The 114,928-nt window shown below is 60.7% G+C and carries 99 protein-coding genes, 4 tRNA genes and 2 pseudogenes (1 of these 105 only partly in view); 67 read left to right on the top strand and 38 right to left on the bottom strand.

Annotation, left to right across the window (positions count from 1 at the left end):
* Window positions 1–48 precede the first annotated feature (48 nt).
* The 3 genes from BLS87_RS16115 to BLS87_RS16105 all read right to left on the bottom strand — a co-directional run bounded on the left by BLS87_RS16115 (window position 49) and on the right by BLS87_RS16105 (window position 5,026).
* Complete coding sequence (locus BLS87_RS16115; protein ID WP_167362073.1) at window positions 49–609, bottom strand: TetR/AcrR family transcriptional regulator; 561 nt, start codon at window positions 607–609, stop codon at window positions 49–51.
* A gap of 215 nt (window positions 610–824) precedes the next feature.
* Complete coding sequence (locus BLS87_RS16110) at window positions 825–3,935, bottom strand: efflux RND transporter permease subunit (RefSeq protein WP_074753471.1); 3,111 nt, start codon at window positions 3,933–3,935, stop codon at window positions 825–827.
* Complete coding sequence (locus BLS87_RS16105; RefSeq protein WP_074753470.1) at window positions 3,932–5,026, bottom strand: efflux RND transporter periplasmic adaptor subunit; 1,095 nt, start codon at window positions 5,024–5,026, stop codon at window positions 3,932–3,934. The genes BLS87_RS16110 and BLS87_RS16105 overlap by 4 nt, the downstream gene beginning before the upstream one ends.
* Before the next feature lie 212 nt (window positions 5,027–5,238).
* On the opposite strand from BLS87_RS16105, the gene BLS87_RS16100 reads away from it, so the two are divergent.
* From BLS87_RS16100 to fabF, 3 genes are read left to right on the top strand one after another with little or no spacing between them, the layout of a single operon-like run.
* Window positions 5,239–6,717, top strand: coding sequence for an efflux transporter outer membrane subunit (locus BLS87_RS16100; protein WP_074753469.1), 1,479 nt, complete (start codon window positions 5,239–5,241; stop codon window positions 6,715–6,717).
* Window positions 6,718–7,035, top strand: coding sequence for a LysR family transcriptional regulator (locus BLS87_RS16095; RefSeq protein ID WP_074753468.1), 318 nt, complete (start codon window positions 6,718–6,720; stop codon window positions 7,033–7,035).
* A 56-nt stretch (window positions 7,036–7,091) separates the two neighbouring features.
* Window positions 7,092–8,366 carry a beta-ketoacyl-ACP synthase II gene (gene fabF / locus BLS87_RS16090; protein WP_074753467.1) on the top strand — a complete coding sequence of 425 codons (1,275 nt, stop codon included), beginning with the start codon at window positions 7,092–7,094 and terminating at the stop codon, window positions 8,364–8,366.
* Here fabF and BLS87_RS16085 read toward each other — a convergent pair.
* On the bottom strand, window positions 8,347–9,288 hold the full coding sequence (locus BLS87_RS16085) for a LysR substrate-binding domain-containing protein (protein ID WP_083370690.1): 942 nt from the start codon (window positions 9,286–9,288) through the stop codon (window positions 8,347–8,349). The two genes, fabF and BLS87_RS16085, sit on opposite strands and share 20 nt — an antisense overlap.
* Before the next feature lie 93 nt (window positions 9,289–9,381).
* Between BLS87_RS16085 and BLS87_RS16080 the strand changes: the two genes are divergently transcribed.
* The 5 genes from BLS87_RS16080 to fhuF all read left to right on the top strand — a co-directional run bounded on the left by BLS87_RS16080 (window position 9,382) and on the right by fhuF (window position 13,745).
* Window positions 9,382–10,329, top strand: coding sequence for a DMT family transporter (locus tag BLS87_RS16080; RefSeq protein WP_074753466.1), 948 nt, complete (start codon window positions 9,382–9,384; stop codon window positions 10,327–10,329).
* Window positions 10,330–10,906: 577 nt separating this feature from the next.
* Window positions 10,907–11,107 carry an MbtH family protein gene (locus BLS87_RS16075; protein WP_074753465.1) on the top strand — a complete coding sequence of 67 codons (201 nt, stop codon included), beginning with the start codon at window positions 10,907–10,909 and terminating at the stop codon, window positions 11,105–11,107.
* 44 nt (window positions 11,108–11,151) lie between these two features.
* The gene (locus tag BLS87_RS16070) at window positions 11,152–12,138 is read left to right on the top strand and encodes a TauD/TfdA family dioxygenase (protein WP_425262226.1); all 987 of its coding nucleotides are present in this window, start codon (window positions 11,152–11,154) and stop codon (window positions 12,136–12,138) included.
* 11 nt (window positions 12,139–12,149) lie between these two features.
* The gene (locus BLS87_RS16065) at window positions 12,150–12,986 is read left to right on the top strand and encodes a formyltransferase family protein (RefSeq protein WP_074753463.1); all 837 of its coding nucleotides are present in this window, start codon (window positions 12,150–12,152) and stop codon (window positions 12,984–12,986) included.
* A gap of 39 nt (window positions 12,987–13,025) precedes the next feature.
* Window positions 13,026–13,745, top strand: coding sequence for a siderophore-iron reductase FhuF (gene fhuF / locus BLS87_RS16060; protein WP_074753462.1), 720 nt, complete (start codon window positions 13,026–13,028; stop codon window positions 13,743–13,745).
* 293 nt (window positions 13,746–14,038) lie between these two features.
* On the opposite strand, the gene BLS87_RS16055 is transcribed toward fhuF, so the two are convergent.
* The 7 genes from BLS87_RS16055 to BLS87_RS16025 form a co-directional block, all read right to left on the bottom strand.
* Window positions 14,039–15,271 (bottom strand): sugar MFS transporter, encoded by a 1,233-nt coding sequence (locus tag BLS87_RS16055; RefSeq protein ID WP_074753461.1) that lies wholly within the window; start codon window positions 15,269–15,271, stop codon window positions 14,039–14,041.
* Window positions 15,272–15,476: 205 nt separating this feature from the next.
* Window positions 15,477–15,827, bottom strand: a complete 351-nt coding sequence (locus BLS87_RS16050) for an L-rhamnose mutarotase (protein WP_074753460.1) — start codon at window positions 15,825–15,827, stop codon at window positions 15,477–15,479.
* Window positions 15,824–16,600 carry an L-fucose dehydrogenase gene (locus tag BLS87_RS16045; RefSeq protein WP_074753459.1) on the bottom strand — a complete coding sequence of 259 codons (777 nt, stop codon included), beginning with the start codon at window positions 16,598–16,600 and terminating at the stop codon, window positions 15,824–15,826. Before BLS87_RS16045 ends, BLS87_RS16050 begins: the two co-directional genes overlap by 4 nt.
* Window positions 16,597–17,478 (bottom strand): amidohydrolase family protein, encoded by an 882-nt coding sequence (locus tag BLS87_RS16040; RefSeq protein ID WP_074753458.1) that lies wholly within the window; start codon window positions 17,476–17,478, stop codon window positions 16,597–16,599. The genes BLS87_RS16045 and BLS87_RS16040 overlap by 4 nt, the downstream gene beginning before the upstream one ends.
* A gap of 165 nt (window positions 17,479–17,643) precedes the next feature.
* Window positions 17,644–18,921: an L-fuconate dehydratase gene (locus BLS87_RS16035; RefSeq protein WP_074753457.1), complete on the bottom strand. Its 1,278-nt coding sequence runs from the start codon at window positions 18,919–18,921 to the stop codon at window positions 17,644–17,646.
* 212 nt (window positions 18,922–19,133) lie between these two features.
* Complete coding sequence (locus BLS87_RS16030) at window positions 19,134–19,979, bottom strand: fumarylacetoacetate hydrolase family protein (protein WP_074753456.1); 846 nt, start codon at window positions 19,977–19,979, stop codon at window positions 19,134–19,136.
* A 63-nt stretch (window positions 19,980–20,042) separates the two neighbouring features.
* Window positions 20,043–20,783 (bottom strand): SDR family oxidoreductase, encoded by a 741-nt coding sequence (locus tag BLS87_RS16025; RefSeq protein ID WP_074753455.1) that lies wholly within the window; start codon window positions 20,781–20,783, stop codon window positions 20,043–20,045.
* 236 nt (window positions 20,784–21,019) lie between these two features.
* Here BLS87_RS16025 and BLS87_RS16020 point away from each other — a divergent pair, with 236 nt between their 5' ends.
* Window positions 21,020–21,781 (top strand): FadR/GntR family transcriptional regulator, encoded by a 762-nt coding sequence (locus tag BLS87_RS16020; RefSeq protein ID WP_074753454.1) that lies wholly within the window; start codon window positions 21,020–21,022, stop codon window positions 21,779–21,781.
* 32 nt (window positions 21,782–21,813) lie between these two features.
* Here the strand turns inward: BLS87_RS16020 and BLS87_RS16015 are convergent, their stop codons facing one another.
* The 10 genes from BLS87_RS16015 to BLS87_RS15970 form a co-directional block, all read right to left on the bottom strand.
* Window positions 21,814–22,647 (bottom strand): oxidoreductase, encoded by an 834-nt coding sequence (locus BLS87_RS16015; RefSeq protein WP_074753453.1) that lies wholly within the window; start codon window positions 22,645–22,647, stop codon window positions 21,814–21,816.
* Between the two features lie 144 nt (window positions 22,648–22,791).
* A complete protein-coding gene (locus BLS87_RS16010) occupies window positions 22,792–24,117 on the bottom strand; it encodes an MFS transporter (RefSeq protein ID WP_074753503.1) in 1,326 nt (441 codons plus the stop codon).
* A gap of 301 nt (window positions 24,118–24,418) precedes the next feature.
* On the bottom strand, window positions 24,419–24,739 hold the full coding sequence (locus tag BLS87_RS16005; RefSeq protein WP_074753452.1) for a hypothetical protein: 321 nt from the start codon (window positions 24,737–24,739) through the stop codon (window positions 24,419–24,421).
* Window positions 24,740–24,852: 113 nt separating this feature from the next.
* A complete protein-coding gene (gene hutC, locus BLS87_RS16000) occupies window positions 24,853–25,593 on the bottom strand; it encodes a histidine utilization repressor (RefSeq protein WP_074753451.1) in 741 nt (246 codons plus the stop codon).
* 183 nt (window positions 25,594–25,776) lie between these two features.
* Window positions 25,777–26,601 (bottom strand): amino acid ABC transporter ATP-binding protein, encoded by an 825-nt coding sequence (locus BLS87_RS15995; RefSeq protein ID WP_074753502.1) that lies wholly within the window; start codon window positions 26,599–26,601, stop codon window positions 25,777–25,779.
* A 78-nt stretch (window positions 26,602–26,679) separates the two neighbouring features.
* Entirely contained in the window at window positions 26,680–27,351 is a 672-nt protein-coding gene (locus BLS87_RS15990; RefSeq protein WP_074753450.1) for an amino acid ABC transporter permease, read from the bottom strand.
* On the bottom strand, window positions 27,348–28,007 hold the full coding sequence (locus tag BLS87_RS15985) for an amino acid ABC transporter permease (protein ID WP_074753449.1): 660 nt from the start codon (window positions 28,005–28,007) through the stop codon (window positions 27,348–27,350). The genes BLS87_RS15990 and BLS87_RS15985 overlap by 4 nt, the downstream gene beginning before the upstream one ends.
* 80 nt (window positions 28,008–28,087) lie before the next feature.
* Window positions 28,088–28,954 carry a transporter substrate-binding domain-containing protein gene (locus BLS87_RS15980; protein WP_208605170.1) on the bottom strand — a complete coding sequence of 289 codons (867 nt, stop codon included), beginning with the start codon at window positions 28,952–28,954 and terminating at the stop codon, window positions 28,088–28,090.
* Window positions 28,955–29,059: 105 nt separating this feature from the next.
* Entirely contained in the window at window positions 29,060–30,436 is a 1,377-nt protein-coding gene (locus BLS87_RS15975) for an FAD-binding oxidoreductase (protein ID WP_074753448.1), read from the bottom strand.
* A 1-nt stretch (window position 30,437) separates the two neighbouring features.
* Window positions 30,438–31,628, bottom strand: coding sequence for an alpha-hydroxy acid oxidase (locus BLS87_RS15970; protein WP_074753447.1), 1,191 nt, complete (start codon window positions 31,626–31,628; stop codon window positions 30,438–30,440).
* 387 nt (window positions 31,629–32,015) lie between these two features.
* On the opposite strand from BLS87_RS15970, the gene BLS87_RS15965 reads away from it, so the two are divergent.
* On the top strand, window positions 32,016–32,981 hold the full coding sequence (locus BLS87_RS15965) for an isopenicillin N synthase family dioxygenase (RefSeq protein ID WP_074753446.1): 966 nt from the start codon (window positions 32,016–32,018) through the stop codon (window positions 32,979–32,981).
* Between the two features lie 208 nt (window positions 32,982–33,189).
* On the opposite strand, the gene BLS87_RS15960 is transcribed toward BLS87_RS15965, so the two are convergent.
* The gene (locus BLS87_RS15960) at window positions 33,190–34,386 is read right to left on the bottom strand and encodes an amino acid aminotransferase (protein WP_074753445.1); all 1,197 of its coding nucleotides are present in this window, start codon (window positions 34,384–34,386) and stop codon (window positions 33,190–33,192) included.
* Between the two features lie 340 nt (window positions 34,387–34,726).
* On the opposite strand from BLS87_RS15960, the gene uvrB reads away from it, so the two are divergent.
* A complete protein-coding gene (gene uvrB / locus BLS87_RS15955) occupies window positions 34,727–36,742 on the top strand; it encodes an excinuclease ABC subunit UvrB (protein ID WP_074753444.1) in 2,016 nt (671 codons plus the stop codon).
* 124 nt (window positions 36,743–36,866) lie between these two features.
* Here the strand turns inward: uvrB and BLS87_RS15950 are convergent, their stop codons facing one another.
* Together BLS87_RS15950 and BLS87_RS15945 are read right to left on the bottom strand one after the other, a co-directional pair.
* The gene (locus BLS87_RS15950; RefSeq protein WP_074753443.1) at window positions 36,867–38,417 is read right to left on the bottom strand and encodes an MDR family MFS transporter; all 1,551 of its coding nucleotides are present in this window, start codon (window positions 38,415–38,417) and stop codon (window positions 36,867–36,869) included.
* Complete coding sequence (locus BLS87_RS15945) at window positions 38,407–39,465, bottom strand: HlyD family secretion protein (RefSeq protein ID WP_074753442.1); 1,059 nt, start codon at window positions 39,463–39,465, stop codon at window positions 38,407–38,409. Before BLS87_RS15945 ends, BLS87_RS15950 begins: the two co-directional genes overlap by 11 nt.
* Window positions 39,466–39,718: 253 nt before the next feature.
* Between BLS87_RS15945 and gltX the strand changes: the two genes are divergently transcribed.
* The 9 genes from gltX to BLS87_RS15900 all read left to right on the top strand — a co-directional run bounded on the left by gltX (window position 39,719) and on the right by BLS87_RS15900 (window position 44,765).
* The gene (gltX, locus tag BLS87_RS15940; protein ID WP_074753441.1) at window positions 39,719–41,200 is read left to right on the top strand and encodes a glutamate--tRNA ligase; all 1,482 of its coding nucleotides are present in this window, start codon (window positions 39,719–39,721) and stop codon (window positions 41,198–41,200) included.
* A 223-nt stretch (window positions 41,201–41,423) separates the two neighbouring features.
* Window positions 41,424–41,499: transfer RNA gene (locus BLS87_RS15935), tRNA-Ala, on the top strand.
* Between the two features lie 88 nt (window positions 41,500–41,587).
* Window positions 41,588–41,663, top strand: a tRNA-Glu gene (locus BLS87_RS15930).
* Between the two features lie 51 nt (window positions 41,664–41,714).
* Window positions 41,715–41,790 (top strand) — tRNA-Ala (locus tag BLS87_RS15925).
* Window positions 41,791–41,844: 54 nt separating this feature from the next.
* Window positions 41,845–41,920, top strand: a tRNA-Glu gene (locus tag BLS87_RS15920).
* Window positions 41,921–42,109: 189 nt separating this feature from the next.
* Window positions 42,110–42,649: a TetR/AcrR family transcriptional regulator gene (locus BLS87_RS15915; RefSeq protein WP_074753440.1), complete on the top strand. Its 540-nt coding sequence runs from the start codon at window positions 42,110–42,112 to the stop codon at window positions 42,647–42,649.
* 83 nt (window positions 42,650–42,732) lie between these two features.
* Window positions 42,733–43,173, top strand: a complete 441-nt coding sequence (locus tag BLS87_RS15910; protein WP_074753439.1) for an acyl-CoA thioesterase — start codon at window positions 42,733–42,735, stop codon at window positions 43,171–43,173.
* Between the two features lie 75 nt (window positions 43,174–43,248).
* Complete coding sequence (locus BLS87_RS15905; RefSeq protein WP_074753438.1) at window positions 43,249–44,208, top strand: tRNA dihydrouridine synthase; 960 nt, start codon at window positions 43,249–43,251, stop codon at window positions 44,206–44,208.
* Between the two features lie 113 nt (window positions 44,209–44,321).
* Window positions 44,322–44,765, top strand: coding sequence for an Hsp20 family protein (locus tag BLS87_RS15900; RefSeq protein WP_074753500.1), 444 nt, complete (start codon window positions 44,322–44,324; stop codon window positions 44,763–44,765).
* Window positions 44,766–44,849: 84 nt separating this feature from the next.
* Here BLS87_RS15900 and BLS87_RS15895 read toward each other — a convergent pair.
* Window positions 44,850–46,913 (bottom strand): annotated as a pseudogene (locus BLS87_RS15895) (putative bifunctional diguanylate cyclase/phosphodiesterase); the annotation flags it as partial.
* Between the two features lie 119 nt (window positions 46,914–47,032).
* Window positions 47,033–47,911 (bottom strand): LysR family transcriptional regulator, encoded by an 879-nt coding sequence (locus BLS87_RS15890; protein ID WP_074753436.1) that lies wholly within the window; start codon window positions 47,909–47,911, stop codon window positions 47,033–47,035.
* Window positions 47,912–48,069: 158 nt separating this feature from the next.
* Between BLS87_RS15890 and leuC the strand changes: the two genes are divergently transcribed.
* The 4 genes from leuC to asd all read left to right on the top strand — a co-directional run bounded on the left by leuC (window position 48,070) and on the right by asd (window position 52,600).
* Window positions 48,070–49,494 (top strand): 3-isopropylmalate dehydratase large subunit, encoded by a 1,425-nt coding sequence (gene leuC, locus BLS87_RS15885; RefSeq protein ID WP_074753435.1) that lies wholly within the window; start codon window positions 48,070–48,072, stop codon window positions 49,492–49,494.
* Window positions 49,495–49,504: 10 nt separating this feature from the next.
* Window positions 49,505–50,149, top strand: coding sequence for a 3-isopropylmalate dehydratase small subunit (gene leuD, locus BLS87_RS15880; RefSeq protein WP_074753434.1), 645 nt, complete (start codon window positions 49,505–49,507; stop codon window positions 50,147–50,149).
* A 173-nt stretch (window positions 50,150–50,322) separates the two neighbouring features.
* Window positions 50,323–51,405, top strand: a complete 1,083-nt coding sequence (leuB, locus tag BLS87_RS15875; RefSeq protein WP_074753433.1) for a 3-isopropylmalate dehydrogenase — start codon at window positions 50,323–50,325, stop codon at window positions 51,403–51,405.
* Window positions 51,406–51,487: 82 nt separating this feature from the next.
* Window positions 51,488–52,600, top strand: coding sequence for an aspartate-semialdehyde dehydrogenase (gene asd, locus BLS87_RS15870; RefSeq protein ID WP_074753432.1), 1,113 nt, complete (start codon window positions 51,488–51,490; stop codon window positions 52,598–52,600).
* A 242-nt stretch (window positions 52,601–52,842) separates the two neighbouring features.
* Here asd and BLS87_RS15865 read toward each other — a convergent pair whose 3' ends face one another.
* Window positions 52,843–54,006: an acyltransferase family protein gene (locus BLS87_RS15865; RefSeq protein WP_074753431.1), complete on the bottom strand. Its 1,164-nt coding sequence runs from the start codon at window positions 54,004–54,006 to the stop codon at window positions 52,843–52,845.
* Window positions 54,007–54,374: 368 nt separating this feature from the next.
* On the opposite strand from BLS87_RS15865, the gene BLS87_RS15860 reads away from it, so the two are divergent.
* The 5 genes from BLS87_RS15860 to BLS87_RS15840 all read left to right on the top strand — a co-directional run bounded on the left by BLS87_RS15860 (window position 54,375) and on the right by BLS87_RS15840 (window position 59,706).
* Window positions 54,375–55,391, top strand: coding sequence for a 2-dehydro-3-deoxygalactonokinase (locus BLS87_RS15860; RefSeq protein ID WP_074753430.1), 1,017 nt, complete (start codon window positions 54,375–54,377; stop codon window positions 55,389–55,391).
* 1 nt (window position 55,392) lies between these two features.
* Entirely contained in the window at window positions 55,393–56,025 is a 633-nt protein-coding gene (locus BLS87_RS15855) for a 2-dehydro-3-deoxy-6-phosphogalactonate aldolase (RefSeq protein ID WP_074753429.1), read from the top strand.
* A 70-nt stretch (window positions 56,026–56,095) separates the two neighbouring features.
* Window positions 56,096–57,244, top strand: a complete 1,149-nt coding sequence (dgoD, locus tag BLS87_RS15850) for a galactonate dehydratase (RefSeq protein ID WP_074753428.1) — start codon at window positions 56,096–56,098, stop codon at window positions 57,242–57,244.
* A 264-nt stretch (window positions 57,245–57,508) separates the two neighbouring features.
* Window positions 57,509–58,834 carry an MFS transporter gene (locus tag BLS87_RS15845; RefSeq protein WP_074753427.1) on the top strand — a complete coding sequence of 442 codons (1,326 nt, stop codon included), beginning with the start codon at window positions 57,509–57,511 and terminating at the stop codon, window positions 58,832–58,834.
* A gap of 65 nt (window positions 58,835–58,899) precedes the next feature.
* The gene (locus BLS87_RS15840) at window positions 58,900–59,706 is read left to right on the top strand and encodes an IclR family transcriptional regulator (protein ID WP_074753426.1); all 807 of its coding nucleotides are present in this window, start codon (window positions 58,900–58,902) and stop codon (window positions 59,704–59,706) included.
* A 157-nt stretch (window positions 59,707–59,863) separates the two neighbouring features.
* Here BLS87_RS15840 and BLS87_RS15835 read toward each other — a convergent pair whose 3' ends face one another.
* A complete protein-coding gene (locus tag BLS87_RS15835) occupies window positions 59,864–60,916 on the bottom strand; it encodes an NAD(P)-dependent alcohol dehydrogenase (protein ID WP_074753425.1) in 1,053 nt (350 codons plus the stop codon).
* 179 nt (window positions 60,917–61,095) lie between these two features.
* On the opposite strand from BLS87_RS15835, the gene BLS87_RS15830 reads away from it, so the two are divergent.
* Entirely contained in the window at window positions 61,096–62,001 is a 906-nt protein-coding gene (locus BLS87_RS15830; RefSeq protein WP_074753424.1) for an AraC family transcriptional regulator, read from the top strand.
* A gap of 104 nt (window positions 62,002–62,105) precedes the next feature.
* Here the strand turns inward: BLS87_RS15830 and BLS87_RS15825 are convergent, their stop codons facing one another.
* Window positions 62,106–63,770, bottom strand: coding sequence for an electron transfer flavoprotein-ubiquinone oxidoreductase (locus BLS87_RS15825; RefSeq protein ID WP_074753423.1), 1,665 nt, complete (start codon window positions 63,768–63,770; stop codon window positions 62,106–62,108).
* A 526-nt stretch (window positions 63,771–64,296) separates the two neighbouring features.
* Here BLS87_RS15825 and BLS87_RS15820 point away from each other — a divergent pair.
* The 9 genes from BLS87_RS15820 (at window position 64,297) to BLS87_RS15780 (ending at window position 71,642) form a co-directional block, all read left to right on the top strand.
* Window positions 64,297–65,046 carry an electron transfer flavoprotein subunit beta/FixA family protein gene (locus BLS87_RS15820; RefSeq protein WP_074753422.1) on the top strand — a complete coding sequence of 250 codons (750 nt, stop codon included), beginning with the start codon at window positions 64,297–64,299 and terminating at the stop codon, window positions 65,044–65,046.
* Window positions 65,046–65,975 carry an electron transfer flavoprotein subunit alpha/FixB family protein gene (locus BLS87_RS15815; RefSeq protein WP_074753421.1) on the top strand — a complete coding sequence of 310 codons (930 nt, stop codon included), beginning with the start codon at window positions 65,046–65,048 and terminating at the stop codon, window positions 65,973–65,975. The genes BLS87_RS15820 and BLS87_RS15815 overlap by 1 nt, the downstream gene beginning before the upstream one ends.
* Window positions 65,976–66,117: 142 nt before the next feature.
* Complete coding sequence (locus BLS87_RS15810; RefSeq protein WP_167362074.1) at window positions 66,118–66,939, top strand: substrate-binding periplasmic protein; 822 nt, start codon at window positions 66,118–66,120, stop codon at window positions 66,937–66,939.
* 21 nt (window positions 66,940–66,960) lie between these two features.
* The gene (locus BLS87_RS15805) at window positions 66,961–67,314 is read left to right on the top strand and encodes a DUF4398 domain-containing protein (RefSeq protein ID WP_074753499.1); all 354 of its coding nucleotides are present in this window, start codon (window positions 66,961–66,963) and stop codon (window positions 67,312–67,314) included.
* Complete coding sequence (locus BLS87_RS15800; protein WP_074753419.1) at window positions 67,311–68,126, top strand: OmpA family protein; 816 nt, start codon at window positions 67,311–67,313, stop codon at window positions 68,124–68,126. The genes BLS87_RS15805 and BLS87_RS15800 overlap by 4 nt, the downstream gene beginning before the upstream one ends.
* A gap of 242 nt (window positions 68,127–68,368) precedes the next feature.
* Window positions 68,369–69,808, top strand: coding sequence for an aminotransferase-like domain-containing protein (locus tag BLS87_RS15795; protein WP_074753418.1), 1,440 nt, complete (start codon window positions 68,369–68,371; stop codon window positions 69,806–69,808).
* Window positions 69,809–69,939: 131 nt separating this feature from the next.
* Window positions 69,940–70,629 carry a hypothetical protein gene (locus BLS87_RS15790; protein ID WP_074753417.1) on the top strand — a complete coding sequence of 230 codons (690 nt, stop codon included), beginning with the start codon at window positions 69,940–69,942 and terminating at the stop codon, window positions 70,627–70,629.
* Between the two features lie 95 nt (window positions 70,630–70,724).
* Window positions 70,725–70,982 carry a YkgJ family cysteine cluster protein gene (locus tag BLS87_RS15785; protein ID WP_074753416.1) on the top strand — a complete coding sequence of 86 codons (258 nt, stop codon included), beginning with the start codon at window positions 70,725–70,727 and terminating at the stop codon, window positions 70,980–70,982.
* A gap of 54 nt (window positions 70,983–71,036) precedes the next feature.
* Window positions 71,037–71,642 carry an START domain-containing protein gene (locus BLS87_RS15780; RefSeq protein ID WP_074753415.1) on the top strand — a complete coding sequence of 202 codons (606 nt, stop codon included), beginning with the start codon at window positions 71,037–71,039 and terminating at the stop codon, window positions 71,640–71,642.
* Between the two features lie 82 nt (window positions 71,643–71,724).
* On the opposite strand, the gene gltA is transcribed toward BLS87_RS15780, so the two are convergent.
* Window positions 71,725–73,014 (bottom strand): citrate synthase, encoded by a 1,290-nt coding sequence (gene gltA / locus BLS87_RS15775; RefSeq protein ID WP_062381071.1) that lies wholly within the window; start codon window positions 73,012–73,014, stop codon window positions 71,725–71,727.
* 362 nt (window positions 73,015–73,376) lie between these two features.
* Here gltA and sdhC point away from each other — a divergent pair, with 362 nt between their 5' ends.
* From sdhC to brnQ, 10 genes are all read left to right on the top strand, one after another.
* The gene (sdhC, locus tag BLS87_RS15770) at window positions 73,377–73,751 is read left to right on the top strand and encodes a succinate dehydrogenase, cytochrome b556 subunit (RefSeq protein WP_074753414.1); all 375 of its coding nucleotides are present in this window, start codon (window positions 73,377–73,379) and stop codon (window positions 73,749–73,751) included.
* The gene (gene sdhD, locus BLS87_RS15765) at window positions 73,745–74,113 is read left to right on the top strand and encodes a succinate dehydrogenase, hydrophobic membrane anchor protein (protein ID WP_074753413.1); all 369 of its coding nucleotides are present in this window, start codon (window positions 73,745–73,747) and stop codon (window positions 74,111–74,113) included. Before sdhC ends, sdhD begins: the two co-directional genes overlap by 7 nt.
* 3 nt (window positions 74,114–74,116) lie before the next feature.
* Window positions 74,117–75,889: a succinate dehydrogenase flavoprotein subunit gene (gene sdhA / locus BLS87_RS15760; RefSeq protein ID WP_074753412.1), complete on the top strand. Its 1,773-nt coding sequence runs from the start codon at window positions 74,117–74,119 to the stop codon at window positions 75,887–75,889.
* An 11-nt stretch (window positions 75,890–75,900) separates the two neighbouring features.
* A complete protein-coding gene (locus tag BLS87_RS15755) occupies window positions 75,901–76,605 on the top strand; it encodes a succinate dehydrogenase iron-sulfur subunit (protein ID WP_074753411.1) in 705 nt (234 codons plus the stop codon).
* 290 nt (window positions 76,606–76,895) lie between these two features.
* Complete coding sequence (locus tag BLS87_RS15750) at window positions 76,896–79,727, top strand: 2-oxoglutarate dehydrogenase E1 component (RefSeq protein WP_074753410.1); 2,832 nt, start codon at window positions 76,896–76,898, stop codon at window positions 79,725–79,727.
* A gap of 41 nt (window positions 79,728–79,768) precedes the next feature.
* Window positions 79,769–81,007: a 2-oxoglutarate dehydrogenase complex dihydrolipoyllysine-residue succinyltransferase gene (gene odhB, locus BLS87_RS15745; RefSeq protein WP_074753409.1), complete on the top strand. Its 1,239-nt coding sequence runs from the start codon at window positions 79,769–79,771 to the stop codon at window positions 81,005–81,007.
* Between the two features lie 170 nt (window positions 81,008–81,177).
* Complete coding sequence (lpdA, locus tag BLS87_RS15740; protein ID WP_074753408.1) at window positions 81,178–82,617, top strand: dihydrolipoyl dehydrogenase; 1,440 nt, start codon at window positions 81,178–81,180, stop codon at window positions 82,615–82,617.
* Window positions 82,618–82,821: 204 nt separating this feature from the next.
* Window positions 82,822–83,988, top strand: a complete 1,167-nt coding sequence (gene sucC / locus BLS87_RS15735) for an ADP-forming succinate--CoA ligase subunit beta (protein WP_074753407.1) — start codon at window positions 82,822–82,824, stop codon at window positions 83,986–83,988.
* Complete coding sequence (gene sucD / locus BLS87_RS15730; protein ID WP_074753406.1) at window positions 83,988–84,872, top strand: succinate--CoA ligase subunit alpha; 885 nt, start codon at window positions 83,988–83,990, stop codon at window positions 84,870–84,872. Before sucC ends, sucD begins: the two co-directional genes overlap by 1 nt.
* A gap of 497 nt (window positions 84,873–85,369) precedes the next feature.
* A complete protein-coding gene (gene brnQ / locus BLS87_RS15725) occupies window positions 85,370–86,683 on the top strand; it encodes a branched-chain amino acid transport system II carrier protein (RefSeq protein WP_074753405.1) in 1,314 nt (437 codons plus the stop codon).
* Between the two features lie 101 nt (window positions 86,684–86,784).
* On the opposite strand, the gene BLS87_RS15720 is transcribed toward brnQ, so the two are convergent.
* Window positions 86,785–87,039: a hypothetical protein gene (locus BLS87_RS15720; RefSeq protein WP_074753404.1), complete on the bottom strand. Its 255-nt coding sequence runs from the start codon at window positions 87,037–87,039 to the stop codon at window positions 86,785–86,787.
* Between the two features lie 327 nt (window positions 87,040–87,366).
* On the opposite strand from BLS87_RS15720, the gene htpG reads away from it, so the two are divergent.
* Window positions 87,367–89,271, top strand: a complete 1,905-nt coding sequence (gene htpG, locus BLS87_RS15715) for a molecular chaperone HtpG (protein WP_074753498.1) — start codon at window positions 87,367–87,369, stop codon at window positions 89,269–89,271.
* A gap of 78 nt (window positions 89,272–89,349) precedes the next feature.
* The gene (locus tag BLS87_RS15710; protein ID WP_074753403.1) at window positions 89,350–90,075 is read left to right on the top strand and encodes a dienelactone hydrolase family protein; all 726 of its coding nucleotides are present in this window, start codon (window positions 89,350–89,352) and stop codon (window positions 90,073–90,075) included.
* A gap of 151 nt (window positions 90,076–90,226) precedes the next feature.
* Here the strand turns inward: BLS87_RS15710 and BLS87_RS15705 are convergent, their stop codons facing one another.
* Window positions 90,227–91,090 (bottom strand): pirin family protein, encoded by an 864-nt coding sequence (locus BLS87_RS15705; RefSeq protein WP_425262223.1) that lies wholly within the window; start codon window positions 91,088–91,090, stop codon window positions 90,227–90,229.
* 201 nt (window positions 91,091–91,291) lie between these two features.
* Here BLS87_RS15705 and BLS87_RS35220 point away from each other — a divergent pair.
* Both BLS87_RS35220 and BLS87_RS35215 read left to right on the top strand, forming a co-directional pair.
* Window positions 91,292–92,059, top strand: a pseudogene (locus tag BLS87_RS35220) (MCP four helix bundle domain-containing protein); the annotation flags it as partial.
* The gene (locus BLS87_RS35215; protein ID WP_425262225.1) at window positions 92,054–92,917 is read left to right on the top strand and encodes a methyl-accepting chemotaxis protein; all 864 of its coding nucleotides are present in this window, start codon (window positions 92,054–92,056) and stop codon (window positions 92,915–92,917) included. The pseudogene BLS87_RS35220 and the gene BLS87_RS35215, both read left to right, overlap by 6 nt.
* A gap of 194 nt (window positions 92,918–93,111) precedes the next feature.
* Here BLS87_RS35215 and fabB read toward each other — a convergent pair whose 3' ends face one another.
* From fabB to BLS87_RS15685, 3 genes are all read right to left on the bottom strand, one after another.
* Window positions 93,112–94,332: a beta-ketoacyl-ACP synthase I gene (gene fabB / locus BLS87_RS15695; RefSeq protein WP_074753401.1), complete on the bottom strand. Its 1,221-nt coding sequence runs from the start codon at window positions 94,330–94,332 to the stop codon at window positions 93,112–93,114.
* Between the two features lie 10 nt (window positions 94,333–94,342).
* On the bottom strand, window positions 94,343–94,858 hold the full coding sequence (fabA, locus tag BLS87_RS15690) for a 3-hydroxyacyl-[acyl-carrier-protein] dehydratase FabA (RefSeq protein ID WP_074753400.1): 516 nt from the start codon (window positions 94,856–94,858) through the stop codon (window positions 94,343–94,345).
* 211 nt (window positions 94,859–95,069) lie between these two features.
* Window positions 95,070–96,995 carry a response regulator gene (locus BLS87_RS15685; protein ID WP_074753399.1) on the bottom strand — a complete coding sequence of 642 codons (1,926 nt, stop codon included), beginning with the start codon at window positions 96,993–96,995 and terminating at the stop codon, window positions 95,070–95,072.
* A gap of 305 nt (window positions 96,996–97,300) precedes the next feature.
* Between BLS87_RS15685 and BLS87_RS15680 the strand changes: the two genes are divergently transcribed.
* The 8 genes from BLS87_RS15680 (at window position 97,301) to BLS87_RS15645 (ending at window position 103,705) form a co-directional block, all read left to right on the top strand.
* Window positions 97,301–98,326 (top strand): NAD(P)H-dependent glycerol-3-phosphate dehydrogenase, encoded by a 1,026-nt coding sequence (locus BLS87_RS15680; protein WP_074753398.1) that lies wholly within the window; start codon window positions 97,301–97,303, stop codon window positions 98,324–98,326.
* 39 nt (window positions 98,327–98,365) lie between these two features.
* On the top strand, window positions 98,366–98,710 hold the full coding sequence (locus BLS87_RS15675) for a DUF4389 domain-containing protein (protein WP_074753397.1): 345 nt from the start codon (window positions 98,366–98,368) through the stop codon (window positions 98,708–98,710).
* Window positions 98,707–99,165, top strand: coding sequence for a phosphohistidine phosphatase SixA (sixA, locus tag BLS87_RS15670; protein WP_074753396.1), 459 nt, complete (start codon window positions 98,707–98,709; stop codon window positions 99,163–99,165). Before BLS87_RS15675 ends, sixA begins: the two co-directional genes overlap by 4 nt.
* Before the next feature lie 179 nt (window positions 99,166–99,344).
* Window positions 99,345–99,788 carry a hotdog fold thioesterase gene (locus BLS87_RS15665; protein WP_074753395.1) on the top strand — a complete coding sequence of 148 codons (444 nt, stop codon included), beginning with the start codon at window positions 99,345–99,347 and terminating at the stop codon, window positions 99,786–99,788.
* Window positions 99,789–99,901: 113 nt separating this feature from the next.
* The gene (locus tag BLS87_RS15660; RefSeq protein WP_074753394.1) at window positions 99,902–100,735 is read left to right on the top strand and encodes an alpha/beta fold hydrolase; all 834 of its coding nucleotides are present in this window, start codon (window positions 99,902–99,904) and stop codon (window positions 100,733–100,735) included.
* Window positions 100,732–101,586 carry an alpha/beta fold hydrolase gene (locus BLS87_RS15655; RefSeq protein ID WP_074753393.1) on the top strand — a complete coding sequence of 285 codons (855 nt, stop codon included), beginning with the start codon at window positions 100,732–100,734 and terminating at the stop codon, window positions 101,584–101,586. Before BLS87_RS15660 ends, BLS87_RS15655 begins: the two co-directional genes overlap by 4 nt.
* 138 nt (window positions 101,587–101,724) lie before the next feature.
* Window positions 101,725–102,555, top strand: coding sequence for a DUF4892 domain-containing protein (locus tag BLS87_RS15650; protein ID WP_074753392.1), 831 nt, complete (start codon window positions 101,725–101,727; stop codon window positions 102,553–102,555).
* A 97-nt stretch (window positions 102,556–102,652) separates the two neighbouring features.
* Window positions 102,653–103,705, top strand: coding sequence for an AI-2E family transporter (locus BLS87_RS15645; protein ID WP_074753391.1), 1,053 nt, complete (start codon window positions 102,653–102,655; stop codon window positions 103,703–103,705).
* Window positions 103,706–103,763: 58 nt separating this feature from the next.
* Here BLS87_RS15645 and xopAW read toward each other — a convergent pair whose 3' ends face one another.
* The 3 genes from xopAW to BLS87_RS15630 all read right to left on the bottom strand — a co-directional run bounded on the left by xopAW (window position 103,764) and on the right by BLS87_RS15630 (window position 106,748).
* Window positions 103,764–104,639 (bottom strand): XopAW family type III secretion system calcium-binding effector, encoded by an 876-nt coding sequence (gene xopAW, locus BLS87_RS15640; protein WP_074753390.1) that lies wholly within the window; start codon window positions 104,637–104,639, stop codon window positions 103,764–103,766.
* A 256-nt stretch (window positions 104,640–104,895) separates the two neighbouring features.
* Complete coding sequence (locus tag BLS87_RS15635) at window positions 104,896–105,999, bottom strand: sensor histidine kinase (RefSeq protein WP_074753389.1); 1,104 nt, start codon at window positions 105,997–105,999, stop codon at window positions 104,896–104,898.
* Window positions 105,996–106,748 (bottom strand): response regulator, encoded by a 753-nt coding sequence (locus BLS87_RS15630; RefSeq protein WP_074753388.1) that lies wholly within the window; start codon window positions 106,746–106,748, stop codon window positions 105,996–105,998. The genes BLS87_RS15635 and BLS87_RS15630 overlap by 4 nt, the downstream gene beginning before the upstream one ends.
* 1,183 nt (window positions 106,749–107,931) lie before the next feature.
* On the opposite strand from BLS87_RS15630, the gene kdpF reads away from it, so the two are divergent.
* The 6 genes from kdpF to BLS87_RS15600 all read left to right on the top strand — a co-directional run.
* Entirely contained in the window at window positions 107,932–108,027 is a 96-nt protein-coding gene (gene kdpF, locus BLS87_RS15620; protein WP_037009437.1) for a K(+)-transporting ATPase subunit F, read from the top strand.
* 5 nt (window positions 108,028–108,032) lie between these two features.
* Entirely contained in the window at window positions 108,033–109,727 is a 1,695-nt protein-coding gene (kdpA, locus tag BLS87_RS15615; RefSeq protein ID WP_074753386.1) for a potassium-transporting ATPase subunit KdpA, read from the top strand.
* A 10-nt stretch (window positions 109,728–109,737) separates the two neighbouring features.
* Complete coding sequence (gene kdpB, locus BLS87_RS15610; protein ID WP_074753385.1) at window positions 109,738–111,810, top strand: potassium-transporting ATPase subunit KdpB; 2,073 nt, start codon at window positions 109,738–109,740, stop codon at window positions 111,808–111,810.
* A 69-nt stretch (window positions 111,811–111,879) separates the two neighbouring features.
* Window positions 111,880–112,440 carry a potassium-transporting ATPase subunit KdpC gene (gene kdpC, locus BLS87_RS15605; RefSeq protein WP_074753496.1) on the top strand — a complete coding sequence of 187 codons (561 nt, stop codon included), beginning with the start codon at window positions 111,880–111,882 and terminating at the stop codon, window positions 112,438–112,440.
* Between the two features lie 24 nt (window positions 112,441–112,464).
* The gene (locus BLS87_RS33780; RefSeq protein ID WP_143024394.1) at window positions 112,465–112,653 is read left to right on the top strand and encodes a hypothetical protein; all 189 of its coding nucleotides are present in this window, start codon (window positions 112,465–112,467) and stop codon (window positions 112,651–112,653) included.
* Window positions 112,650–114,928, top strand: partial view of a sensor histidine kinase gene (locus tag BLS87_RS15600; protein ID WP_074753384.1) — the 5' portion only. The gene runs 379 nt beyond the window's last position; 2,279 of the gene's 2,658 nt are visible here — the first part of the coding sequence; it begins with the start codon at window positions 112,650–112,652; the stop codon falls past the right edge of the window. Before BLS87_RS33780 ends, BLS87_RS15600 begins: the two co-directional genes overlap by 4 nt.

Here is a 114,928-nt window from a genome sequence, read left to right as displayed (position 1 = left end):
GTACGCTCGCTTGCAGGCTATCGGCAGTAAACCCCGCAAACGCGATCTTTAAGGAGCAAGGCTGCGCAGCACCAGATTGGTGGTTGCGTTCATGCCTCTTTCCAGCTCATCCCAGGTCCGTTGCTCCAGGCACCTTGGATTGGTGTACGGCATGATGACCTCTGCCAGTCCGTCAGCCACTTCATCCAGCGGCGACTTCTTCTCGAACTCACCGGTCTGGCGGCCTTCTTCCAGAATGCGCTCCAGCATCGAGTAGATCTGCGCCTTGTGCCCGGCAGCGGTACACCATCCACCCTCGATCGCTGCGACCACCACCTCGTTGACGGCGCTCTCGATGACGAACAGCTCATAGCTCAACTTCAACGCAGTGCGCATGAACAGCCGGAATCGCCGTGTCGGCGACAGGTCCATGTCGACGACTTCCTGCAACTGAGTGTCCAGTTTCTCCAGCGTGTGTGCGCAAATCGCTTCGCCAATGGCCTGCTTGGATTTGAAGAAGCGATAGATGTACGCCGTTGAAATCCCCATGGCTTTGCTGAGGTCGGCGACGGACGTCTTGCGGTAGCCGGCCTCACGAAACAAGGCCTCGGCCACGTTGATGATTTGCACTCGACGGTCATGCTCGGCTGGGCCGCGTTGACCGGAGGTGGGAAGGATGACGGGTTCGGATTCGCTTCGCATAGGCCTGATAACTGGGTAGGTTGCGCAAGGGGGCGATTGTACATCAACGGGTTAGCCGCATCTGTGCCCGGTCACGACAGGGCTGTACGCCAACAGCCCCAGTGGCGCAGTCGCCTGGCGACCACGCCACCGGAGGTGTGGGCTCAACCCGCGTCGGCAGGGGCCGCGGCGCGCGTAGCAGTCGCTTGCTTCGTTCCGTTAGCGGGTGGTTTGATCTTGAACCAGATCGCGTAAAGGGCTGGCAGGAACAACAGCGTGAGGACGGTCCCCACCGCCGTGCCGCCGATCAGCGTAAACGCCATCGATCCCCAGAACACCGAGAACGTCAGGGGGATGAACGCCAGCACGGCGGCCACGGCCGTCAGGATCACCGGTCGTGCGCGCTGCACCGTCGCCTCGACCGCTGCGTGATAGGGGTCGAGCCCGTCGGCCTCGTTGGTGTGAATCTGCCCGATCAGGATAAGCGTGTTGCGCATCAAGATCCCTGACAGACCGATCAAGCCCAGGATGGCGTTGAACCCGAACGCCTGATGGAAGATCAGCAGAATCGGCACGGTGCCGACCAGTCCCAGCGGGGCGGTCAGGACGACCATCGCCATGGCGGCGAAGCTGCGCACCTGGGCAATGATCACGATCAGGGTGAACAACAGCATCACGGGGAAGATCGGCGCCAGTGCATTGTTTGCCTTCAGCGACTCCTCGATGTTGCCGCCGATCTGGATCTGATACCCCAACGGGAGGTTGCTGATGATCGGCTGTAGCTGCGCATACACCTCCATCGAGACCTGAGGCGGCTGCATCTGCTCGTCGATGTCACCGCGCACGGTGATCGTCGGTATGCGATTGCGGCGTTTGAGAATCGGGTCCTCCGAACGAATCTCGACGTGGCCGATCTGCCGGATCGGAATCAACTGACCGGTCTTGCTGGTCAACGTCATGTTTTCGATGCGGGCCGGGTCGAGCCTGTCTTCATCCTGAGTGCGGGCCATGACATCGACCGTGCGGATGTCTTCGCGCACCTGGGTCACGGAAATACCGGTCAACAGGAACTGCAATTGCTCCGAAGCCTGGGAGGAGGTGAGTCCCATCACCTGCAGGCGATCCTGATCCAGGACGAAATGCAGTGTGGGCTGTTTTTCGCTCCAGTCGGTGTTCACCTGACGCATGCCAGGGTTCTTGCGCATCACCTCGGCAACTTGCTGCGCGATGCCGCGCACTTTGTCGGCGTCCGGCCCCATCACGCGAAACTCGACAGGAAAGCGGGTGTACGGTCCGAAAACCAGTTGCGAGACACGCACCCGTGCTTGCGGCGCGAGTTGCTTCTCCACTTGGGCACGCAGGCGCAGCTTCAGGGCATCTCGTGTGCCTTCGTTCTCGGTCAGTACGATGATTTTTGCAAACGACGGGTCGGGCAGCTCCGGGTTATAAGACAGGAAAAAGCGCGGCGCCCCTTGGCCGATGTAGCTGGTCACGATCTTCGCTTCCGGCTGGGTTCTGATCCACGCCTCGACTTTTTTCGTGGCCTCGCTGGTGGCGTTGATCGAACTGCCTTCGGGCAACTGCACTTCCACCAGCAGCTCGGGACGGTCGGAGCTTGGGAAAAACTGCTGCTTGACCGAGCCCATCCCCACGATCGCCAGCGCGAACAAGGCAAACACGCCGCCGGCGACCCAGTACTTGTATCGTATTGCGGCGCTGATCAACCGCCGCAGACGCTGGAAGTTGGGCGTGGAATAGATCCTGTCATGACCGCCCTCGACCTGTTTGATTTCAGGCAACAGCTTGACGCCCAGATACGGCGTGAAGAACACCGCGACCATCCAGGAAATGATCAGCGCAAAGCCGACGATCCAGAAGATATTCCCGGCGTATTCGCCTGCCGTCGACTGGGCGAACCCCACCGGCATCAGTCCGATGACAGTCACCAACGTGCCCGCCAGCATCGGCGCCGCCGTGTGGCTCCAGGCATAGGACGCCGCCTTGATGCGGGTGTAGCCTTCCTCGAGTTTGACCACCATGATTTCAATGGCAATGATCGCGTCATCGACCAGCAGGCCCAGCCCCAGAATCAAGGCGCCCAGTGTAATGCGGTCAAATACGCGCCCGGTCGCCAGCATCACAATGAGTACCGCGGCCAGGGTCAGGGGCACGGCGGCGGCCACAACGATCCCCACGCGCCAGCCCAGGCTCAGCAGGCTGACGACCATGACCACGGCCAGCGCCACGAAGAACTTGATCATGAACTCGTCGACCGCCTCGGTGATATTCACCGCCTGGTCGGTGATTTTGCTGAAGCTGATGCCTTGCGGCAGGTTCGATGAGATTTTCTGTTGTTCGGCCTGAAGGGCTTTGCCCAGGTCCAGTCCGTTCCAGCCGTCCTTCATGACGACGCTGAGCACCAGTGCTTCTTCACCGTCGTGACGGATGATGAAGGTTGCCGGGTCTTCATAACCCCGCTTCACGTCCGCCACATCACTGAGCTTCAGCGTGCGGCCTTGCGAAGCGGCAATCGGCGTGTTGCGAATCTTCTCGAGATCGTCCAGGGCGCCATCCAGGCGGACGAACACCTGCGGGCCTCTGGCCTCGATGGAGCCGGCGGGCGTGATTGCGTTCTGGTTGTGCAACTGGGCGAAGATGTCTTGGGCATTGACACCCAGATTCGCCAGGCGCGCATAGGAAAACTCGACGAAAATGCGCTCGGGACGCTCGCCCAGAATGTCGATTTTTTTCACTCCAGGGACCTGCAGCACATCCTGACGAATTTCCTCCGCCTGGCGGGTGAGGTAACGGTGGGGCAGACCGGGTGCTTTGAGCGCGTACAGCGCGAACGAGACATCCGAGTATTCGTCGTTGACGTACGGGCCCAACACGCCGGAGGGCAATTTGCGGGTTTCGTCCAACAGCTTTTTGCGGGCCTGATAAAACTCGTCGGGGACCTGTTTGGGCGGCGTGGCGTCGAGCAGCGTCAAGGTCATCAATGCCAGGCCCGGACGCGTGATGGTCTCGACCCGGTCGTACCATTTGAGCTCCTGCAGGCGCTTCTCCAGAGGTTCGGCGACCAGGTTCTGCATCTCCTCGGCCGTCGCGCCTGGCCAGACGGCGGTGACGGTCAACACCTTCACCGTGAACGCCGGGTCTTCCGCGCGGCCGAGCTTCATGAAGGCCACGAGCCCGGCCAGCGTAATCGCGATGATCAGAAACAGCGTGACGGCACGTTCGCGCACCGCCAGCGCTGACAGGTTGAATCCGCTCATGGCGTCACCGCCAGTTCATTGCCCAGGCGAACTTTCTGGTTGGCGTGCAGCAGGTGAGCGCCGAGTGCCACAACGGTATCACCGGGTTTCAGATCGCCGGCCACGCGTGCGGTTTCCAGGCCCAGCGCCAACACGTCGACCGCGTGCTCCTGGACGGTCATCGACGCCTGATCGATCACCCAGACGCTGTATTTTTCGCCGCCATTGCGCAGCGCTGTCAGGGGGATGGCGAGGGAGGGTTTGTCTGACGAGAGGCTGGACTGAAGCGTGATCTTGATCGTCGCACCGAGCGGTGCGTTCTTGAGTTCGTCGCTGAGCACATAGCGTGCCGAAAAGGTTCGGGTCACCGGATTGGCGGCCTCGGACAGCTCACGAAGCCTGGCGGGAGCACTGCGCACCGGGGTTCCGTACAAGCGCGCCTGAGCGGTGGATTCAAGCGCTGGCCTCAGGGTTTCAGGCAATTCGACCGCCGCCTCGCGGGGGCCGTCCTTGGCCAGCTCCACCACGGTCTGTCCCGCTGCAACCACCTGGCCGGGTTCGGCCGCCGTGTTCACCACCAACCCATCCGCGTCTGCCTTCAGTTCTGCGTACTGGCTGGCATTGGCGGCGACGTCTGCCTGCGCCTGGGCGGCATCCAGCTGAGCCTTGGCGCTGTTCAGTGCGGCAATCGCCTGGTCATAGGCCATGGCCGAAATCGCACCAGCGGCGACAAGGCTGCGCAGTCTCGATTCGTCAGCCTGCGCCTGCACCAACCGGGCTTTCGCCGAGGCCACGGCGCCTTTCTGGTTGGTGATGGCCAGATTCAGGTCGACCGGGTCGATCTTCATCAGCGTCTGCCCCTTGTGAACCCGTTGGCCCACATCGACCAAGCGCTGAATCACCTTGCCGGAGACGCGAAAACCCAGATCGCTCTGCACCCTGGCCGCCACGACGCCGGTAAATGATTGCGTCGTTGAGTGATCAGGCTGAACGACAGCGGTATCGACGACCGGGTCGACGAGGCGTGGGTCGCTTTCCGGAGGATGGCCACAGGCAGCCAGCAGCAGGGTAGCGGCCGTGATGGAGACAAGTGCAGCAGGACGTATCGACATGGCGACCTCCAGAAAAATTCAGGACGCAATGTTCTTTTATGTTTACGGTTTTGTAAATGCGTAACTTTAGGTGGCTGTCATAGCCTTCGTATCGTTAAGATCTAGGCCGGTATACGTTGGGGTTCCATAAATTTCAGTGTGACGAATTTAATAAACCGTTGACAAAAAGTTCTGCTCGGAAATAATTGCCGCTCGAGATCACAGGACTTGCCATGAACCTTTTTCCTTTTCGAAGCGCATGGACCGCAGGCTGGTTGTCCGCTGTGTTTCTGGCGGGGTGCGCGGTCGGCCCGGACTACCACGCGCCGGGCCTTCCGGCCCAGGCTTCGTTCCGCAGCCAGGCACTGCTGGAGCAGCGGACCTCCAGCCTGCCCGCTGCCGACATGGCCACTTGGTGGGCGGGGTTCGGTGACAAGGAACTGGAGACGCTGGTTAACCGTGCGCTGGCGCAGAACCTCGATCTGGCGCAAGCCGTTGCCAAGGTGAACCAGGCCCGTGCCATGACCACGGGGGCGCGTTCGGCGCTGTTGCCGTCAGGTGAGCTGAGCGCTCAGGCGAGCAGGAATCATCAGTCGCTTCAGGACCCGATCGGGCAGCTTGCCAGCGCGTCTCCCGGCTTCGATCGCAACAGCAGCCTTTATCAGGTCGATGCCGGTGCGAGCTGGGAGGTCGACATCTTTGGCGGGTTGCGGCGCGGCCTCGAAGCGGCCAACGCCGAGCAGCAGACGGCCGTCGCGCAACAGGCCGCCGTCAGGCTGATTGTTACGTCGTCTGCGGCCAGTGGTTACATCCAGCTGCGTACGTTGCAGGCTCGGCTCGAAGTCGTCGAAAGCCGGGTGAAAACACAGGCCGATCTGGTCAGGCTGCTGCAACTGCAATACGCCAACGGCGTGGTCGCCCGACTTCAGTTGAAACAGGCCGAGGGCGTCCTGGCGACGGTGTCGGCGCAGGTACCGCCGTTGCGCAGCTCGATTGAAAGCACGATGAACTCGCTCGAAGTCCTCAGTGGCGTGATGCCAGGGACGCTTCACGCAGAGCTGTCGGTGGTGACACCGATACCCGTGGCGCCGGGCATCGATACCGCTGGGGGGCAAGCCGACATGCTCCGTCGCCGCCCCGATGTCATTGCCGCTGAACGCACGCTGGCGGCCTCCAATGCGCGAATCGGCCAGGCAGTCGCAGATTATTACCCCAAGTTTTCGCTCGGCGCGCTGCTGGGCTCTGCCACCCATGCCAGTGGCAACCTCTTCTCCGGCGATGCCGATCAGGCACAGGCGGTCTTCGGATTGCGCTGGCGCTTGTTCGACTTCGGTCGCGTGAAAGCGGAAGTCGAATTCGCCAAAGGCCGTGATGCGCAGGCGCTGGCCGCCTATCAACAGACACTGCTGCAAGCCACCGCCGACGTCGAAGACGCGATGACCCAACTGGTGCAGAGCGAGAAGCAGAAGGCAGTCCTTGAGGACGGGGTGCGATCGTTGGCCGAGGCGCGAGCGGCAGCCTTTTCTGCGTATGAGCAAGGCAGTGTGAGTTTTATCGAGGTGCTGGACGCCGACGACCGTTTGCAGCTGGCGCAGGAACAGACGCTGCTCGCCCAGTCCGCAGCGTCCGTCGCCGCCGTGGACTGCTTCAAGTCGCTCGGCGGAGGCTGGAACGCACCACGCGCCGACGTGGTGGCGAAGGCTGGACAGTAAATGGGCGCAGAGGCCGCGTTGCTCAGAGAGAGCCTGTTGAGTGAGCTCGATTTGAATCTGCTCCTGACCTTCGCGGTGTTGTACCGGGAGTGCAGCGTCAGCAAAGCCGCCAGGTGCCTGCGCCTGGGGCAGCCGGCGGTCAGCAATGCGCTGGCCAGATTGCGCCTCTATTTCAATGATCCGTTGTTCAAGCGCGGGTATCGCAGGATGAACCCGACCGCCAAGGCGACACGGATCGCCGAGGCAATCTTTCCTGCACTTCAGGGTGTTCAGGAAGCGTTGCGTTGCGCCGGTTCCACGTGTGCTCCGCAGCGCTAACGCCTGAAAACACAGATGCCCCATCGGTTGCATGTCGCACTAGAAAGGATCCGAGCATGAAAGGTAAACGTATCGTTGTCACAGGCATGGGCGTCGTTTCGCCACTGGGCGTTGGCGCGCAAATTGTCTGGCAGCGCTTGTTGAGCGGGCAGTCGGGTATTCGCGCGCTGCCGGCCGAGATCGCTGCCGACATCAGTTCGCAAATTGCCGGTGTGGTCCCCACGATAGAGGAGGACCCTGAGGCCGGTTTCGATCCAAATGCCACTGTGCCCTCCAAAGACCAGAAGAAGATGGACCGCTTCATCATGTTTGCACTGGCCGCTGCCAGGGAGGCGTTGAATCAGGCCGCCTGGCATCCGCAAACCGATGAAGAAAAGGAGCGCACCGCCACGATCATTGCGACGGGTGTCGGCGGTTTCGGCTCGATTACCGATGCGGTGCGCACCACGGACACCAAGGGCCCGAAACGCCTGTCCCCGTTCACCATTCCGTCGTTTCTGGGCAATCTGGCGGCCGGGCACGTGTCCATTCAGCATGGCCTGCGTGGGCCAATCGGGGCGCCCGTCACTGCGTGTGCGGCCAGCGTGCAGGCTATCGGCGATGCCGCGCGTCTTATCCGCGATGGTGAAGCAGACATCGCAGTGTGCGGGGGTGCCGAAGCCGCCATCGACCGGGTGAGCCTGGCGGGTTTCGCCGCCGCTCGAGCGATGTCCGGTGGTTACAACGACACACCGACGCTGGCGTCCCGTCCGTTTGATCGGGACAGGGACGGTTTCGTGATGGGTGAGGGCGCGGGTCTGTTGGTCATCGAGTCGCTGGAGCACGCGCAGGGCCGGGGTGCGAACATCCTGGCAGAGCTTGTCGGCTATGGCACCAGCGCCGATGCCTACCACCTGACGGCGGGGCCGGAAGACGGCAATGGCGCGCGCAGGGCCATGCAGAAAGCGATTGATCAGGCCGGCATCAGCGCCCATCAGGTTCAGCACCTCAATGCTCACGCGACGTCGACCCCGGTGGGGGATCGAGGGGAACTGGCGGCCATCAAGGCAGTGTTTGGCGAGCAATCGGGGATCGCGGTGACCTCAACCAAGTCGGCGACCGGTCATTTGCTGGGCGCCGCCGGAGGTCTGGAAGCGATCTTCACGGTATTGGCGGTGAGGGATCAGAGGGTGCCGGCGACCCTGAATTACACCCACCCGGATGAAGCGGTGGGGGGATTGGACATCGTGCACGGCGCCGCGCGGCCATGGGCCATCGAATATGCCTTGTCCAACGGTTTCGGGTTCGGTGGCGTGAACGCCAGCGTGCTGTTCAGGCGCTGGCAGGGCTGACGAGCTCAGCCTGCGCTGAAGCCAGCAGCCACTCCCTGAACAACTCGGCGGACGGCGACCGTGCGCGATGCTTCACCGACACCAGAAATTCGCCATACCCGGTTCTGCACTCAAAAGCCGTGACCCGCTGGAGTTCGCCTCGGGCCACGGCCTCATCTCCCATGAACGTCCACGCCAGGCCGATGCCCATGCCTTGTTGCACGGCGCGGAAGGCCAGGGTCAGTTGGTTGAACACCGGCGCATGGTCCGGCGGCGAGTAGTCATGACCCAGGCGGTGAAACCACTGGTCCCAATCCAGGCAATGCCACGCGGACGTGTCGATCTGGATCAGGTTCGCTTGTGCCAATTGCTCCAGCGTCTGGATGCCGGACACATCGAGCGAGGGGTGAGCGGCGGGGTAAACGATTTCCGGCAGCAGGAAATCGCTGTTCAGTGAGGCCCATTCGCCAGAGCCGTACAACAGACCCAGGTCGTAATCATTGACGCTGGCTTCGTCCATTTCATTGATGGCGTGAACGTGAACGGCGATTTCCGGGCAGGCCTTGTTGAACTCGATGAGCTTGGGGAACAGCCAGAACTGCGCGAGTGCATGGGTCGCCAGCACCGAGACGGCGTTGGTTTGATGGACGTTACGAATCCGCGTGACGCTCTGGTACATCGTGGTGAGCATGAGGTTCACCGTCACGAGCAGTTCTTCGCCTGCCGTGGTGAGCGCGACGCCACGGGGTTTGCGTTCGAACAGCGACACGCCGACGCCGTCTTCCAGAGTGCGCATCTGTTTGCTGACGGCGCTCTGGGTCAGAAACAGCTCGGACGCGGCGCCGGTAAAGCTGGCGTGGCGTGCGACGGCTTCGAAGGTGATCAGGGTTTCCAGCGGCGGTAAGGTGCGCAGGTAGCGGTTGATGGTGAATACCCTCGACATGCCTGTGTGGAATGGGTCGCTGACTTTTTATCGCATGTGGTCGGGTTTTTCCATCGTTAGAATCGACCTCATTCACCTGGCCGAGTCGATGTCATGAACAGCGGGATTGTGTTTGCACTTCTGGCCGGGGCCATTTGGGGCGGCGTCATCGTCGGCCCGTCGTTATTGCCGGAATTCAACGCTGTTCTGATCAGCAGCGTTCGATTCGCCATTTACGGGCTGTTTTCGCTGGCCGTCGCCTTGCCCTTCGCCGCGCGCCTGATTGCGAAGTTGACCCGCGCCGACCTGCTGATGCTGTTGCGTCTTTCCTTGACCGGCAATGTGTTGAATTACGCGTTGCTCGGGGCGTCTATTCAGCTCAGCGGGGTCACGGCCGCTGCGCTGATCAACGGGATGATGCCGGTCGCGATCACCTTTCTGGGGCGCAGTGATGCGGGGTCACTGCCGGTCCGAAAGCTCAAGTTGCCGTTATTGATGATATTCCTGGGAATCGTAGCGATCAGCCTGGAACACGCAGCTTCAGCGTCGTCGAACGTGCCATTGTCCTCGCAGCTGCTGGGCCTGGCGTGCGGTTTCTCCGGCGTGCTCAGCTGGTCGTGGTACGCCACACGTAATGCGCGTTATCTCAGAAACAGCGCGTTCAACAGCAGCGAGTGGTCGACGCTGCTGGGCATTGTCACCGGCGTGGTGGCGGTGGCTTTTGGATTGGGCGCCCTGATGCTGTTTCCGAACCTGATACCGGCCAACATTGAGCACAGCCGCTGGATGGATTTCTTTTGGGTCTGCCTGTTCCTCGCCCTGTGCGGCTCATGGCTGGCCAACGGCCTGTGGAACGCCTGCTCGCGCCGAATGGCAACCTCCCTCAGCGGCCAGATGATTGTCTTCGAAACGCTGTTTGCCTGCGTGTACGGTTTTGTGTTCAACCAACGAATGCCCGGCCTGATGGAAGTCATCGCCATCACACTGCTTATCGGTGGCGTCGTCTGGGCGGCGAGACGGCATCGGGTGCCGACCGTGAAGCTGGAGCAGCCGGTTGTTTGATGTCGGCGTCTTAGGCCTTGTCAGGAAAATTGCATTCACAGGGTTTACTGCCGGTTCCCGGCAGATCGCGGGCAAGCGCGCTCCTACGCCCTCCGGGCAGAATCAAAAGCAGAGCATCAAGCTGCTCTTGCGTGTGCCGGCGTCCAGCTCTGGCTTTTGATCTTGATCTTTCAACGCGTCAGCCCAGACACCACAAATCGCGACTTGGGTGCAGGCTGAACGCAGGTGGCGCGGAGTGGGCCGAGCGGCATGGATGCCGCGAGAGCCGCCCCCGGCCATGGATGGCCGATGGCGGTGGGCCCACGGAGCGTCGCCGGAGTGAAGGTACCTCGACGAAGTCGAGGCCAAACCGGGAGCCTCAAACCCTTGGTTACTTGGGGTTATCAAGTAACTCGCCGAAGGCGAAACAGTTAGGCCGTTAGGACGAACCCTCAATGCCAACGCAAATAACGGATCAGCACGCGATACCCAGCGCCCTCAGGATTTTTCAAAAAACCACTAATCATCCCGCCCGCTCAATCGTCTTCTAGATAACGCCGCCCTGCACGCGGCCAATCAACATCGACGAGGTCCACTCATGAGCTTTGACGGCGAAAACACCCAATTCCGCGTAGTCATCAACCACGAAGAACAGTACTCCATCTGGCCCGACTACAAAGCCATCCCCGAAGGCTGGAAAAGCGTCGGCGTCGAAGGCGACAAACAGACCTGCCTCACCTACATCGAAGCCACCTGGACCGACATGCGTCCATTGAGCCTGCGCAAGGCCATGGCCTGAATCACCCTTTTCCCTGCTGCTTCTGGAGCGCCTTGTCCATGAACATGAGCATGCTCACGCCACACCCCCTTGAGCTCGAAACCGGCTTTCCACTGCGGATCTACCCAAGCCAAGCGGGCGCCTCCCTCGCTGCGGAATTTCAAGCCCTGCGCAGCGTGGTCGAACAATCCCTGGAGCGCGACGGCGCGATCCTGTTCAGCGGTTTTGCCAGTGACGGCATCGAAGGCTTCCAGCGATTTGCGGCGGCGTTCGGACACCCGCTGCTCAACTACGAATTCGGCTCCACGCCACGCAGCCAGGTCGACGGAAAGGGGGTCTACACCTCCACCGAATACCCGGCGCACCGCTCGATCCCGCTGCACAACGAACAGGCGTACACCAACGAATGGCCGATGCGCATCTGGTTCTACTGCGCCAAAGCCGCCGCCAGTGGCGGCGAAACGCCGATCGCCGACAGCCGTGAAGTGTTCCGGCGCATCAACCCCGCGCTGCGCAAGCGCTTCGAAGAGAAACGCCTGATGTACGTGCGCAACTACGGCAATGGCCTGGACCTGACCTGGCAACAGGTGTTCAACACCGACCGTCACAGCGACGTCGAAGACTACTGCCGCAAGCGGGGCATCCAGTGCGACTGGAACGAAGACGGCGACCTGCGCACGCGTCAGCAGGTGCAGGGCGTGGCGCAACACCCGCGTACCCGCGACTGGGTCTGGTTCAACCAGGCGCACCTGTTCCATCTCTCCAATCTCGACCCGGACATGCAGGAGATCCTGCTGGACACAGTCGGCGAAGAAGGCTTGCCGCGCAACGTGTATTACGGCGACGGCAGCCCGCTGGAAGAGGACGCGCTGGCGGAAATTCGCGCAGTGCTCGCTGACTGTGAGGTGGTGTTCCCTTGGAAGACCGGCGATGTGCTGATGCTCGACAACATGCTCGTCGCCCACTCGCGCAAACCCTTCAGCGGTGAGCGAAAGGTGGTGGTTGCCATGGCCGAAGGCGTCAATGGCAACACGCTGTTCACTCCCAAATGAGTTCGAAACCCATGCAAAAAACCAAACTTGTTTACGTCTGGTCGCTGCGTAACGGCGCGGCGGATAAAGCCGGTCAATACGTCGACTACCACGGTGAAAAACGCTACATGAAGTCGCCGCTGGAGCACTTGGTCCAGGCGCTGAACGACACCCCATTGGGTGAGCACTACGCGTTGGAAGCGGTCATCTGCGACGACAACCCGGCATCGGCCCGTGACCGGGAAAGCATCAAGGAATACGGTTTTGCGCCGGGGCAGGGCGAGCACTGGTTCTACCCGGCGGACCTGAAGGTGCAGGGCCGTCTGGTGAATGAATTGTTGGAAAACGTGCCCTCGACCTACCGCGCGCTGCCGCTGGGCGACAGTCAGCGGCCAGCGGGCAAGTCCGACTTCGAGCGGCGTCTGGGCGAGCGTCTGCACGCACTGGAAGCCGACATCGTGGTGCTCGACGGGTTGCTGGTGATCCTCGATGAACTAGTGCGCCCCGGCGCAGATTTCCACCGTCGTGTCGTCAACGTCCATCCAGGCATCACCCGACTTGAGTCGCCTTATGAGCGTCGCGGCGCCTATGCCACCCTCGATGCGCTGTACGGCGCGAAGGGCAAAAAGGTGATCGACTGGTCGACCCGCGAAACCGTCGACATCCCGGTGGTGAACATGACCGGCGCATCGTTCCATTACGTCGACAACGGTATCGATTCCGGCGAGGTGATTTTCGACGTGCTGGATACGCCGATTGCGCCGGACGACACGATCCTCGAACTGCGCTGGAACAATTTCAACAACAGCCTGTTCCCGGCGCTGGAGCAGGGATTGCGGGTGCTGGCGCGGCGTCAGGCTCATCAGTAGCCCGTCAGAACACGCGGCGCCCGCCAAGGGAATCAGGCGATGATCCCCGCGCTGGCGCCGTTGTTCATCGCCGACTTTGCGCACTATCGGGACGTCCTGGTGCTGGAGGACGACCCACGTCCTGCCGTGCCACTGCGCACGCTGCTCACGCCCGAGGTGTTCAGTTCGGTATTGAACCGGTTCGGCGCGCAGTATCCCGGCAGCGACCGGCGAGGTCTGGCCTCGATCTGGTCCAAGTACTACTTCACCAAACTGATCCCGCCAGTGGTGGCGGCGTCATTGATGCTCGATCACCGCCTGCCGCTGCGGCTTGAGCAACTTCAGGTGATGCTGGACGAGCAGGGGATGCCGCTCGGCTTCAAACTGCCGGATCCCGGCCAGCGCTGGGCCCTTGCGCCAACCGACACCTTCCAGCGTTTCGATGAGCTGACCGAAGGCCACCTGCGTCCCTTCATCGACACTGTGGCAATCCTCACGCGCTTGTCCCCCAAGGTCCTTTGGAGCAACGCCGGCAATTACTTCGAATGGCTGCTGGGCGTGCTCGCCAGCGCCATCCCGCAGGCCGACCTGAGCCATGGCCACGACCTGCTGAATGCAGTTGATCTTCCGGACGGCCGTCGCAACCGGCTGTATCAACCCGTGCAGTACATCAAGGTTGCGGGACAGGTGGATTTGAAGCGTCAACGGCGGGTCTGCTGCGTGCGTTATCGGGTCGGCGGGCTGGCCGTCTGTGAGAACTGCCCGTTGCCCAACGCCTGACTGCCAGTCTTGACGCAGCTCACTGCGCTGCGACAACACCTGTAGGAGCCGGCTTGCTGGCGAACCCGTCAGTCGGGACACATCGATGTCGACTGACGGGACGCTTTCGCCAGCAAGCCGGCTCCCACAAGGTCGGTGCCTGCCCCAGATTCCCGGAACACCGACAATCCCTGTAGGAGACGTCCGAGGTTACGAGGGCAGCGAAGGCGGCGGCTCGGTCACCATAGATGCCGCTGACCCGGCGCATTCGTCCGAACGCGGCCCGCACCAAGCCGGCTCCTACAGGGTCTGCGTTAACGTGGGTGGCTGCGCAGCCCACTCTTGCCATAAAACGCCACCACCACAAAGCACCCCAACGGCAGCAGGTACGCCAGCGCGGTCGAGAAGTGATCCGCCACCAGGCCCATGAAGTAAGGCATCAGCGCGCCGCCGACGATGGCCATGATCAGGAACGAGCTGCCGCGTTTGGTGTGGGGCCCAAGGTTTTTCACGCCCATGGCGAAGATGGTCGGGAACATGATCGACATGAAGAAAAAGATCGCGATCAGTGCCACCACCGACACGCTCTCGACCCCGCTGACCACCACCGCGCACAGCGCCACGTTGACCCAGGCGTAAACCATCAGCAGCCGTTGCGCCGCAATACGGCCCATCAGCCAGGTACTGAAGAAACGCCCGCACATGAAGCAGATCATCGCCACCGACAGCAGGTAAGCGGCGGTCTGGCTGGTCATGCTCGCCCAGTGTTCGGTGACGTAGTTGATGAAGAACGCGCCGACGCCGACTTGGGCGGCCACGTAGAAGAACTGGGTGATCACGCCCCCGACGAATTCACGGTGCTGCCACAGGGTCTTGCTGTCGCTGCGCTGGATTGTCGATTCCTGTTCGCGCAAATCTGGCATGGGTGTGCGGGCAAACAGGGCGGCGACCAGCAGCACGATCACGGCAATGACCACGTAGGTGGTCTGCAGAGAGCTGTTGTCGCTGCCGGCATTGACACTGCCGAAGAACAGCGCACCGCCGAGCAGCGGGCCGACGAACTGGCCGAGCCCGTTGAACGACTGCGCCAGATTCAGCCGACGCTCTGCGCCTTGCGGGTCACCCAGCACCGTGGCGTAAGGGTTGGCTGCGGTTTCCAGACAGCCCAGGCCCAAGGCAATGACGAACAGCGCGAACAGGAAAAACGGGAAGCTCGCGGCATTGGCAGCGGGCATGAACAGCAGGGCACCCGCCGCATAAAGGCACAGGCCCAACAGGATCCCGGCCTTGTAGCCGAAGCGGTCCATCAGCAGGCCGGCGGGCAGGGCGATGATGAAGTAAGCGCCGAAATACGCCGCCTGCAACAGGCCGGACTGCGCCTTGCTGACATGCAGGGTTTCCTGGAAGTGCTTGTTCAACACATCGAGCAGGCCGTACGACAGGCCCCAGAGGAAAAACAGACTGGTCACCAACATCAACGCCACGCGCACCGAAGGCACGGCGGGGCGGTACACCTGGGATTCGACTTTCGTGTCTTTGGTCAACATGACGCTCTCCTTTTGTTTTTGTTGGGGCGTGAAGCTGTCGAGTCAGTCGTTCGGGTGCCACAGGGTTCAAATGTGATGGGGCACTCTGCGGGAGCAAATTTATTCGCGAAAAATGGTCCAGGCACGACAGAGGGTTTGGCTGCACCGGCCTCTCGCGGAAAAAATTCGCTTCCACAGGGGGATGTATTTCTCCAGGCGAGCCGGGTTATCGAGGCTGTTCCGCCAGGCTGAAAATCCGCGCCATCGCCTGCCACTTGTTGCCCGGTTCCGTCCACGGCGTTGGTTTCTGGAAGGCCCACATCAGGTCTTCCCATTCCTGCACCTTGGGGTTCTCGGCCGAGGCGTTGTCCATCGCCTGGGCACTGAAATTCGCCGCAGTTTCCATGACCATGAACAGCCGCGTGCCGAGTCGCCAGATCTGCATGTCGAGCACGCCGACACCGCGCAGGTGATCGGCGATCTCGGGCCAGATGCGCTGGTGCAGTCGTTCGTATTCGGCGATCAATGCGGGGTCGTCGACCAGGTCCAGCGCCAGGCAGTAGCGTTGTCGGCTCATGTCAGTGCCCGGTCGAGATGGGTGTAACCGCCGTCCACCACCAGCCATTGCCCGGTGGTGTGCGAGGCGCGGGAAGACAGCAGGAACAACACGCTGTCGGCGATCTCGGTCGGGGTGGTCATGCGCTGGCCGAGCGGGATCTTCTCGACGATCTTCTCAAGCTTCGCTTTGGGGTCGTCGAAGCTTGAAATCCAGCGCTCATACAGCGGGGTCATGACCTCTGCGGGAATCACTGCGTTGACCCGCACGCCGTCGTCGAGCAACGACGCGGCCCACTCGCGGGTCAGCGACAGTTGCGCGCCTTTGGACGCGGTGTAGCCGCTGGTGCCGCCTTGCCCGGTGAGCGCGGTTTTCGAGCCGATATTGACGATGGCGCCCTGACTCGCCTTCAGCGCGTCGACGCACAAATGGGTCATGAGGTAATAGTGGATCAGGTTTTTTTCCAGCGATTCGATGAACGCGCTGCGGCCGGCCTCCAGGCCAACGTTGTCGTTGACCCCGGCATTGTTCACCAGTCCGTCGATGCGCCCGAAGCGTTCGAGGACTTTGCTGACGGCGGCAGCACAACCGGCTTCGTCGCGCAGCTCCACTTGCAGGAACAGGCTTTGCGGCTGGCGTCGGTCCAGCTCGGCCGCGAGTTCGGCGGGCAACGGCTGGTTGGCGAAGATCACCGGGATCGCGCCTTCTTCGGCCAGCCCCAGGGAAATGGCCGCGCCGATGCCGGAGCCGCCGCCAGTGACGATAATGACTTTGTTTTGCAGATGCAGGTTCATGGGCAGTTTCCTTTCAGGCCATAAAGGCGAATGGCGTTGCCGCCGCGAATCGCCGCCTGTTCGTCGGCGGACAGTTCGCGAAGGGCGGATTCGAACAGGCGATGAACGTCGCTGTAGGTGCCGGCCAGCTGGCACACCGGCCAGTCGGAGCCAAACATCAGCCGCTGCGGGCCAAACAGCTCCAGCGCAAGGTACAAGTACGGCAGCAGCTCGACGGGTCGCCATTGCTGCCAGTCGGCTTCGGTGATGAGGCCTGACAGCTTGCAACTGACGTGGGGCAGGGCGGCGAGCGGGGCGATCCGGTCGGCCCAGGCGATGGGGTCTTCCTGGGAAACGTCCGGTTTGCCGAGATGATCGAGAACGATGGTGTGCTCGTCGTGATGTTGGCAGAAGCCAGCGGCGGCCTGGAGGTCGGCGTCCTTGATCAACAGGTCATACGTCAGGCCTCGGGCCTGCAGCAGACGCACGCCCCGGGCGAATGACGGGTCTTGCATGAACAGCGAAGGCGAGGGTTCGTCCTGAACCAGATGGCGGAGGCCGACCAGCTTCTCGGACTCGGCCCGCCGCTCCAGTTGCCGCTCAAGGTCCGGGGCGCGCAGGTCGACCCAGCCGACCACGCCGAGGATCCATGGGTGCCGGGCGGCGAGGTCGAGCAAGGTGTCGGTCTCGTCGAGGCTGTGGCGCGCCTGCACGGCGATGCAGCCCGCGATGCCGTGCTGGTCGAGCAGCGGCTTCAAATCCTCCGGCAGGAAGTCACGTCGCAGGGCGCCGTGTCGATCGCCGATCCACGGGTATTCCTGCGCACGGTAGCGCCAGAAGTGCTGGTGGGCGTCCACGCGTAACGTGGCTACCGAATGACGTGTTTCCTGGGACGACATTGTTGTTGTACTCCGTCCGTTGTTGCGGGTCCGACGCTATCCCCCAGTGGGAGCGAATTCATTCGCGATTGGCCGTCCGGATCAAACATCTCTGTCGGCAGAAAGATTTTTCGCGAATGAATTCGCTCCCACAGGGGCGCTGAGTCTTCTCGTCGCAGCAGAGGGTCACCCGCGATACGCATACTGCGTGCGCGACGCCTCTTTCATCTGGATCGAAAACCCCGGCGCGGTCGGCGGCATGTACGCGGCATCGCGAATCACGCACGGGTCTTCGAAGTGTTCATGCAGGTGATCGACGAACTCCACCACGCGGCCTTCATGGGTGCCGGCCAGGCACAGGTAGTCGATCATAGACAGGTGCTGCACGTACTCGCACAACCCGACGCCTCCGGCATGCGGGCACACTGGCAGGTGGTACTTGGCGGCCATCAGCATCACGGCCAGCACCTCGTTGACCCCACCCAGACGGCAGGCGTCGATCTGCACCACGTCAATGGCTTCGCGCATGATCAGTTGCTTGAAGACGATGCGGTTCTGGCACATTTCACCGGTCGCCACTTTGACCGGGGAGACGCCGAGACGGATCTTGCGATGGCCCTCGACGTCATCCGGGCTGGTCGGTTCTTCAATGAACCACGGCTTGGCGAATGACAACTCGCGCACCCAGTCGATGGCAGCATCCACTTCCCAGACCTGGTTGGCGTCGATCATCAGATGACGGTCCGGCCCCAGGACTTCGCGGGCGATGCGCACGCGACGAATGTCATCCTGCAGGTCGCGGCCGACCTTGAGCTTGATGTGCGAGAAGCCGCCGTCGACCGCTTCCTGGCACAGTCGACGCAGCTTGTCGTCGGGGTAGCCCAGCCATCCGGCCGACGTGGTGTAGCAGGGGTAACCCTCGGCTTTCAGCGACTGCAAGCGCTCGGCTTTGCCTTGGGCGCGGTCGCGGAGCAAGGCCAGTGCTTCGTCCGGGGTGATGCAGTCGGTGATGTAGCGAAAATCGATGCAACGCACCAGTTGCTCGGGGCTCATGTCGGCCACCAGTTGCCACACCGGTTTGCCTTCGGATTTGGCCCACAGGTCCCAGGTGGCGTTGACCACGGCGCCAGTCGCCAGATGAATCGCACCCTTGTCCGGGCCGATCCAGCGCAACTGGCTGTCGCTGGTGACGTGGCGCCAGAAACGGCCCATGTCCTCGGCGATCCACTCAAGCTTCAGGCCGACCATGACGCCCGACAGGGCCTTGATCGCCGCGCAGCAGATCTCGTTGCCGCGACCGATGGTGAACGTCAGGCCATGGCCTTGCAGGGTGGGGTGATCGGTTTCAAGAATGACGTACGCCGCCGAGTAGTCAGGGTCGGGGTTCATCGCGTCGGAGCCGTCCAGCGACTGCGACGTGGGGAAACGAATGTCTTCAACGCGCAGGGCGGTGATGGTGGTCATGGCGGGTCCCGTTGGAATTGTTTTTGGACAGTGCAACGTTCGTTGAAACCTTTACGTGTGGGACTGAGCCACAACCGGGCAAACACCCCCCCGATTGCAGGAGCCGGCTGGCTGGCGAAGGCGGTCGGTCAGTGAGTATCCACTTGACTGACAAGCCCGGTTCGCCAGCAAGCCGGCTCCTACAGGGGATTGGGCGTTCAGTCCCAGGGGGTTCAGGCATCGACCGTCAGTTGCTCCTGTTCGCCCAGACCTTCGATGCCCAGACGCATGCGCTGGCCCGCGCGCAGAAACACTGGCTCCGGCTTGATGCCCAGACCCACGCCCGGTGGTGTGCCGGTGGAAATCACGTCGCCCGGTTGCAGGCTCATGAACTGGCTGAGGTAGCTGACCAGTTTCGGGATCTGGAAAATCATCGTGCGGGTGCTGCCGTTCTGGTAACGCTTGCCGTCCACTTCCAGCCACAGGTTGAGCTGATGCGGGTCGGCAATTTCGTCCTTGGTCACCAGCCAGGGTCCCATGGGGCCGAAGGTGTCGCAGCCCTTGCCCTTGTCCCAGGTGCCGCCACGCTCGATCTGGAATTCACGCTCGGACACGTCGTTGATCACGCAGTAGCCGACCACATGCTCCATCGCATTGGCTTCGTCGATGTAGCGTCCGCCCTTGCCGATGACCACGCCGAGTTCGACTTCCCAGTCGGTCTTCTTCGAGTTGCGCGGGATTTCCACGTTGTCGTTGGGACCGACGATGGCGCTGGTCCACTTGTTGAAAATGATCGGCTCTTTGGGAATGTCCGCCCCGGTTTCAGCAGCATGGTCGGCGTAGTTCAGGCCGATGCAGATGAATTTGCCGACCTGAGCCACGCAAGGGCCGATGCGGGGTGTGCCGTCGACCAATGGCAGGCTGGCAGGGTCCAGTGCTTTGAGCGTCGCGATGCGTTCCGGGCTCAGGGCCGGACCCGAGACGTCGTCGATGAATTCCGACAGGTCGCGGATGCCGCCGTCCTTGTCCAGCAGGGCCGGGCGTTCTTTGCCGGGTTGACCGTAGCGCAGCAGTTTCATGGGGTGTCCTCGTTCAAATGAATAGTCAGAATTGGGCGTCAGTCTCTGTAGGCGCGGATGAAATCAGTTACTCCACCCACCGTCGATGATCTGTGCCGTGCCGGTAGTAAACCCGCTGGCGGGCGAACCAAGATATAACGCCAGTTGCGCGATCTCTTGCGGCGTGCCGAGACGCCCCATCGGTTGACGTGCCTCAAATGCGGCGTACACCTGGGCTTCATCGCGATGCTCGCGCACGGCCTGTTCGGCCACACGCTGACGCAGCGACGGCGATTCGACGGTACCGGGGCAGATGCAGTTGCAACGGATGTTCTGCCCGACGAAATCGGCAGCGACAGACCGCGTGATGCCGATCACCGCAGCTTTGCTGGCGCAGTAGGCGAATCGGTTGGGAACGCCCTTGATGGCGGACGCCACCGACGACATGTTGATGATCGAACCGCCGCCGTTGGCCAGCATGGCCGGCAGGAAGGCGCGGATCATCTTGTACATGGCAGTGACGTTGAGGTCGAAGGCGAAGCTCCAGTCCTTGTCCGAGCATTCGAGAATGTTGCCGCTGTGCACCACGCCTGCGCAGTTGAACAGCACGTCCAGCGCGCCGATCTCGGCTGCCAGTCGCTCGATGGCCGCGTGATCGGTGACGTCCAGCACGTGTTTGTGCACGCCTTCGAGGGTGTCCAGGGCTGCGCCGTTGATGTCGACGGCAAAGACTTCCGCGCCCGCATTCAGGTAAGCCTCGACGCTGGCTTGACCGATGCCCTGAGCGGCGGCGGTGATGAGCACTCGCTTACCGGTGAGGTCCATATTGAATCCCTTGTTCTTATTGTAAAGACGACCGAGGCGTCAGGTCTAAAGGTCAGGCCATTGATGGCGCAGTGACGGTGACTGGGAGCACGCTCAACCGGCAGAGGTTTGCTATGATCCGTTCACTGCAGTCGTCCAATGGTCAGGCCATTGGTCCCGTTTTTAGCACTTGTGCCGTACCTCAACAAGGTCATTTTTCTGCCGGGTTGCACTTTTCATTTTCGAGCTGAGTTCCGATGCCCATCCAAGCTATTGATAACCAACGGCTTTACCGCCAGATCGCCGACCAGCTGCGCGCCTTGATCGACAGCGGTGAATTTCCGCCGGGCAGTCGTCTGCCCGCCGAGCGCGAGCTGGCCAAGCTGCTGGGTGTCAGCCGCGCGTCGGTGCGTGAGGCGATGATTGCGCTGGAAGTGATTGGTCTGGTCGATGTACGGGTCGGCAATGGCGTGCTGGTCTGTGAGCCACCCTTGCAGATCCTGTCTGACGAACCTGTGATGAAACAGGCGACCCGCGATCAATGGAAAGACATCGACCCTGAACTGGGCATCGAAGTGGATTTCAGCGCGGAGATTCCGCCCTTTGCGTTGTTGCAGGCCCGACGACTGATCGAGCCGGAAACTGCAGCCCTCGCGGCGCAGCATGCCAGTGATGAAGAGCTTGAATCGATCCGTGAAGCCTTCGAGCGCAACACCCACGATAATCGCGAACACTCCCACACGCATCCGGGCGACCGGCTGTTCCATATTCGTATCGCTCAAGCGTCCGGTAATCCGGCTTACGCGCTGATGATCCAGCATCTGCTCGGTCATCAATACGGCAGCATGTTCCAACGCCTGCAAGCGCATTACACCTCGGACGACATGCCGTTTCGCTCGGAGCACGAGCACCGGTTGATCCTTCAGGCGTTGCAGAACCGCAATCCCGACGCTGCACGCCAGGCGATGGCGGATCACCTGGATGAGGTGATCCGGATCTTCAGCCGGGGCGGGGTTTAGCAGCAAGGCAACAGAAGCGGGTCGCCCAGACTTCACCCATCCGTCGACCGCGTCACCGCTTCCCACGCGGCAATCTCTGATTCCAGCAACGCCAGCTTGTCTCGCACCAGCTTCAGTGCGTCGCTGCCGAGCAACAGGTGCGCAGGCGGGTTTTCGCTGTCGATCAGCTTCAACATCGCATCGGCTGCCTTCACCGGGTCACCGATCTGCTTGCCGCTGCGCTCCTCGCGGGCCTTGCGAATCGGGTCGAAGGTTTCGTCGTAGTCGGCGATCTGCCGTGGCGAGCGTTGCATTGAACGGCCGGCCCAGTCCGTGCGAAAACCGCCCGGCGCGACCGCTGTGACATGCACGTTGAACGGCTTCAGCTCCTTGCCCAGCGCTTCCGAGATCCCCTCGAGCGCGAACTTGCTGCCGTTGTAGTAGGCGATGCCCGGCATGGTAATGAAGCCACCCATGGAGGTGATGTTGAGGATGTGCCCCTTGCGGCGCTGGCGAAACAGCGGAACGAACGCCTTGGTGACCGCCACGGCGCCGAACACGTTGACGTCGAACTGCCGACGCAGTTCGTCCAGCGAGGACTCTTCCAGAATGCCTTCGTGGCCGTAGCCAGCGTTGTTGACCAGCACATCCACCGGGCCGAATGCCTTGTCGACGTTGTTGATCACGCTGTCGATGGCGTCGAATTCAGTCACGTCCAGCAGCACGCCATGGGCGCGGCCCTCGGCCTGAGATTCAAACGCGGTCAGTGCTTCCTGGGTGCGCACGGTGCCAATGACCGTGTGCCCGGCCACCAGTGCCTGCGCGGCGAGCGCCTTGCCAAAGCCACTGCTGACGCCGGTGATGAACAGGGTTTTTGTCGTACTCATGGTGTATCCCTCACGAGGCAGATGCCGTTGCTTGATCACCCATGTTAGGAACATCAGGTGGCCAAGCGGTGTACCAGTTCTGCGGGATGATTGCCTGATCCTGCCGCGAGGGTAGCGAATAGGTCGATCAACACCGCATTGGCGTCAAGTCGAAGCGTTCGCCTTGGTCTTGGTCACCAACCGCAATCCACTGGCCACGCTGCCCACCGCGGCGAACCCGGCGCCGATGCTCAGTGCCAGCGCCGGGCCGTGTTCGCTGGAAATCCCGAAACTCAGCGCCACCAGGGCGGCGCCGGTGGCCTGGCCGATCAAGCGGGCGGTGGCGATGGTGCCGCTGGCGCCGCTGGAGCGTTCTTTCGGGGCGCTGGTCATCAGCGCTTTCTGATTCGGTGCCTGGAAAAAGCCGAAGCCGATGCCGCACAGAACCATCCGCGCGGCGATGGACATGACGCTGGCGTCCGCAGGCATGGTCGCCAGGGAAATCATCCCGCAGCAGAGCAACGCCAGACCGATGCCGCCGAGCAGCCCCGGCGGGTAACGATCGGACATGCGTCCGGCGAACGGCGCGATCATCGCCACCACCACCGACCAGGGCGTCATCAGGAAACCGGTCTGCACCGGGTCACGGCCCAGCGTGGTTTCGAAGAAGAACGGCAGTGACACGAACGCCAAACCTTGCGTGGCGAACGAGCAAAAGGCAGTCAGGGCTGACAAGGCAAACATCGGGCGTTTGAGCAGGTCCAGCGGGAACATCGGCGCCGGATGCCCGGCCTCGCGTTTGAGCATCGCCGCGCCGCTGACCAGAAAGATCGCCAGGGCGATCAGCACGGTGGTCATCGAGCCCAGCTGCGCGGCCTCGCTCAAGGCGAAGATCAGCGCACCAAAGGTGATGACGTTAAGGATCGCCGTCACCCGGTCAAAGGTCAGGCTGCCGGGTTGGGCGGTAGGCAGCGAGTTCCAGGCGAACACCAGGGCGAACACGCCGATGGGCAAGTTGATTGCGAACAGCCATGGCCAACTGGCCACCGACAGCACCAATGAGGCAATGGTGGGGCCGATGGAAAACGACGTGCCGACCACCAGCGCATTCATGCCCAGCCCGCGGCCGAGGCGCTCGCGGGGGAAGATCGAGCTGATCAGACCGGCGTTCACGCTCATGATCGCGCTGGCGCCCAGGCCTTGCAACACACGGGCGATGGTCAGCGTGGGTAACGACCAGGCGAACGTGCACAGCGCCGAAGACAGCACGAACAGCATCAACCCGCCAAGGTAGACCTTGCGTTGACCCAGCACACCGCCCAAGGCCGCGAACGGCAGCAGGGTTGCCACCGCCGCCAGTTGGTAGGCGTTGATGATCCACACCGACGCCGCGGGCGACGCGTTAAGGTCGGCGGCAATGGCGGGCAGGGCGGTATTGGCGATGGCCGTGTCGAGCGTGGCCAGGGCGATGGACAGCAGAATCGCAACCATGCCGCGAAATTCGCGGGGGGTGAGCTTATCGCTGACGCGCGGGGAATCCTGAGTGGCGGGCTGGACCATTATCGACAACGCTCCGGGGACTGCAGGCGGGTCTGCCTGCACAGACGAAAGCGTGATGGTGCCGGTTTGTTAGGGGGCTATGCAATGGGCAAATGCTTGAGTTTGAGCGGCTCCAGGAATGCGACCGGTTGTTGTAGGAGCGCGCTTGCGAATGCGGTGTGCCTGTGACGATTGCACTGGCTGACCCTCCGCAATCGCCGGCAAGCGCGCTCCTACAAGGGATCGGCGTTGTTTAACCGCCAGCGGTATCAATGTCCCGATCCGTGTCGCCGGTCTGGTTCTCTTCCTTGGTCTTGTCAGGGGACTCGTGTTCCTCAGGCTCGAAATCCGGCGTGAAGCTGTTTTCGCCCGACTGATTGCCGTTGTTTTCCTGACTTTGTGCGCCATTGTTGCTCTGGCTTTGAGCACCGTCCTGACTTTGGGAAGTGCCCTGGTTTTGCTCAGGTGCTGTGTTCGGCGCGGCCTTGTCCTGGCCCATGTGGTTGTCCGGGGTGTCCGGGTCGATGGCAGGGTCGTGACGCTCTTGGGTCTGCTGGTTCTGTTGGTTATCCATATGCACCTCTTCTGTACGCCCGAATCACCGGGGCTTACAGCGTTCGAGGGCAGGGCGTCACAGGCGTTCGATGAATCTGCTGACCGGCTGTCTCCCGCCTTCAACGAGGCCGTTCAACTGTCGCGGTAACTGCCCGTCACCGGCAAGCGGCTGCCGAGACGGTAGCGTGAAGAAGGGTGGACCAACCGCACGTAGGTCACGACGCGGCCGCTGTTCCACGTGCGACGCATCAGCACCAGACAGGGCTCGCTGGCGTCGATCTGCAGGTATTTGAGTTCGTCGGCGGTCGGGTGACTGGCCTCGACAATGTGCTCCATTTCGTCCGGTTGAATGATCTGCAGCAGGTAGCGCGCTGATTGCAAGGCGTCGCCGAAGGGTTGCTGCAAAAAGTCCGGCGCCGTGTGCGGATTGACGTAGCGATCCTCCAGCTGCACTGCGATATCTTCTTCGTAATGCACGCAGAGCAGGTGAAACACCGAGGCACCGGTGGGCAATGAGAGCGCCGAGGCGATCGGCATCGACGCTGATTCCCGCGTCAGTTGCAACACCTGACAGCGATAACGATGCCCCCGCGCCAGAATCTCATCGGCGATGTTGGTGATGTGCAGCAGGTTCGATTGCGGCTTGCTCTCGGCGACGAAGGTGCCCACCCCGGACACCCGCAGCAGACGGCCTTCTTCGGTCAGTTCGCGCAATGCCCGGTTGACCGTCATGCGCGACATGCCCAGTTCCAGGACCAGGCGGTTTTCAGACGGAATCAGGTCACCCGGTTTCCATTCCCCGGACACCAGCTTGCCGTGCACAAAATCCTTCGCCTGGCGGTACAGGGCTTGTGGCGCCGGCTTGTCCATCATTGACCTCCTTTAATCGCGCCGCTGTCTGTAGGAGCGTGGCTTGTCCCGCGATCGGCGACGGAGTCGTCGTGATTTCTGCGCCTGCGGTGTATCTGACACTGCCAGAGCGTATGGATTTACGACTGCTTCGCAGCCGATCGCGGGACAAGCCACGCTCCTACAGGTACGTCCTCAGGACCAACATCACTGCTTGCCGTCCTGCCAGAACGCATTGCGGTCGAGGTAATTCTGCAAAAACTGCTGCAAGCGCGGCTGTTCGGCGTTGTGGAAGATCTGTTGGGGTGTGCCCCGCGCGACCACTTCGCCCTGATCGAGAAAAATCACCGAATCGGCCACCTGTGCGGCAAAGCCCATTTCGTGGGTGACCACGACCATGGTCATGCCTTCTTTGGCCAGGGTCTTCATCACCTGCAGCACTTCGCCCACCAGTTCCGGGTCGAGCGCGGAGGTGGGTTCGTCGAACAGCATGATGTGCGGCTCCATCGCCAGCGCCCGGGCAATCGCCACGCGCTGCTGTTGACCGCCGGACAACTGCGCGGGATAGGCATTCGCCTTGTGCGCCAGCCCGACTTTTTCCAGCATCGCCATGCCGCGCCGGGTCGCCTCAATGGCCGACAGCTTGCGCACTCTGCGCAAGGCTTCGCAGACGTTGCCCAAGGCGGTCATGTGCGGCCACAGGTTGAATTGCTGGAACACCATGCCGACGTTGCGGCGAACCTGATTGATCTGCGATTGCGGCGCGCGTCGGCGACCTTTGTCGGTGTTCTGCCAGCCGAGCAACTGACCCTCGATGCGAATCTCGCCTTCGTCGTATTCCTCAAGGAAGGCCATGCTGCGCAGCAACGTGCTTTTTCCGGAGCCCGAAGGGCCGATCAGGCACACCACTTCCGAGCGCTGCACCTGCAGGTCGATGCCCTTGAGCACGCGCAGGGCGCCAAAGCTTTTGCCCACCTTGCTCAGCGACAGAATGGTCGGCTGGTCGCCCGGCGCTGTTGCTGAAGTCTTCATGCATTCACCTTGTTTCTCGCGTGTGCTGGCGGACGCGGCACCGCTGGGTATCAGGAAGCTGTTCATGGGAGGGCTTCCTTATCGTGGTTGTTTGTTCATGAAGCGGCCCACACGGGTTTCCAGGAGCATGCCCAGTCGCGAGCAGGCCTCCACCAGAATCAGATAGCCGATGCACAACATCAGCAGGGTCTCGACGAAGGCAAAGGTCTCCGAGCCGATGCCGGTCAGGACCATCGTGAGTTCCGGGATGGTGATGATCGACAGCACGGCGGTTTCCTTGCACAGCACAGTGATCATGTTCACCAGCGCCGGAAGGATGATCACCAGCATTTGCGGCACTTGAATCCGCCAGATGCATTGCAGGCGGGTGATGCCCAGGCAATCTGCCGCTTCCAGCTGACCCCGGGCCACCGACTCGAACCCGGAGCGAAAGATCTCGGCGAAATACACGCTGCCGTAAACGCCCAGCCCCAGGATGCCGGCGGGAATCGGATCAAGGCTCAGCCCGAAGGAAGGCCCGCCGTAATACACCAGGAACAGTTGCACCAGAAACGGCGTGCTGCGAATCAGCTCGATGAACACCCGCAGTGGCGCCCGCACGAAGCGGTTGCCAAACACCTGAGCCACGGCAATCAGCATGCCCAGCGCAATACCGAGCACCACGCCGCTGCTCCAGGTGCCGAGTGTGACCAGAAAGCCCGAGCCGATGTCGCCCAGGTGGTCGGTGATTATTTTCGGGTCGAAGATCATGCCGTCTGCTCCTTCAGCCGACGTTCAAGCAGGCTGCCGCAGTAGGCGAGCGGAATGTTGATCAGGCAGTAGAATCCCGCGAGCATCAGGTAATCCTGAACGAACATGTAGTCGCTGGCGGCGAGGTTCTGCGCGGTGCGGGTCAGGTCGGCCAGGCCGACGACCGACACCAGCGACGAGGCCTTGATCAACAGGATCATTTCGTTGACCAGCGCAGGCAGGGTCAGGCGCACAGCCTGGGGCACGCGGATGCGGATCAGCATCTGGCTCGCGCTCAGGCCCAGCAAACCGGCCGCTTCCAGCTGGCCGCCAGGGATGGCAAGAAAACCACCGCGCATGATTTCGGCGATGTAGGCGCCGGCCGCCAGCGACAGGCCAATGACCGCCGCCACGGTGGGCGAGACATTGGGCAGGCCGATACGCGGCAGGAAGTAATAGATGAACAGCAGTTGCACCAGCAGCGGGATGCCACGGAACACGAAAATGTAGGCCCCGCCCAGACGGCGCAACAGGGGAATCGGCGACAGCCGCAGGCTGCCGACCATGATGCCGATGACAAACCCGATCGCCAGCGCGGCGATGGAAACCTGCAACGTCACCCACAGGGCGCCGAGCAATAAAGGTGCGTTCTGCTGCAGCAAGGGCCAATCGAACACGGTGTGACTCCAGCGTATAAATCAGATGCCTGACGCCGAACCCTGTAGGAGCGCGCTCCTACAGGGGAGCTTCGCCGGTATTACCAAGTCGGCTCAAAATCACCCTTTGGCACATCCATTTCCGCGCCCAGCCATTTCTTCTGCAATGCCGCCAGACGGCCGTCCGCGTGCATCTTGTTCACCGCAGCATCCAGCGCGGCGATCAGGCTGTCGGCGTCGGCATCCTTGCGGCCCAGGTAGGCGAAGTAGGATTTCTTGCCGAACGGCGGTTGCACCACTTTGTACAGATTGGCTTTCTGCGCCGCGACGTAGGAAATGTTGGGCAACGAGTTGGCCACGGCGACGATGCGTTTGGCCGCCAGGTCGGCGTAGGCCTGGTTGTTGTCGACGTATTCGCGAATGGTGACCTTCTCCGGCAGCGTTGCAGCGAAGGTTTTCAGCTCTTCCAGTTGCGCGGAACCTTTACCGGCACCCACGGTTTTACCCGCGATGTCCTCGGGCTTCTTGATGCTGTCGTCCTTGGCGCCGACCATCAGCGCCACGGTGGCTTCGGCGATTGGCGAGACAAAGTGATAACGCTCTTTGCGGGCTTTGGTGACGATGATCGGGCCGGCGACCACGTCGAATTTCTTCGCCTCAAGGCCTGGCAGCACGCTTGGCCATGGCAGGTCGAGGAACTTGATCTTGACCCCCAGTTCCTTGCCCAGCGCTTCGAACAGCTCGGCGTTCAGGCCTTTCTGTTTGCCCGCGTCGAGAAAGTCGAACGGGGCGAATTGCATCTCGGTACCGACCACCAGTTCACCGGCTTTCTTCACGTCGGCCAGTTGGTCGGCGTGAGCGGCCAGCGGCATTACCCCCACAGAGAAAGCCGCCAACATGGCCGCGATGCTCAGGCTTTTGAACGTCTTACTGAACACTTTCGTATCAACGCAGGAATCGAGTTGCATGGGGTAACTCCTTCAGGTGCAGTGTTGTCGTCGTTATGTGGGGCAGAAGTGGTAGCTCGTGCTGCAGTTAGCGTGCCATACCGGTATATACAACCACCGAAGCCTTCAACCGAAGATTTTCCCCGGATTCAGAATGCCCTTGGGGTCAAAGCTGCGCTTGAGCCCGGCCATCGCCTCTAAAGCTTCTTCGCTGACCGAATGATGAAGAAACTCGCGCTTGAGCAGGCCGATGCCGTGTTCAGCAGAAACGGCGCCACCCAGCTCGCCCACCGCGCTGTACACCAGTTCTTCGATTTCGTAGACGGGCGCAGGTTGCGGCAGCGAGTTGCAGTCCACGGTCAGGTGCAGATTGCTGTCACCGATGTGGCCGAAATACACGTTGTGGTTACCGGGCCAGCGCTCATCCAGGCGTTGGCGGCACAGGTCGGCGAAGTCGCCGATCTGACCGATCGGCAGGCTGATGTCGAAATTCAAAGGCGCCAGACGCACCGGGAATTCGCCGGTGGCTTCGCGGATCTTCCACAGGCTGCGGGCCTGGGTCTGTGAGGTGGCGAGGATCGCATCGACCACTTCGCCCGCCTCGATGGCCGCTTCCAGCGTCTGCTCCAGCACCTCACTGGTCGCCGAGGATTCCAGCAGCACGTACAGGGGATGATGGTCGGGCATCGGCGCCACCGGGGTTTCCAGCCACGACACGCCCATGCGGAAGAAGTCCTGCCACATCAACTCATACGCCTGCGGCGTGCCAGCGTTGCGCTGGAGGCGCCGCAACAAGGCGACCGCGCTGGCGTAATCGGGCAGGGCGCAGAGCAGGGTGGTGGACTCGCCCGGCTGAGGGGCCATCTTCAGCACCGCACGGGTAATCACCCCAAGGGTGCCTTCGCTGCCGATGAAGCACTGTTTTAGGTCATAGCCGCAGTTGTTCTTGATCATCTTGTTCATCAGGTTCAACACGCGACCGTCGGCAAGCACCACTTCCAGACCCAGCACAAGGTCGCGGGTCATGCCATAACGGATCACCGCATTGCCGCCCGCGTTGGTCGCAATGTTGCCGCCGATCTGACAGGAGCCGCGAGCGCCCAGGTCCAGCGGAAACAGGTAACCGGCATCGGCAACCGCCTGCTGGATCTCCTGCAGGGTGGTGCCTGCCCTCACGGTGACGGTCGCGGCCGCCGCGTCGATTTCTTCGATGCCGCGCAGGCGGTCCAGCGACAGCGCGATGTCGCTGGCGCGGGGCACCGCTCCGCCTGCCAGGCCAGTCATGCCACCTTGCGGCACGACGGGTTGTCCGGCCGCGTTGCAGATGCGCAGGGCGACTGACACCTGTTCAGTGTCTTTGGGCAGCAGCAGCGCAGCCGGGCAGGTCGGCGCGTGGCGGGTCCAGTCGCTGTAGTGACGCTGGCTGATGGCATCGCCGGTCAGCACCTGCGCATCGCCCAAGGCTTCGCGTAACCGGGTGAGGGTCTGTTGCAGGTCGCTCATGTCATCCACTCACGGTAAAGGTCGCGTCAGGCTTGCGGCTGGCGCTCAATTGATTCAGGTCTGGTTGACCGAGCAAGGTCAGGGCCAGCCGCAGTTCGTTCGCCAGCAAGTCCAGCGCATGGCCGGCGCCGGCCTGACCGCCCACGGCCACGCCGTAGAGGGTTGCGCGGCCCAGCAATACGGCGTCCGCACCCAGCGCGCACGCCTTCAGAATATCGGTGCCGCGTCGAATGCCGCTGTCGAGCAGGATGCTGAGCTTGCCTTTGGCAACATCAGCGATGGCGGGCAGGCAATCGAGCGTGGCAGGGACGCCATCCAGTTGCCGACCGCCATGATTGGTGACGACGATGCCGTCCAGCCCGAGCTTCACGGCCTGCTCGGCGTCTTGCGGGTGCATCACGCCCTTGAGCAGCAAGCGGTGGGGCCACCGCTCACGCAATCGGGCAAGGAAATCCCAGCTCAACTGCTTCTCCATCTTTTCACCGATGAAGTGCGCGGCCCCGGCGGCATTGCGCTGGTGGGCCGGCAGGTAGCGGTCGAGGTTGGCCATGCTCGGCATGCCGTGCGGCCAAAGCGCCTGTTTGATCCAGCGCGGGTGGCGCAGGACGTCGAACTTGTTGCGCAGGCTCAGTTGGCGCGGTCGCGCGAAATTGCGCTTGTCCCACTCGCGGTTGCCCAGCAGCACGGCATCGGTGGTCAGCAGCAAGGTCTTGCAACCCACCGCTTCGGCGCGCTGCAGCAAGTCCTCCTGCACCGCAGGGTCGCTCATGCTGTACAGCTGAAACCACAGGTTGACGTTGGGCACGGCAGCGACGATCGCTTCCATTGAGGTGGTCGAAACGGTGCTGAGGGAAAAGGGCAGGCCGCGCGCGGTCGCTGCGCGGGCAAGATGAATGTCGGCGTCGCGGTGCAGCATGCCGTTGTAGCCCGTCGGTGCGATGGCCATCGGCAGTGCCAGTTGTCGCTCGAACAGCGTGCGGCGTGTGTCGGGGGTCTGCCAGGGAATCAGTGTCCTGGGCAGCAGGCTCACGTCGGCGAACGCCTGGCGATTGCGCGCCAGCGTCAGTTCTTCTTCGGCGCCACCTTCCAGGTACTCCCAGGCGAAATGCGGCAAACGCCGACGGGCCATGTGAGCCAGTTCGGCAATACTGTGCGCGCGGAGAAAATCGGTACCGGCGTGATAGCGACGCATGACAATCCTTGGGCGAGCTGTATAGACAGCTTAGGCAAGATGCAGGCCAGTTCAGCGCAGGAACCTGGCGCTTGGGCTGCCATCACCGCCGTAGGAACAGTGCTTGGAACGATGTCACCAAAAGTTGCACTGACAAAGGCCTGCCTGCCCGGTACTGGGGCGTGTGGGAACTGTCTTGATTTGCACACCGAACTTTGTGGGAGCTGCCGGAGGTTACGACGGTGGCGAAAGCGTCCTGTCTGACACGCCTCACACCACGCATTCGCCACCGTCGTAACCTCCGGCAGCTCCCACAGGACCAAGGGGGTGCTGCAGGACAGTGTTGGGCACACTAAATGCTTCACCTGTCTATACAGCTTGTCCGATCCTCAACCGACAGGAGCTCGCATGACCGCTCACACCCATCTCCCTCTGATCGACATGGCCGGTGTTCGCGAGGGCGACCCGGCGGCGGTCGCCCGTGCCGGGGAGGCGATTCGCAAGGCCTGCGGCGAAACCGGGTTTTTCTACATCATCAACCACGGCGTGCCGCAGCCCGTGATCGACACTGCCATGGCGGCGGCGAAAACCTTCTTTGCCTACCCGGCGGACGTGAAGCGTCAGGTGGCGGTGAACAAACGTCACCGTGGCTGGCATGCCCTCGGCGGTGCGCTGATGTATGAAGCCACCAAGCCGGACTTCAAGGAGTTCTTCAGCATGGGGCTGGAGCTGCCGGAATACGATCCCTGTGTGCTGGCGGGTGAGGCCTTGCGTGGGCCGAATCAGTGGCCGGATTTCATGCCGGAGTTGCGCATGGCGCTGGAGGCCTATTACGAAGAAATCGGCCTGGCCGGCGCCGACCTGCTCAAAGCGGTTGCGGTAGGGCTGGGCATCGAGCCTGGTTTCTTTGAGCCGAAATACGGCAAGCGCTTGCAGCGCACGCAGATGGTGTATTACCCGCCGCATCCGCCGATGGCCGAGACCGATCAGTTCGGCGTTGCGCCGCATACGGATTACGGTTGCATCACGTTGCTGTATCAGGACAACAGCGGCGGTTTGCAGGTCCGTGAACTGGGCAGCAACCGCTGGATTGACGCCACGCCCGTCGAGGGCAGTCTGGTGGTCAATGTCGGGGATTTGCTGGCGCGCTGGTCGAATGATCGCTTTCGCTCGACGTTGCATCGGGTGATCAACAAATCCGGGCATGAGCGGTATTCCATCGCCACGTTCTACGACCCCACCTACGGCGCCATGGTTGACCCCTGTGATCTGGGGATCGATGCGGCGACCAGCCTGTATCCGCCGGTGGCGGCGGGGGATTACATCCTCAAGCGGATTGATGACTCGATGGCGTATCGCAAGAAGGCGCAGTGAGTAAGGGCATGAGCCTATGCAGTTGCTTGGATGAACGCGGGTAAATGTAGGAGCGCGCTTGCCCGCGATGGCGATATGTCTGTGAAAGGCAGGTTGCCTGAAACTCCGCTTTCGCGGGCAAGCGCGCTCCTACAGTGTTTTGCGTCAGGCATAAAAAAGGGGAAGCAGACACCGATCTGCTTCCCCTCATGCAGCTTGCAGCTGCTCGTTAAATAACCGCCAGAATCGCTTTGGTCACCGCTTCAATGTTGCGCGTGTTCAACGCCGCCACACAGATCCGGCCGGTGTCCAGCGCGTAGATCCCGAACTCGTTGCGCAGGCGATGCACCTGCTCGGTGGTCAGGCCCGAGTAGGAGAACATCCCACGCTGACGCGCCACGAAGCTGAAGTCCTGACCGGCCGCGTTGTTCGCCAGGCGGTTCGTCATTTCTTCACGCATGGCACGAATGCGCAAACGCATTTCGGCCAGTTCGTCTTCCCACTTCTGACGCAACTCAGGGCTGTTCAGCACCGCGGCGACGATGGTTGCGCCATGGGTCGGCGGGTTCGAGTAGTTGGTGCGGATCACACGCTTGACCTGGGACAGGACACGCGCGGTTTCTTCTTTGGAGTCGGTGACGATCGACAGCGCGCCCACACGCTCGCCATACAGCGAGAACGACTTGGAGAACGAGCTGGAGGCGAAGAAGGTCAGGCCCGATTCAGCGAACAGACGCACGGCGGCGGCGTCTTCGTCGATGCCGTCGCCAAAGCCCTGATACGCCATGTCGAGGAACGGCACGTGGCCTTTGGTTTTCAGCACCTCAAGGACTTTTTTCCAGTCGTCCAGGGTCAGGTCAACGCCGGTCGGGTTGTGGCAGCACGCGTGCAGGACGACGATCGAGCCGGCTGGCAGGTTCTGCAGGTCTTCCAGCATGCCCGCGCGGTTCACGTCGTGGGTGGCGGCGTCGTAGTAACGATAATTCTGCACCGGGAAACCGGCAGTTTCGAACAGGGCGCGGTGGTTTTCCCAGCTCGGGTCGCTGATCGCCACAACGGCGTCTGGCGACAGCTGCTTGAGGAAGTCAGCACCGATTTTCAGGGCGCCGGTGCCGCCGACGGCCTGCACGGTCATCACGCGGCCGGAAGCCAGCAACGGCGACTCGGCACCGAACAGCAGGGTTTGAACGGCTTTGTCATAGGCGGCGATGCCATCAATCGGCAAGTAACCGCGGGGGACGTGTTGAGCGACGCGAATGTCCTCTGCTTCGGCAACGGCACGCAGCAGCGGAATTTTCCCTTCTTCGTTGCTGTAGACGCCTACACCCAGGTTGACCTTGGTGGTACGGGTATCGGCGTTGAATGCTTCGTTGAGGCCCAGGATAGGATCGCGTGGTGCCATTTCGACAGCGGAAAACAGGCTCATTTTTGCGGCGGCTCTGAATGGGGAGTGAATGGGTCGCATCGCTCCGGCCGAATGCACTAGAGCGGTGCACAAACGGGGAGTCAGTATAGAGAGCATCGCGAGCGGGGGCGACAGGTCGGGACTGGTTTTTTCCGGGTTTTTCCGATTATTTTCGACCATTAGTCATGTCACGCTGACTAATGTCCTGAGGACGGCTTGAAAGCTGGCGCTATGGCCACCATTTGTAGTCCCATCATTCTTTTCTTCGTACGTCTTTTCCTTTGACGGGATCAGTCGTCCGCGCTCATTACGCCCTGGCCCGGAAGTCTCGTTCGGGCGAGAGCGAACACAGAGGTAGGTTATGTCCGAGTTTCAGCTCGTTACCCGTTTTGAGCCGGCCGGTGATCAACCGACGGCGATCCGCCAACTGGTCGAGGGCATCGATGCAGGGCTGTCGCACCAGACCCTGCTGGGGGTGACCGGTTCGGGCAAGACCTTCAGCATTGCCAACGTCATCCAGCAGGTGCAGCGCCCGACCCTGGTGCTGGCGCCGAACAAGACGCTGGCGGCTCAGTTGTATGGCGAATTCAAGGCCTTCTTCCCCAACAATGCCGTTGAATACTTCGTGTCCTACTACGACTACTACCAGCCGGAAGCCTATGTGCCGTCGTCCGACACCTTCATCGAGAAGGACGCGTCGATCAACGACCACATCGAGCAGATGCGGTTGTCGGCCACCAAGGCGTTGCTGGAGCGCAAGGACGCCATCATCGTCACGACGGTGTCGTGCATCTACGGTCTGGGCAGCCCGGAAACCTACCTGCGCATGGTGCTGCACGTCGACCGTGGCGACAAACTCGACCAGCGCGCCTTGCTGCGCCGTCTGGCTGACCTGCAATACACCCGCAACGACATGGATTTTGCCCGTGCCACCTTCCGCGTGCGCGGTGACGTGATCGACATCTTTCCGGCGGAATCAGACCTGGAAGCCATTCGCATCGAGCTGTTCGACGACGAAGTCGAAAGCCTGTCGGCCTTCGACCCGTTGACCGGCGAAGTCATCCGCAAGCTGCCGCGCTTTACCTTCTACCCGAAGAGCCACTACGTCACGCCACGGGAAACCCTGCTGGACGCGATGGAAGGGATCAAAGTCGAGTTGCAGGAGCGCCTGGAGTACCTGCGCGGTGCCAACAAACTGGTGGAAGCGCAACGTCTGGAGCAACGCACCCGGTTCGACCTGGAGATGATCCTTGAGCTGGGCTACTGCAACGGCATCGAAAACTACTCGCGCTACCTGTCGGGCCGTCCGGCCGGTGCGCCGCCGCCCACGCTCTACGACTACCTGCCGCCGGATGCCTTGCTGGTGATCGACGAGTCCCACGTCAGCGTGCCGCAGGTCGGCGCCATGTATAAGGGTGACCGCTCGCGTAAGGAAACGCTGGTGGAATACGGCTTCCGTCTGCCGTCGGCACTGGACAACCGGCCGATGCGTTTCGATGAATGGGAAAGCGTCAGCCCGCAGACGATTTTCGTGTCCGCAACACCGGGCCCGTACGAAGGGGAGCACGCCGGGCGAGTGGTCGAGCAAGTGGTGCGTCCGACCGGCCTGGTGGACCCGCAAATCGAGATTCGTCCGGCCCTGACCCAGGTGGACGATCTGCTGTCAGAGATCCACAAACGCGTGGCGCTTGAAGAGCGGGTGCTGGTCACCACGCTGACCAAACGCATGTCCGAGGACCTCACCGACTACCTGGCCGACCACGGCGTGCGGGTGCGCTACCTGCACTCGGACATCGACACCGTTGAACGCGTCGAGATTATCCGTGACCTTCGTCTGGGCACCTTCGATGTGCTGGTGGGGATCAACCTGCTGCGCGAAGGCCTGGACATGCCGGAAGTGTCCCTCGTGGCGATTCTCGACGCCGACAAGGAAGGCTTCCTGCGTTCCGAGCGTTCGCTGATCCAGACCATTGGCCGCGCGGCGCGTAACCTCAACGGGCGGGCGATCCTGTACGCCGACCGCATCACCGGCTCGATGGAGCGGGCGATTGGCGAAACCGAACGCCGGCGTGACAAGCAGATCGCCTTCAACCTGGAAAACGGCATCACCCCCAAAGGCGTGATCAAGGACGTCACCGACATCATGGAAGGCGCCACCGTGCCCGGCTCGCGCAGCAAGAAGCGCAAGGGCATGGCCAAAGCCGCCGAAGAGAACGCCAAGTACGAAGCCGAACTGCGTTCGCCGAGCGAGATCACCAAGCGAATTCGTCAACTGGAAGAGAAGATGTACCAGCTGGCCCGCGACCTGGAGTTCGAAGCGGCGGCACAGATGCGCGACGAGATCACCAAGCTTCGCGAGCGGTTGCTGGCGGTTTGATCGCAGGCTGAGCAAACGGGGACTTTCGGTGGGAGCGAATTCATTCGCGATGGTTGTACAGGCGATGCACCTCTGGCGCCTGATCAATTTTTCGCGAATGAATTCGCCCCTACAGGGAAAAACCTTAATGCGCCGCACCGCCCTTGACTCCCGATGGCAGCTTCTTGGTCAACAACACCGCCACCATGCTGATCCCCAGCGCGATCCCGACAAAATGAAACGCATCGTTGTAGGCCATGATCGCCGCCTGCTGGTGGGCGATTTCGCTGAGCTTGCCCAGCGCTGCCGTCTCGTTGCCCAATCGGTCCGTGAGCTGTGCCATGCGTTCGGCGACTTGCGGGTTGGCGGGGGAGATGGACTCTCGCAAGTAGTCGAAGTAGGTCTTGGTCCGGGCATCCAGCAGGGTCGCCAGCAAGGCAATGCCGATGGCGCCCCCGAGATTACGCAGAATATTGAACAGGCTCGACGCCGACCCGGCGTCCTGTGGCTGAATGAACGCCGTGGCAATCAGCGAGATGGTCACCATGATCAGCGGCTGACCCAGCGCTCGAACGATCTGGATCTGATTGAATTGCGGCCCGGCGAAATCCGGGTTGAGCACGCCCGATGAAAAGCTCGCGATCCCGAACAGGCCAAAACCCAGGGTGCACAGCACTTTCGGCGAAATGATCTTCATCAGTTGCGGCACAAGCGGAATCAGAAACAGCTGGGGGATGCCCATCCACATGATCACTTCGCCAATCTGTTGCGCGTTGTAACCCTGTATCTGTGCCAGGTACAGCGGCAGCAGATAGATCGAACCGTACAGCCCAACGCCCATCCCGACACTGGAAATGCTCGACAGCCCGAAATTGCGGTTGCCGAGGATGCCCAGGTTGATCAGCGGTTTGGGTTTGGAGAACTGGATGATCACGAAGGTAATCAGGCTGATCAAGGCGATGCTGCCCAGGCTGACGATGAGGTTCGATTCCAGCCAGTCCTTGCGATGACCTTCTTCAAGAAACACCTGCAGACAGCCCAGCCCGACGCCGAGGGTAACAATGCCGGCGTAGTCGGTGCTCTTGAGCAACTCCCAGTGCGGCGCTTTCTTTTCGAGCCCGTAGAGCAGCCCGGCGATCATCACCAGTCCTGGCGGGATGTTGATGTAGAAAATGTATTCCCAACCGAAGTTTTCCGTCAGCCACCCGCCGAGGGTGGGGCCGATGGAGGGCGCGAAGGTGGCGGTCATGGCGAACAGCGCCATGCCTTTTGCGCGATGGTGTTCGGGGAGTTTGATCAGCGTCAGGGTGAATGCCAGCGGGATCAGCGCGCCGCCGGTGAAGCCCTGCATGGCGCGGAACACGATCATGCTCTCCAGGCTCCAGGCCATCGAGCAGAGCAGGGACGAGACCAGGAACCCCAGCGACACCCACACCGCCAGACGCCGTGCCGAGAGCAACTGCACCAGCCAGGCGGTGAGCGGGATCATGATGATTTCGGCCACCAGATAAGAGGTGGAAATCCACGAGCCTTCTTCGAGGGTCGCCGACAACGCGCCCTGAATGTCCTTGAGCGACGAGTTGGTGATCTGGATATCCAGCACCGCCATGAAGGCGCCGAGCATCACGCTCATCACTGCGATCCAGTCGCGCCGGCTCGGCTCGCCGACCGGGCGGATCAGCTCGTCACCGGCCACTGTGCGCGTCGTCGCCAGCGTGCTTGATATTGACCGAAACCGTCACCGACATCCCCGGCCGGATCTTGCCGTGCAGGGGATTGTCGGGGGCGAAGGTCAGTTTCACCGGAATGCGCTGCACGACCTTGGTGAAGTTGCCGGTGGCGTTGTCCGGCGGCAGCAGGCTGAACTGCGCACCGGACGCGGCGAACAGGCTGTTGACCTGCCCCTTGATCGGCGTGCCGGGAAAACTGTCGAACGTCAGCTCGGCGGGCTGTCCGATCTCCATGTGCTCGATCTGGGTTTCCTTGAAGTTGGCCTGCACCCAGATGTCTTCATCGGGCACGATGGACAGCAGGTACGCACCCGCCTGCACGTACTGACCGTTGCGCGCCGCCCGCTGGCCGACCAGCCCGCTGATCGGCGAGTGGATCTCCGTGCGCTGCATATTGATCTCGGCCTGCGCCAGGTCCGCGCGGGCGTTGGCGATTTGCGCGTCGAGGCGCTTGATCTCTGCATTCAGCGCATTAACCTGCTGACGCTGGCTCTGCGCGTCGGCCTGGGCTTTGGTGACCTGCGAGCGGGCGACGTTGCTGTCGGCGGTCATGGTGGTGACTTGCGCTTCCGAGACGAAGCCCGGCGTGCGCAGCTTTTGCAGACGCGCCAGGTCGAGTTGCGTACGGCCAAGGGTCGCTTGATTGGCTTGTACCTGCGCGTCGCTGGCCGCGATCAGGCTCGATTGCTGGGTCAGCTTGCTTTGTGCCTGCAAACGTTCGGCTTCACGCGTGGCGAGGGTGGCCTGCGCGCGGTCGATCGCCAGACGGAAGTCATCGGGTTCCAGCCGCACCAGCAACTGACCTTTTTCGACGTGCTGGTTGTCCTGCACCCGCACGTCGCTGACCCGCGCGGCCAACTGGCTGGACACCCGGGTGATCTCACCCTGCACGTAGGCGTTATCGGTGGTTTCGTAAAAACGTCCTTTTAAATACCACTGGGCGAAGAAGGCGAGGGCGATCAACAGGACCACCCCGAAAAAGATGAACAGGCGGCGTTTCAGTTGGGCAGGCATGGTTATTCTGATTATTGGAAAGTCAGGAAATGATCAGCAACAAATTATCAGCAAAGAAGGTCTGGCACCTAGCCATCGTTGAAATAATGACTGGAAGTGATAATCCGGTATTCATTTATGGCGCGGGGTGAGGGACGGGCTACGCTGAGTTCCCACCTGTGCGAATCTGCCCCGTGATCCGGTTCCGGCGCTGGAGCCGCGAGGGCTGCGCCTGTTAAGATTCGCGGCTTGTTCGACCTATTCGGAATTTTCCATGACCACCGTTCGTACCCGCATCGCGCCATCGCCTACCGGCGACCCCCACGTTGGCACGGCTTACATCGCACTCTTCAACTATTGCTTTGCCAAGCAACACGGCGGCGAGTTCATCCTGCGCATTGAAGACACCGATCAGCTGCGCTCGACCCGCGAGTCCGAACAACAGATTTTCGATGCCCTGCGCTGGCTCGGTATCGAATGGAGCGAAGGCCCGGACGTCGGCGGCCCGCACGGCCCATACCGTCAAAGCGAGCGTGGCGACATCTACAAGCAGTACACCCAGCAACTGGTCGACGCCGGTCATGCCTTCCCGTGCTTCTGCACCGCCGAAGAGCTGGACCAGATGCGCGCCGAGCAGATGGCCCGTGGCGAAACCCCGCGTTACGACGGGCGTGCGTTGCTGTTGTCGAAGGAAGAAGTCGAGCGCCGTCTGGCCGCCGGCGAACCCCACGTGATCCGCATGAAAGTGCCGAGCGAAGGCGTGTGCGTCGTGCCGGACATCCTGCGCGGTGAAGTCGAAATCCCATGGGACCGCATGGACATGCAGGTCCTGATGAAGACCGACGGTCTGCCGACCTACTTCCTGGCGAACGTCGTCGACGACCACCTGATGGGCATCACCCACGTGCTGCGCGGCGAAGAGTGGCTGCCGTCGGCCCCGAAACTGATTCTGCTTTACGAGTACTTCGGCTGGGAAAAACCGGCGTTGTGCTACATGCCGCTGCTGCGTAACCCGGACAAAAGCAAACTGTCCAAACGCAAGAACCCGACCTCCGTCACGTTCTATGAGCGCATGGGCTTCATGCCCGAAGCGATGCTCAACTACCTGGGCCGGATGGGCTGGTCGATGCCGGACGAGCGCGAGAAGTTCTCGTTGCAGGAAATGGTCGACAACTTTGACCTGAACCGCGTCTCGCTGGGCGGTCCGATCTTCGACATCGAGAAACTGTCCTGGCTCAACGGCCAGTGGCTGCGTGAGTTGCCGGTCGAAGAGTTCGCCGCACGTGTTCAGAAGTGGGCGTTCAACAGCGACTACATGATGAAGATCGCGCCGCACGTTCAGGGGCGCGTGGAAACGTTCAGTCAGGTCGCACCGCTGGGTGGTTTCTTCTTCGCAGGGGGCGTCAACCCGGACCCGAAACTGTTCGAGCACAAGAAACTGTCGCCGGAGCAGGTGCGTCAGGTGCTGCAGCTGATTCTGTGGAAGCTGGAATCCCTGCGTCAGTGGGAGAAAGACACCATTACCGGTTGCATCCAGGCCGTGGTCGAGCACCTCGAGCTGAAGCTGCGCGACGCCATGCCGCTGATGTTCGCCGCGATCACCGGCCAGGCCAATTCGGTGTCGGTGACCGATGCCATGGAAATCCTCGGTCCGGACCTGACCCGCTTCCGTCTGCGCCAGGCGCTTGACCGGCTGGGCGGCGTTTCGAAGAAAGAAAACAAAGAGTGGGAAAAGCTGCTCGGCGCCATCGGCTGAGTCATGCCCGGCCGCTGTGCGTACCCGAACACGGGCGCACGGTGGCCGAGCAACGCCCTGATTCTTCAGGGGAGGGCGGTAAGTGATTGTTATCCCGGAAAATTCTTTTGGAATTTGTTGAAAAAAAGTTTGACAGGTATGTGGGTCGCACTTAATATGCGCCCCGTCCACACGGCAACACAGAAACGCGGCGGCAACGCCAAGTGATCTGAGAGTGTAATGTGGGGCTATAGCTCAGCTGGGAGAGCGCCTGCATGGCATGCAGGAGGTCAGCGGTTCGATCCCGCTTAGCTCCACCAATTTAGAAACTTCAAGGTTGGCTACACTGCCTTGAAGTTTGTACCGCAAAAATCGGAACCAGCACCGATTCAGGTACACAAGGGTTACGTCCCCTTCGTCTAGTGGCCTAGGACACCGCCCTTTCACGGCGGTAACAGGGGTTCGAGTCCCCTAGGGGACGCCAGTTTTACCGAGTGATGCCGACAGGCTGATCTCCGTCGAGAGACGTAAATTCGGGGCTATAGCTCAGCTGGGAGAGCGCCTGCATGGCATGCAGGAGGTCAGCGGTTCGATCCCGCTTAGCTCCACCAAATTTGCCAGGGTTCGTTGATGATGTTTATAACGAACCTGACCGAAGGTTTTGCGTCCCCTTCGTCTAGTGGCCTAGGACACCGCCCTTTCACGGCGGTAACAGGGGTTCGAGTCCCCTAGGGGACGCCACGATTTCTCGCTCTGCGAGACCAAGGGTCATTCGATTATTGAATGGCCCTTTTGTTTTTCTGGGGTTTTATTTTCCCGTCCCTCCTTTGACGACCACGCTTTTGATGACCACGGATCAGTGGGTTCACATCGCGACTTGCCATCCCGCATGATGCAGATAATATTACTGCCATCATCCCGGAGGCGGACATGAACGATAAGAAAGCACAAACCCGCGAACGCATTCTCAATGCGGCCAGCGTCGCGCTGATTGCGCGCGGGCCTGTCGAGCCCAGCGTCAACGAAATCATGGGCGCGGCGGGGCTGACAGTGGGTGGTTTCTACGCGCACTTCGACAGCAAGGAAGCCTTGATGCTCGAGGCGTTCAATCAGTTGCTCAGCGAACGCCGGGACATGGTCGCGACAATAGACGACCAGCTTCCCGGCGAAGAGCGGCGCGCCTTGCTGGCGGCGTTCTATCTCTCGCGCAAACACCGCGATGCCGAAGATCACGCCTGTCCGCTGCCCACGGCGATCGGGGAGATGGCGCGTCTCTCGGATGATTTTCGCGGTGCCTTGTCTGAGCACATCGAGTTGATGGTCGCGCAACTGGCCGCCAGCCCTGAAGAAACCGACAAAACCCTGGCCGACATTGCCCTGATGCTCGGTGGTCTGGCGCTGGCGCGAGCGCTCGGCCCAAGCGAGCTGTCAGACCGCGTGCTGCGTGCCGCCAAGTCGGCCATGCAGTGAGGCGTTACTGACAGAGACGGACCCTGCTGACGTGCTTTTGGTTACACTGCCCGCGAACGAACTAACGAGGGGCAGGAACGAGCATGGTCTGGGATCTGGCAACGCCATTCGTCATCGACCTGAACGTGGGCGAGGACGACATCGATGGATTGGGGCACGCCAACAATGCGGTGTACGTCACCTGGCTTGAGCGCTGCGCGTGGCGCCATTCACAACAGTTGGGGCTCGATTTGACCGAGTACCGGCGTCTGGACCGCGCCATGGCGGTGGTCCGTCATGAAATCGACTATCTGGCCAGCGCCTATCAGGACGACGAGCTGCAACTGGCGACCTGGATCGTGGACTGGGATCAGCGCCTGAAGATGACCCGGCGTTTTCAACTCAAGCGGCCCAGTGACGGGGTGACGTTGCTGCGCGCGCAAACCACCTTCGTCTGCATCGAGCTGTCCACGGGCAAGCCCAAACGCATGCCCGCTGAGTTCATCGAAGGCTATGCGCCCGCCTTACAGACGGCAGCGTCCTGACGTCCGGCGCCTTCGGCCCGTTCCCAAGCGCGCCACCACTGCGTAAACTGCCGGACTTTTTTCGAGTGTGACCCCATGCAAATTGCTCTGGCACCCATGGAAGGCCTGGTCGACGACATTCTGCGCGATGTGCTGACCCAGGTCGGCGGCATCGACTGGTGCGTGACCGAATTCATCCGGGTGACCGAGCGTCTGTTGCCTGCGCACTATTTCCACAAGTTCGCCTCCGAACTGCTGACGGACGCCAAGACCCGCGCGGGCGTGCCGTTGCGCGTGCAGCTGCTGGGTTCAGATCCTGTGTGCCTGGCGGAAAACGCAGCCTTCGCCGCCGAACTGGGCGCCCCTGTGATTGACCTGAACTTCGGCTGCCCGGCCAAGACCGTCAACAAGTCGCGGGGTGGGGCGGTGCTGTTGAAAGAGCCTGAGCTGCTGCATTCGATCCTCAGCCATGTCCGCCGCGCCGTGCCCGCGCACATTCCGGTCACCGCCAAGATGCGCCTCGGTTACGACAGCACCGAGCCGGCGCTGGATTGCGCCCGTGCGCTGGAAGCCGGTGGCGCCGAACACATCGTCGTCCATGCCCGGACCAAGGTCGACGGTTACAAACCCCCCGCGCACTGGGAATGGATCGGCAAGATCCAGGACGTGGTGAAGATCCCGATCATCGCCAACGGTGAAATCTGGACCGTCGACGACTGGCGTCGCTGCCGTGAAATCTGCGGGGCACGGGACATCATGATCGGGCGCGGTCTGGTCGCACGTCCAGACCTGGGGCGACAAATTGCGGCGGCAGAAGCGGGGCGCGAGGTTGTCGAGATGACCTGGCAGGAACTGCAGCCGCTGCTGCGCGTGTTCTGGCAGCAGGCATTGGCGAAGATGACCCGTGTGCAGGCGCCGGGGCGTCTCAAGCAGTGGGTCGTGTTGCTGACCAAGAGCTATCCCGAAGCCGTCGTCCTGTTCGATGCCTTGCGTCGTGAAACGGACTGCGAGCGCATCAGCCAAATGCTCGGTGTTGTCGCACAGGAAGCGGCCTGAAAAAATTTTCATAGCGACTCTTGAAACAGAAGTGACTGTCCCTATCTTGGGATTACGCGATGCCGAAGTCGGGTCGCGGAGACAACCACTTGCTGATTTATCAGGAGATTCACATGACTACCGCTTTCTCTCTGGCTCCACTGTTCCGTTCTTCCGTGGGCTTTGACCGCTTCAACGACCTGTTCGAATCGGCCGCCCGCAACGAGTCGGCCAGCAGCTACCCTCCCTACAACGTCGAGAAACACGCAGACGACCAATACCGCATTGTCATCGCGGCGGCGGGTTTCCAGGAAGAAGACCTCGAGTTGCAGGTCGAGAAGGGTGTGCTGACCGTCACGGGCAGCAAGCGCGACAACACGGCGGATGGCGTGACCTTCCTGCATCAGGGCATTGCCCAGCGCGCGTTCAAGCTGTCGTTCCGTCTGGCCGACCATATCGAAGTGCAAAACGCCGCACTGGTGAACGGCCTGCTGAACATTGACCTGCTGCGCCTGGTGCCTGAAGAGGCCAAGCCAAAACGCATCCAGATCAATGGTCAGAAAACCCTGGCGCATTGATTCACCCGCCAGCGAAATGAAAAGGCGCCCCTTGGGGCGCCTTTTTTTAGGCTGTTCAGTCACCGCTTGACGCTTCTGTGGACGTTACAGGAACCTCCCACGCAACAGCGTTTCAAACCCTGCGGCGCTCAGCGGTTCGCTGAACAGAAACCCCTGATAAAAGTGGCAGTCCAGTTGCGCAAGAAAGTCCAGTTGCTCCTGTGTTTCGACGCCTTCGGCAATAATCGCGAGGTTCAGGCTGGCGGCCATGGCGACAATGGCGCGGACGATTTCGGCGTCGTTGGGATCGGTGGTTGCGTCGCGAACGAATGACTGATCGATTTTCAGCGCGTCTACCGGCAAGCGTTTCAGGTACGTCAGCGACGAATAGCCCGTGCCGAAATCATCCATGGCGAAACTGATGCCCAGGTGCTTGAGCTGGAGCATTTTGGCGATGGTGTCGTCCAGGTTTTGAATGACGATGCCTTCGGTGATTTCCAGTTTGAGCAGGCGGTTGGGCAGTCCATAGGTGCGCAGGCAGCGTTCGACGCGCTCGACAAAATCCGACTGACGAAACTGCCGGGGACTGATGTTCACGCACAGGCTGAAATCGTTACCGTCGATCAACTCCTTACCCAGCAGTTCTCTGCCCGTTTTGCAGGCTTCTTCGAGAATCCAGTTGCCGACCTCAAGGATCATCCCGCTTTCTTCCATGACCTGAATGAACTGGCTGGGCGCCAGGTGACCCAGGCTCGGGTGTTGCCACCGCAGCAGCGCCTCGGCGCCGACAATGCGATTGCCGCGGGTATCCACCTGGGGTTGATAGCTGAGGCTGAACTCGCCGCGGGCGAGCGCCTGGCGCAAGTCGTTCTCCAGGCGCAAACGGTCGCTGGCCGCCTTTTGCATGGTGGCGTGAAACATCTGTATTGCGTTGCGGCCCGAGTCCTTGGCCCGGTACAGCGCGATATCCGCGCGCTTGAGCAGGTCGGCGGGGGTTGAGCCATGGTCGGGAATCAAGGCAATCCCGATGCTGGGCGTGACCTGCAGCCGGTGGCCGTCGAGGAACATCGGTTCCGAAAGCAGCTCGCGCAAGGTGTTTGCCAGGCGTTGGACCTGATCGACGACCTCCTCCCTGGATCCCTCCAGTCCGCTGATCAGCACGACAAACTCGTCGCCTCCCAGCCGCGCCACGGTGTCTTCCAGTCGTACGCTGGCTTCCAGGCGCGCGGTGATGATCTTCAGCACACTGTCGCCAACCGGATGCCCCAGCGAATCATTGATGTGCTTGAAGTGATCAAGGTCGAGGAACAGCAAGGCGCCGCGTAAATTGTGGCGCTTGAGCAAGGCAATCTGCTGGCTCAGACGGTCCATCAGCAGGGCGCGGTTGGGCAGGTTGGTCAGCGAGTCGTGATAGGCCAGGTGCTGAATCTGCGCCTGGGCGTTCTTCAACTGGCTGATGTCACGTGCGGTGATTAAAAGGCACGGGGTGCCATCAAGTAACAGTGGGTCGATGGAGACGTCGACCGTGATGAGCTCACCGTCCTTGTTGCGCCCCAGCAACTCACGGTTACGCACTTTGCCCTTTTCTTCGATTTCCTGAATCAGCCGCGTGCGTTGGGTAATGTCGGCCATGATCGAGAACTCGAACACCGTGCGATTGACGACATCGCTGGCGCTGTAGCCGGACAGGCGAGAAAAACCGTCGTTGACTTCGATGTACCGGCCGGAGTCCCGTTCGGTGATGATGATGGCGTCCGGGCTTGAGTGAAACGCGCGGGCAAACTTCTCTTCGCTGGCCTTGAGCGCCTGTTGTGCGCGTATATGTTCGGTGTTGTCGATGAAGGTGCTCAGCAGGTAGAGGCCGTCGCTCAAGTCTATTTGCTGGGTATAGAGCGTGCCGTCGTGGGTGCGTCCGTCCCGGCTGCGCCACTGGGTCTCCAGGCTGGCAGGTTCATCGGTAACCAAGGTTTTTTCCAGCGCCATCTCACGATGCTGTGCGGCCATCCAGAGGCCGATCTCCAGCGTGGTACGGCCCATACAGTCGCTCATCGGCCAGCCGAACGTCGTCTCGAAATGGCGATTGGCGTTGCAGATCAGACCGTCTTCGAAGCGCGTGAGCAAGACCACATTGGGACTGAGGTTAAACAGGGTCGCAAAGTGTTTCTCCGACTCTTTCGCGGTCAATGCCAGGCCAGTCAGTTGAAACAGTGGGCTGTCAGCGGTTATGGGCATGCGATCACGAGCCTTCAGGGAGTCAAGCCAGTATGTCGATCAGTAGGCAGCACCGCTCAGGCGACGGTCGCCTGGGCATCGAGCAGCGCCATGAAGGCCTTGGCGGCGTTCGACAGCGTGCGTTCCGTGTGAACAATGTAGCCTAGCTGGCGCCGCAGCTGTATGCCCGGCAATGGAATGCTGGCGACCTGTTCGTCAAGCATGGTCCTGGGGAGCACACTCCAGGCCAGCCCGATGGACACCATCATCTTGATCGTCTCCATGTAGTTGGTGCTCATGGCGATGTTGGGCTTCAGTCCCTCGGCTTCGCACAAGCCACTGACGATGTGATGGGTGAAGGTATTGCCGCCCGGAAACACGGCAGGGTAGCGGGCAATGTCGGCCAAGCTGACGTTGGGCGTCGTGGCCAGCGGGTGTTCGGGGGCCGCCACGAAGTCCAAAGGGTCATCCCAGACCCTCACGGCCTTCACCAGCGAGTGCGGCTCCGGTGCCAGGGTGATCACTGCCAGCTCCGCACGGCCGTGCAGGATTTCCTCATACGCGACCTCGGAATCCAGAAACTCGATGTCCAGCGCGACGTCGGGATAAGCGCGGGTGAACGCTCTTAATACCGGTGGCAGGCGGTGCAGGCCGATGTGGTGGCTGGTCGCCAGACTCAAGCGGCCGGTTACCTCACCGGTCAGATTGGTCAGCGCGCGTCGCGTGTCATCCAGTACGTTGAGGATCTGGTAGGCCCGGGGCAAAAGCGCGCGGCCGGCTTCCGTCAGGCTGACTTCCCGACCGAGGCGGTCGAACAGGCGTACATTGAGTTGTTGTTCAAGGCCGGCGATGCGCTTGCTGATGGCGGGCTGAGTCAGGTGCAGGCGTTCACCGGCGCCCGAAAAACTGCCGGTCTCGGCAATGGCAATAAAGGCATTGAGGTTCGCCAGATCCATCTCGAATTCCTGTTGGTTATCCAAAGCATGAAAAATATGAATTTGAGTTATTTAAGCATATTCCATAGCATCTCCCCCACAAGCCAAGGGGTCTTTGAATCGTCACCGTGATGACGATGACCCAAGGCATAGAAACAAGCTGATGAGGAAACCGTCTGATGGCCGGCAAAACGCTCTACGACAAGCTCTGGGATTCGCACTTGGTCAAACAGCGCGACGATGGTTCGGCGCTGCTTTATATCGATCGTCACATCATTCACGAAGTGACCTCGCCACAGGCGTTCGAGGGCTTGCGCCTGGCTGGCCGCAAACCATGGCGCATCGACGCCAACGTCGCCACCGTTGACCACAACGTGCCGACCACCCCGGACCGCAAGGACGGCGTCGACGCCATCGTCGATCAGGTGTCGCGTCTGCAGGTCAAGACGCTCGACGACAACTGCGACGAATACGGCATCACCGAATTCAAGATGAACGACGTGCGTCAGGGCATCGTTCACGTCATCGGCCCGGAGCAGGGCGCAACCTTGCCGGGCATGACCGTGGTCTGCGGCGACTCTCATACCTCGACCCATGGCGCCTTCGGCGCTCTGGCTCACGGTATCGGCACATCCGAGGTCGAGCACGTGCTCGCCACTCAGTGCCTGGTCGCCAAGAAAATGAAAAACATGCAGGTGAAGGTCGAAGGCAAGCTGCCGTTCGGCGTCACCGCCAAGGACATCGTGCTGGCGATTATCGGCAAGATCGGCACGGCCGGCGGTAACGGCCACGCCATCGAGTTCGCAGGCAGCGCGATTCGCGACCTGTCCGTTGAAGGCCGCATGACCATCTGCAACATGTCCATCGAGGCGGGCGCGCGCGTCGGTCTGGTGGCCACGGACGAAAAAACCATTGCCTACGTCAAGGGCCGTCCTTTCTCGCCAAAAGGCGAGCAGTGGGACATGGCTGTCGAAGCCTGGAAAACGCTTGTGTCGGACGACGACGCCGTGTTCGATACCGTGGTCGAGCTGGACGCCACCCAGATCAAGCCGCAGGTGAGCTGGGGCACGTCGCCGGAAATGGTCCTCGCGGTGGATCAGAATGTTCCGGATCCTGCGCAGGAAGCCGATCTGGTCAAACGTGGCTCCATTGAGCGCGCGTTGAAGTACATGGGCCTCAAAGCCAATCAGGCGATTACCGACATTCAGCTGGATCGCGTGTTCATCGGTTCGTGCACCAACTCGCGGATCGAAGACTTGCGTGCCGCCGCCGACATCGCCAAAGGCCGCAAAGTGGCCTCGACCATCAAGCAGGCGATCGTTGTGCCGGGCTCGGGTCTGGTGAAAGAGCAGGCAGAAAAAGAAGGCCTGGACAAGATCTTCCTCGAAGCCGGTTTCGAATGGCGTGAGCCAGGCTGCTCGATGTGTCTGGCGATGAACCCGGACCGACTGGAAAGTGGCGAGCATTGCGCATCCACCTCCAACCGTAACTTCGAAGGCCGTCAGGGCGCCGGTGGTCGTACTCACCTGGTCAGTCCGGCGATGGCGGCGGCGGCAGCGGTCAACGGCCGTTTCGTCGATGTCCGCACCATGAGCCAGCAATAAGGAGCCCAGCATGAAGCCTTTTACTCAACACACCGGTTTGGTCGCTCCGCTGGACCGTGCCAACGTCGACACCGATCAGATCATTCCCAAGCAGTTCCTGAAGTCGATTCGTCGCACCGGGTTTGGTCCGAACCTGTTCGATGAGTGGCGTTATCTGGACGTGGGTCAGCCGTATCAGGACAACTCCAAGCGCCCGGTGAACCCTGACTTCGTGCTTAACCACGAACGTTACCAAGGTGCCAGCGTGCTGCTGGCGCGCGAAAACTTCGGCTGTGGCTCGAGCCGCGAGCACGCGCCATGGGCGCTGGAAGAGTACGGTTTTCGCAGCATCATCGCGCCGAGCTACGCCGACATCTTCTTCAACAACAGCTTCAAGAACGGCCTCTTGCCGATCATCCTGAGCGAAGCTGAAGTGGACGAGCTGTTCAAGGTGGTCGAAGCCAATCCCGGTTACCAGTTGAAAGTGGACCTGCAAACGCAGACCGTGACCCGCGAAGATGGCAAGGTACACACCTTTGAAATCGACGCCTTCCGCAAGCACTGCCTGCTCAACGGCCTGGACGACATCGGCCTGACCCTGGTGGATGGTGATGCGATCGCGACGTTTGAAGCCAAACACCGCGCCTCGCAGCCCTGGCTCTTTCGGGATGCCTGATTGATACACGAACGGTAGGAGCCGGCTTGCTGGCGAAGGCGATTAATCAGACACCTAGGGTGTCGCCTGACTTGACGCATTCGCCAGCAAGCCGGCTCCTACCCTTCAGGACACACCCGCTTTTCCAATCGGCGCTCCTGAAGCGCCGATGCACTTATTGAAACGAGGATGGTATGAGCAAGCAGATTCTGATTCTTCCAGGTGATGGTATTGGTCCGGAAATCATGGCCGAAGCGGTCAAGGTGCTGGAACTGGCGAACGAGAAGTATCAGCTGGGCTTTGAACTGAGCCACGACGTCATCGGCGGCGCAGCCATCGACAAGCATGGCGTGCCGCTGGCCGACGAGACGCTTGACCGTGCCCGTGCGGCCGACGCCGTCCTGCTGGGCGCCGTGGGTGGCCCGAAGTGGGACGCCATCGAGCGTGACATTCGTCCTGAGCGCGGCCTGCTGAAAATCCGCTCGCAACTGGGCCTGTTCGCCAATCTGCGTCCGGCCATCCTGTATCCGCAACTGGCTGACGCTTCGAGCCTCAAGCCGGAAATCGTTTCGGGCCTGGACATCCTTATCGTTCGCGAGCTGACCGGCGGTATCTACTTCGGCGCGCCACGTGGCACCCGCGAGCTGGAAAACGGCGAGCGGCAGTCTTACGATACCTTGCCGTACAGCGAGAGCGAGATCCGCCGCATCGCTCGCGTCGGTTTCGACATGGCCCGTGTACGCGGCAAGAAACTCTGCTCGGTCGACAAGGCCAACGTTCTGGCGTCCAGCCAGCTGTGGCGTGAAGTGGTTGAGCAAGTGGCCCAGGACTATCCGGATGTCGAGTTGAGCCACATGTACGTGGACAACGCCGCCATGCAACTGGTCCGCGCGCCGAAGCAGTTCGACGTGATGGTCACCGACAACATGTTCGGCGACATCCTGTCCGACGAAGCCTCGATGCTTACTGGTTCCATCGGCATGCTGCCATCGGCGTCGCTGGACTCCCAGAACAAGGGCATGTACGAGCCTTGCCACGGTTCGGCACCGGACATCGCGGGCAAAGGCGTGGCCAACCCGTTGGCGACCATCCTGTCGGTGTCGATGATGCTGCGTTACAGCTTCAATCAGCACACCGCAGCCGATGCGATTGAGAAGGCCGTCAGCCTGGTGCTGGACCAGGGCCTGCGTACCGGTGATATCTGGTCCGAAGGTAATGCCAAAGTCGGTACGCAGGAAATGGGCGACGCCGTAGTCGCCGCGCTGCGCAATCTGTAATATCTCGGGCCCACTGCCGCAAGATCGAGTCCAAAGGCTCTCTGCGAGAAGGGGCCCCACTTTTAATTAAGGTGTAGTTGCGATGAAACGTGTAGGTCTGGTCGGTTGGCGCGGTATGGTTGGTTCCGTGCTCATGCAGCGCATGCTGGAAGAGCAGGATTTCGATCTCATTGAGCCGGTTTTTTTCACCACCTCCAACGTCGGCGGACAAGGTCCGTCGGTGGGCAAGGACATTGCGCCGTTGAAGGATGCCTACAGCATTGACGAGCTCAAGACTCTGGACGTGGTACTGACCTGCCAGGGCGGCGACTACACCAACGAGGTGTTCCCGAAGCTGCGCGAAGCCGGCTGGCAGGGTTACTGGATCGACGCGGCCTCGGCCCTGCGCATGCAGGACGACGCGGTGATCATCCTTGACCCGGTCAACCGCAAGGTCATCGACCAGCAGCTGGATGCCGGCACCAAGAATTACATCGGCGGCAACTGTACCGTCAGCCTGATGCTGATGGGGCTGGGCGGCCTGTTCGAAGCCGGTCTGGTCGAATGGATGAACGTCATGACGTATCAGGCGGCCTCTGGTGCCGGCGCGCAGAACATGCGTGAGCTGATCAAGCAAATGGGCGCGATCAATGCGTCGGTGGCGGACGAACTGGCGAACCCTGCCAGCGCGATTCTGGACATCGACCGCAAAGTGGCCGAAGCCATGCGCGGCGACAGCTTCCCGACCGAGAACTTCGGTGTACCACTGGCGGGCAGCCTGATCCCCTGGATCGACAAGGAACTGCCGAACGGTCAGAGCCGCGAAGAGTGGAAAGGCCAGGCGGAGACCAACAAGATCCTGGGCCGCTTCAAAAGCCCGATTCCGGTCGACGGTATCTGCGTGCGCATCGGCGCCATGCGTTGCCACAGCCAGGCGCTGACCATCAAGCTGAACAAGGATGTGCCGATCGCGGACATCGAAGGCATGATCAGCCAGCACAACCCGTGGGTGAAGCTGGTGCCGAACAACCGTGAGGCGAGCATCCAGGAACTGAGCCCGACGTCGGTGACCGGCACGTTGAACATTCCGGTAGGCCGTCTGCGCAAGCTGAACATGGGTTCGCAGTACCTGGGCGCGTTTACGGTGGGTGACCAGTTGTTGTGGGGTGCCGCTGAGCCGTTGCGTCGTATGTTGCGGATTCTGCTGGAGCGTTGATTCGCTTTTTGTGTTTCAAATAAAAAAACCGCCTGTCAGGGGCGGTTTTTTTATGGGGTTGATTTGGGGGCGGCCTAGGTGTCCAACTTTTGGGGGTCAGTTCAACCCTTGGTTACTTGGGGTTATCAAGTAACTCGCCGAAGGCGAAACAGAAAGGCCGTTAGGCCGAAACAGAATATCTGCGTCACCACCGATCGTACGGATTCACACGCAGAGCAACGCCCAAAAGCTTGTAACCCCCTTCAAACCTGCTCCGGCGGTGGATCATCCTTACGCCGACGAAACAACGTTCCGCGCTTCCAGTGCTTCCCAAACCGGATGCCCGGCGCCTCGATATAGCAATGGGTCAACATCGACACCACCACCACGGCAATGACCACAAAGAGCATCAGCAAGTTATCGTTCAGCGCAGTCCCGGTGCTGAGGTAACGCACCATCGTGCCGCTCGTTTCGCCCGGGCGGTCGACCAGCAGTGAAAGCCCGCTGAACTTGGCCGCAATGGTGATCGCGGTCGCCAGCACGAAAATCACCGCCGCGTGGGTCAGATAGATCGACAGCCACAACCTGCCCAGCGCGGGAAACAACCGCAGGCTCAAGAGCCGAGACACCAGTCCGGCTTCATAGGAAAAAATCAGCACCGCCACGCAGAACAGCAACCCAAGCTCGACGGTCAGGGGTTGCTCGCCCTCCGTCATGAGCCAGTAAATCGCTGCCAGCACACCCACTTCCAGCACGGTGGCGAAGGCCGGGCCCGGCACCGAGTCGTGCAGTCTCACGTACAGCCGGTAAGTAATCGCCCCGGCAAAGAAACACGAAGTCCCCCACAGCACGTTGCGCGGAATCAGGTTGAAATCCTTGTATAGCGCGATGAACGCAATCACACAGAGCAGCGAAAACAGCTTTCGCGCCAGGCCCGGCAGGGAGAACAAGATCAGTGCGAAGATCACCCACAGATAGAATTCGACACTGATGAACCAGGAGGGGTAGTTGAAAGACAGCGCATTGAACGTCGGCCACCATGCCTGGATCAGCAGCAGATTAGGCAGGATCTCGCTTGGTGCGCGGTCGCCGCTGAACGCCGGGTAATTCAGGGAAAGGCCATAGCGCTCCATCACCAGTTTCAGACATTCGAACCCGATGAAGAACAGCAGCACGGCAATGTGCAGCGGCATTACGCGACAGGTTCGCGTGATCATGAATTCGCCCAACTGGCGGGGCGTGGTGAGGTTGCCGATGTAGCGGCGGTAAATCAGAAAGCCGCTCAAGGCGAAGAAGAAGCCCACGAACTGGCTGGCGTTTCTGAAAAACGTCAGTTCCGTGACGCTACGTTCAATGTGCGAGTGATGAACGATCAGCGCGACGGCACACAGGCCTCGGAAGCTGTCGAGCACGAGAAATCGCTTCATCTTACGGGTCCTTTTGCAGATGAGTGTAGACCGTGGATGGCAGGTGGCTATCGGCGTCTGATGTCGCCTGAGTGTAGGGAACAGCGTGTGAAAAAAACGCGAGGGATGGTTACCACCTTCGGCACGGTGGGCTGAATGGGCGGTGAGGCAAAGAGGGTGAGTGCAGCGGTCCGGGGATCCGGGCAGAGCGGAGTATGCCTGAGTGCCCAGATGGCCTGCCAGATGCAGCGGGAGGGGGCGAGGGATATAGGCGTGGCAAAATGTAAACATCCCACAATATGGGATTGACAGTTACATATTGAGATGTTTCGCTTTCCGGGTTTATAGTTCGTCCCGCATTCACTCATTAATAACAATCAGGTGAAGCCATGCAGGCGCAATTGATCGCGCTCGATTGGGGAACGACCTCCCTACGCGCGTATCGACTCGGCGAAAACGGCCGGGTACTGGAACAACGCTCGCTCAGCGCGGGCATCATGCAATTGCCTTCAACCCCCCGAAGGGTTGCCGGTCAGCTGTGCAGCGACGGTTTTGAGCTGGCCTTCGATGAAGCCTGTGGCGACTGGCTCGACGCGCAGCCGACCTTACCGGTCATCGCTTGCGGCATGGTCGGCAGTGCTCAAGGTTGGCGGGAAGCGGTCTACCAACAGACACCGGCCAGCGTCGCGGCGCTGAGTTCTGCGCTGGTGACGGTGCGCAGCACGCGCGGCGTCGATGTCCATATCGTGCCTGGGGTGCTGCAACGCTCCGAACTGCCAAACGTCATGCGTGGTGAAGAGACGCAAGTTCTGGGCATTCTCAGTGCGTTGTCTGCCGAACAAGCGGCCAGACCGATGTTGATCGGGTTACCCGGCAGCCATTCGAAGTGGGTGAGGGCGGTCGACGCTCGCATCGTTCATTTCGATACCTTCATGACCGGCGAGGTGTATGCCGCGCTGTCCAGTCACACCATCCTCGGCCGCACGATGCAGCGCAGCGATGCGTTCGACGCTGTTGCCTTTGACCGTGGCGTCGCCGTTGCGCAATCAACGGAAGGGGCCGCAGGCCCGCTGTCGACCATCTTCAGTTGTCGCACCCTGGGGCTCACCGGTGCATTGGCCGGCACTGCCCAACCGGATTATCTGTCCGGTCTGCTGATCGGCCACGAAATCGTGGCGTTGGTCCAATTGCTGCGCCAGCACGAGCAGCACCTGCCGTCGGTGATCCTGATCGGCAGCGGTCCGTTGCTGGAGCGCTATCAGCGCGCACTCCACGCCAATGGCTTCCCACAGGTGAACCTGGCCGAACAGGCCACCGAACGCGGCCTGTGGCAGGTCGCGGTTCAGGCCGGCCTGATTTCATCCCCTTCTGTGGCCGCTGCCCGGCCCCTTCATGTAGAGAACTGAGATGCTCAAACAAGCCCTCGCGCAAAACGGCCTGGTCGCGATTTTGCGCGGCCTGCGTCCTGAAGAAGCCCCGGCGATCGGTGACGTCCTGTACGCCGCCGGTTTTCGCGTCATTGAAGTCCCGCTTAACTCCCCTCAGCCGTACGACAGCATTCGTCTGCTGCGTCAGAGCCTGCCCGCCGATTGCCTGATCGGCGCGGGCACCGTGCTGACGCCTGAGCAAGTGCGTCAGGTCAAGGAGGCCGGTGGACAGGTCATCGTCATGCCGCACAGCGACCCCGAGGTGTTGCGTGCCGCCAAGGCCGAAGGCTTGTTCCTGTCGCCTGGCGTGGCGACGCCGACGGAGGCCTTTGCGGCGCTCGCCGAAGGCGCTGACGTGCTGAAAATGTTCCCGGCCGAGCAAATGGGACCTGCGGTGGTGAAGGCCTGGCTGGCCGTGTTGCCAGCGGGCACCGTGCTGCTACCGGTCGGCGGGATTACCCCGGACAACATGAAGATCTTCCTGGATGCCGGCGTTTCCGGTTTCGGCCTCGGGTCAGGCCTGTTCAAGCCCGGCCTGAGCCCGGCAGACGTCGCCGAGCGTGCGAAGGGTTATGTCGCCGCCTGGAAACAGTACCGCCCGGACGGCAAGTAACGCGTATTGCGCAGAGCGGCTTTGATTGGCAGGCCGCGATCACCGGCTTCGAATACAAGAGAGACAAGACATGAAAATTACCAAACTCACGACCTTCATCGTTCCACCGCGTTGGTGTTTCCTGAAAGTGGAAACCGACCAGGGCGTCACTGGCTGGGGCGAACCGGTGGTCGAAGGGCGTGCGCACACGGTTGCTGCGGCTGTTGAAGAATTGTCCGACTACCTGATTGGCAAAGACCCACGCAACATTGAAGACATCTGGACCGTGCTCTATCGCGGCGGCTTCTACCGGGGTGGCGCGATTCACATGAGCGCGCTGGCGGGTATCGACCAGGCGTTGTGGGACATCAAGGGCAAGGCGCTCGGCGTGTCGGTCAGCGATCTGCTGGGTGGTCAGGTGCGCGACAAGATTCGCGTCTACTCCTGGATCGGTGGCGACCGTCCTGCCGACACCGCGCGGGCGGCGAAAGAAGCGGTGTCCCGGGGTTTCACCGCCGTGAAGATGAACGGCACCGAGGAGCTGCAATTCCTCGACACGTTCGAGAAGGTCGATCTGGCCCTGGCCAACGTTGCGGCCGTGCGAGATGCGGTCGGGCCGAACGTCGGCATTGGCGTCGACTTCCACGGTCGGGTGCACAAGCCGATGGCCAAAGTGCTGATGAAAGAACTGGACCCCTACAAGCTGATGTTCATCGAAGAGCCGGTGCTCAGCGAAAACTATGAGGCGCTCAAAGAACTCGCGCCGCTGACCAGCACCCCGATTGCTCTGGGCGAGCGTCTGTTCTCGCGCTGGGACTTCAAGCGCGTGCTGAGCGAAGGCTACGTTGACATCATCCAGCCGGACGCTTCTCACGCGGGCGGCATCACCGAAACCCGCAAAATCGCCAACATGGCCGAGGCCTACGACGTGGCGCTGGCGCTGCATTGCCCGCTGGGTCCGATCGCCCTGGCCGCCTGTCTGCAACTGGACGCCGCCTGCTACAACGCGTTCATCCAGGAGCAGAGCCTGGGCATTCACTACAACGAAAGCAATGACCTGCTCGACTACATCAAGAACCCTGAAGTCTTCGATTACGACAAAGGCATGGTGAAGATCCCGAACGGGCCTGGGCTGGGGATCGAGATCAACGAAGAGTACGTCAAGGAACGCGCCGCCATCGGCCACCGCTGGCGCAACCCGATCTGGCGTCATGCCGACGGCAGCTTCGCCGAGTGGTGATTGAACGCCGGATCGGTTTGCTGAAGCCATCGGCGGCACCCGCCGGCTGACGCAAAAACCGGGCGTTGGCCGCAAAACCTGTAGGAGCCGGCTTGCTGGCGAAAGTGATGGGTCAGGCACTGAGAGGGTGAATGATGAGTTGCGTTCGCCAGCAAGCCGGCTCCTACAGGGGGCAATGGTCGTTCCCTTGCTCTGCGGAGTCACGATCATAACCCGCAACGCACAAATCCAGACCTCAGATAAACATAAAAAGAGGCATTTCCCATGCGCACACAGACCTTGCCGGAGGCGCGGGCGATCACCGCCACGCCGACACGCAAACGCTTTTTCATCATGGTCCTGCTGTTCATCACCGTTGTGATCAACTACCTGGACCGCAGCAACCTTTCCATCGCCGCGCCCGCGCTGACCAGCGAGCTGAACATCGACCCGGTACACGTAGGCCTGGTGTTCTCGGCATTCGGCTGGACCTACGCCGCCATGCAGTTGCCGGGCGGCTGGCTGGTGGACCGCGTTCCGCCACGCATCCTGTACACCGTCGCGCTGGCCTTGTGGTCAATCGCGACCATCTTCCTCGGCTTCGTCGGCAGCTTCGTCGGCCTGTTCGTGCTGCGCATGGCGGTCGGCGCGCTGGAAGCACCGGCGTATCCGATCAACAGCCGTGTGGTCACCGCCTGGTTTCCGGAAAAGGAACGCGCGACCGCCGTGGGTTTCTACACCTCGGGCCAGTTTGTCGGCCTGGCGTTTCTGACCCCGGTCCTCGCCTGGTTGCAAGCCACGTTCGGCTGGCACATGGTCTTCGTCGCCACCGGCGGCGTTGGCGTGATCTGGGCCGTGATCTGGTACATGGTTTACCGCGAGCCGCGTGATTTCAAAGGCGTTAATCAAGCTGAGATCGACCTCATCAAGGACGGCGGCGGCCTGGTCGACATACAGACCGATACCGATAAAGCCAAGAGCGGTTTCAGTTGGAAAGACCTGGGCATCGTTCTGACCCAGCGCAAGCTGTGGGGCATCTATCTCGGTCAGTTCTGCCTGAACTCGACGCTGTGGTTTTTCCTGACCTGGTTCCCGACCTACCTGGTGAAGTACCGCGGCATGGATTTCATCAAGTCCGGTCTGCTGGCGTCGTTGCCGTTTCTGGCGGCTTTCGTCGGTGTGCTGTGCTCTGGCTTCTTTTCCGACTGGTTGATTCGTCGCGGCCACACCGTGGGATTCGCGCGCAAGCTGCCCATCATTGCCGGGCTGTTGATCTCCACATCGATCATCGGTGCCAACTACGTGGACTCGACACCGTTGGTCATCGCGTTCCTGGCCCTTGCCTTCTTTGGCAACGGGCTGGCGTCGATCACCTGGTCGCTGGTTTCGACCCTGGCCCCGTCGCGTTTGTTGGGTCTGACCGGAGGCACCTTTAATCTGATCGGCAACCTGGCGGCCATTGCCACCCCAATCGTCATTGGTTTTCTGGCCTCGGGTGAGTCGTTCGCGCCTGCCATCACGTACATCGCTGTGCTGGCATTGCTCGGGGCGCTGTCCTACATCCTGCTGGTGGGCAAAGTCGAGCGAATCGAGCTGGATAATCCTCGCTGACGATTGGCATGCACTGAAGCGGGCGACGATAATGCCGCCAGCTTTCTGATTCGATAAGGCGTGATATGCAAGATTCTTCCGACACCCCGAGCCCGATGGGCAAAGACACGGCGCCGACCGGCACGCAAACGCTGTTGCGGGGGTTGGGCGTGGTGCAAGCGGTGGCCAGTGGCGCCCGAGACCTCAAGGAGATCGCACGGCTGATCGGGACGACGAAAAGTACGACGCACCGGTTGGCCAGCTGTCTGGTGGAAGAGCGCTACCTTCGGGTGTTGCCACAGGTGGGCTACCTGTTGGGGCCGAAGCTGATTGAACTGGGTTTCCAGGCGCGTGAGGAGTTGCCGTTGGCGATGCTCGCGCGCCCCTTCCTCGATGAATTGTCGGCGTTGACGGGCGACACCATCCATCTGGCAATTCGTGACGGGGACGAGGTGTTGTATCTGCATAAGAATCCCGGTCGCAACGGTCCGGAGATGCGTTCACGGGTAGGCCACCGGATGCCGCTGGCGCGCACCGGCATCGGCAAGGCGCTGTTGCTGGACAGCCCGGAAAGCGAATGGCGCCGGCTGTATGACCTGAGTGTGCCGGAGGTGGCCAGGAATCCGCTGTGGCCGGCGCACCAGGAGCAAACGTGGGAGCAGGTGCGCGATCGCATGCACGAGTACGTGAAGGGCAGTTACGCCTTCGACCTTGAGGACAACGAGCCCTCGATTCGCTGCGTTGCCGCGCCTGTGCGCGATGCCAGCAAACACATCGTTGCGGGGATCAGCATCGCCAGTACGGTGCCGTACATGCCGCTGGAAAAGATGGCCGAGCTGGTGCCGGTGATCAAGGAAACGGCGGCACGCTTGTCGGCGGAGCTGGGTGGGTAGCTGGAGGGTAACGATCGTCTTGTCGCGCGATCCTGTGGGACCGAATTCATTCGGGATGCGATGTTTCGGCCGATGAAGGTGTGTCGGATGTTCCGGCCTCTCCCGAATGAATTCGGTCCCACAGGTTTGGCCCCGCGCCATGCGGGGCGAATTGTCCTTACGCTTTCAGGGTGGCCATATCAATCACGAACCGGTACTTCACATCACCGGCGATCATGCGGCTATACGCCTCGTTGATGTGCTTGATGTCCAGCATCTCGATGTCGCAGCTGATGTCGTGTTCAGCGCAGAAATCCAGGACTTCCTGAGTCTCTGCGATGCCGCCGATCAATGAACCCGCCAGTACACGACGCTTCATCACCAGATTCGCCGCGTGCAGTGCGGGATCGACCGGCTCGATCAGGCCGACCAGAATGTGCACGCCGTCGAAACGCAGGGTTTCCAGGTACGGGTTCAGGTCGTGCTGGACCGGAATGGTGTCGAGCAGGAAGTCGAAGTGGCCGGCGGCGGCTTTCATCTGCTCGGCGTCGGTGGACACGATCACGTGATCGGCACCCTGACGACGGGCTTCTTCGGCCTTGCTCGCCGAGCGGGTGAACAGCGTGACTTCTGCGCCCATGGCTTTGGCGAACTTGATGCCCATGTGACCCAGGCCGCCCATGCCCAGTACGCCAACCTTGTCGCCTGCTTTAACGCCATAGTGTTTGAGTGGCGAGTAGGTGGTGATGCCGGCACACAGGATCGGTGCCGCGGCGGCCGGGTTCAGCTTTTCCGGAATCCGCACCACGAAGTGTTCGCTGACCACGATGCTGCTGGAATAACCGCCCATGGTGTTGGTGCCGTCGATCCGGTCCGGCGTGGCGTACGTCAGGGTCGGGCCTTCGAGGCAGTACTGCTCAAGGTCCGCGGCGCAGGCTTCGCAGTGACGGCAGGAGTCGACCATGCAACCGACGCCGACCAGATCGCCGACCTTGTGTCGCGTGACGTTGGCGCCGACTTCAGTGACCTTGCCGACGATTTCGTGGCCCGGCATCAACGGATAAACGGCGATGCCCCATTCATTACGTGCCTGGTGGATGTCGGAGTGGCAGACGCCGCAATACAGGATCTCGATCGCCACGTCGTCAGGGCGAGGGCTGCGACGGTTGAAGGTCATGGGGGCGAGGGGAGTGGTGGCTGACTGGGCGGCATAACCGATAGCTGTGTACATGTGTAACCTCGCATAAACGATGACAGTGGAGGCGGTGCATTCTCCTCAGCAGGGCCCTGACCGGCCATGACCATTCCTCCGTGAGTCATGCCTAATCGTCCGAACCTGTCATGTCGGGTGATGCGCAGAGCGGCAGATCTGCGATCATTGCAGTGTCTAATCCTCCGCCTCGGTTACTCATGCACCTGACTTCCCGTTCCGATGCCAATGCCACGCTGGTTTCGCTGATCAAGCCGCTGTCCCACCGTCCAGGCTTTCTCGACAGTGGTTTGCCCGGTGTGCAGACCATGTCGTGGAGCTATTACGTTGCCAGTTGCCCGCAAATCTACGAGCCCAGCCTGATCATCCTCGCCCAGGGCAGCAAATTGGCGCGCCTCGGCGCGCGCACCTTTGAATACGGTGCAGGGCATTACCTGGTGCAAGCGCTATCTGTGCCGTTCATGTGCGAGACCTTCGCCACCACAGAAGAGCCGTTGTACGGCGTTTCGGTCGCCATCGACCGGATCGTGCTCGGTGAACTGGTGCAGGCCATGGCACTGCCCATCGATGCCTCGGTCAAGGCGCAGACGCCGGAGTCCATGAACTCGGCCGAGCTGGACACGCAGATGCGTGAGAGTGTCGAACGGTTGCTGCGTTGCCTGCACGACCCGATGGATTGTCAGGTGATGGGCCCGGCGCTGGTGCGTGAGGTCCTGTATGCCGCGCTGCGCGGACCGCAGGCGGGTGTGTTGCGAGCGCTGGTGGAGCAACAGGGGCATTTCGCAAGGATTGCCGCCGCGTTGCAACACCTGCGCGATCACTACAGCGAGGCGCTGAGTGTCGATGATCTCGCGCGTTGCGCCAACATGAGCACCTCGACGTTTCATGAGCATTTCAAGCGCAGCACGTTGTTGTCACCGGTGCAGTACCTCAAGCGCCTGCGGCTGTTGAAAGCGCAGCAGATGCTGATCGGCGAAGGCATGGGCGTGGCGCAGGTCGCGCACAGGGTGGGGTATCAGAGCACGTCGCAGTTCAGCCGCGAGTACAAACGTTACTTTGATCGCAGTCCGGGAGAAGAGGGGGCCCAGTTGAGGGCTTCTGCGTGATGCTGTAAACGAATGCAGGAGCGCGCTTGCCCGCGATCGTATCGTGTCAGCCAACCCATTGGTTGCAGACAGATCGCAATTGCGGGCAAGCGCGCTCCTACCGTTTACATATTCGGGTACGTCGGCCCGCCCGCGCCTTCAGGGGTGACCCAGGTGATGTTCTGGGACGGATCCTTGATGTCGCAGGTCTTGCAGTGGACGCAGTTCTGCGCGTTGATCTGGAAGCGCTTGGCGCCGTCTTCCTGAGTCACCACTTCGTAAACGCCCGCCGGGCAGTAGCGTTGTGCAGGCTCATCGTATTTCGGCAGGTTGACGCTGATCGGGATGTTCGGATCCTTCAGCTTCAAGTGGCAAGGCTGCTCTTCTTCATGGTTGGTGCCGGAGATGAACACCGAGCTCAGCTTGTCGAAGCTCAGTTTGCCGTCCGGTTTCGGGTAGTCGATTTTTTTCGAATCGGCTGCCAGCTTCATGCACGCGTAGTCAGGCTTGTTGTCGTGCAGCGTGAACGGCATCTTGCCGCCGAACAGGTTCTGGTCGATGAAGTTGAAGGCGCCGCCCAGCACCGGGCCAAACTTGTGGATCGCCGCGCCGAAATTGCGGCTGGCAAACAGCTCTTCGTGCAGCCAGCTGCCTTTGAAGGCTTCGACGTACGTATTCAGCGCATCGCCCCCTTCATTGCCGGCGAACAAGGCGTCTGCCACTGATTCAGCGGCCAGCATGCCGGACTTCATTGCGGTGTGGCTGCCTTTGATCTTGGCGAAGTTCAGCGTGCCCAAGTCGCAACCGATCAATGCGCCGCCCGGGAAGACCATCTTGGGCAACGAATTCAGGCCGCCTTTGCAGATCGCGCGCGCGCCGTAGCTGATGCGCTTGCCGCCTTCCAGGTACTGCTTGAGGATGGGGTGATGCTTGAGGCGCTGGAACTCGTCGAACGGCGACAGGTAAGGGTTGGCGTAGGACAGGTCAACAATCAGACCTACCACCACCTGATTGTTTTCCAGGTGATAGAGGAAGGAACCGCCGGTGTTCTCGGTGCCCATCACGTCCAGTGGCCAGCCGGCGGTATGCACCACAAGGCCTTGTTGGTGCTTGGCGGGGTCGATTTCCCAGATTTCCTTCAGGCCGATGCCGTAATGCTGAGCGTCGGCTTCGCTGTCCAGATTGAAGCGTTTGATCAGTTGCTTGCCGATGTGGCCACGGCAGCCTTCGGCGAACAGGGTGTATTTGCCGCGCAGTTCCATACCCGGCGTGTACAGGCCCTCTTTCGGATGGCCTTCGCGGTCGACGCCCAGGTCACCGGTGATGATCCCGCGGACCACGCCGTGCTCGTCGATCAGCGCTTCCTGAGCGGCGAAGCCAGGGTAGATTTCCACACCCAGGTTTTCAGCCTGCTGCGCCAGCCAGCGGCACAGGTTACCCAGGGAAATGATGTAGTTGCCTTCGTTGTGCATGGTCTTGGGCACGAACGCGCCGGGTACCTTGGTACCGGCGTCGGCGCTGGTCAGCACATAGATGTCATCGCCTTTGACCGGCGTGTTCAGCGGTGCGCCGAGTGCTTTCCAGTCAGGAAACAGTTCATTGAGCGCGCGAGGTTCGAACACCGCACCCGAGAGGATGTGCGCGCCGACTTCAGAGCCTTTCTCCACCACGCAGACGCTGATTTCCTGGCCAGCTTCGGCGGCCTTCTGTTTCAGACGGCATGCGGCGGACAGGCCTGCGGGGCCGGCTCCGACGATGACGACGTCGAATTCCATAAATTCGCGTTCCACTGGCTATCTCCTGATCAAGGCTCAACGGGTATTTTTTTATAGGTTGCTCAACCGACGCACGGAAACGGTTTGCCCGCGCGTCATCTCAAAGGGGCGCATTATATCTACACCACCTTGCAGGTCCAATACAAACGTTTGTTTGAATCGGCTGAAACCCTGATAAATCATAGGGAGACGGCTCATGACTGGCGTTTTTGTCGTATTGACCGGAATAGGCGTTCCGGTCAAGATACGGGCGGTTTTGCGCTCGCCGTAGGCTGAACGTCAGACGCGAGAACGCCTCTAAAAGCAACGCGACGGCGTGTGTGCGATCCCGTTCTATGCCTCTGCAGGGCAGGCGCGGTGCAGTTTACACGCCGGGTGGCGGTATGGCTTGGATTGCCGGGGAGGGGCGGTTGTTTTTTGCCGAACTCCCCGTTAAGCAACGACGAATACGCTGTTTTCAGAGGTGTTCTTTACACTGACGTGTACCCATCGCCAGGCCGGGCCTGGCGACTTCTTTTCACCGGAGAGTAACGAGGAATCCATGAAGGTTCTTGTAGCTGTCAAACGAGTGGTCGACTACAACGTCAAGGTTCGCGTCAAAGCGGATAACTCCGGCGTCGATCTCGCTAACGTCAAAATGTCGATGAACCCCTTCTGCGAAATCGCTGTGGAAGAAGCCGTGCGCCTGAAAGAAAAAGGCGTTGCGACCGAGATCGTCGTCGTCTCCATTGGCCCGACCACCGCTCAGGAGCAACTGCGCACCGCGTTGGCACTGGGTGCCGACCGCGCCATCCTCGTTGAATCCGCTGACGAGCTGACCTCCCTGGCCGTAGCCAAGCTGCTCAAGGCTGTTGTCGATAAAGAGCAACCGCAACTGGTCATCCTCGGCAAGCAGGCGATCGACAGCGACAACAACCAGACCGGCCAGATGCTGGCGGCCCTGAGCGGTTACGCTCAAGGCACCTTCGCCTCGAAGGTTGAAGTGTCTGGCGACAGCGTCAACGTCACCCGTGAGATCGACGCCGGTGCACAGACCGTTTCGTTGAAGCTGCCGGCCATCGTCACCACGGACCTGCGCCTCAACGAGCCGCGCTATGCGTCGCTGCCTAACATCATGAAGGCCAAGAAGAAGCCGCTCGAAGTACTGACGCCTGACGCGCTGGGTGTGTCGACTTCTTCGACCAACAAGACCCTCAAGGTCGAAGCACCTGCTGCCCGCAGCGCTGGCATCAAGGTCAAGTCGGTGGCTGAACTGGTCGAGAAACTGAAAAACGAAGCGAAGGTGATCTGATGCCTATTCTCGTAATCGCTGAGCACGAAAACGGCGCAATTGCTCCCGCCACCCTGAACACCGTTGCCGCTGCCGCCAAGATCGGTGGCGACATCCACGTCCTGGTCGCGGGCCAGAACGTGGGCGCCGTGGGTGAGGCCGCTGCGAAAATCGCTGGCGTCGCCAAGGTGCTGGTCGCTGACAATGCGGCCTACGCGCACCAACTGCCAGAAAACGTTGCGCCATTGGTTGCCGAGCTCGCCGCCGGTTACAGCCATGTGCTGGCCGCTGCCACCTCCAACGGCAAGAACATCCTGCCGCGCGTTGCCGCCCAGCTGGACGTTGACCAGATCTCCGAGATCATCTCGGTGGAAAGCGCTGACACCTTCAAGCGTCCGATCTATGCCGGTAACGCCATCGCCACCGTTCAGTCTTCGGCTGCGATCAAGGTCATCACCGTTCGCGCCACCGGTTTCGACGCGGTTGCTGCTGAAGGCGGTTCTGCAGCCGTTGAGTCCGTGTCGGCTGCACACGATGCAGGCAAGTCCTCCTTCGTCAGCGAAGAGTTGGCCAAATCCGATCGTCCTGAGCTGACCGCTGCCAAAATCGTCGTTTCCGGCGGCCGTGGCATGCAGAACGGCGACAACTTCAAGCACCTGTACGCGCTGGCTGACAAGCTGGGCGCTGCGGTCGGCGCCTCCCGCGCTGCCGTTGACGCAGGTTTTGTACCCAACGACATGCAGGTCGGCCAGACCGGCAAGATCGTTGCGCCGCAGCTCTACATCGCCGTCGGTATCTCCGGCGCGATCCAGCACCTGGCCGGCATGAAAGACTCCAAGGTGATCGTTGCGATCAACAAGGATGAAGAGGCGCCGATCTTCCAGGTGGCTGATTACGGTCTCGTGGCTGATCTGTTTGAAGCGGTACCCGAGTTGGAGAAGCTGGTCTAAACCAGCCGTCTGACTTATAAAGAGAACCCGTTCGTTTCGGGCTGTTCGAAAGTGCTGATCATCGGTTGTTGTGATGATGGATGCCTTCCTCAGCCTCGACTGAACGGGTTTTTTATTGGGCCGAAAAAAGGATTCAGTCATGTTGTCGCCAAGGCAGACGCTGACGTCGCTGGTTGCCGGGCTGTTGTTGCCATCGATGGCAGCCGTTGCCGCTGGCAAATGCGAGCGACTGGTTGTCACTGGAAGTCCTGATGCACCTCCTTATTTGTGGCGCGATCCGCAAGATCCGAAACGTCTGATGGGCGCCAATGCCGACCTGCTCAAGGACGCTGCGAGCCAGATGGGCGTCAAGGTCGAGCTCTTGTTTGCCGGTAAGCGCAGTCAGGCGCTGGAAGAAGTGCGGACCGGACGCATGGATCTCCTGGTGGATACGCCGCTCAATGCCAGTGAGCTTGAAACGCTGGATTTTATCCATCCGCCCATTGCGCAAAACGAGATCATGGTCTGGACCCGCGCGGGGCATGCGCAGCCCTTCAACTCGCTGGCGGATTTGAATGGGCACTCGGGCGCGATATCCGAGAAAACCCGTGTCACCTCAGCGTTCGAAAGTGCGATCAAAGAGCATTTGACGCTCGAGAAGCAGCCGAACCTCACTCAGGCGTTGCAGAAGCTGATGCTGGGGCAGGTGGAGTTCGTGCTCGCCGGGCGCTATGCCGGCATGGCACTGACCCAGGCCCTCGGGATGTCCGGAGACCTGCAGGCGCAACCCCTGCCAGTCGACAAGCCGGGACTGTATCTGGCGCTGTCGTTCAATTCAGCCTGCAACGATCCTTGGTTGCGCGGACAGCTGGCAAAAAAAATGACAGAATTGGCGGCTTCGGGCCGCTCCAGTGAAGCGGTGGCGCGCAACCTGGCGTTGTGGAAAGCCCAGTTGCAGCAGCCCGCCAGCACTCCCAATCAGTAGGAACGTTTTTTGAGCTTTCTTTTGAGAACAAGACCTTTATTCGTTGCCGTGGCCATTGCTTCTTTATTCGGCTGTGCAAATGATCCCGCGCCGAATGAGCAGCTGAAACTCACGGAACAAGCCGTCGCTCAGGCGACGGCGGTGGGTGCCACTGATGACGAGCCGGACATGGTCACGGCGCAATCGAAATTGACCCAGGCACGTGCCGCCATGGCGGAGAAGTCCTACAAGGACGCCCGTATGCAGGCCGAGCAAGCAGAGCTCGATGCGCGACTGGCCGAGGCGCGAGTGCTGACCGAAAAGAGTGACGAACAACTGGCACAAGTGAGCGCGCGTCTGGATCGCTTGCGCAAGCAATTGGGAGCGGCGCAATGAACCGTCTTCCTCGTGTATTGAGCGTCTGCCTGCTGTTGGGCAGTGCCGGGTTATATGGCTGCGCAGGCCATCAGAACAGCGAGAAGGCGTTGCAGGGCGCCAGTGCCGATTTCCAGAAAGTGAAGGGCGATACCAATGTGCTGCGCAGCGCGCCGAGGGACGTGATCCGGGCGGGTGAGCTATTAGCCAAGGCCGAGCGTCTTTCGGGGTATGTGGGCAGTTCCGACGACGTGAGCCATTACGCTTATCTGAGCAGCCGCTACAGCGCTATCGCAGCCGAGCACAGTCAATTGCTGTTGAATCAGGAAAAGCTCGCCCGTCTTGAGCTTGAGCGTCAGCGCCTGCAATTGGCGCTGCGCGAGGCAAAACTTTCCGGTGCCCAGCAGCAAGGTAAATGGGCCGAAGACCAGGTGATCAGTCTTTCGACCCAGCAGAGTGAGCGGGGGTTGGTCATGACCCTGGGCGACATGTTGTTCGACACCGGGCGTGCCGAGCTCAAAAGCTCCGCGAACCGCACAGTGTTGAAAGTCGTGCAGTTCTTGCAGTTCAACCCCAAGCGCGTCGTGCGTATCGAGGGCTACACCGACAGCACCGGCGACAGTCAGGAAAACCTGCGGTTGTCGCGTGATCGCGCACAGGCAGTTGCCGACGTGCTCTCGGACCTGGGCATTGAAGACGAACGCATTCAGGTGGAAGGTTATGGCGACCAGTTCCCGGTTGACGTCAATTCGTCCGAGCGGGGAAGGGCGCTCAACCGGCGCGTAGAAATTGTGTTTTCCGACGAGAAAGGACACCTCAGCGCTGCCCGCTAAAAAATATTTCGACTTGAGCCCGGTTTTTTCCTAAAAACCGGGCTTTTTTGTGCGAAAAAGCGGGCGAATTGGCAGGTATGTCACATTAATTTTTTTGTCACACTCAAGTATGACTAGCCCTTTCCTGAACTGTCCCCGTACACTTCTCAACTGTGCCGGTGATCTCTTGCGCTGATCGCCATGCTGCCGACCTCCAGATCAAGAAGGAGGCAGTTTGAAAGAGTGAAGTCGAGGGACGCAAAATGACCAATCTTTTGCTGTATCAACGTATCGCCCAGCAGTTGGCTGAAGATATTCGCCGGGGCGTTTACCAGCCTGGCGAGCGTGTGCCATCCGTGCGCAAAATGAGTTCTCAGCTCAACGTCAGTCATGCCACCGTGCTGCAGGCGTATGCCAATCTTGAAGATCAGGGGTTGATCCGGGCGCGTCCCCAGTCCGGCTATTACGTTCACCAGACCCCCGCGCTGACCGCTCCCACGCCTGATATCGCTCGTGTCGAGCGGCCTGGCCTGGTCACTCGGGCCAGCATTATTCAGCAGGTGCTGGTGGAGGCGCGTCGCGAGGGCGTGTTTGCGTTCGGCGCCGCAGTCCCTCACATCGATTACCTGCCCCTGCGCGCCTTGCATCAGCAACTGGCCAAGGTCACCCGATTTCAGAGTCCTCGGGCCTTCAATTACATGTTCAGTCCGGGGTTCGAACCGTTACGCCGTCAGGTGGCGATCCGGATGCGGGATGCCGGGGTCGTTGTTGACCCTTCTGAAGTGGTGATCACCCACGGTTGCGTGGACGCGCTGCAGATGTCGCTGCGTGTGCTGACCAGTCCTGGCGACCTGATCGCTGCCGAGTCACCGACCTATTACGGCCTGCTGCAACTCGCAGATTTGTTGGGTTTGAAGGTGATCGAGATCCCGAGCGACCCCAACACCGGTATCAGTCTCGAGGCCTTGCAGCTGGCGGCAAACCAGTGGTCCATCAAGGCGCTCGTGATGACCTCGCGGTTGAGCAATCCGCTGGGCAGCACGATGCCGGAAGAGCGGCAAAAGCATCTGCTGCGACTGGCGTCGGATTTCGACATTCAGGTGATCGAGGACGACATCTACGGTGAGCTGATGTACGAGCAGAACAAGACCAAGGCGTTGAAGGCGTTCGATCGCCTGGGACGCGTGATCTACTGCTCAAGTTTCTCCAAGACTCTGTCGCCCGGGGTGCGCATCGGCTGGATGATCGCGGGCAAGTATCAGGCGGAAATCCAGCGCTTGCAGACGTTCAGTACCCATTCGGCGTGCAGTGTGACGCAAATGGGGGTCGCGTCTTATCTGGAGAATGGCGGCTACGATCGTCACCTGCGCTACATCCGCCAGGAACATCGCAAGAACCTGAGCGCGTTTCAGCTCGCGGTGCAGCAGATGTTTCCTGAGGGTACGCAAATCAGTCGGCCGGCTGGCGGGTTCATTTTATGGATCAGCCTCCCGGGCCGGGTCAACACGCAGGAGCTGCACGTACGTGCACTGGAGCAGGGCATCAGCATCGCGCCTGGCTTGATCTTCAGCAATACAGAACAGTTCAATCACTGTATCCGGCTGAACTGTGGGTTGCCCTGGAACCGTGAAGCGGAGCGGGCGCTGATGACCCTCGGCATGCTGGCCAAGCAGCTTTGTCAGGACGCCGGTCAGGCGTGGTGATTCAGATTCAGTGAACTCGCGCGCGTAACTGTTTTTCACATATTGAGGGGCTGACTGACAGGGCATTCACTTGTCATCGGCCATGCAAAGAGCCAGCATGTTGGCTTCTGCCTATTTCTGCCGAAGACGTTATGAAAACACTGCGTTGTATGGGTGTGCTATCGGTGCTTCTTCTGACTGCCTGTGATGCCGAAAAGGCGCCTGCGCCACCCCCTAAAGTTGTCGCTACAGCCGCTGTTTCAGCCCCAGAGATCAAGACGGTCCAGGCGCCTGAGCCGATAGAGAAGGCTGCGGCAGCGGTGCCTTCTGTGCACGAACTGGCGCCGAACGTCTCTGCCGTGCGCGTCATCGCGGCCAGTAAGGCTGAACCGGCGAAAGTCGACGCTTCAAGAAAAGTCTCCACGCCTGTCAAGACGGTTGAAATCGAGCAAAAGACGCCCAGCGTGAACGCCAAATCCGCCAAGGTTAAAGCGGTTAACGCCGAGATTGCCAACCGTGCGCCCGTTGCAAGCAAGAGCAAAACCCCTGCGCAGGTGGTCAAGGAGACGAAATTGCCGAAACCCTCCCTCGATTTGAGTCTGCCGCCTGAGATGGTTAAGCAAATGACGCCCCCTGCGAATGTCATTACCGCGCAAACCAAGGATAAGTCCCCATCTGGCGGCGCCAAACCGCTGCTGCCTAAAATGTTTCCGGACACCAACAGCGACCCCGACTTCCACCTTCAGGGTCGTTTACTGAGCAATGAAATGCAGTTGCAGCTGCGCAATGAAGCCCGCAAGGAGGTCGAAGGTGCTGCCGTGGACTTCACGTTCAAGCAGTAACTCGGTCTGACCGGACTCGAATCCTTCATTTTCAAACGCGCGTTTTAGCGGGTAAGATCCTTTCATCTCTCATTGCCTCTCAAGAGGAAGTTTCCATGGAATGCCGTCCAGGCTGCGGCGCTTGCTGCGTTGCGCCTTCGATCTCGTCCCCTATCCCCGGCATGCCTCAAGGGAAGCTCGCGGGAGAGCGGTGTCTGCATTTGTCCGTCCACATGCTGTGCGACATCTTTGGCAGGCCTGACCGGCCCTTGGTGTGCAGTCAGTTTGTTGCGGATCCCGAGGTGTGTGGCGGCAGTTCAGAAGAAGCTATCCGGATATTGGGGTGGTGGGAGCAGGCCACGTCGGTCGCATGATGGCGATGGGTCGTTGAGTCGAGACAACTGAACTTCACAATAAGGAATAAGACAATGGGTTCGCTGTACCGGATTGCATTTGGAATCGGCATGACTGTATGGGTCGCCGCCGCTGCTCAGGCCGAGAGTTGGACGGTTGCCAAGAACGAGGACGGCATCAAGGTTTCCCTCAGCGATGTCTCCGGGTCGCAATATAAGGCCTACCAAGGCGTGACCACGATCAAGGCCAGCGTTGCGAAGTTACGCAGTCTGCAGGAGGACGTTGCAGGGGCCTGTGCTTGGGTCCACGAATGCAAGTCGCAAAAAATCCTCAAGCACGAGGGCGACAAGACATGGACGTATTCTCAGTTCAACACGCCGTGGCCGGTCACTCCGCGAGACTCCGTGTTGCAGATCACCACGGTTGAGGGGGCTGACGGCAGTCTGACTCGAAACCTGCTGGGCCAACCCACGTATATTCCTGAAGAGAAGGGCTTTGTACGGGTCTCTCAGGTGGAAGGTTTCTGGAAGCTTGTGCCCAAGGGTGCCAACGAGACGGAAGTGACTTATCAAGTTCACACCGAGCCGGGTGGCAGTGTGCCGTCGTGGTTGGCCAACAAATTCGTGGTGGATGCGCCGTTCAATACGCTCAAGGCCTTGAAAGAGCGGGCTGAGAAGTAATACCGGTACAGTTTTCCCCAAAACGAAAAAGGCTGCCAGTGGCAGCCTTTCTTGTTTCCGGAGTGACCGGTTCGCGAAGCGCTTACTTGCGTTCTGCGAGTGGAACGATGTCTCGAGAAACTTCACCGGTGTACAACTGGCGTGGACGGCCGATCTTGTACGGGCTGGACAGCATTTCTTTCCAGTGCGAGATCCAGCCGACGGTGCGTGCCAGGGCGAAGATCACGGTGAACATGCTGGTAGGAATGCCGATTGCCTTCAGGATAATGCCCGAGTAGAAGTCGACGTTCGGGTACAGCGAGCGCTCGATGAAGTACGGATCGGTCAGTGCGATCTCTTCGAGGCGCATGGCCAGTTCCAGCTGCGGATCGTTGGTGATGCCCAGCTCGCGCAGGACCTCATCACACGTCTGCTTCATGACGGTGGCGCGTGGGTCGCGGTTCTTGTAGACGCGGTGACCAAAGCCCATGAGTTTGAACGGATCGTTCTTGTCCTTGGCCTTGGCGATGAATTTGTCGATGTTCGACACATCGCCAATTTCGTCCAGCATGGTCAGCACGGCTTCGTTGGCGCCGCCGTGAGCAGGGCCCCACAGTGCGGCAATACCGGCCGCGATACAGGCAAACGGGTTGGCACCCGAGGAGCCGGCCATGCGGACGGTGGAGGTCGATGCGTTCTGTTCGTGGTCGGCGTGGAGGATGAAGATCCGATCCATTGCCTTGGCCAGCGTCGGGCTGATTGGTTTGATCTCGCACGGCGTGTTGAACATCATGTGCAGGAAGTTTTCCGCGTAGCTCAGGTCGTTGCGCGGGTACATCATGGGTTGGCCCATGGAGTACTTGTAGACCATCGCTGCCAGCGTCGGCATCTTGGCAACCAGACGGATCGCCGAGATTTCGCGGTGCTGCGGGTTATTGATGTCCAGCGAGTCGTGGTAGAACGCGGAAAGAGCGCCCACTACGCCGCACATGACGGCCATGGGGTGAGCGTCGCGACGGAAGCCGTTGAAGAACGTCTTCAGTTGCTCGTGCACCATGGTGTGGTTCTTCACGGTGACAACGAATTGGGCTTTCTGCTCGGCAGTCGGCAGTTCGCCGTTCAGCAGCAGGTAGCAGGTTTCCAGATAATCCGACTGTTCGGCCAGTTGCTCGATCGGGTAGCCACGGTGCAGCAAAATGCCGTTGTCACCGTCGATGTAGGTGATCTTGGATTCGCATGAGGCGGTCGACATGAAGCCTGGGTCGAATGTGAAGCGTCCGGTGGCGGTCAGGCCGCGTACATCGATTACATCGGGACCAACGGTGCCGGTCAGAATGGGCAGCTCGACGGGGGCTGCGCCCTCGATGATCAACTGCGCTTTTTTGTCAGCCATGTGGCCTCCTATTTATGCTTCAAATCATCAGACAGGCCCCCCACGCAGGGCCCGCATCACTATAGTGAGATAAATTCTAAAGTCAATTTGCCAAAAGTCTTGTGGCAGAAGGCTTTAAGCCGAGGTTTTCCTCGAATTTCCCTGCCATTTACGCCTTTTATTCCCCTAAAGCAATCAGCCATTAGGGGAGGGTCTGCGCGTTGTCATTAGTTGGCTAACTGTCTATACTCGGTGCCCGACCGCCAGGGGCTCTGAGACCTGTTTTTCTGGGGGTCGCACTTCCTGGGTAGTGGGTACCTGACCAGTGCACTTCCCAACAACTTGCCCTGATTCCTAGGGGCTCTTCAGTGTGAAAAAAAGCCGTGAAAAGCCAACGACCTGTAAACCTAGACCTAAGGACCATCAAACTCCCCATTACCGCGATCACGTCGATCCTTCACCGTATCTCCGGCATCATCCTCTTCATCGGCCTCGCTTTCATGCTCTACGCACTGAGCGCGTCGCTGGGTTCTGAAGAAGGCTTTGCCAACGTGAAGTCGACCTTGACCAGTCCGCTGGCCAAGTTCATCGCATGGGGGCTTCTGTCTTCCCTGCTGTATCACCTGGTGGCCGGTGTTCGTCACCTGGTCATGGATGCGGGAGTCGGTGAAACGCTGGAAGGCGGGAAGCTGGGCTCGAAAATCGTCATCGTCGTTTCTCTGGCGCTGATCGTTCTGGCGGGAGTTTGGATATGGTAACCAGCGTTACGAACCTGTCTCGTTCGGGCCTCTATGACTGGATGGCGCAACGCGTCTCCGCCGTAGTGCTCGCGGCTTATTTCATTTTCCTGATCGGATACCTGATCGCGCACCCTGGCATCGACTACGCCACGTGGCACGCTCTGTTCTCCCATAACGCAATGCGCATCTTCAGTCTGCTCGCCCTTGTTGCCCTGGCGGCTCACGCCTGGGTCGGCATGTGGACCATCGCGACCGACTACCTGACTCCCATGAGTTTCGGTGAGTCCGCGACAGCGGTGCGTTTCCTGTTCCAGGCGGTGTGCGGCATTGCGATGTTCGCGTACTTCGTCTGGGGTGTGCAGATTCTTTGGGGTATCTGATTCATGGCTAAAATTAATACCATCTCGTTCGACGCCATCATCATTGGCGGCGGCGGTGCAGGCATGCGCGCTGCGCTGCAGCTGGCTGAGGGCGGCCACAAGACCGCTGTAGTCACCAAGGTCTTTCCGACCCGCTCGCACACCGTTTCCGCCCAGGGCGGCATCACCTGCGCCATCGCGTCGGCCGATCCGAACGATGACTGGCGCTGGCACATGTACGATACCGTCAAGGGTTCCGACTACATCGGCGACCAGGACGCTATCGAGTACATGTGTCAGGAAGGTCCGGCTGCGGTCTTCGAACTGGACCACATGGGTCTGCCGTTCTCGCGCACCGAAACCGGTCGAATCTACCAGCGTCCGTTCGGTGGTCAGTCCAAAGACTTCGGCAAAGGCGGTCAGGCTGCACGTACCTGTGCCGCGTCCGACCGTACCGGTCACGCACTGTTGCACACCCTTTATCAGGGCAACCTGAAAGCGGGCACTACCTTCCTGAACGAGTACTACGCCGTTGACCTGGTCAAGAACCAGGATGGCGCGTTCGTGGGTGTGATCGCTATTTGCATCGAAACCGGCGAAACCATGTACATCAAGGCCAAGGCCACTGTACTGGCCACCGGTGGTGCGGGTCGTATCTACGCGTCCACCACCAACGCCCTGATCAACACCGGTGACGGTATCGGCATGGCGTTGCGTGCCGGTGTTCCTGTTCAGGACATCGAAATGTGGCAGTTCCACCCGACTGGCATTGCCGGCGCAGGTGTACTGGTCACCGAAGGTTGCCGTGGTGAAGGTGGTTACCTGATCAACAAGCATGGCGAGCGTTTCATGGAGCGCTATGCTCCAAACGCCAAAGACCTCGCAGGTCGTGACGTCGTTGCGCGTTCCATGGTCAAGGAAATCATCGCCGGTAACGGCTGTGGCCCGAATGGCGACCACGTCATGCTCAAGCTCGATCACCTTGGCGAGGAAGTGCTGCACAGCCGTCTGCCTGGGATCATGGAGCTGTCCAAGACGTTCGCTCACGTCGATCCGGCGGTTGCGCCGATCCCGGTTGTTCCGACCTGTCACTACATGATGGGCGGCGTTGCCACCAATATTCACGGTCAGGCCATGACCATGGATGCCGAAGGCAAGGATCGCGTGATTCCTGGTCTGTTTGCGGTCGGTGAAGTGGCGTGCGTATCCGTTCACGGCGCCAACCGTCTGGGCGGTAACTCGCTGCTCGACCTGGTCGTGTTCGGTCGTGCTGCTGGTCTGCACCTGGAAAAAGCGCTGTCCGACGGTATCGAATACGCCGACGCCAGCGACACCGACATTGATGTCGCGTTGGGCCGTCTGAACGCGCTCAACGAGCGTACCGAAGGCGAAGACGTCGCCACGCTGCGCCGTGAACTGCAGAACTGCATGCAGAATTACTTCGGTGTGTTCCGCACCGGCGAATACATGCAGAAGGGTATTGCTCAACTGGCTGATCTGCGGGCCCGTATTGCCAACGTCAAGATCAATGACAAGTCCCAGGCCTTCAACACTGCGCGTATCGAAGCGCTCGAGTTGCAGAACCTGCTGGAAGTTGCCGAAGCAACCGCAGTGGCTGCTGAAGTGCGCAAAGAGTCCCGCGGCGCTCACGCCCGTGAAGACTTCGAAGATCGCGACGACGAAAACTGGCTGTGCCATACCCTGTACTACCCGGGCGAGAAGCGGGTTGCCAAACGTGCAGTCAACTTTGCGCCGAAAACCGTACCGGCGTTTGAACCGAAAATTCGGACTTACTAAGGGTGGCCGCTATGTTGAAAGTCGAAGTTTATCGCTACAACCCTGACACCGATTCGGCGCCCAAGACCCAGGTCTTCGACGTGGATACCGGTGGCAAGGACCTGATGGTCCTGGACGTGCTGGCGCTGATCAAAGAGCAGGACGAAGGCTTCTCTTATCGTCGCTCCTGCCGCGAAGGTGTCTGCGGCTCCGACGGCATGAACATCAACGGCAAGAACGGCCTGGCGTGCATCACGCCGCTGTCTTCCGTGGTGAAGGGCAACAAGCTGGTGGTGCGTCCATTGCCTGGTTTGCCGGTCATTCGTGACCTGGTCGTCGACATGAGCATCTTCTACAAGCAATACGAGAAGGTGAAACCCTTCCTGCAGAACGACACGCCGGCTCCGGCCATCGAGCGTCTGCAGTCGCCAGAAGAGCGTGAGAAGCTGGACGGCCTGTACGAGTGCATTCTGTGCGCTTGCTGCTCGACCTCCTGCCCGTCGTTCTGGTGGAACCCTGACAAGTTCCTGGGTCCAGCTGCACTGCTGCAAGCCTATCGTTTCCTGGCTGACAGCCGTGACACCAAGACTCAGGAGCGTCTGGCTTCCCTGGACGACCCGTTCAGTGTGTTCCGTTGCCGCGGCATCATGAACTGCGTGAACGTCTGCCCGAAAGGCCTGAACCCTACCAAGGCTATCGGTCATGTTCGCAGCATGCTTCTCAAGAGCGGTGTCTGAGTTCGTGGCAGCATCGAAGCATCTGTAAGTTTGTAAATGTTGTACCCGTAAACGCTACGGCGCAGGCTGAAACCGGCGCCGTAGTTTTAACCTGAGCAGCAGTTTCAAAGGCTGCAGCTCTTATTTGATGAAATGAGAACCAGCAGGGGCATCCGGGCTGGTACCCGGACTATCTGCGCGATTCCTAGCGACTTGGTGCAGTCGGCGACTCGATACGGTCGCTGCACGGACTTTTCAGGTTGGCAACGGTGTCGACGCCGATGGTGTCCCCTAACCGAGGGTGACCAAGCATGCAAGAAAGCGTGATGCAGCGCATGTGGAACAGTGCCCACCTTTCCGGTGGTAACGCTGCCTATGTGGAAGAGCTCTATGAGCTCTACCTGCACGACCCTAACGCTGTGCCAGAAGAATGGCGCACCTACTTTCAGACGCTGCCGGCTGACGACAGCACTGCCACCGATGTATCGCACTCGACGGTTCGCGATCATTTCGTGTTGCTGGGAAAAAACCAGCGCCGCGCTCAACCGGTCTCCGCCGGTAGCGTGAGCAGCGAGCATGAGAAGAAGCAAGTTGAAGTATTGCGACTGATCCAGGCATTCCGTATGCGCGGCCATCAGGGTTCGCAACTCGATCCTCTGGGTCTGTGGAAGCGTACTGCGCCAGCTGACCTGTCGATCAACCATTACGGTTTGACCAACGCTGACCTCGATACCACATTCCGTGCCGGCGACCTGTTCATCGGCAAGGAGGAGGCGAGCCTACGCGAAATCGTAGAGGCGTTGCAGAAGACATATTGCCGCACCATCGGCGCCGAGTTCACGCACATCGTGGATTCGACCCAGCGCAACTGGTTCATGCAGCGCCTCGAAAGCGTGCGTGGCCGTCCAGCTTACTCCGCCGACATTCAGAGCCATCTGCTCGAGCGCGTCACCGCGGCCGAGGGTCTGGAAAAGTACCTGGGTACCAAATACCCGGGCACCAAGCGCTTCGGTCTGGAAGGTGGTGAAAGCCTGATCCCGATGCTGGACGAACTGATCCAGCGTTCCGGTTCCTACGGCACCAAGGAAATCGTGATCGGCATGGCCCACCGTGGTCGCCTGAACGTCCTGGTCAACACCTTCGGCAAGAATCCGCGCGAGCTGTTCGACGAATTCGAAGGCAAGAAGAAGGTCGAGCTGGGTTCCGGTGACGTGAAATACCACCAGGGCTTCTCGTCCAACGTCATGACCACCGGTGGCGAAGTCCACCTGGCGATGGCCTTCAACCCGTCTCACCTGGAGATCGTTTCTCCGGTGGTCGAGGGTTCTGTGCGCGCTCGTCAGGATCGTCGCAACGACACCACGGGCGAAAAAGTCCTGCCGATTTCCATCCACGGTGACGCTGCCTTCGCAGGTCAGGGTGTGGTACTGGAAACCTTCCAGATGTCGCAGACCCGCGGCTTCAAGACCGGCGGCACGATTCACATCGTGATCAACAACCAGGTTGGCTTCACCATCAGCAACCAGGAAGACTCGCGCTCTACCGAGTACGCGACCGACGTTGCCAAGATGATTCAGGCGCCGATTCTCCATGTAAATGGCGATGACCCTGAAGCGGTGTTGTTCGTGACCCAACTGGCCATCGATTACCGCATGCAGTTCAAGCGTGACGTGGTCATTGACCTGGTCTGCTACCGCCGTCGCGGTCACAACGAAGCCGACGAGCCAAGTGGCACTCAGCCATTGATGTACCAGCAGATTGCCAAACAGCGCACGACGCGTGAGCTTTACGCTGATGCACTGGCTACCGGCAACATCCTCAGCGCTGAAGCGGCTCAGACCAAAGTGGACGAGTACCGCAACGCCCTGGACAACGGCATGCACGTTGTGAAGAGCCTGGTCAAAGAGCCTAACAAGGAACTGTTCGTCGACTGGCGTCCGTATCTGGGCCACGCCTGGACGGCACGTCACGACACCCGTTTCGACCTCAAGACCCTGCAGGAATTGTCGGCCAAGCTGATGGAACTGCCAGAAGGTTTCGTGGTGCAGCGTCAGGTCCAGAAGATCTACGAAGACCGTCAGAAGATGCAAGCCGGTGGTCTGCCGATCAACTGGGGTTACGCAGAGACCATGGCCTACGCCACACTGGCGTTCGAAGGTCACCCGGTGCGTATCACAGGCCAGGACGTCGGTCGCGGTACGTTCTCGCACCGTCACGCCGTGCTGCATAACCAGAAAGACGCAGCCACTTACATCCCGTTGCAGAACCTGTATGCCGGTCAGCCACGCTTTGACCTGTACGACTCGTTCCTGTCGGAAGAAGCGGTTCTGGCGTTCGAATACGGCTACTCCACCACCTCGCCAAATGCGCTGGTGATCTGGGAAGCCCAGTTCGGTGACTTCGCCAACGGTGCGCAGGTCGTGATCGACCAGTTCATCACCAGCGGCGAGCACAAGTGGGGCCGTCTGTGCGGTCTGACCATGCTGCTGCCACATGGCTACGAAGGTCAGGGGCCTGAGCACTCCTCCGCGCGTCTTGAGCGTTACCTGCAGCTGTGCGCCGAGCACAACATTCAGGTGTGCGTGCCGACCACTCCGGCACAGATCTACCATCTGTTGCGTCGTCAGGTGATCCGTCCGCTGCGCAAGCCGCTGGTCGTGCTGACGCCGAAGTCGCTGCTGCGTCACAAACTGGCAGTGTCGACGCTGGAAGATCTGGCCGAAGGCTCGTTCCAGACCGTCATTCCGGAAATCGACACGCTCGATGCCGCGAAAGTGACCCGCCTGGTTATGTGCAGCGGCAAGGTGTACTACGACCTGCTGGAAAAACGCCGTGCCGAAGGCCGCGAAGATATTGCCATCGTGCGTATCGAGCAGCTCTACCCGTTCCCGGAAGACGACCTGATGGACGCCATTGCGTCCTATACCAACCTGACCCATGTGGTCTGGTGTCAGGAAGAGCCGATGAACCAGGGCGCCTGGTACAGCAGCCAGCATCACCTGCGCCGTAGCATCGGCAATCACAACCGCAATCTCGTTCTCGAGTACGCCGGCCGTGATGCGTCTGCTGCACCTGCTTGTGGTTACGCTTCGATGCACGCCGAACAGCAGGAAAAACTGCTGAAAGACGCGTTCACTGTTTAACGCCTTCGCGCACTAGAAACCGAATTAAGGAATTACAGACAATGGCTATTGAGATCAAAGCCCCCTCTTTCCCGGAATCCGTTGCCGACGGCACCATTTCCAAGTGGCACAAACAGCCGGGCGAAGCGGTAAAACGCGACGAACTGCTGGTCGACATCGAAACCGACAAGGTGGTTCTCGAGGTACTGGCTGAAGCTGACGGCGTACTGGCGTCGATCGTGAAAGGCGAGGGCGACACCGTCCTGTCCAACGAACTGATCGCAACCCTGGACGCTGGCGCCACTGCTTCGGCCGCGCCTGCTGCCGCTGCGGCCCCGGCTGCTGCACCTGCCGCTGCTGCCGCGCCGGCTCCTGCCGCCGCTGGCGACGAAGACGCCATCGGCGCTCCGGCTGCGCGCAAGCTGGCTGAAGAAAATGGCATTGCACTGGCCAGCATCAAAGGCACCGGCAAAGACGGTCGCGTCACCAAAGAAGATGTCGTTGCTGCCATTGAAGCGAAGAAATCGGCTCCGGCCGCTGCGCCGGCTGCCAAGCCTGCTGCCGCTGCACCTGCTGCTCCTGTGTTCGCCGCTGGCGACCGCACCGAGAAGCGTGTACCGATGACACGTGTACGTGCCACCGTTGCCAAGCGTCTGGTCGAAGCACAGTCGAACATGGCAATGCTGACAACCTTCAACGAAGTCGACATGACCGAAGTCATGGCGCTGCGTTCGAAGTACAAGGACCTGTTCGAGAAGTCCCACAACGGCGTACGCCTGGGCTTCATGTCGTTCTTCGTCAAGGCCGCTACCGAAGCGCTGAAGCGTTTCCCGGCTGTCAACGCGTCGATCGACGGCACTGACATCGTCTACCACGGTTATGCTGACGTCGGCGTTGCCGTCTCCAGCGACCGTGGTCTGGTGGTTCCGGTTCTGCGCAACGCCGAACACATGAGCCTGGCCGAAATCGAAGGCGGCATTGCCACCTTCGGCAAAAAAGCCCGCGATGGCAAACTGTCCATCGACGAGATGACTGGCGGTACCTTCACCATCACCAACGGTGGTACTTTCGGTTCGATGATGTCGACCCCGATCGTTAACCCGCCGCAAGCGGCCATCCTGGGCATGCACAATATTCTGCAGCGTCCTATGGCGATCAACGGTCAGGTTGTTATCCGCCCGATGATGTATCTGGCGCTGTCCTACGATCACCGCTTGATCGACGGTAAAGAAGCTGTGACGTTCCTGGTGACCATCAAGAACCTGCTGGAAGATCCAGCTCGTCTGTTGCTGGATATCTGATTCAAGGCAGCTGCAAGCCACAAGCGCCAAGCTGCAAAAAATGCAGCCTGGCGTTCGTGCTTGGGTCGTCGCAACATCCTAATGAACAGGCTGCAACTCGTCTGTAGAGCATCACGGATCAGCTTGCAGCTTGTGGCTTGAAGCTCGCAGCTAAAGAGGAACTCTTTTTTATGTCCCAGAAATTCGACGTGGTAGTGATTGGCGCAGGCCCTGGCGGTTATGTTGCCGCCATCAAGGCCGCGCAACTTGGTCTCAAGACTGCCTGCATCGAGAAGTATCAGGATAAAGAGGGCAAGCTCGCTCTCGGCGGTACCTGCCTGAACGTAGGCTGCATTCCTTCCAAGGCGCTGCTGGACAGCTCGTGGAAATTCTACGAAGCCAAGAACCAGTTCAACGTGCACGGCATTTCCATCTCCGGCGACGTGCAGATGGACGTCCCGGCCATGGTTGGCCGCAAGTCGCAGATCGTCAAAGGCCTGACCGGCGGCGTTGCCAGCCTGTTCAAAGCCAACGGCGTTACTTCCCTGCAAGGCCACGGCAAGCTGCTGGCCGGCAAGAAAGTCGAGCTGACCAAGCCTGACGGCACCACCGAAGTCATCGAAGCCGACAACATCATCCTGGCTTCCGGCTCGCGTCCGATCGACATTCCACCGGCTCCGGTCGATCAGAACGTCATCGTCGACTCCACTGGTGCCCTGGAATTCCAGGCAGTGCCTGAGCGTCTGGGTGTGATCGGTGCGGGCGTTATCGGCCTGGAACTGGGTTCGGTATGGTCGCGCTTGGGTTCCAAGGTCACCGTTCTGGAAGCGCTGGAGAAGTTCCTGCCTGCCGCTGACGAAGCCGTTTCCAAGGAAGCACAGAAGACCTTCACCAAGCAGGGTCTGGACATCAAGCTGGGCGCTCGCGTTACCGGTTCGAAAGTCAACGGCAACGAAGTGATCGTCAACTACACCGATAAAGACGGTGAGCAGAACATCACGTTCGACCGCTTGATCGTTGCAGTAGGCCGTCGTCCGGTGACCACCGATCTGCTGGCGTCCGACAGCGGTGTCGATATCGACGAGCGCGGCTTCATCTTCGTCAACGATCAGTGCGAAACCAGCGTTCCTGGTGTTTACGCGATCGGCGACGTGGTCCGTGGTCTGATGCTGGCACACAAAGCGTCGGAAGAAGGCATCATGGTTGTTGAGCGCATCAAGGGCCACAAAACCCAGATGAACTACGACCTGATCCCGTCGGTTATCTACACGCACCCGGAAATCGCATGGGTCGGTAAAACCGAGCAGACCTTGAAGGCCGAAGGCGTTGAGGTTAACGTCGGCAGCTTCCCGTTCGCGGCGAGCGGCCGTGCGATGGCGGCGAACGACACTGGCGGTTTCGTCAAAGTCATCGCTGACGCCAAGACCGACCGTGTACTGGGTGTACACGTCATCGGTCCAGGCGCAGCAGAACTGGTACAGCAGGGCGCGATCGGTATGGAGTTCGGCACCAGTGCCGAAGACATCGGCATGATGGTCTTCTCCCACCCGACGTTGTCCGAAGCGCTGCACGAAGCTGCTTTGGCTGTGAATGGCCACGCCATCCACATCCAGAACAAGAAAAAACGCTAAGAAAAAAACCACGACGGACCGCCCGTCGTAGGCCTTGCTCGCAAGGCTTACCGCGGAAGGTCCGTTGGACTCGAACTCCCGGTGTGTTCCGATCGGCACTGATGTGCAGGTCCGGGCCCTTCCGGGAGAAGCGGTCACAGGTGGTGCGGCACGCTTAGACGAGCAGCACCGAATGCGCAGTACCTAACGAAGACGGTAATAAGCATGAATCTTCACGAGTATCAGGGTAAGCAGCTGTTTGCTGAATACGGCCTGCCAGTATCCAAGGGCTTTGCAGTAGACACCCCGGAAGCAGCAGCAGAAGCGTGCGACAAGATCGGCGGAACCGAATGGGTCGTCAAAGCCCAGGTTCACGCAGGTGGTCGCGGTAAAGCGGGCGGCGTCAAGCTGGTTCGCAGCAAGGAAGACGCAGCTGCGTTCGCCCAACAGTGGTTGGGCAAGCGTCTGGTCACTTACCAGACTGATGCCAACGGCCAGCCAGTCACCAAGATCCTGGTTGAATCCTGCACTGACATCGCCAAAGAGCTGTACCTGGGCGCTGTAGTGGACCGTTCGAGCCGTCGTATCGTGTTCATGGCCTCCACCGAAGGTGGCGTGGACATCGAGAAAATCGCTCACGAAACTCCTGAGAAGATTCTCAAGGCCACGATCGATCCACTGGTTGGCGCTCAGCCATTCCAGGGTCGCGATCTGGCATTCCAGCTGGGTCTGGAGGGCAAGCAGGTCACTCAGTTCGCCAAGATCTTCGTCGGTCTGGCCAAGCTGTTCCAGGACCACGACCTGGCCCTGCTGGAAGTGAACCCGCTGGTGATCAAGGCTGACGGCGATCTGCACTGCCTGGACGCCAAGATCAACATCGACGCCAACGCCATGTACCGTCAGCCTAAGCTGAAGGCTTTCCACGACCCATCGCAAGATGACCCACGTGAAGCCCACGCTGCCAAGTTCGAACTGAACTACGTGGCACTGGAAGGCAACATCGGCTGCATGGTCAACGGTGCCGGCCTGGCCATGGGTACCATGGACATCGTCAACCTGCACGGCGGCAAGCCAGCCAACTTCCTCGACGTAGGTGGTGGCGCTACCAAAGAGCGCGTGACCGAAGCCTTCAAGATCATCCTGTCCGACAGCAACGTCGCCGCAGTACTGGTCAACATCTTCGGCGGCATCGTTCGCTGCGACATGATTGCCGAAGGCATCATTGGCGCGGTGAAAGAAGTCGGCGTGAAAATCCCGGTCGTTGTTCGCCTTGAAGGTAACAACGCTGACCTGGGCGCTAAAGTACTGGCAGAAAGCGGCTTGAACATCATCGCTGCTACCAGCTTGACCGACGCTGCTCAACAAGTCGTCAAAGCTGCGGAGGGCAAATAATGAGCGTCCTGATCAATAAAGACACCAAAGTTATCTGCCAGGGCTTCACCGGCTCTCAAGGTACTTTCCACTCCGAACAAGCCATTGCCTACGGCACCAAAATGGTTGGCGGCGTGACCCCAGGCAAAGGTGGCACCACTCACCTGAACCTGCCGGTGTTCAACACCGTTCGTGAAGCAGTGGAGCAAACTGGCGCTACCGCCAGCGTGATCTACGTTCCGGCTCCTTTCTGCAAAGATTCGATCCTGGAAGCTGCTTTCGGCGGCATCAAGCTGATCATCTGCATCACCGAAGGTATTCCTACCCTCGACATGCTGGATGCCAAGGTCAAGTGCGACGAACTGGGTGTTACCCTGATCGGCCCGAACTGCCCAGGCGTGATCACTCCGGGCGAGTGCAAGATCGGCATCATGCCAGGTCACATTCACTTGCCAGGCAAAGTCGGTATCGTGTCGCGTTCCGGCACCCTGACTTACGAAGCTGTGAAGCAGACCACTGACGCCGGTTTCGGTCAGTCCACCTGCGTTGGCATCGGTGGTGACCCGATCCCTGGCTCCAACTTCATCGACATCCTGAAGTTGTTCCAGAACGACCCACAGACCGAAGCGATCGTCATGATCGGTGAGATCGGTGGTTCGGCTGAAGAAGAAGCCGCTGCCTACATCAAAGCAAACGTGACCAAGCCAGTCGTTTCCTACATCGCTGGTGTGACTGCTCCTCCGGGCAAGCGCATGGGCCATGCTGGCGCGATCATCTCCGGCGGCAAAGGTACTGCAGACGAGAAATTCGCTGCACTGCAAGACGCGGGTGTCAAAACCGTGCGTTCGCTGGCAGACATCGGCAAAGCCCTGGCTGAGCTGACCGGTTGGGAAATGAAAAAGTAAGCATCGCTTGCTGATCATTGTCTGATCGACAAAGGCCACCTTCGGGTGGCCTTTGTGTTTTCAGGGCTCAACCCCGTTTGCCTGTCGTTTCCCATCGCGAGCGCGCTCACGCCTACAGGATTGCAGTTACCCTCTGTAGGAGCGCGCTTGCCCGCGAACAAACGATAACGCGGTAGACCTGGAAAACCGCGTTGTTTTCCCTCGTAAGCAAGACACCCATTCACCCATTCACCTGTGCGTTCGTGCTTAAGCAGCCAGGCTGCCTGCGTACCAAATACCGTAGGAGTTTTCCGATATGCGACAGCTACGTGCATACATCGGTCGCCTCGCCCTGTATCGGTGCGGGAAATAGGGTAGGCTACGCGCCATTTTGCGTGGCCGGCCCCCATAAGGAGCTGCTGCGCGCAGACGGGTCTGTTCTAAAAGGACGGGCAGCATTTCCCTCACCCTCAGGGAAATCCTCTTCTTAATTCCGATTCAGCAGTGTGGTTTCTTTGATGAAAGTGTTGAAACGTCAGGACATCGTGGCGCTTGGTTTCATGACGTTCGCGTTGTTCGTAGGTGCTGGCAATATCATCTTCCCCCCTATCGTTGGTCTACAGGCCGGTCCGCACGTGTGGATGGCGGCGCTGGGCTTTCTGGTAACGGCGGTAGGCCTCCCGGTCGTGACCGTAGTTGCACTGGCCAAGGTAGGCGGGGCCATGGACGCGCTGAGCAGCCCGATCGGCAAAGTCGCCGGTACCGTGCTCGCCGCGGTCTGCTATTTGTCCGTGGGGCCGTTGTTCGCAACGCCGCGCACGGCCACGGTGTCCTTTGAGGTCGGCCTGGCGCCGATCACCGGTGAGAGCCCGCTGGCGCTGTTCCTGTACAGCCTCGTGTATTTCCTGCTGGTCTTCTGGATCTCGCTCTATCCCGGCCGCTTGCTCGACACCGTCGGACGCTTCCTTGCGCCATTGAAGATCATCGCGTTGGCGGTCCTGGGCATTGCGGCTTTCGCGCTGCCTGCCGGTGATGTCGGGGTTGCACAACCAGCGTATGTCGCCGCGCCGTTCTCCCAAGGCTTCATCAATGGTTACCTGACCATGGACACGCTGGGTGCGCTGGTGTTTGGCATCGTCATCGTCAATGCCATCCGTTCTCGGGGCGTGGAGTCTCCAAAACTGATCACCCGCTACGCGATCATTGCCGGTCTTATTGCCGGGCTGGGCCTTGCGCTGGTCTACATCAGCCTGTTCCGTCTCGGCGCCGCAAGCCATGCCGTCGCTGCAGGTGCCACCAATGGCGCGGCGGTGCTGCACGCCTATGTGCAACATACCTTTGGGACGCTGGGCAGCGGTTTTCTCGCGGTGTTGATTTCCCTTGCGTGCCTGGTCACGGCAGTGGGGCTTACGTGCGCTTGCGCCGAGTATTTCAGCCGACTGCTGCCGCTGTCCTACAAGACCCTGGTGATCCTCCTCGCCGCGTTCTCCCTGTTGGTGTCCAACCTGGGCCTGACCAAGCTGATCCAGTTCTCCATTCCGGTGCTGACCGCGATTTATCCGCCGTGCATCGCATTGGTCGCATTGAGCTTCTGCAAGGACTTCTGGCAGTCGCAAGGGCGCGTCGTTGCGCCCGTGATGCTGGTGTCATTCGTGTTCGGCATGATCGACGCGGTCAAGGGGGCGGGATTTGCGGATGTGCTGCCTGATGCACTGGCGCATTTGCCATTGAGCGAGCAAGGGCTGGCCTGGTTGATCCCGTCGCTGATCACGCTGTTCGTGGCGTTCGTGGTGGATCGCATGCTGGGTCGGCGCAGCGAAGCGCTGGCCTGAGGGGAGGGCGGCAGCGTCTTTTCATGACGATGCTGCTGAACTTGACGGTATAAAAAATAAAGCCCGCGCAATGCGGGCTTTATTTTCAGGAACTTTGGAACTTACTGCTTAGTTGGTGCAGGCGCCTGTTCGTTAGCCTCTTTTGCGCGCTCTTGAGCGGCTTCGGCATTCTTCTGGGCGGCTTCCTGACTTTCTTTGGCGGCGTCGTTCACTTTGTCTTGAGCCTTTTGCATCGACTCCTGAGACTGCTGGGCGGCCTTGTTGGCATCTTGCTGTTTATCCTCGGATTTTTTGTCGCACGCGGCGAGGCCCAAGGTGGCAGAAAGCATGAGGGCAATGGCTAAAGTCTTACGCATGGGGTATTTCTCCTTATTGAATATCTACGAGCCTTCGAGCGCGCGCTTATTCCGTTAGTTCCATCATGCGCACCGATAAATAAATAGCTGTTTCATTGGCGTTACGCGGGAAACCCGGATTCACGCGGGTTAAACGATTTTGCTCGCGCCGTCGCACCCGACCTGAACGGGGGCCGTTAAACAGTGCATGAAGAATGTGCGGTCACGTAGTCGGCGCTCTTGAAATCTGCGACCCAGCCCCCACCTTGATGACAACCCGTCGTCCAGCGTCAGAAGGGCATCGGACGGCTACCCCTATTTGTATGGACTGATTGGAGTTTGATGACCATGAGTGTGGAAACTCAAAAGGAAACCCTGGGCTTCCAGACCGAGGTGAAGCAACTGCTGCACCTCATGATCCATTCGCTGTATTCGAACAAGGAGATTTTTCTCCGCGAGCTGATTTCCAACGCTTCCGACGCGGTGGACAAGCTGCGTTTCGAAGCACTGTCCAAGCCCGAGCTGCTGGAAGGCGGTGCCGAGCTCAAGATCCGCGTGAGCTTCGACAAGGACGCTCAGACCGTCACCCTTGAAGACAACGGCATCGGCATGAGCCGCGAAGATGTGATTACCCACCTGGGTACCATCGCCAAGTCCGGCACGGCCGATTTCATGAAGAACCTCACTGGCGATCAGAAGAAAGACTCGCACCTGATCGGTCAGTTCGGTGTGGGTTTCTACTCCGCGTTCATCGTCGCCGATCAGGTTGAAGTGTTCAGTCGTCGTGCCGGTCTGCCGGCCAGCGAAGGCGTCCACTGGTCCTCCAAAGGGGAGGGCGAGTTTGAAGTCGCGACTGTGGAGAAAGCCGATCGCGGTACGCGCATCGTGCTGCACCTCAAGAAAGCGGAAGACGAATTCGCCGACGGCTACCGCCTGCGCAACATCATCAAGAAGTATTCCGACCACATCGCCTTGCCGATCGAACTGCCGAAAGAGCAGATCGCTGTCGAAGGCGAGCCAGCGCCTGTGCAGGAATGGGAAACCGTTAACCGAGCCAGCGCCCTGTGGACCCGTCCTCGTACCGAAGTGAAGGATGAGGAATACCAGGAGTTCTACAAGCACATTGCCCATGATTTCGAAAACCCGCTGGCCTGGAGCCATAACAAGGTCGAAGGCAAGCTGGAATACAACTCGCTGCTGTACGTGCCGGCCCGTGCCCCGTTCGATCTGTATCAGCGTGAAGCGCCGCGCGGCCTGAAACTGTACGTGCAGCGCGTATTCGTCATGGACCAGGCCGAGTCTTTCCTGCCGCTGTACCTGCGTTTCATCAAGGGTGTGGTCGACTCCAACGACCTGTCGTTGAACGTCTCGCGTGAAATCCTGCAGAAAGACCCGATCATCGACTCGATGAAGTCCGCGCTGACCAAGCGCGTGCTGGACATGCTGGAAAAACTGGCGAAGAACCAGCCGGAAGAATACAAAGGCTTCTGGAAAAACTTTGGTCAGGTCATGAAAGAAGGCCCGGCTGAAGACTTCGCCAACAAGGAAAAGATTGCCGGTCTGCTGCGTTTCGCGTCCACCTCCGACGAGAGCGGCGAGCAAAGCGTTTCCCTGGCCGAGTACCTGGCCCGTGGCAAGGAAGGTCAGGACAAGATCTATTACCTCACTGGCGAAAGCTACGCGCAGGTCAAGAACAGCCCGCACCTGGAAGTCTTCCGCAAGAAAGGCATCGAAGTGCTGCTGCTGACCGACCGTATCGACGAGTGGCTGATGAGCTACCTGAGCGATTTCGACGGCAAAGGCTTCGTTGACGTGGCACGTGGCGATCTGGACCTGGGCAAGCTTGATTCTGAAGAGGACAAGAAAGCCCAGGAAGAAGTGGCCAAGGATAAGGAAGGTTTGATCGAGCGTCTGAAGGCCGCACTGGGTGACGCTGTCAGCGAAGTCCGCGTCTCGCACCGTCTGACCGACTCGCCTGCGATCCTGGCCATCGGTGAGCAGGACTTGGGTCTGCAAATGCGTCAGATCCTGGAAGCGAGCGGCCAGAAGGTTCCGGATTCCAAGCCGATCTTCGAATTCAACCCGACGCACCCGCTGATCGGCAAGCTTGACAATGAGCAGAGCGAAGAGCGTTTCGGCGAGCTGTCGCACATTCTGTTCGATCAGGCAGCGCTGGCCGCCGGTGACAGCTTGAAAGATCCGGCCGCTTACGTGCGCCGTTTGAACAAGTTGTTGGTAGAGCTATCGGTTTAACATTTGTGTGCAGTCAAAACCCGCTCCGGCGGGTTTTGTCATTTGGTATTCCTTCATTCTCAGCAGCAGGAGTCGGCAATGAGCAACGTTACTGTGCAGTCCGTGGTGTATCAGATTGACGGGCAGAGCTACGAAAGTCGTCTGGTCTTCAGTGAAGGTGCCCAGGCGGCGCCAGGGCTGGTGATGGCGCCTAACTGGATGGGCATCAGCGAAGACGCCGAGCAGATCGCCAAAGAAGTGGCGGATAAGGGGTACGTGGTCTTGCTGGCTGACCTCTACGGCCAGAACGTGCGGCCGAAAAACGGCGATGAAGCTGCGGCGGCCATGATGCCGATGAAAAATGACCGTGCCTTGCTGAACAAACGCATGACGGCAGCGCTGGATCAACTGACCGCGCAGACCGTCGCCAAGGTGGACAAGGCAAGCCTGGCAGCATTCGGTTTCTGCTTCGGCGGCTGCTGCGCGCTGGAACTGGCTCGCACAGGCGCGCCATTGAAGGCTGCCGTGTCATTCCACGGCACGCTGGATACCACCAACCCGGCCGATGCGAAAAACATCAAGGGCAAGGTCCTGGTATTGCACGGCGCATCCGATCCACTGGTGCCGAAAGAGCAATTGCCAGCGTTCGAAGCCGAAATGAATGCCGCCAACGTCGACTGGCAGCTGCTGAGCTACGGCGGCGCGTTCCATTCGTTTACCGATCCGCATGCCAACAACCCTGGCGTGCAGATGTACAACCCGACAGTTTCAAAGCGCGCGTTCACGGCGATGCACAATCTGCTGGATGAAGTGTTCGCGGGCTGATGCAACGTTTTTGACACACTATTAATCCTGTGGGAGCGAATTCATTCGCGATGCGATGGCCCAGGCGATATAGAGGTCGCCGCTGTGCCGTCGTCTCGCGAGAGAATTCGCACCCACCGGGTGTATGTCCGGCGTGACTGGTTGCGTGGTGCTACTTTCTGCTCACTGGCGACTCAATCCGCTCCACTTCCCCGGCCACTGTCGGCCAGTCTCCCGCCGCCCATTTCGCCCTTGCCTGATCAATCAAGGCCGGATCGCTGGCAACGAAATTCCAGTTCATTCTGCGTGGCCCATCCAGTGGCGCGCCGCCAATCAGTACCGCGTGGGATTCGCTTTCAGCGCTCAGTGTCGGTTCGTCACCTGTGTCCAGCACCACCAGGCTACGAGGCTCGACCGGTTCGCCATCCAGCAACATGTCGCCCGCTATCACGTACAACGCCCGTTGCTCATGTTCAGCGGGAATCAGCAGCGTGGTGGCGGTCTGCATCATCACTTGCGCATACAGCGTCGGCGACAAGACCGGAACCGGTGACTCAAGGCAGAAACCGTTGCCAGCGATCATGCGGATGCTGATACCCATGGCGTCGCTGACGGGCAAGGTCGCCGCCGGATGATGGCTGTAATGGCCAATGCCTTGCTCGTGGGTTTTGGGCGATGCCAGCCAGACTTGCAGGCCGTGCAGCCGCGACCCACTGTCGTGAAGCGCCTGCGGCGTACGTTCGATATGCGCGATCGCGCTCCCGGCGGTCATCCAGCTCACTTCGCCCGGCATGACATGCTGATCGCTGCCGAGGCTGTCTTTGTGCTGGATCTGGCCTTCAAAGAGGTAGGTGAGGGTCGACAGGCCGATGTGCGGGTGCTGGCGGATGTCCATGCCACGCCCCGGCTCATAGGTGGTTTCCAGCATGTGATCGAAGAACACGAACGGTCCGACACTTCGACATTGGGCCGAGGGCAAGGGACGCAGAATCGGTTGGCCTTCGACGTCTTCCGCGCGGGGTTTGATGGTCAGCATGGCAGGGCTCTCGATAAACAGGGCAACAGAATACAAAGCATAAACGCAGCCGTCTGGATCGTCTGTGCTCACAGCTGGCGGTCATAAATTATTACGAACTAGTTAGTGAATTGTCCTACAGCTTTCGGGAGCGTAAGCCGATACAGAAAGCGACAACCGGCTGCTCTTTTTTCAGCGCAGGGTTTGGGGAAGGGACCCACTATGACCGTCAGAAACATGAATATCGCACCCCGGGCCGCACTGGGTTTTGGTGTGCTTGCGCTGCTGGTTTTCGGTCTGGGGGCGTTTGCCCTGCTGCAGATGTCCAGCATGCGCAAGCAGTCGGACCTGGTGGAGAGTAAATGGCTGCCCAGCGTCATGGAGCTGGGGACGATGGGCCAGGACTTGATGCGGATCAGGACGTTGACGCTGCGACTGATGCTCAACTGCAGCGCTGATGCGCTGCAGGAGAACTACGCCAAGATCGATCAGCTAAAAGCCGGGTTGCAGTCCACCGATCAGCACTATGTCGCACTGATTGAATCGCCCCGTGAGCGTGAACTGTATGAAGGTTTTGCCACCGCCAAACAGGCTTACTTTCAGCGGCAAAATCGCGTCATGGAGCTGTCTCGGCAAAATCAGATGGACGATGCCTTGCAGGTCATCAACGGCGAAATGAATCAATACGCCGACAAGATGACCCAGGCACTCAACGAACTGACGGCGATCAACAAGAAAGGCGCGGGTGAAGCCACCGATCTGGCGCAGCAGGTCTTCGGCAGTGCCCAGAGCTGGGTCATGGGGATGATCGTCCTGACCGCGCTCATTACGCTGGTGCTCGCGTGGGGGTTGACTCGCAGCATTGTGCAGCCGCTGGCTCAGGCGCTGGGTATCGCCCAGGTCATCGCGGCTGGCGACCTTACCGCTGATATCGTCGTTCAGGGCCGCGATGAGCCTGCTCGTTTGCTGGAAGCGCTGAAGGCCATGCAGCTCAGTTTGCGCCGCACGATTTTGCGGATTTCCGATTCGTCCAGCCAACTCGCTTCGGCGTCGGAAGAGCTGAGCACGGTGACCGAAGATTCCACACGCGGTCTGCACCAACAGAGCCTGGAAATCGATCAGGCTGCCACGGCGGTCAACCAGATGACCGCAGCGGTCGAAGAGGTGGCGCGCAACGCGGTCGCGACCTCGCAGGCTTCCGACGAGTCGGAGCGTATCGCTGAGCGTGGCCGTCAGCAGGTCAAGGCGACGGTTGCCTCGATCAACCACCTGGCCGAGGACGTCACGCAGACCGGTGATCAGGTCGGCGTCCTTGCGCAGAAAGTGTACGGCATCACCAAGGTGCTGGACGTGATCCGGTCGGTGGCTGAGCAGACCAACCTGCTGGCGCTCAACGCGGCTATCGAAGCGGCGCGTGCCGGAGAAGCTGGCCGAGGTTTCGCCGTGGTTGCGGACGAGGTTCGTGCACTGGCGCACCGCACACAGTCTTCGACGCAGGAAATCGAGCTGTTGGTCAGTGATATTCGCCAAGGCACGGATCAAGCGGTCGAGGCTATGCAGGGCAGCAACAGCCGTGCACGTTCGACCCTGGAGCTGGCGCAGTCGGCGGGCGTGGCGCTGGACGAGATCGCAGCAGCGATCACGCTGATCACCGAGCGCAATACGGTCATCGCAAGCGCGTCCGAAGAGCAGGCGCAGGTCGCGCGTGAAGTGGACCGTAACCTCACCAACATCCGCGATCTGGCGCTGCAGAGTTCTGCCGGTGCCAACCAGACCAGCGCGGCGAGTCATGACCTGTCGCGTCTGGCGACGGACCTGAACGGCATGGTCGCGGCGTTTTCGGTGTAGGCATAAGGCGGCATTCGTTCCGGAGCGCGCTTGCCCGCGAAAACGGTGTGTCAGTCCACATCGTGTCGTTCGGTGTGGCGCATCGCGCGCCAGGCGCGCTCCTGCAAAAGCGACAGTGAGTCAGCTAACACAGGTATTCACGCCCACAAAAAAGGCGCCTCGAGAGGCGCCTTTTCATGTTGCGGCAGACTGTATTACTTGCCGGTCCAGCGCTTCATCACCAGCGTGGCGTTGGTGCCACCGAAACCGAAGCTGTTGCTCATGACCAGGTTGATCTCGGCGTTTTCGCGCGTCTTGGTCAGGATTGGCAGGTCCGCGACTTCAGGGTCCAGCTCGTCGATGTTGGCCGAGCCGGCCATGAAGTTGCCTTCCATCATCAGCATGCAGTAGATCGCTTCGTGAACGCCTGCGGCGCCCAGCGAGTGACCCGACAGGCTCTTGGTGGAGCTGATGGCTGGCGCGTTGTCGCCGAATACTTCACGCACACCTTTCATTTCCGCGACGTCGCCGACCGGGGTCGAGGTGCCGTGGGTGTTCAGGTAGTCGATCTTGCCGTCGACGGTGGACATCGCCTGCTGCATGCAGCGGATGGCGCCTTCGCCGCTTGGAGCGACCATGTCGTAGCCATCGGACGTCGCGCCGTAGCCGACCAGTTCGGCGTAGATCTTCGCGCCGCGTGCCAGAGCGTGTTCCAGTTCTTCAACCACGACCATGCCGCCACCGCCTGCGATGACGAAGCCGTCGCGGTCGGCGTCGTAAGCACGCGAAGCCTGTTCAGGGGTTTCGTTACGCTTGCTCGACAGTGCGCCCATGGCATCGAACAGGAACGACTGGCTCCAGTGCTCTTCTTCACCGCCGCCGGCGAACACGATGTCCTGTTTGCCCATCTGGATCTGTTCCATGGCGGTGCCGATGCAGTGAGCACTGGTGGCGCAGGCAGAAGCGATGGAGTAGTTCAGGCCCTTGATCTTGAAGGGCGTCGCCAGGCAGGCCGAAACGGTGCTGCTCATGGTGCGGGTCACGCGGTACGGACCGACGCGCTTGACGCCTTTCTCACGCAGGATGTCCAGCGCTTCCATCTGGTTGAGGGTCGACGCGCCACCGGAACCGGCGATCAGGCCGGTACGCGGGTTGGAGACCTGCTCTTCGGTCAGGCCGGAGTCGGCGACCGCGTCTTTCATGGCCAGATAGGCATAGGCCGCAGCGTGACCGACGAAGCGGTAGATCTTGCGATCGATCAGCTCTTCGAGGTTGAGGTCGATGGAGCCGGATACCTGGCTGCGCAGACCCATTTCGGCATATTCCGGATTGAAACGGATGCCAGGGCGACTTGCACGCAGGTTGGCGGAAACGGTGTCTTTGTCATTGCCCAAGCAGGAAACAATGCCCAGACCAGTGATAACGACGCGGCGCATGCGAATACCCTTAGAAATTGTCAGTGGAGGTGAAGACGCCGACGCGGAGGCCTTCGGCGGTGTAGATTTCGCGACCGTCCACGGTCACCGAACCGTCGGCGATGGCCAGGTTCAGTTTGCCTTTGAGGACGCGCTTGATTTGAATGTTGTAGGTGACTTTTTTGGCCGTCGGCAACACCTGACCAAAGAATTTCACTTCGCCCGAACCCAGCGCACGGCCGCGGCCCGGCAGGCCTTGCCAGCCCAGGAAGAAACCGACCAGTTGCCACATGGCGTCCAGGCCCAGGCACCCCGGCATCACCGGATCACCTTCAAAGTGACAGGCGAAGAACCACAGGTCCGGAGTGATATCCAGTTCGGCGACCAATTCACCTTTGCCGTACTTGCCGCCTTCTTCGCTGATATGAGTGATGCGATCAATCATCAGCATATTGGGGGCGGGCAGTTGCGCGTTACCCGAGCCGAACAGCTCGCCGCGACTGCAGCGCAGCAGATCTTCCCGGGTAAAGGCGTTTTGTTTGGTCATGCGAGCTCCTCGATAATCCTGTGCGGCAGGGTGTGGCAATGCTTACCCAATCTGACCAGCGGGTCATTCCTCAGCTGGCAGCCTACTCATAGACTATTGCGTTGTAATGAAAGTCACAGCACAGGCGAAATGAAAGTACACCTGTGCACTGAAATTTTCCGTCCGCGCGTCGGCGCAGTTCGATCACGGCACACAAGACTGCCGCAATTTATCATTTATCGCCAGTCGCAGATGCCTTAAAGGTCAGCCAACGCTGTAAAACCTGCTGTAAATCAGTGCGTTTGAACGGCTTGGCCAGGTAATCGTTCATACCTGCCTGCAGGCAGATCTCGCGATCACCGTGCCGGGCGTTGGCGGTCAGGGCGATGATGGGCAGCGTTTCGAGCTCTGGAAGCTGGCGAATTCTGCGCGTGGCTTCGTAGCCGTCCATGATCGGCAGGCGGCAATCCATCAGGATCAACGCGTATTTTTCCTGGCTGGCCATGCTGACGGCTTGCGCGCCATCCCCCGCGACACTGACCTGAAGCCCGAGGCTGCGCAACATGGCTTCGACCACGGTGCGGTTGACCGGGTTGTCCTCGACCAGCAGGACACAGCCGTCGCGCTCTTGCGGCATTTCGCCGACAGCGCCCGATGGCGGCACAGGTTCTTCCTGCTGGACCTGTTGTAGCGGAATCTCCAGATGGAACACCGAGCCCAGTCCCTCGCTGCTTTCTGCGTACAGCGATCCGCCCATCCTTTCCGCCAGATTGCGCGCGATCGGCAGGCCCAGCCCGGTGCCGCCGTAGCGCCTTGAAATGGAGTTATCGGCCTGCTGGAACGCGTCGAACATGGATTCCAGCAGTTCCGGAGAAATACCGATGCCGCTGTCGCGCACCGCGCAGGTAAAGAGAATGTGTTGCGCGTCACTCTGACGCCAGGCGGTTTCGACCCGCACGCTGCCGAACTCGGTAAATTTCAGCGCATTGCCGATCAGGTTGACGAGGATCTGGCGGATACGGGTCGGGTCGCCTTTGACGCGCAGCAGATCCAGCCCGGGCTGCACGTCCAGCTCGAGCGCCAGGCCGCGCTGCTGTGCATTGTGGGCGAACGCCTGAACCGAGGTGGCAATCAGGTCGGCCAGGTTGAACGAAATGTTTTCCAGTTCCAGTGCGTCGCGCTCAAAGCGCGAGAAGTCGAGGATGTCGTTGATCACCCGCAGCAGGTGCTCGGTGGACTCGGTGGCCAAGGCGGAATATTCAGCCTGTTCCTCGGTCATCTTCGTCGTTCCCATCAACTGCAGCATGCCGAGCACACCATTCATCGGCGTGCGCAGCTCATGGCTCATCATCGCCAGAAATTCGGACTTCGCGCTGTTGGCACGCTCCGCTTCCTCGCGGGTTCTGATCAACTCGTCCATGGCTTGTTTCTGTTCGCGACTGGCTTTCTCCAACCCAAGCGCCAGATTGTTGATATGGCGGGCAAGGTCGCCCAGTTCGGCGTCGTCGGCCACCGGCAAAGGAGTGGTGTAGTCACCGTGCTGGATGGCCTTGACCGCATCGCTCATGGCACTGATGGGTTGAGACAGGCTGAGGGACAGGCGTCTGGCCAGGATGTAGGTAAAGAGGAGGGCGAACAGCGCAAGGATCCCGGCCTTCAACAGGATTTCCTGCTCGCGCACGTTGAACGCGTCGCTGGACATGCCCACCAGAACGCGCCCTAGATAGTCTTCGATGGGCACGCCGGTCATGTCGTCACTGTCGTCCAGGCGATTACCGTCCTGCTTGACCTGTTGCAAACGGATAGGCGCCTGGAAGATTTCCATCTGCCGTGAGCGTGTCCCGTCTGGCGCTTGCTCGACATGCACGAGCACTCTGCCCGTGTTGTCCTGAACCTCGAGAAAGCGCACGTGGGGCGTGCTCATCGTGGCTTTCATCAGGCTTTCGAGGACATCGTTGTTGCCCACGATCACGCCATATTCCGACGCTGGCGCCAGTTGGTTCGCGATCAACTGGCCCGTGTGATTCAGCTCCTGACGCAAGTCCTGAATGCGCACCACGGTGAAAAAACTGATCAATAAAAGCGTCAACAGCAGGGCGGGGCCCAGACTGAGAATTTGCGTGCGGGTGCTGATGTTCCAGCCACGTTGCGACGTCATGGCCTGATACCGGCTGTCATGGGTTGCTTCATGTGCCACTGCTCACGCAAGACAGGGGGTGCAGGTGCACGGGTGTGCCATGGAATCGAATCTCATCGGGAAAACGACCTAACGATAGCTCAACGGATGGGTTGCGGAATTTTCATCCGAGGTGCGCATCTTAACCGAGCCGTAGGTAATTTCCTTGTGAAGAGTAGGGCCACGGCGAGAGGCGTGCCGCTGTCGTGTTTTGCCGCTGGTGGCGAGCCCGGCGCTCCGTATAATGCAGCCATCGCCAGTTCTGATGGCTCTAGATGGATTGTTTTATGACCCAACAGCAACCGATCGCAGTCCTGGGTGGTGGCAGCTTCGGGACAGCCGTGGCCAACCTGCTGGCCGAGAATGGCCACCGGGTCTTGCAGTGGATGCGTGATCCCGATCAGGCGGAGGCCATCCGCGTCAACCGCGAGAACCCGCGTTACCTCAAGGGCATCAAGGTGCTCGAAGGGGTCGAACCGGTCACGGACCTGCAGCGCGCGTTGAGCGACAGCGAACTGGTCTTCGTCGCATTGCCCTCCAGCGCGCTGCGCAGTGTGCTGACACCCTATGTCGATTTGCTGAGCGGCAAGATGCTGGTCAGCCTGACCAAAGGCATCGAAGCCCAGACCTTCAAGCTGATGAGCGAGATCCTCGAAGACATCGCGCCGCAAGCGCGCATCGGTGTGCTGTCCGGGCCGAATCTGGCGCGGGAAATCGCCGAGCACGCGTTGACGGCCACGGTGGTCGCCAGTGAGGACGAGGACCTTTGCCGGCAGGTTCAGGCGGCACTCCATGGTCGCACCTTCCGCGTGTACGCCAGCGCCGACCGGTTTGGTGTGGAGCTGGGCGGGGCGCTGAAGAACGTCTATGCCATTATTTCCGGCATGGCCGTGGCGCTGGGCATGGGCGAGAACACCAAAAGCATGCTGATCACCCGCGCGCTGGCAGAAATGACTCGTTTCGCGGTCAGCCAGGGCGCCAATCCGATGACCTTCCTGGGGCTTGCCGGTGTAGGGGATCTGATCGTGACCTGCTCGTCGCCGAAAAGCCGCAATTATCAGGTGGGTTTCGCGCTGGGGCAGGGGCTGAGCCTGGATGAAGCCGTGACCCGCCTGGGCGAAGTGGCAGAAGGCGTCAATACGCTTAAAGTGCTCAAGGTCAAAGCGCAGGAGTTGCAGGTCTACATGCCGCTGGTCGCCGGGTTGCATGCGATTCTCTTTGAAGGCCGCACGCTGGAGCAGGTCATCGAGCTGTTGATGCGGGCCGAACCCAAGACTGACGTCGATTTCATCTCTACCAGTGGGTTCAACTGATCCCATTGCCCTTACGTTTTCCCCTCCATGGAGAAGCCCTTGAACGAGTCAAAACTCAAGCAGCACGAATCGATTCTGCTGCGCATCCTGTGGATGCTGGTGTTTGTGGTGGTCTGGCAGGTGGCCGAGATCGTCCTGGCGGTCGTGGTGCTGGTGCAACTGGCGTACCGGTTGTTCTATGGCGCGCCGAGCCTGAGCCTGATGTCGTTCGGTGACAGCCTGAGCCAGTTTCTGGCGCAGATCGGTCGCTTCGGCACCTTCCACACCGATCAGAAACCCTGGCCATTCGCCGACTGGCCAGCGCCGCGTCCGCCGGAAGGTGAAGCGCCACACACCGTTCCCGCCGCCGCGCACCCGGTGCGTGATGAGGAACCGAAGCTATGAAAGTGTGGATTCTGCGTCACGGCGAGGCTCAGAACCGGGCGCGCACGGACGCTGAACGTGAACTGACGGACAATGGCCGTGAAGAAGTCCTGAACAGTGCGGCGCATCTGCTGGGCCAGCCGCTGCGCTGGATCATCGCGAGCCCCTATGTGCGGGCGCAGCAGACCGCTGAACTGGTGCGTCAGGCCTTGGGGTTTGCCGATGCGGTGGTGACCGTGCCTTGGTTGACCCCCGAAAGCGACCCGCGCAAGGCGCTGTCCAACCTGGACCTGTATGCCTCGGACGATGTGTTGATCGTCAGTCATCAGCCGCTGGTGGGTTCGCTGATTGGTCTCGCAGTGCATGGCCATCTGCAAACCGCTGAGCCGATGCACACTGCCAGCCTGGCCGAGCTTGACGCGGACTTTCCGTTGGCCGGGGCGATGGAGCTGGTCAGGGTTCGGCATCCGGGGTAAAAGCCCTGGCCTCTCTTTGTAGAGGCGCGCTTGCCCGCGAACGCGGTCGATCAGACACAGCCATGCTGGCTGATACGACGCAGCCGCGGGCAAGGGCGCTGTCATAACCGTTCGGCATTCTCCGCCATCCTATGAATCCATGGCACCGGCAGAGGTGCCGCCAACAACAAGGAAAAACCATGGCCCTATGGCGTGAAGCACCCAACCTCGACGCGCTCAACGCGATGCAGAAAAACACCATTGGCGAGATGCTCGACATTCGTTTCGAGGCCTTCGACGAACAATCCCTGACCGCCAGCATGGTCATCGATCACCGCACGCATCAGCCTTACGGCCTCCTGCATGGCGGTGCATCGGTGGTACTGGCGGAAACCGTGGGCTCGTCGGCCAGCTATCTGGTCATCGACACCAGCAAATACTTTTGCGTCGGGCTTGAAATCAACGCCAACCACCTGCGCGGCCTGCGCAGTGGTCGGGTGACCGCGGTGGCGCACCCCGTGCACATTGGCCGTACCACCCACGTCTGGGACATCCGCCTGACCAGCGACGAAGGCAAGGCCAGCTGCATCTCGCGGCTGACGGTCGCGGTGGTTCCCCATGGCGAGCAGCCGCCCGCGCGCTGATCGGGCGTGCCCATGACCGGAGTGTCATCGCCGATGGCAGTTCCGGTCATTGCCGCGTCAGCCAGCGGGTGCGCACAATTGCCGCCTGTTCAAGGTTCTCTGGATGCGCTGGCATGACCCAACCCGTGTTTTTCGCTCACGCCAATGGCTTCCCCTCGGCGACTTACGGCAAGTTGTTCGCAGCGCTGGGTGATGAGTTTCAGGTGACGCACCTGGATCAGCATGCCCATGACCCGCGTTTTCCAGTGACCGATAACTGGCCCAACCTGGTTGACGAGCTGGTTCACCATTTGCGCGAACAGTCTCAACCGGTGTGGGGCGTGGGGCATTCGCTGGGCGGCGTGTTGCATTACCACGCTGCCTTGCGCCATCCCGAGCTGTACCGTGGCGTGGTCATGCTCGATTCACCGGTGCTGACCCGTTTCGATCAATGGATGATTCGTGCCGCCAAGCGCTTCGGCTTCATCGATCGCATCACACCTGCCGGTCGTACGCTTGGACGCCGCGAAGTGTTCAGCGATCTGGACGCCGCGCGCCGTTACTTCTCCGGGAAAAATCTGTTTCGTCGGTTCGACCCTGAATGTTTTGAAGCGTATCTGCTGCACGGCTTGCAGCCCGATGGCGAGCAGTTGAGGCTGCGTTTCGACCCGGCCACCGAGATCAGCATCTATCGCAGCGTGCCGCACACCAGCCCAGGGATGGCGCGTCATTTGCGCGTGCCGCTGGCGATGGTGCGTGGCGAGCACAGCGACGTGGTGCGGCGGCATCATGCGATGTCGGTGAAAAGCATGCGCGAAGGCGAGTATCTTTCGGTACCGGGCGGCCACATGTTTCCGCTCGAACACCCAGAGGATACCGCGCAGATGCTCAAAAACCTGTTCTCCCGCTGGTCTGCGCGCAGTCGCGCCGCCAACGATTTGCTGGCACGCCAGCAAGCCCGCGCATGAGTTGTTCGGTTGAAGAAGTGCGTCTGAGCCTGCCGCACATTGAGCTGGCGGCGCATTTGTTCGGGCCGCAGGACGGCCTTCCGGTCATTGCCTTGCACGGTTGGCTTGATAACGCCAACAGTTTTGCCCGTCTGGCACCCAAGCTGAAGGGACTGAGGATTCTGGCGCTGGACATGGCCGGTCATGGTCACTCCGACCATCGGCCTGCGGGCGCCGGCTACGGCCTGCCGGACTACGCCCACGACGTGTTGCAGGTCGCCCAGCAGATGGGCTGGGAAAAGTTTTCGCTGCTCGGGCACTCATTGGGCGCCATTGTTTCGGTGATCATCGCGGGGGCGTTGCCCGAACGCATCAACCGGCTGGCCTTGATCGACGGCCTCATTCCGCCGTTGGGCGAGCCCGAAGGCGCCGCGGAGCGCATGGGGGCGGCCCTGCAGGCGCAACTCACGCAGTCGAGCAAACGCAAACCGGTCTACACGGACATGGACCGCGCGGTGGAGGCGCGGATGAAAGGTGTGGTCGCGGTAAGCCGCGAGGCTGCTGAGTTGCTGGCTCAGCGTGGCTTGATGCCGGTGCCTGGCGGTTACACCTGGCGCAGCGACAGCCGCCTGACCCTGGCATCGGCGACGCGTCTGACCCGCGCCCAGGCGCTGTCTTTCGTCAATGCGATCCGCTGTCCTGCGCAGTTGGTGGTGGCGGAGGAGGGCATGCTGGCTCAGAACCAGACGCTGCTGGAGAGTGTGCCGTTCGAGGTCACTGCACTGCCAGGCGGGCATCATCTGCACCTCAACGACGAGGCGGGTGCATCCGCTGTTGCAGACTGTTTCAATCGGTTCTTCGCCGTTCCTTGACTTGCGCGGTGCAACTGTCGAGGCTGGGCGGGTTGAAACAGGAGACTGCATGATGGACCACCGCCCACGCCCGACGATTTCACCTGCCCGCAAGCCGCACCGTCGTGCGGCATTCGTTTGCCTCCCGATGTTCACTCCATGAGCGCCCCTATGCATTTATCACGTGCTTTAGGGGTGGTGCTGTGCCTGTCCGTCTACGCCAGTGTGAGTCAGGCAGCGGATGTCACTGGCAGCCAGGACTTCGCCAATCTGCCGCGACCCACGGATGCCGAGATCGTCGATTACCGGCCAGCCGCCGAACTGGAACGTATCTACCCGATGGGCTCCATTCGCAAGATCAGCGGCCAGTTGCGTTTCGACGGCCAGGTTTCGTCGCGGGGCAATGCGACTTCCGTGACCTATGAATTACCGCCTGAGCGCTCTGCCGACGAGGCGTTTACCGCTGCCCGTGAAGCTTTGCAAAAGCAGAATGCACAGCTGTTGTTCTGGTGCCAGGCGCGCGATTGTGGCGAAAGCAGCCTGTGGGCCAACGAAGTGTTCAGCAACTCCAGGCTCTACGGTGCCGATAGCGGGCAGGCGTATTTATTGCTGCGCCTTGCCGCACCGAACAACGACACCCTGGTGGCGCTGTACAGCATCACGCGGGGTAACCGCCGGGCGTATCTGCACGTCGAGCAATTCCAGGCCAGTGCGCCGCTTGGAGCGTTGTTGCCCACCTCGGCGACCCTGCTGCGAGAGCTGAAGAGCTCAGGCGATTTGAACCTGCCCATGCTCACGGGCGCACCTGCCGAACCGTGGATTACCTTGTTGTCACGTGGTTTGAATCTGGACAGCACGATTCGCGTGACGCTGTCCGGGGCGCAGAGCGATGCCTGGCGCGAAGCGCTGGTCAGCAAAGGCGTTCGCGCGGCGCGGCTGGAAGCGGGCAGCGTAAAGACCTCGGGATTGACCCTTCAACTGATTCGCTGAGACGCGCTCTATCACAAGCGTTGCAGACGGCAATGGGCGAGCCGCAGGGTTCGCCGTTATGCTCATGATCTTGACCCCTTTATCTGCGGAATAACCCATGCTCAATAACGATCGCCTGTTAGTGCAGATTCTTCTGCTGGCGTTGCTCGGTGCGTGTTTATGGGTGATGGCGCCATTCTGGTCGGCGCTGTTCTGGGGCGCGGTGCTGGCGTTTGCCAGTTGGCCGCTGATGCGCCTGCTGACGCGTGCGCTCAACGGGCGCGAGTCGCTGGCGGCAGGCATCCTGACCCTGGGATGGATGCTGCTGGTGGCGGGACCTCTGGTGTGGCTGGGCTTCAACCTGGCGGATCATGTGCGCGACGCTACGGCGTTCGTGAAGGACGTACAGGTCGACGGGCTGCCGGATCCACCGACCTGGCTGGGCAGCATTCCTTTTGTCGGTGAACGGCTGGTGGGTTATTGGACCACGATCGACCAGCAGGGCGCCGCCATGCTGGCCAGCGTCAAACCGTATCTGGGACAGGTCGGCAACTGGCTGCTGGCGCGCAGCGCGCAGATCGGCGGCGGCATTCTCGAACTGACCCTGAGCCTGGTATTCGTATTCTTTTTCTATCGTGACGGGCCGCGTCTGGCGGCGTTCGTGCTCAGCCTGCTGGAGCGGCTGATCGGTGAACGTGCGCAGTATTATGTCGATCTGGTGGCCGGGACCGTACAACGGGTGGTCAACGGGGTCATCGGCACGGCGGCGGCTCAGGCGCTGCTGGCCTTGATTGGTTTTCTGATTGCTGGCGTACCCGGTGCGCTGGTGCTGGGCATCGGCACCTTTCTGCTGAGTCTGGTGCCCATGGGGCCGCCGCTGATCTGGATTCCGGCCACGGCCTGGCTCGCCTGGAAGGGCGAGTACGGCATGGCGATTTTTCTCGGCTTGTGGGGCACGTTCATCGTCAGCGGCGTCGACAACGTGCTCAAGCCTTACCTGATCAGCCGCGGCGGCAACCTGCCTTTAGTGATCGTGCTGTTAGGCGTGTTCGGTGGTTTGCTGGCGTTCGGCTTCATCGGTCTGTTCATTGGTCCGACCTTGCTGGCAGTGGCCTACAGTCTGTTGCTTGATTGGGTGGGGGACAGTCGGGCGCGGCAATTGCCGAAGTAGAGGAGAGACAACCTGCGAAAACCGCCGTCGGGCTATGTCCGGCGGCGGTTTTGTTTTTTCAGGCAGACGTACTGACGTATTTACCCGCCGTCGCGCTGCTGTTGAGGTTATAGCGATCGCTCAATGCCGCGACCATGCGGCTCAAGGCTTCGGTGGCCTGCGTCGTGGTCTGTTGCTGACGGCTGCTGTCGGGTGTCAGCGCGGCGGTTAATTCATCGGCGCTGACGCCGCCGCTGCTGTCGGCATCCAGTGCATTGAACAGCGAAGTGACGTCATCGGTGCTGCTGGTAGCGCTTGTGCTGCCGGTGGAACTGCCGCTTTGCAGCGCGTTGGTCAGTTCGGCGGCGGTGATGCTGCCGTCACTGTCGGTGTCCAGGCTGCTGAACAGCTCGCTGGAATCCTGCGCGGGCGGGGGAGGTGGCGGTTGCTGCGTTTGTAGGCTGGCGGTCAGTTCGTCGAGGCTGACGGTGCCGTCCTGGTTGGTGTCCAGCGCGTCGAACACCTGGCTGCTGTCGGCGCTGCTGGCCGAGCTGCTCAGCGCGGCGGTCAGTTCGTCACTGCTGACGTTGCCATCGCCGTCGGTGTCCAGAGCGCTGAGCAGGTCCTGAGCTTCATCGGCGGCAGAGCCTGCGTCCATTTGCATGGGAGGCGGTGGGGGTGGGGTCATCGAGGCCAGTTCGTCGGCATCCAGACTGTCATCGTCGTTGCTGTCGAGGTCACTGAACGCTTTGCTCAGGCTGACGGTGATGCCGTCTTTGGAGTCCGACGTCAGGGCCGAGCTCAATTCGTCCTTGTCGATACTGCCGTCGCCGTTGGTGTCGAGTTTCTTCAGCAATTCATCGGCGAACTTCTTGCTGTTGCCAGTGGCGCTGGTGGTGCTGCTTGAGCTGACGTAACTGGAATAACTGCTACTGCCGCTGACGCCTGTGATCATCGGACTGACTCCCATCAGATGGATAAAACCGGCTCAGTGCACCGGCTTATGCAGCGTCTACGGGGCGCGTGTCGTGGGTATGTGGGGTTTGTAACGAGGGGCTTACGCAGGCAGGGCTCGCATCGGGTTCACCCTGTGGGAGCGAATTCATTCGCGATGCGGTGGCGAATCTGACGTGGATGTACTGGATGTGCCGGCCTCTCGCGAATGAATTCGCTCCCACGTAAAAACGTATTCGGCTCAAACCGTCAGGGTTTCAGACTCTTGGCAGGTCCAGCACGGCTGTCAGACCGCCACCGGGTGTTTCCTCAAGGCGAAGGTCGCCGCCCATGCGTCGGGCGGCTTCGCGGGCGATGGTCATGCCAATGCCGACGCCGCCGGAATTACGGTTGCGCGAGCCTTCGACCCGGTAGAAGGGCTCAAACACCGCTTCGCGCAGGTTGGCAGGAATGCCGGGGCCGCTGTCGGCCACACGCACCACCAGGCGATCGCTGGCGTCTTCGATCATCACCCTGGCGTGCCCGGCATAGCGCAGTGCGTTGTCGATCAGGTTGTGCAGGCAGGACCGCAGGGCCATGGGCTGGGATTTGAGCGGGCGACAGGTGCCGCTGGCTTCGACATCGTCGCCATTGTCCTGAGCGTTTTCGGTGAGCGATTCGATCAAGGCCTGCACATCGAAATACTGCAGGGCTTCGCTGGTGCGTTGCTCGTTCAGGTAGGTCAGGGTCGCGTCGAGCATGGCGATCATGTCGTTCAGATCCTGAGTCATCTGCCCGTGCAGTTTGGGCTCTTCTATCTGCTCGACGCGCAATTTCAGTCGCGCCAAAGGCGTGCGCAAATCATGGGACACGGCGGCGAGCATGCGCCCGCGCTGCTGCACCTGTTCGCGGATGCGCTCCTGCATGAGGTTGAAGGTCAGGGCCGCTTGACGGGCTTCGCGCGGGCCATTGAGCGACAGCGGCATGCTGTCGAGGTTTTCACTGAGGCGCTCGGCTGCCTCGCTCATGCGCCGGATCGGCCGGCTGAGTGCCTTGGCGCCGAACCAGGCAGCGATCACCAGGCTGATCAGTTGAAAGAGCAGGGGAATAAGCGGAATCCCCAGAATCGGCGGGCGTCCAGGTGGCGGCGGCGGGGGGCGCAAGGCGTCCATCGCGCTGTGTGCAAGCGTTCCGTCCTGCGGGGGAGGCGGCGGTTGTTGCGGCGGATGCCCGGATTGCCTGGACTCCCAGCGCGCGTCGGGCGGTGGCATCTTCGGCCCGTAGTAGTGAAACCAGGCGAAGGCGAGCAGGTGTGCCAGGATGATCGCCAGCAGCGCGCCCCCGAACAGTCGGGCAAACAGTGTGTCGGCGGAGCGGATCAACCAATGTCCCTGGCGTCGAACATATAGCCTTCGCCACGTACGGTCTTGATCAGTTGCGGGGACTTGGGATCGTCACCCAGTTTTTGCCGAAGGCGCGACACCAGCAGGTCGATGCTGCGATCGAACGCTTCGATCGAACGACCACGTGCGGCATCCAGCAATTGCTCACGGTTGAGGACGCGGCGCGGGCGTTCGAGGAAGACCCGCAGCAAGCGGAACTCGGCGTTGGAGAGCGGCACGACCAGCCCGTCCGGTGCGGTCAACTGGCGCAATACGCTGTTCAGGCGCCAGTTGTCGAAACGCAAGGTGGTGCGTTCTTCGGTGCGGTCGTCACGGACGCGGCGCAGGATGGTCTGGATCCGGGCCACCAGCTCGCGGGGCTCGAACGGCTTGGCCATGTAGTCGTCGGCCCCCAATTCCAGCCCGATGATGCGGTCGGTGGGCTCGCAACGGGCGGTCAGCATCAGGATGGGGATATCCGACGAGCTGCGCAGCCAGCGGCACAGCGACAGGCCATCTTCCCCCGGCAGCATCAGGTCCAGCACGACGACGTCGTAGGTTTCTTCTGCCAGTGCTTCACGCATGGCGGTGCCGTCAGTGACGCCGGTGCTCTGGATATTGAAGCGTGCGAGGTAGTCGCACAGCAGTTCGCGAATGGGTACATCGTCATCGACGATCAGCGCGCGGGTAGTCCATCGGCGCTCGTCAGCCTGTGCGTTGGCGGTGTTGCTGTCTGGGGTTGTCTGCATGTTGCTGCCGCCATGTGATGCCGCCGGGGTGGGCCGCGGGTAAGGAACGACGCTGCCATGCTACTTCGCTGGCGAGCGGGGCGGAAGGGTGAGGGGGGCAGGTGTCGGTGGATTGTCGTGAATGTATCAAGAAATGTACAAGGGTCGGGGTTCGGCGTTGCGCTGGCTTTTCTGGCGCGGCGTATCGTGTGTATATCTGATATTCAGGGTGGCGCGGGGTTTGGGTTCTGCCTAACGGCAGAAGCGTTCCGCCTTCGGCGGGTTACTTGAAAACCGGAATGCCGGACCATCCTCAAGTCACCAAGGGTTGACTCCTGGTTCGGTTCCTCCTTCGTCGCAATACCCTTTCTCCGGCGACGCTTCGTAGTGTCTGGACTGTCGCATACAAGAGCGACGCGGGCTGGAGCTAACGCTTATCGCATCTTGATTCATGCATCCATCTTCCGCACGCCGTTCTTAACTGTAGGAGCGCGCTTGCTCTGGGCCGCATTCGGACGATCTGGCGGGAACCGGCAGCAAATCCTGTGCATGCGGAGTTCCAGACACAATTGAGTCGCCTGATTTTGCTACCGCTACGCGGCAGATCGTCCGAGTGCGGCCCAGAGCAAGCGCGCTCCTACGGCCTCCGGCCAGAATCAAAAGCCGCGACCCCATCTCAACCCCGCGTGATTGTTCTGCTTTTGGTTTTGCTTTTCTAGCGCGATAGTCCGAACACCACAAATCGCGACTTGGGTGCAGGCTGAACGCAGGCGACGCGCAGTGGGCCGAGCGGCATGGATGCCGCGAGAGCCGCCCCCGGCCATGGATGGCCGATGGCGGCGGGCCCACGGAGCATCGCTGGAGTGAGGGTACGACGACGAAGGAGTCGCCAAACCAGGCGCTAGACCCTTGGTTACTTGGGGTCATCAAGTAACCCGCCGAAGGCGGAACGCTTCTGCCGTTAGGCAGAACAAATATCCGCACCACCGCAAAAACGGATATACACCCAAATCCCAAATCCCAAATCCCAAATCCCAAATCCCGGTGACCCAGTAAACCAATCCTTTACACCCGCCCGCCCAACAAAATCAGCAGTCTTTACGCTTTCTTTATGCCCTGAACCCCCTCTCGGTCTCGTTCCTTTACACCCTGCGTGACGACAATTCCTACACACGGCAATCGCCGTATGACGGAGAGTTTTTTCATGAGCGTTCTGGATGGGGTGTCACTGCTGTTGGCAGCAGGGTTGTTCGTGTACTTGCTGGTCGCGCTGCTGCGTGCCGGCCGGGTCGAGGAGTGACGGCCATGCACGCTTACGACTACCTGCTGATTCTGGCCTTCTTCGCGCTGGTGCTGCTGCCCGCGCCACTGTTGGGCCGTTTTTATTACAACGTCATGGAAGGCAACCGCACGTTTCTGACCCCGGTCATGGGCCCGGTCGAGCGCGTGTGTTATCGCCTGTCGGGCGTTGACCCGAAGGTCGAACACAACTGGAAAACCTACACACTGGCCCTGCTGGCGTTCAACCTGGCGGGTTTTGTCGTGCTGTTCTCGGTTCTGCTGTTCCAGGGCGCGTTGCCGCTCAACCCGCAAGGTTTGCCGGGCATGGAGTGGTCGCTGGCGTTCAACACGGCGATGAGTTTCGTCACCAACACCAACTGGCAGAACTACAGCGGCGAGGCCTCGCTGAGTTACCTGAGCCAGATGGCTGGCCTGACGGTGCAGAACTTTGTCAGCGCGGCCACCGGTATCGCGGTGCTGGTTGCGTTTTGCCGTGGGATTGGTCGTCGTTCGACCCAGCACCTGGGTAACTTCTGGACCGACATGACCCGCGCCATCCTATACGGGTTGCTGCCGCTGTGCATCATTCTGGCTCTGTTTCTGGTCTGGCAGGGCGTGCCGCAGACGTTCGCTCACTATATCGACGCTGTCACGCTGCAAGGCGCCGACCAGACCATCCCGCTCGGACCGGCCGCCAGTCAGATCGCGATCAAGCAGCTGGGCACCAACGGTGGCGGTTTCTTCGGTGTCAACTCGGCGCACCCGTTCGAAAACCCGACCGCGTGGACCAACCTGTTCGAACTGGTCTCGATCATCCTGATCCCGGTAGCGCTGGTCTTCACCTTCGGCCACTACGTCAAGGACATGCGCCAGAGCCGCGCCATCGTCGCCTGTATGTTCGTGTTGTTCCTGATCGGTGGCGCGACCGCGCTGTGGGCTGAATACCAACCCAACCCGGCGCTGAACATCGCGTCGGTCGAGCAGACCGCGCCGATGGAAGGCAAGGAAACCCGGTTCGGCACCACCGCGACCGTGCTCTGGGCGACCGCTACCACCGCGGCGTCCAACGGTTCGGTCAACGGCATGCACGACAGCCTCAACCCGTTGAGCGGCATGGTCGCACTGGCCAACATGATGGTCGGTGAAGTGATCTTCGGTGGTGTGGGCGCCGGTCTCTACGGCATGTTGTTGAACGTGCTGATTGCGGTGTTCCTGGCCGGACTGATGATCGGGCGCACGCCGGAGTACCTCGGCAAGAAACTGCAGGCGCGGGAAGTGAAATTGCTGGTCGCGACGCTGATCGTGATGCCCGTGGGCGTGCTGGTGTTCGGTGCGCTGGCGGCGTCCTTGCCTGGCCCCGCCGGTGCCGTCAGCAACCCGGGTCCCCATGGTTTCAGCCAACTGCTGTACGCCTACACCTCGGCCACCGCGAATAACGGCTCGGCGTTCGGCGGTTTCAGTGGCAACACTGTGTTCCATAACTTGATGCTCGGCCTGTCGATGTTCATCGGACGCTTCGGTTACATCCTGCCGGTGCTGGCATTGGCGGGCAGTCTGGCGGCCAAGAAAACCTCGCCGCTGGGCCTGAACAGCTTCCCGACCCACGGCCCGCTGTTTGTCACCCTGTTGACCGTAACCATCCTGCTGGTGGGCGGCCTGACCTTCCTGCCGACCCTGGCGTTGGGCCCGATCGCCGAACATTTGAGCCTGGGCTTCTGAGGACCGAACCATGAACATGCAAGCACCTGTGTCCAAGAACCCTGCGACCGACAATGTCGCGCACGCCACCCCGGCCAAGACCGGTTTTGCAGACCTGTGGCGTCCGGCGCTGATCCAGGCGTTCGTCAAACTCGACCCGCGCCAGTTGCAACGCGCGCCGGTGATGTTGGTCGTCGAACTGACCGCCATCCTCACCACGATTCTGTGTGTGATTCCCGATCCGGCAGTACCGACGTTTGTCGCCGTGCAGATCGCGATCTGGCTGTGGTTCACCGTGTTGTTCGCCAACTTCGCCGAAGCCTTGGCCGAAGGTCGCGGCAAGGCCCGTGCCGACAGCCTCAAGGCGGGCACTGAAGGCCTGAAAGCGCGCTTGAAAGGTGCGACCGGAGACTTTCTGACCGTCAACGCGAGCACCTTGCGCAAGGGCGATGTGGTGCGCGTTGAAGCCGGGGAGCTGATCCCGGGCGACGGCGAGGTCATCGAAGGCATCGCGGCGGTCAACGAAGCGGCCATTACGGGCGAGTCTGCGCCAGTGATTCGTGAGTCCGGCGGTGATCGCTCGGCGGTCACCGGCAACACGCGTCTGGTGTCCGACTGGCTGCTGGTGCGGATCAGCGCCAACCCTGGCGAGTCGACCCTGGACCGCATGATCGCGTTGGTGGAAGGCGCCAAACGCCAGAAAACCCCCAACGAAGTGGCGCTGGACATCCTGCTGATCGGCCTGACCCTGATCTTCCTGCTGGTGGTGGTGACCCTGCAGCCATTCGCCCATTTCGCAGGCGGCAACCTGCCGCTGGTGTTCCTGGTTGCGCTGCTGGTGACGTTGATCCCGACCACCATCGGTGGCCTGCTCTCGGCCATCGGTATCGCCGGGATGGACCGCCTGGTGCGCTTGAACGTCATCGCCAAATCCGGCCGTGCCGTGGAAGCCGCAGGCGATGTGCATGTGCTGCTGCTCGACAAGACCGGCACCATCACCTTCGGCAACCGTCGTTGCTCGGCGGTGTATGCCGCTCCGGGCGTCAGCGCCAAGGAGCTGGGTGAGGGCGCATTACTGGCGTCGCTGGCCGATGACACGGCGGAAGGCAAGTCCATCGTCGAATACCTGCGTGCGCTGCACCCGATGGTCGAGCCGGCACCGAGCCAGCTGACTGCCGTGCCCTTCAGCGCGGAAACCCGTTTGTCCGGCGTCGACTACGACGGTCGTGTGTATCGCAAAGGTGCTGTGGATTCGCTGCTCAAATTCCTGGGCCGTGATCGCAGCGATCTGCCGCTGACCCTGTCGCGGGAAATCGACAAGATCGCCAAGACCGGCGGCACGCCGTTGCTGGTATGTGGTGACAACAAACTGCTGGGTGCCATTCACCTCAAGGACGTGGTCAAGCCGGGTATTCGTGAGCGTTTCGAAGAGTTGCGCAAGTTGGGGATTCGCACGGTCATGGTGACCGGTGACAACCCGCTTACCGCCGCTGCGATCGCCGCCGAGGCCGGTGTGGACGACGTGCTTGCCGAAGCCACCCCGGAGAAGAAACTGGAGCGCATCCGTCAGGAGCAGAACGACGGTCGTCTGGTTGCGATGTGCGGCGACGGCGCCAACGATGCCCCGGCGCTGGCTCAGGCGGACGTCGGCATGGCGATGAACGATGGTACGCAAGCGGCGCGCGAAGCGGCCAACATGGTCGATCTCGACAGCGATCCGACCAAGCTGCTGGACGTGGTACAGATCGGCAAGGAATTGCTGGTCACCCGGGGCGCGCTGACGACCTTCTCGATTGCCAACGACGTGGCCAAGTATTTCGCGATCCTGCCTGCGCTGTTCGCGGCGATCTACCCGCAACTGGGTGTGCTGAACATCATGCACCTGGCCAGCCCGCAGAGCGCGATTCTCTCAGCCATAGTGTTCAACGCGCTGATCATCGTCGTGCTGATTCCGTTGGCACTGCGTGGCGTTCGGGTTCAGGCGGCCAGCGCTGCGCACCTGCTGCGTCGCAACCTGCTCATCTATGGTCTGGGCGGCATCGCGGTGCCGTTTGTGGGCATTAAGCTGATCGACTTGCTGCTCACCGGGCTGCACCTGGTTTAAGCGTCACGGTTTGCTTGCAGGGCGGGCGAACGGTCGCCCGCCACGCTTAACTTGATTGAGGATTGAATGATGTCCAGTGTATTGCGTCCGGCCGTGAGCCTGATCGTTCTGATGACCCTGATCACCGGTGTGGCTTATCCGCTGGTGGTGACGGGTGTGGCGCAGGTTGCGTTCCCGGAACAGGCCAACGGCAGTCTGGTGTACGACGATCACGAAAAGGTCCGGGGATCGGAGTTGATCGCCCAGAACTTCACCGGCGAAGGGTGGTTCCATCCGCGTCCGTCAGCCGGTGCCTATGCCACGGTCGCCAGCGGAGCGAGCAACCTGTCGCCGAGCAACCCTGCATTGGCGACGCGGATCAGCGATGATGCGGCCAAAGAGAAGGTCGATAATCAGGGGCCGGTGCCGTTGAACCTGCTGACCACGTCGGGCAGCGGTCTTGATCCGCATCTTTCGCCGGCGGCAGCGGAATATCAGGTGGCGCGGATCGCGGCAGCGCGTAATCTGCCACGCGATTCGGTGCAGCAGTTGATCGCGGCCAACACCTACAGCCCGCTGATTGGGCCGCCGGTGGTGAACGTCTTGGCTTTGAATCAGAGCCTGGAAGCATTACCGTCACAGTCAAGATAAACACCGGCCCTGTAGGAGTGTGGCTTGTCCCGCGATCTGCTGCGAAGCAGTAGTAAAACCAAGCGCCTGTGCAGTGTTAGACGCTTAACAACGATGCACGTGCTGCCGGTTCCCGGCAATTCGCGAGACAAGTTGAAGCGCCACCCCGGCAGCTCCTACAGTGATGAGCGGCAGTACAACAACGTCACCAACGCACCAGGACAACCATCGTGAACTCAAACAGCCGTGCTGACGCCTTGCTGGCCAATCTGCCCAGGGATGACCGTGGGCGGCTGAAGGTGTTTCTTGGCGCCGCGCCCGGCGTGGGCAAGACCTTCGCCATGCTTCAGGCGGCGCACACCCAAATGCGTCAGGGCGTTTCGCTGCTGGTCGGCGTTGTCGAGACCCATGGCCGCGCCGAAACCGAAGCCTTGCTTGGTGGCTTGCCGCAGCTGCCGATGCTGCGTTCCGAGTACCGGGGCGTGATGCTCGAAGAGATGGATCTGGACGGCTTGCTGCGCGCCAAACCGAAGCTGGTGCTGGTCGACGAACTCGCCCACAGCAACGCACCGGGCAGCCGGCACGCCAAGCGCTGGCAAGACATTCAGGAACTGCTCTCCGCCGGTATCGACGTCTACACCACGGTCAATGTTCAGCACCTGGAAAGCCTAAACGACCAGGTGCGCGGCATCACCGGCGTGCAAGTGCGCGAAACCTTGCCGGACTGGGTGCTGCAGGAAGCCTACGAGTTGGTCCTGATCGACCTGCCGCCCCGCGAACTGCTGGAGCGGCTGCGCGACGGCAAGGTCTACGTGCCGGAGCAGGCGAGGGCCGCCATCGATGCCTTCTTCACCCAGACCAACCTGACCGCGCTGCGCGAACTGGCAATGCAGACCGCGGCCGCGCAGGTGGATAACGATCTGGCGTTGGGGTATCGGCAATTGGGTCAGGCCGCGCCTGCGGTGCGCGGTCGGCTGCTGGTGGGCGTGGACGGTGACGCGCAGGCTGAACGGCTGGTGCGCCATGCCAGTCGCGTAGCCCAGCGCCGGCACCTGCCGTGGAGTCTGGTGCATGTCGACAATGGCCGGTTTTTCGATGAGCTGGCGCGCACGCGTTTGCAGAACGCTCAGCAACTGGCGGAGCGGCTGGGCGGGGAAGTGGTGGTCCTGCGCGCCCCGGAAGTTGCGAAAACCCTGATTCAACATGCCGCCGAGCGTCGCGCCAGCCTGGTGCTGGTGGGTCAGTCACGGCCTTTGTTGCGTCGTCGGCTGTTCGGCGGCGGGCTGGCGGCACGTTTGCTGCGAAACGCCCATGGCCTGGAAATCAACGTGCTGGACAGCGAGGCGCGTGCCGACCAGCCACGTTCGTCCACGCCCCGCACGCTGCGCTGGTTCGATTACCTGCTGGCGGTGGTGGCGACGGTCTGTGCCAGCGCCCTGGCCTGGGCGGTTTCCAGCGTGCTGGCGTTGCCCAACATCTCGCTGGTGTTTCTGGCGGCGGTGTTGCTGGTGGCGGTGCGCAGCAGCGTCGGGCCCGCGATGGTCTGTTCGGTGCTGTCGTTTCTGGCGTATGACTTTCTGTTCATTCCGCCGAATTTTTCCCTGACCATCCAGCGCGAGGAGGACGTGCTGACCTTGCTGTTTTTCCTGTTGATGGCCGCGTTGACCGGCAATCTGGCGGCGCGTCAGCGTCGACAATTGCAGGCGTTGCGCGATACCCAGCAGGAAACCAGCGAACTGCTTGACCTGTCCAGACGCCTGACGGCCGCGACGGATCGTCAGGCGGTGCTCAGCGCCGCCCAACAGCATCTGGCGGGTTGGCGCGAGCTTCAAGTGTGCGTGCTGGACAACGACGGTCAGCAAGGCTGGAAGCTTGAAACAGGCGGCTCGGTCGAGTTCTCCGAGTTTGAGCGCGCGGCGGCCGATTGGGCCTGGCAGCATGGGCAACCTGCGGGGAAGGGCACCGGCACCTTGCCGTCGGGCGATTGGTGGTGGCTGCCGCTGTGGGTTGACGACGCGCCGCTGGCGCTTCTGGGGGTCAAACCAAACGAAGGCGAGGCGTTCAGTCCCCAGCGCCGGCGATTGTTGACGGCGTTGAGCCAACCGTTGGGACAGGCATTGGCCCGCGCGCGACTGGCCGAAGACCTGGAAGCGGCGCGACTGCATGGGGAAACCGAGCAACTGCGCAGCGCCTTGCTGGCCTCTGTGTCTCACGACCTGCGCACACCGTTGACGGCCATGCGTGGCAGCATCGACAGCCTGTTGGCCTTGGGCGAAGCCATTCCGCTGGACGATCGCCGGGAACTGCTGGAAGGGACGCGCGATGAGGCCGAGCGCCTGGACCGTTACATCCAGAACCTGCTGGACATGACCCGGCTGGGCCACGGCGCGCTGAAGCTGGCGCGCGACTGGGTGTCGCCGGGCGACATCGTCGGGAGCACCCTGAACCGGCTGCGTGCGGTGCTTGCGCCGTTGCAGGTCAGCACCGATCTGCCCGCAGACCTGCCGTT

It is taken from the genome of Pseudomonas abietaniphila (genome assembly GCF_900100795.1).
Taxonomy (GTDB): Bacteria; Pseudomonadota; Gammaproteobacteria; order Pseudomonadales; family Pseudomonadaceae; genus Aquipseudomonas; species Aquipseudomonas abietaniphila.
The sequence above is the reverse complement of the archived record's forward strand: the minus strand, read 5'-3'. Positions and strand labels throughout refer to the sequence as shown.

Coding starts and splice junctions, on each gene's coding strand:
- BLS87_RS15845 (WP_074753427.1), top strand. CDS start 57,509: ATGCGCACACAGACCTTGCCGGAGGCGCGGGCGATCACCGCCACGCCG.
- sdhA (WP_074753412.1), top strand. CDS start 74,117: ATGGCTAAAATTAATACCATCTCGTTCGACGCCATCATCATTGGCGGC.
- BLS87_RS16020 (WP_074753454.1), top strand. CDS start 21,020: ATGCCCATCCAAGCTATTGATAACCAACGGCTTTACCGCCAGATCGCC.
- BLS87_RS15855 (WP_074753429.1), top strand. CDS start 55,393: ATGCTCAAACAAGCCCTCGCGCAAAACGGCCTGGTCGCGATTTTGCGC.
- BLS87_RS15990 (WP_074753450.1), bottom strand. CDS start 27,351: ATGATCTTCGACCCGAAAATAATCACCGACCACCTGGGCGACATCGGC.
- BLS87_RS15785 (WP_074753416.1), top strand. CDS start 70,725: ATGGAATGCCGTCCAGGCTGCGGCGCTTGCTGCGTTGCGCCTTCGATC.
- BLS87_RS15910 (WP_074753439.1), top strand. CDS start 42,733: ATGGTCTGGGATCTGGCAACGCCATTCGTCATCGACCTGAACGTGGGC.
- sucC (WP_074753407.1), top strand. CDS start 82,822: ATGAATCTTCACGAGTATCAGGGTAAGCAGCTGTTTGCTGAATACGGC.
- fabA (WP_074753400.1), bottom strand. CDS start 94,858: ATGACCAAACAAAACGCCTTTACCCGGGAAGATCTGCTGCGCTGCAGT.
- BLS87_RS15960 (WP_074753445.1), bottom strand. CDS start 34,386: ATGAGCCTGTTTTCCGCTGTCGAAATGGCACCACGCGATCCTATCCTG.
- BLS87_RS15720 (WP_074753404.1), bottom strand. CDS start 87,039: ATGCGTAAGACTTTAGCCATTGCCCTCATGCTTTCTGCCACCTTGGGC.
- sixA (WP_074753396.1), top strand. CDS start 98,707: ATGAAAGTGTGGATTCTGCGTCACGGCGAGGCTCAGAACCGGGCGCGC.
- leuB (WP_074753433.1), top strand. CDS start 50,323: ATGAGCAAGCAGATTCTGATTCTTCCAGGTGATGGTATTGGTCCGGAA.
- fabB (WP_074753401.1), bottom strand. CDS start 94,332: ATGCGCCGCGTCGTTATCACTGGTCTGGGCATTGTTTCCTGCTTGGGC.
- BLS87_RS16015 (WP_074753453.1), bottom strand. CDS start 22,647: ATGAGTACGACAAAAACCCTGTTCATCACCGGCGTCAGCAGTGGCTTT.
- BLS87_RS15645 (WP_074753391.1), top strand. CDS start 102,653: ATGCTCAATAACGATCGCCTGTTAGTGCAGATTCTTCTGCTGGCGTTG.
- BLS87_RS15915 (WP_074753440.1), top strand. CDS start 42,110: ATGAACGATAAGAAAGCACAAACCCGCGAACGCATTCTCAATGCGGCC.
- BLS87_RS35215 (WP_425262225.1), top strand. CDS start 92,054: ATGCAGCTCAGTTTGCGCCGCACGATTTTGCGGATTTCCGATTCGTCC.
- BLS87_RS15665 (WP_074753395.1), top strand. CDS start 99,345: ATGGCCCTATGGCGTGAAGCACCCAACCTCGACGCGCTCAACGCGATG.
- BLS87_RS15710 (WP_074753403.1), top strand. CDS start 89,350: ATGAGCAACGTTACTGTGCAGTCCGTGGTGTATCAGATTGACGGGCAG.
- gltX (WP_074753441.1), top strand. CDS start 39,719: ATGACCACCGTTCGTACCCGCATCGCGCCATCGCCTACCGGCGACCCC.
- BLS87_RS15905 (WP_074753438.1), top strand. CDS start 43,249: ATGCAAATTGCTCTGGCACCCATGGAAGGCCTGGTCGACGACATTCTG.
- BLS87_RS15815 (WP_074753421.1), top strand. CDS start 65,046: ATGCCTATTCTCGTAATCGCTGAGCACGAAAACGGCGCAATTGCTCCC.
- BLS87_RS15840 (WP_074753426.1), top strand. CDS start 58,900: ATGCAAGATTCTTCCGACACCCCGAGCCCGATGGGCAAAGACACGGCG.
- BLS87_RS15750 (WP_074753410.1), top strand. CDS start 76,896: ATGCAAGAAAGCGTGATGCAGCGCATGTGGAACAGTGCCCACCTTTCC.
- BLS87_RS15755 (WP_074753411.1), top strand. CDS start 75,901: ATGTTGAAAGTCGAAGTTTATCGCTACAACCCTGACACCGATTCGGCG.
- kdpB (WP_074753385.1), top strand. CDS start 109,738: ATGAACATGCAAGCACCTGTGTCCAAGAACCCTGCGACCGACAATGTC.
- asd (WP_074753432.1), top strand. CDS start 51,488: ATGAAACGTGTAGGTCTGGTCGGTTGGCGCGGTATGGTTGGTTCCGTG.
- BLS87_RS15900 (WP_074753500.1), top strand. CDS start 44,322: ATGACTACCGCTTTCTCTCTGGCTCCACTGTTCCGTTCTTCCGTGGGC.
- BLS87_RS16075 (WP_074753465.1), top strand. CDS start 10,907: ATGAGCTTTGACGGCGAAAACACCCAATTCCGCGTAGTCATCAACCAC.
- leuD (WP_074753434.1), top strand. CDS start 49,505: ATGAAGCCTTTTACTCAACACACCGGTTTGGTCGCTCCGCTGGACCGT.
- BLS87_RS15680 (WP_074753398.1), top strand. CDS start 97,301: ATGACCCAACAGCAACCGATCGCAGTCCTGGGTGGTGGCAGCTTCGGG.
- sdhD (WP_074753413.1), top strand. CDS start 73,745: ATGGTAACCAGCGTTACGAACCTGTCTCGTTCGGGCCTCTATGACTGG.
- BLS87_RS15800 (WP_074753419.1), top strand. CDS start 67,311: ATGAACCGTCTTCCTCGTGTATTGAGCGTCTGCCTGCTGTTGGGCAGT.
- leuC (WP_074753435.1), top strand. CDS start 48,070: ATGGCCGGCAAAACGCTCTACGACAAGCTCTGGGATTCGCACTTGGTC.
- BLS87_RS16040 (WP_074753458.1), bottom strand. CDS start 17,478: ATGTCGTCCCAGGAAACACGTCATTCGGTAGCCACGTTACGCGTGGAC.
- BLS87_RS16110 (WP_074753471.1), bottom strand. CDS start 3,935: ATGAGCGGATTCAACCTGTCAGCGCTGGCGGTGCGCGAACGTGCCGTC.
- kdpA (WP_074753386.1), top strand. CDS start 108,033: ATGCACGCTTACGACTACCTGCTGATTCTGGCCTTCTTCGCGCTGGTG.
- BLS87_RS15780 (WP_074753415.1), top strand. CDS start 71,037: ATGGGTTCGCTGTACCGGATTGCATTTGGAATCGGCATGACTGTATGG.
- BLS87_RS16005 (WP_074753452.1), bottom strand. CDS start 24,739: ATGGATAACCAACAGAACCAGCAGACCCAAGAGCGTCACGACCCTGCC.
- BLS87_RS16100 (WP_074753469.1), top strand. CDS start 5,239: ATGAACCTTTTTCCTTTTCGAAGCGCATGGACCGCAGGCTGGTTGTCC.
- hutC (WP_074753451.1), bottom strand. CDS start 25,593: ATGATGGACAAGCCGGCGCCACAAGCCCTGTACCGCCAGGCGAAGGAT.
- gltA (WP_062381071.1), bottom strand. CDS start 73,014: ATGGCTGACAAAAAAGCGCAGTTGATCATCGAGGGCGCAGCCCCCGTC.
- BLS87_RS15795 (WP_074753418.1), top strand. CDS start 68,369: ATGACCAATCTTTTGCTGTATCAACGTATCGCCCAGCAGTTGGCTGAA.
- xopAW (WP_074753390.1), bottom strand. CDS start 104,639: ATGATCACAGGCGTCAGCGGCAGTAGCAGTTATTCCAGTTACGTCAGC.
- BLS87_RS16050 (WP_074753460.1), bottom strand. CDS start 15,827: ATGAGCCGACAACGCTACTGCCTGGCGCTGGACCTGGTCGACGACCCC.
- BLS87_RS15980 (WP_208605170.1), bottom strand. CDS start 28,954: ATGCAACTCGATTCCTGCGTTGATACGAAAGTGTTCAGTAAGACGTTC.
- BLS87_RS16055 (WP_074753461.1), bottom strand. CDS start 15,271: ATGTTGACCAAAGACACGAAAGTCGAATCCCAGGTGTACCGCCCCGCC.
- BLS87_RS15835 (WP_074753425.1), bottom strand. CDS start 60,916: ATGTACACAGCTATCGGTTATGCCGCCCAGTCAGCCACCACTCCCCTC.
- BLS87_RS16065 (WP_074753463.1), top strand. CDS start 12,150: ATGCAAAAAACCAAACTTGTTTACGTCTGGTCGCTGCGTAACGGCGCG.
- BLS87_RS16025 (WP_074753455.1), bottom strand. CDS start 20,783: ATGGACCTCACCGGTAAGCGAGTGCTCATCACCGCCGCCGCTCAGGGC.
- lpdA (WP_074753408.1), top strand. CDS start 81,178: ATGTCCCAGAAATTCGACGTGGTAGTGATTGGCGCAGGCCCTGGCGGT.
- BLS87_RS15650 (WP_074753392.1), top strand. CDS start 101,725: ATGAGCGCCCCTATGCATTTATCACGTGCTTTAGGGGTGGTGCTGTGC.
- BLS87_RS16095 (WP_074753468.1), top strand. CDS start 6,718: ATGGGCGCAGAGGCCGCGTTGCTCAGAGAGAGCCTGTTGAGTGAGCTC.
- BLS87_RS15860 (WP_074753430.1), top strand. CDS start 54,375: ATGCAGGCGCAATTGATCGCGCTCGATTGGGGAACGACCTCCCTACGC.
- BLS87_RS15655 (WP_074753393.1), top strand. CDS start 100,732: ATGAGTTGTTCGGTTGAAGAAGTGCGTCTGAGCCTGCCGCACATTGAG.
- BLS87_RS15705 (WP_425262223.1), bottom strand. CDS start 91,090: ATGCTGACCATCAAACCCCGCGCGGAAGACGTCGAAGGCCAACCGATT.
- kdpC (WP_074753496.1), top strand. CDS start 111,880: ATGTCCAGTGTATTGCGTCCGGCCGTGAGCCTGATCGTTCTGATGACC.
- BLS87_RS15965 (WP_074753446.1), top strand. CDS start 32,016: ATGACCGCTCACACCCATCTCCCTCTGATCGACATGGCCGGTGTTCGC.
- BLS87_RS16070 (WP_425262226.1), top strand. CDS start 11,152: ATGAGCATGCTCACGCCACACCCCCTTGAGCTCGAAACCGGCTTTCCA.
- BLS87_RS16035 (WP_074753457.1), bottom strand. CDS start 18,921: ATGACCACCATCACCGCCCTGCGCGTTGAAGACATTCGTTTCCCCACG.
- dgoD (WP_074753428.1), top strand. CDS start 56,096: ATGAAAATTACCAAACTCACGACCTTCATCGTTCCACCGCGTTGGTGT.
- BLS87_RS15975 (WP_074753448.1), bottom strand. CDS start 30,436: ATGAGCGACCTGCAACAGACCCTCACCCGGTTACGCGAAGCCTTGGGC.
- fabF (WP_074753467.1), top strand. CDS start 7,092: ATGAAAGGTAAACGTATCGTTGTCACAGGCATGGGCGTCGTTTCGCCA.
- BLS87_RS15995 (WP_074753502.1), bottom strand. CDS start 26,601: ATGAAGACTTCAGCAACAGCGCCGGGCGACCAGCCGACCATTCTGTCG.
- BLS87_RS15820 (WP_074753422.1), top strand. CDS start 64,297: ATGAAGGTTCTTGTAGCTGTCAAACGAGTGGTCGACTACAACGTCAAG.
- BLS87_RS15970 (WP_074753447.1), bottom strand. CDS start 31,628: ATGCGTCGCTATCACGCCGGTACCGATTTTCTCCGCGCGCACAGTATT.
- fhuF (WP_074753462.1), top strand. CDS start 13,026: ATGATCCCCGCGCTGGCGCCGTTGTTCATCGCCGACTTTGCGCACTAT.
- BLS87_RS16080 (WP_074753466.1), top strand. CDS start 9,382: ATGAACAGCGGGATTGTGTTTGCACTTCTGGCCGGGGCCATTTGGGGC.
- brnQ (WP_074753405.1), top strand. CDS start 85,370: ATGAAAGTGTTGAAACGTCAGGACATCGTGGCGCTTGGTTTCATGACG.
- kdpF (WP_037009437.1), top strand. CDS start 107,932: ATGAGCGTTCTGGATGGGGTGTCACTGCTGTTGGCAGCAGGGTTGTTC.
- htpG (WP_074753498.1), top strand. CDS start 87,367: ATGAGTGTGGAAACTCAAAAGGAAACCCTGGGCTTCCAGACCGAGGTG.
- BLS87_RS16030 (WP_074753456.1), bottom strand. CDS start 19,979: ATGAAACTGCTGCGCTACGGTCAACCCGGCAAAGAACGCCCGGCCCTG.
- BLS87_RS15660 (WP_074753394.1), top strand. CDS start 99,902: ATGACCCAACCCGTGTTTTTCGCTCACGCCAATGGCTTCCCCTCGGCG.
- BLS87_RS15685 (WP_074753399.1), bottom strand. CDS start 96,995: ATGACGTCGCAACGTGGCTGGAACATCAGCACCCGCACGCAAATTCTC.
- BLS87_RS16105 (WP_074753470.1), bottom strand. CDS start 5,026: ATGTCGATACGTCCTGCTGCACTTGTCTCCATCACGGCCGCTACCCTG.
- BLS87_RS15945 (WP_074753442.1), bottom strand. CDS start 39,465: ATGCCTGCCCAACTGAAACGCCGCCTGTTCATCTTTTTCGGGGTGGTC.
- sucD (WP_074753406.1), top strand. CDS start 83,988: ATGAGCGTCCTGATCAATAAAGACACCAAAGTTATCTGCCAGGGCTTC.
- BLS87_RS16045 (WP_074753459.1), bottom strand. CDS start 16,600: ATGAACCTGCATCTGCAAAACAAAGTCATTATCGTCACTGGCGGCGGC.
- BLS87_RS15630 (WP_074753388.1), bottom strand. CDS start 106,748: ATGCAGACAACCCCAGACAGCAACACCGCCAACGCACAGGCTGACGAG.
- odhB (WP_074753409.1), top strand. CDS start 79,769: ATGGCTATTGAGATCAAAGCCCCCTCTTTCCCGGAATCCGTTGCCGAC.
- BLS87_RS15890 (WP_074753436.1), bottom strand. CDS start 47,911: ATGGATCTGGCGAACCTCAATGCCTTTATTGCCATTGCCGAGACCGGC.
- BLS87_RS15830 (WP_074753424.1), top strand. CDS start 61,096: ATGCACCTGACTTCCCGTTCCGATGCCAATGCCACGCTGGTTTCGCTG.
- BLS87_RS16085 (WP_083370690.1), bottom strand. CDS start 9,288: ATGTCGAGGGTATTCACCATCAACCGCTACCTGCGCACCTTACCGCCG.
- BLS87_RS16010 (WP_074753503.1), bottom strand. CDS start 24,117: ATGGTTGCGATTCTGCTGTCCATCGCCCTGGCCACGCTCGACACGGCC.
- uvrB (WP_074753444.1), top strand. CDS start 34,727: ATGTCCGAGTTTCAGCTCGTTACCCGTTTTGAGCCGGCCGGTGATCAA.
- BLS87_RS15790 (WP_074753417.1), top strand. CDS start 69,940: ATGAAAACACTGCGTTGTATGGGTGTGCTATCGGTGCTTCTTCTGACT.
- BLS87_RS15865 (WP_074753431.1), bottom strand. CDS start 54,006: ATGAAGCGATTTCTCGTGCTCGACAGCTTCCGAGGCCTGTGTGCCGTC.